The 94,377-nt window shown below is 68.7% G+C and carries 92 protein-coding genes and 8 pseudogenes (1 of these 100 only partly in view); 54 read left to right on the top strand and 46 right to left on the bottom strand.

The window, feature by feature from the left end:
* The 5 genes in view from ACFY5C_RS27115 to ACFY5C_RS27135 are tightly spaced (each overlapping or abutting the next) and all read right to left on the bottom strand, a layout consistent with a single transcriptional unit that may run on beyond the window.
* Nucleotides 1-848, bottom strand: the 5' portion of a protein-coding gene (locus ACFY5C_RS27115; protein WP_389448344.1) for an ABC transporter substrate-binding protein. Its footprint begins 409 nt before the window's first position; only the first 848 of its 1,257 coding nucleotides appear in the window; it begins with the start codon at nucleotides 846-848; its stop codon lies beyond the left edge, outside the window.
* Entirely contained in the window at nucleotides 845-2,110 is a 1,266-nt protein-coding gene (locus ACFY5C_RS27120) for a branched-chain amino acid ABC transporter permease (protein WP_389448347.1), read from the bottom strand. The genes ACFY5C_RS27115 and ACFY5C_RS27120 overlap by 4 nt, the downstream gene beginning before the upstream one ends.
* Nucleotides 2,103-2,993: a branched-chain amino acid ABC transporter permease gene (locus tag ACFY5C_RS27125; protein ID WP_389448350.1), complete on the bottom strand. Its 891-nt coding sequence runs from the start codon at nucleotides 2,991-2,993 to the stop codon at nucleotides 2,103-2,105. Before ACFY5C_RS27125 ends, ACFY5C_RS27120 begins: the two co-directional genes overlap by 8 nt.
* Entirely contained in the window at nucleotides 2,990-3,994 is a 1,005-nt protein-coding gene (locus ACFY5C_RS27130) for an ABC transporter ATP-binding protein (protein WP_389448353.1), read from the bottom strand. The genes ACFY5C_RS27125 and ACFY5C_RS27130 overlap by 4 nt, the downstream gene beginning before the upstream one ends.
* On the bottom strand, nucleotides 3,991-4,884 hold the full coding sequence (locus tag ACFY5C_RS27135) for an ABC transporter ATP-binding protein (protein ID WP_389448356.1): 894 nt from the start codon (nucleotides 4,882-4,884) through the stop codon (nucleotides 3,991-3,993). Before ACFY5C_RS27135 ends, ACFY5C_RS27130 begins: the two co-directional genes overlap by 4 nt.
* Nucleotides 4,885-5,284: 400 nt before the next feature.
* On the opposite strand from ACFY5C_RS27135, the gene ACFY5C_RS27140 reads away from it, so the two are divergent.
* The 4 genes from ACFY5C_RS27140 to ACFY5C_RS27155 all read left to right on the top strand — a co-directional run bounded on the left by ACFY5C_RS27140 (nucleotide 5,285) and on the right by ACFY5C_RS27155 (nucleotide 10,873).
* Entirely contained in the window at nucleotides 5,285-6,658 is a 1,374-nt protein-coding gene (locus ACFY5C_RS27140; protein WP_389448359.1) for a PucR family transcriptional regulator, read from the top strand.
* A gap of 318 nt (nucleotides 6,659-6,976) precedes the next feature.
* The gene (locus ACFY5C_RS27145) at nucleotides 6,977-7,312 is read left to right on the top strand and encodes a hypothetical protein (protein ID WP_389448362.1); all 336 of its coding nucleotides are present in this window, start codon (nucleotides 6,977-6,979) and stop codon (nucleotides 7,310-7,312) included.
* On the top strand, nucleotides 7,312-8,946 hold the full coding sequence (locus ACFY5C_RS27150; RefSeq protein WP_389448364.1) for a cation acetate symporter: 1,635 nt from the start codon (nucleotides 7,312-7,314) through the stop codon (nucleotides 8,944-8,946). The genes ACFY5C_RS27145 and ACFY5C_RS27150 overlap by 1 nt, the downstream gene beginning before the upstream one ends.
* Before the next feature lie 1,501 nt (nucleotides 8,947-10,447).
* Nucleotides 10,448-10,873 carry an NUDIX domain-containing protein gene (locus ACFY5C_RS27155; protein WP_389448367.1) on the top strand — a complete coding sequence of 142 codons (426 nt, stop codon included), beginning with the start codon at nucleotides 10,448-10,450 and terminating at the stop codon, nucleotides 10,871-10,873.
* Between the two features lie 11 nt (nucleotides 10,874-10,884).
* Here ACFY5C_RS27155 and ACFY5C_RS27160 read toward each other — a convergent pair.
* The 3 genes and pseudogenes from ACFY5C_RS27160 to ACFY5C_RS27170 all read right to left on the bottom strand — a co-directional run.
* Nucleotides 10,885-10,929, bottom strand: a pseudogene (locus ACFY5C_RS27160) (hypothetical protein); the annotation flags it as partial.
* Between the two features lie 36 nt (nucleotides 10,930-10,965).
* Complete coding sequence (locus tag ACFY5C_RS27165; protein ID WP_389448370.1) at nucleotides 10,966-11,337, bottom strand: hypothetical protein; 372 nt, start codon at nucleotides 11,335-11,337, stop codon at nucleotides 10,966-10,968.
* 333 nt (nucleotides 11,338-11,670) lie between these two features.
* Entirely contained in the window at nucleotides 11,671-11,862 is a 192-nt protein-coding gene (locus ACFY5C_RS27170; protein ID WP_389448372.1) for a hypothetical protein, read from the bottom strand.
* A 425-nt stretch (nucleotides 11,863-12,287) separates the two neighbouring features.
* Between ACFY5C_RS27170 and ACFY5C_RS27175 the strand changes: the two genes are divergently transcribed.
* Together ACFY5C_RS27175 and ACFY5C_RS27180 are read left to right on the top strand one after the other, a co-directional pair.
* Nucleotides 12,288-12,770, top strand: coding sequence for a hypothetical protein (locus ACFY5C_RS27175; protein WP_389448375.1), 483 nt, complete (start codon nucleotides 12,288-12,290; stop codon nucleotides 12,768-12,770).
* A gap of 411 nt (nucleotides 12,771-13,181) precedes the next feature.
* Nucleotides 13,182-13,799: a transposase gene (locus ACFY5C_RS27180; RefSeq protein WP_389448378.1), complete on the top strand. Its 618-nt coding sequence runs from the start codon at nucleotides 13,182-13,184 to the stop codon at nucleotides 13,797-13,799.
* A 166-nt stretch (nucleotides 13,800-13,965) separates the two neighbouring features.
* On the opposite strand, the gene ACFY5C_RS27185 is transcribed toward ACFY5C_RS27180, so the two are convergent.
* The 6 genes from ACFY5C_RS27185 to ACFY5C_RS27210 all read right to left on the bottom strand — a co-directional run bounded on the left by ACFY5C_RS27185 (nucleotide 13,966) and on the right by ACFY5C_RS27210 (nucleotide 18,270).
* On the bottom strand, nucleotides 13,966-14,115 hold the full coding sequence (locus tag ACFY5C_RS27185; protein WP_389448381.1) for a hypothetical protein: 150 nt from the start codon (nucleotides 14,113-14,115) through the stop codon (nucleotides 13,966-13,968).
* A 115-nt stretch (nucleotides 14,116-14,230) separates the two neighbouring features.
* Nucleotides 14,231-14,851 (bottom strand): dihydrofolate reductase family protein, encoded by a 621-nt coding sequence (locus tag ACFY5C_RS27190; RefSeq protein ID WP_389448384.1) that lies wholly within the window; start codon nucleotides 14,849-14,851, stop codon nucleotides 14,231-14,233.
* Nucleotides 14,851-15,357 (bottom strand): SRPBCC family protein, encoded by a 507-nt coding sequence (locus tag ACFY5C_RS27195; RefSeq protein ID WP_389448387.1) that lies wholly within the window; start codon nucleotides 15,355-15,357, stop codon nucleotides 14,851-14,853. The genes ACFY5C_RS27190 and ACFY5C_RS27195 overlap by 1 nt, the downstream gene beginning before the upstream one ends.
* Nucleotides 15,358-15,360: 3 nt before the next feature.
* Nucleotides 15,361-15,702 carry an ArsR/SmtB family transcription factor gene (locus ACFY5C_RS27200; RefSeq protein ID WP_389448390.1) on the bottom strand — a complete coding sequence of 114 codons (342 nt, stop codon included), beginning with the start codon at nucleotides 15,700-15,702 and terminating at the stop codon, nucleotides 15,361-15,363.
* 1,218 nt (nucleotides 15,703-16,920) lie between these two features.
* Nucleotides 16,921-17,172, bottom strand: a complete 252-nt coding sequence (locus ACFY5C_RS27205) for a BRCT domain-containing protein (protein ID WP_389448393.1) — start codon at nucleotides 17,170-17,172, stop codon at nucleotides 16,921-16,923.
* Nucleotides 17,173-17,412: 240 nt separating this feature from the next.
* Complete coding sequence (locus tag ACFY5C_RS27210; protein WP_389448395.1) at nucleotides 17,413-18,270, bottom strand: class I SAM-dependent methyltransferase; 858 nt, start codon at nucleotides 18,268-18,270, stop codon at nucleotides 17,413-17,415.
* Between the two features lie 84 nt (nucleotides 18,271-18,354).
* Here ACFY5C_RS27210 and ACFY5C_RS27215 point away from each other — a divergent pair, with 84 nt between their 5' ends.
* Together ACFY5C_RS27215 and ACFY5C_RS27220 are read left to right on the top strand one after the other, a co-directional pair.
* Entirely contained in the window at nucleotides 18,355-18,891 is a 537-nt protein-coding gene (locus tag ACFY5C_RS27215) for a helix-turn-helix domain-containing protein (RefSeq protein WP_389448619.1), read from the top strand.
* Nucleotides 18,892-18,967: 76 nt separating this feature from the next.
* Entirely contained in the window at nucleotides 18,968-19,348 is a 381-nt protein-coding gene (locus ACFY5C_RS27220) for a recombinase family protein (protein ID WP_389448621.1), read from the top strand.
* A 33-nt stretch (nucleotides 19,349-19,381) separates the two neighbouring features.
* Here the strand turns inward: ACFY5C_RS27220 and ACFY5C_RS27225 are convergent, their stop codons facing one another.
* Complete coding sequence (locus ACFY5C_RS27225) at nucleotides 19,382-20,293, bottom strand: LysR family transcriptional regulator (RefSeq protein ID WP_389448398.1); 912 nt, start codon at nucleotides 20,291-20,293, stop codon at nucleotides 19,382-19,384.
* A gap of 117 nt (nucleotides 20,294-20,410) precedes the next feature.
* Here ACFY5C_RS27225 and ACFY5C_RS27230 point away from each other — a divergent pair, with 117 nt between their 5' ends.
* Together ACFY5C_RS27230 and ACFY5C_RS27235 are read left to right on the top strand one after the other, a co-directional pair.
* A complete protein-coding gene (locus ACFY5C_RS27230) occupies nucleotides 20,411-21,223 on the top strand; it encodes an inositol monophosphatase family protein (RefSeq protein WP_389448401.1) in 813 nt (270 codons plus the stop codon).
* 47 nt (nucleotides 21,224-21,270) lie between these two features.
* Nucleotides 21,271-21,915, top strand: a complete 645-nt coding sequence (locus tag ACFY5C_RS27235) for an NADPH-dependent F420 reductase (protein ID WP_389448403.1) — start codon at nucleotides 21,271-21,273, stop codon at nucleotides 21,913-21,915.
* A 584-nt stretch (nucleotides 21,916-22,499) separates the two neighbouring features.
* Here the strand turns inward: ACFY5C_RS27235 and ACFY5C_RS27240 are convergent.
* Together ACFY5C_RS27240 and ACFY5C_RS27245 are read right to left on the bottom strand one after the other, a co-directional pair.
* Nucleotides 22,500-23,618, bottom strand: a complete 1,119-nt coding sequence (locus tag ACFY5C_RS27240; RefSeq protein ID WP_389448405.1) for a fatty acid desaturase family protein — start codon at nucleotides 23,616-23,618, stop codon at nucleotides 22,500-22,502.
* Nucleotides 23,619-23,625: 7 nt separating this feature from the next.
* Entirely contained in the window at nucleotides 23,626-24,681 is a 1,056-nt protein-coding gene (locus tag ACFY5C_RS27245; protein WP_389448408.1) for a ferredoxin reductase, read from the bottom strand.
* 87 nt (nucleotides 24,682-24,768) lie between these two features.
* On the opposite strand from ACFY5C_RS27245, the gene ACFY5C_RS27250 reads away from it, so the two are divergent.
* On the top strand, nucleotides 24,769-25,908 hold the full coding sequence (locus tag ACFY5C_RS27250; protein WP_389448411.1) for a PucR family transcriptional regulator: 1,140 nt from the start codon (nucleotides 24,769-24,771) through the stop codon (nucleotides 25,906-25,908).
* 189 nt (nucleotides 25,909-26,097) lie between these two features.
* Nucleotides 26,098-26,184: pseudogene (locus tag ACFY5C_RS27255) on the top strand (thioredoxin); the annotation flags it as partial.
* 100 nt (nucleotides 26,185-26,284) lie between these two features.
* Here ACFY5C_RS27255 and ACFY5C_RS27260 read toward each other — a convergent pair.
* The 5 genes from ACFY5C_RS27260 to ACFY5C_RS27280 form a co-directional block, all read right to left on the bottom strand.
* Entirely contained in the window at nucleotides 26,285-26,908 is a 624-nt protein-coding gene (locus ACFY5C_RS27260) for a hypothetical protein (protein WP_389448414.1), read from the bottom strand.
* A gap of 86 nt (nucleotides 26,909-26,994) precedes the next feature.
* Nucleotides 26,995-27,789 carry a rod shape-determining protein gene (locus ACFY5C_RS27265; protein ID WP_389448417.1) on the bottom strand — a complete coding sequence of 265 codons (795 nt, stop codon included), beginning with the start codon at nucleotides 27,787-27,789 and terminating at the stop codon, nucleotides 26,995-26,997.
* Nucleotides 27,786-28,160 (bottom strand): TraR/DksA family transcriptional regulator, encoded by a 375-nt coding sequence (locus ACFY5C_RS27270; RefSeq protein ID WP_389448419.1) that lies wholly within the window; start codon nucleotides 28,158-28,160, stop codon nucleotides 27,786-27,788. The genes ACFY5C_RS27265 and ACFY5C_RS27270 overlap by 4 nt, the downstream gene beginning before the upstream one ends.
* Nucleotides 28,161-28,206: 46 nt before the next feature.
* Nucleotides 28,207-28,530 (bottom strand): TraR/DksA family transcriptional regulator, encoded by a 324-nt coding sequence (locus tag ACFY5C_RS27275; RefSeq protein ID WP_389448422.1) that lies wholly within the window; start codon nucleotides 28,528-28,530, stop codon nucleotides 28,207-28,209.
* Nucleotides 28,531-29,539: 1,009 nt separating this feature from the next.
* The gene (locus ACFY5C_RS27280) at nucleotides 29,540-29,683 is read right to left on the bottom strand and encodes a hypothetical protein (protein ID WP_389448425.1); all 144 of its coding nucleotides are present in this window, start codon (nucleotides 29,681-29,683) and stop codon (nucleotides 29,540-29,542) included.
* A gap of 158 nt (nucleotides 29,684-29,841) precedes the next feature.
* Here ACFY5C_RS27280 and ACFY5C_RS27285 point away from each other — a divergent pair, with 158 nt between their 5' ends.
* A complete protein-coding gene (locus ACFY5C_RS27285) occupies nucleotides 29,842-30,897 on the top strand; it encodes a PP2C family protein-serine/threonine phosphatase (protein WP_389448428.1) in 1,056 nt (351 codons plus the stop codon).
* A gap of 98 nt (nucleotides 30,898-30,995) precedes the next feature.
* Here the strand turns inward: ACFY5C_RS27285 and ACFY5C_RS27290 are convergent.
* Nucleotides 30,996-31,502, bottom strand: a pseudogene (locus ACFY5C_RS27290) (IS5 family transposase); the annotation flags it as partial.
* A gap of 204 nt (nucleotides 31,503-31,706) precedes the next feature.
* On the opposite strand from ACFY5C_RS27290, the gene ACFY5C_RS27295 reads away from it, so the two are divergent.
* The 8 genes and pseudogenes from ACFY5C_RS27295 to ACFY5C_RS27330 all read left to right on the top strand — a co-directional run bounded on the left by ACFY5C_RS27295 (nucleotide 31,707) and on the right by ACFY5C_RS27330 (nucleotide 40,485).
* Nucleotides 31,707-32,468, top strand: coding sequence for a maleylpyruvate isomerase family mycothiol-dependent enzyme (locus ACFY5C_RS27295; protein WP_389448431.1), 762 nt, complete (start codon nucleotides 31,707-31,709; stop codon nucleotides 32,466-32,468).
* Nucleotides 32,469-33,107: 639 nt separating this feature from the next.
* Nucleotides 33,108-34,061, top strand: a complete 954-nt coding sequence (locus ACFY5C_RS27300) for a HAMP domain-containing sensor histidine kinase (protein WP_389448433.1) — start codon at nucleotides 33,108-33,110, stop codon at nucleotides 34,059-34,061.
* The gene (locus tag ACFY5C_RS27305) at nucleotides 34,058-34,723 is read left to right on the top strand and encodes a response regulator (RefSeq protein ID WP_389448436.1); all 666 of its coding nucleotides are present in this window, start codon (nucleotides 34,058-34,060) and stop codon (nucleotides 34,721-34,723) included. Before ACFY5C_RS27300 ends, ACFY5C_RS27305 begins: the two co-directional genes overlap by 4 nt.
* 120 nt (nucleotides 34,724-34,843) lie before the next feature.
* Entirely contained in the window at nucleotides 34,844-35,248 is a 405-nt protein-coding gene (locus ACFY5C_RS27310; RefSeq protein WP_389448439.1) for a hypothetical protein, read from the top strand.
* Between the two features lie 71 nt (nucleotides 35,249-35,319).
* A complete protein-coding gene (gene secD, locus ACFY5C_RS27315; RefSeq protein ID WP_389448442.1) occupies nucleotides 35,320-37,548 on the top strand; it encodes a protein translocase subunit SecD in 2,229 nt (742 codons plus the stop codon).
* Between the two features lie 909 nt (nucleotides 37,549-38,457).
* A complete protein-coding gene (locus ACFY5C_RS27320; RefSeq protein ID WP_389448445.1) occupies nucleotides 38,458-39,096 on the top strand; it encodes an NADPH-dependent F420 reductase in 639 nt (212 codons plus the stop codon).
* Nucleotides 39,097-39,529: 433 nt separating this feature from the next.
* Nucleotides 39,530-39,889: pseudogene (locus tag ACFY5C_RS27325) on the top strand (pirin family protein); the annotation flags it as partial.
* 380 nt (nucleotides 39,890-40,269) lie between these two features.
* Nucleotides 40,270-40,485: a pirin-like C-terminal cupin domain-containing protein gene (locus tag ACFY5C_RS27330; protein ID WP_389448624.1), complete on the top strand. Its 216-nt coding sequence runs from the start codon at nucleotides 40,270-40,272 to the stop codon at nucleotides 40,483-40,485.
* A gap of 48 nt (nucleotides 40,486-40,533) precedes the next feature.
* Here ACFY5C_RS27330 and ACFY5C_RS27335 read toward each other — a convergent pair.
* Nucleotides 40,534-41,031, bottom strand: a pseudogene (locus ACFY5C_RS27335) (oxidoreductase); the annotation flags it as partial.
* A gap of 69 nt (nucleotides 41,032-41,100) precedes the next feature.
* On the opposite strand from ACFY5C_RS27335, the gene ACFY5C_RS27340 reads away from it, so the two are divergent.
* Together ACFY5C_RS27340 and ACFY5C_RS27345 are read left to right on the top strand one after the other, a co-directional pair.
* Nucleotides 41,101-41,637: a TetR/AcrR family transcriptional regulator gene (locus tag ACFY5C_RS27340; protein ID WP_389448448.1), complete on the top strand. Its 537-nt coding sequence runs from the start codon at nucleotides 41,101-41,103 to the stop codon at nucleotides 41,635-41,637.
* 671 nt (nucleotides 41,638-42,308) lie between these two features.
* The gene (locus ACFY5C_RS27345) at nucleotides 42,309-42,899 is read left to right on the top strand and encodes a hypothetical protein (RefSeq protein ID WP_389448451.1); all 591 of its coding nucleotides are present in this window, start codon (nucleotides 42,309-42,311) and stop codon (nucleotides 42,897-42,899) included.
* 527 nt (nucleotides 42,900-43,426) lie between these two features.
* Here ACFY5C_RS27345 and ACFY5C_RS27350 read toward each other — a convergent pair.
* The 3 genes from ACFY5C_RS27350 to ACFY5C_RS27360 form a co-directional block, all read right to left on the bottom strand.
* Nucleotides 43,427-43,564: a hypothetical protein gene (locus ACFY5C_RS27350; RefSeq protein ID WP_389448453.1), complete on the bottom strand. Its 138-nt coding sequence runs from the start codon at nucleotides 43,562-43,564 to the stop codon at nucleotides 43,427-43,429.
* A 94-nt stretch (nucleotides 43,565-43,658) separates the two neighbouring features.
* On the bottom strand, nucleotides 43,659-44,249 hold the full coding sequence (locus tag ACFY5C_RS27355) for a hypothetical protein (RefSeq protein ID WP_389448456.1): 591 nt from the start codon (nucleotides 44,247-44,249) through the stop codon (nucleotides 43,659-43,661).
* On the bottom strand, nucleotides 44,246-44,488 hold the full coding sequence (locus ACFY5C_RS27360) for a hypothetical protein (protein ID WP_389448459.1): 243 nt from the start codon (nucleotides 44,486-44,488) through the stop codon (nucleotides 44,246-44,248). Before ACFY5C_RS27360 ends, ACFY5C_RS27355 begins: the two co-directional genes overlap by 4 nt.
* Nucleotides 44,489-45,132: 644 nt before the next feature.
* Here ACFY5C_RS27360 and ACFY5C_RS27365 point away from each other — a divergent pair.
* The 10 genes from ACFY5C_RS27365 (at nucleotide 45,133) to ACFY5C_RS27410 (ending at nucleotide 55,387) form a co-directional block, all read left to right on the top strand.
* Nucleotides 45,133-45,243, top strand: coding sequence for a keywimysin-related RiPP (locus tag ACFY5C_RS27365; protein WP_389448462.1), 111 nt, complete (start codon nucleotides 45,133-45,135; stop codon nucleotides 45,241-45,243).
* Between the two features lie 26 nt (nucleotides 45,244-45,269).
* The gene (locus ACFY5C_RS27370) at nucleotides 45,270-47,126 is read left to right on the top strand and encodes a lasso peptide isopeptide bond-forming cyclase (RefSeq protein ID WP_389448465.1); all 1,857 of its coding nucleotides are present in this window, start codon (nucleotides 45,270-45,272) and stop codon (nucleotides 47,124-47,126) included.
* Between the two features lie 29 nt (nucleotides 47,127-47,155).
* Nucleotides 47,156-47,410 (top strand): lasso peptide biosynthesis PqqD family chaperone, encoded by a 255-nt coding sequence (locus ACFY5C_RS27375; RefSeq protein WP_389448468.1) that lies wholly within the window; start codon nucleotides 47,156-47,158, stop codon nucleotides 47,408-47,410.
* A complete protein-coding gene (locus ACFY5C_RS27380) occupies nucleotides 47,407-47,841 on the top strand; it encodes a lasso peptide biosynthesis B2 protein (protein ID WP_389448471.1) in 435 nt (144 codons plus the stop codon). Before ACFY5C_RS27375 ends, ACFY5C_RS27380 begins: the two co-directional genes overlap by 4 nt.
* A complete protein-coding gene (locus ACFY5C_RS27385; protein WP_389448474.1) occupies nucleotides 47,838-49,697 on the top strand; it encodes an ABC transporter ATP-binding protein in 1,860 nt (619 codons plus the stop codon). The genes ACFY5C_RS27380 and ACFY5C_RS27385 overlap by 4 nt, the downstream gene beginning before the upstream one ends.
* 1,064 nt (nucleotides 49,698-50,761) lie before the next feature.
* A complete protein-coding gene (locus ACFY5C_RS27390) occupies nucleotides 50,762-51,715 on the top strand; it encodes a hypothetical protein (RefSeq protein WP_389448477.1) in 954 nt (317 codons plus the stop codon).
* Nucleotides 51,716-52,093: 378 nt separating this feature from the next.
* A complete protein-coding gene (locus ACFY5C_RS27395) occupies nucleotides 52,094-52,648 on the top strand; it encodes a DUF6431 domain-containing protein (protein WP_389448627.1) in 555 nt (184 codons plus the stop codon).
* A gap of 104 nt (nucleotides 52,649-52,752) precedes the next feature.
* Complete coding sequence (locus ACFY5C_RS27400; RefSeq protein WP_389448480.1) at nucleotides 52,753-54,111, top strand: DDE-type integrase/transposase/recombinase; 1,359 nt, start codon at nucleotides 52,753-52,755, stop codon at nucleotides 54,109-54,111.
* The gene (locus tag ACFY5C_RS27405; RefSeq protein ID WP_389448483.1) at nucleotides 54,108-54,923 is read left to right on the top strand and encodes an ExeA family protein; all 816 of its coding nucleotides are present in this window, start codon (nucleotides 54,108-54,110) and stop codon (nucleotides 54,921-54,923) included. The genes ACFY5C_RS27400 and ACFY5C_RS27405 overlap by 4 nt, the downstream gene beginning before the upstream one ends.
* Nucleotides 54,924-55,054: 131 nt before the next feature.
* Nucleotides 55,055-55,387 carry a hypothetical protein gene (locus ACFY5C_RS27410; protein WP_389448486.1) on the top strand — a complete coding sequence of 111 codons (333 nt, stop codon included), beginning with the start codon at nucleotides 55,055-55,057 and terminating at the stop codon, nucleotides 55,385-55,387.
* Here the strand turns inward: ACFY5C_RS27410 and ACFY5C_RS27415 are convergent.
* Nucleotides 55,332-55,652: pseudogene (locus ACFY5C_RS27415) on the bottom strand (helix-turn-helix transcriptional regulator); the annotation flags it as partial. The gene ACFY5C_RS27410 and the pseudogene ACFY5C_RS27415 sit on opposite strands and share 56 nt — an antisense overlap.
* 76 nt (nucleotides 55,653-55,728) lie before the next feature.
* Between ACFY5C_RS27415 and ACFY5C_RS27420 the strand changes: the two are divergent.
* On the top strand, nucleotides 55,729-56,514 hold the full coding sequence (locus ACFY5C_RS27420) for a hypothetical protein (RefSeq protein WP_389448489.1): 786 nt from the start codon (nucleotides 55,729-55,731) through the stop codon (nucleotides 56,512-56,514).
* A 120-nt stretch (nucleotides 56,515-56,634) separates the two neighbouring features.
* Nucleotides 56,635-57,183, top strand: a complete 549-nt coding sequence (locus ACFY5C_RS27425) for a hypothetical protein (protein ID WP_389448492.1) — start codon at nucleotides 56,635-56,637, stop codon at nucleotides 57,181-57,183.
* A 384-nt stretch (nucleotides 57,184-57,567) separates the two neighbouring features.
* Here the strand turns inward: ACFY5C_RS27425 and ACFY5C_RS27430 are convergent, their stop codons facing one another.
* Together ACFY5C_RS27430 and ACFY5C_RS27435 are read right to left on the bottom strand one after the other, a co-directional pair.
* Nucleotides 57,568-57,984, bottom strand: coding sequence for an SRPBCC domain-containing protein (locus ACFY5C_RS27430; protein WP_389448495.1), 417 nt, complete (start codon nucleotides 57,982-57,984; stop codon nucleotides 57,568-57,570).
* Nucleotides 57,981-58,295, bottom strand: coding sequence for an ArsR/SmtB family transcription factor (locus ACFY5C_RS27435; RefSeq protein ID WP_389448498.1), 315 nt, complete (start codon nucleotides 58,293-58,295; stop codon nucleotides 57,981-57,983). Before ACFY5C_RS27435 ends, ACFY5C_RS27430 begins: the two co-directional genes overlap by 4 nt.
* Nucleotides 58,296-59,113: 818 nt before the next feature.
* Here ACFY5C_RS27435 and ACFY5C_RS27440 point away from each other — a divergent pair.
* Entirely contained in the window at nucleotides 59,114-59,290 is a 177-nt protein-coding gene (locus ACFY5C_RS27440; protein ID WP_389448501.1) for a hypothetical protein, read from the top strand.
* Between the two features lie 30 nt (nucleotides 59,291-59,320).
* Here the strand turns inward: ACFY5C_RS27440 and ACFY5C_RS27445 are convergent, their stop codons facing one another.
* Nucleotides 59,321-60,073, bottom strand: coding sequence for a hypothetical protein (locus ACFY5C_RS27445; RefSeq protein ID WP_389448504.1), 753 nt, complete (start codon nucleotides 60,071-60,073; stop codon nucleotides 59,321-59,323).
* A gap of 77 nt (nucleotides 60,074-60,150) precedes the next feature.
* On the opposite strand from ACFY5C_RS27445, the gene ACFY5C_RS27450 reads away from it, so the two are divergent.
* A complete protein-coding gene (locus tag ACFY5C_RS27450) occupies nucleotides 60,151-60,723 on the top strand; it encodes an ArsR/SmtB family transcription factor (RefSeq protein WP_389448507.1) in 573 nt (190 codons plus the stop codon).
* 241 nt (nucleotides 60,724-60,964) lie between these two features.
* Nucleotides 60,965-61,486: a hypothetical protein gene (locus tag ACFY5C_RS27455; RefSeq protein ID WP_389448510.1), complete on the top strand. Its 522-nt coding sequence runs from the start codon at nucleotides 60,965-60,967 to the stop codon at nucleotides 61,484-61,486.
* 176 nt (nucleotides 61,487-61,662) lie between these two features.
* Here the strand turns inward: ACFY5C_RS27455 and ACFY5C_RS27460 are convergent.
* Nucleotides 61,663-62,178, bottom strand: a pseudogene (locus ACFY5C_RS27460) (transposase); the annotation flags it as partial.
* Here ACFY5C_RS27460 and ACFY5C_RS27465 point away from each other — a divergent pair.
* The 5 genes from ACFY5C_RS27465 (at nucleotide 62,072) to ACFY5C_RS27485 (ending at nucleotide 69,617) form a co-directional block, all read left to right on the top strand.
* Nucleotides 62,072-62,449 carry a hypothetical protein gene (locus ACFY5C_RS27465; protein WP_389448513.1) on the top strand — a complete coding sequence of 126 codons (378 nt, stop codon included), beginning with the start codon at nucleotides 62,072-62,074 and terminating at the stop codon, nucleotides 62,447-62,449. The pseudogene ACFY5C_RS27460 and the gene ACFY5C_RS27465 overlap by 107 nt on opposite strands.
* A 222-nt stretch (nucleotides 62,450-62,671) precedes the next feature.
* Nucleotides 62,672-63,721, top strand: a complete 1,050-nt coding sequence (locus ACFY5C_RS27470; protein WP_389448516.1) for a hypothetical protein — start codon at nucleotides 62,672-62,674, stop codon at nucleotides 63,719-63,721.
* A 730-nt stretch (nucleotides 63,722-64,451) separates the two neighbouring features.
* A complete protein-coding gene (locus ACFY5C_RS27475) occupies nucleotides 64,452-64,811 on the top strand; it encodes a CU044_2847 family protein (RefSeq protein WP_389448519.1) in 360 nt (119 codons plus the stop codon).
* Nucleotides 64,812-64,864: 53 nt separating this feature from the next.
* On the top strand, nucleotides 64,865-68,515 hold the full coding sequence (locus ACFY5C_RS27480; RefSeq protein ID WP_389448522.1) for a trypsin-like peptidase domain-containing protein: 3,651 nt from the start codon (nucleotides 64,865-64,867) through the stop codon (nucleotides 68,513-68,515).
* Nucleotides 68,516-69,101: 586 nt separating this feature from the next.
* Nucleotides 69,102-69,617 (top strand): hypothetical protein, encoded by a 516-nt coding sequence (locus ACFY5C_RS27485; RefSeq protein WP_389448525.1) that lies wholly within the window; start codon nucleotides 69,102-69,104, stop codon nucleotides 69,615-69,617.
* 1,151 nt (nucleotides 69,618-70,768) lie between these two features.
* On the opposite strand, the gene ACFY5C_RS27490 is transcribed toward ACFY5C_RS27485, so the two are convergent.
* From ACFY5C_RS27490 to ACFY5C_RS27520, 7 genes are all read right to left on the bottom strand, one after another.
* On the bottom strand, nucleotides 70,769-70,975 hold the full coding sequence (locus ACFY5C_RS27490) for a hypothetical protein (protein ID WP_389448528.1): 207 nt from the start codon (nucleotides 70,973-70,975) through the stop codon (nucleotides 70,769-70,771).
* Nucleotides 70,976-72,060: 1,085 nt separating this feature from the next.
* The gene (locus tag ACFY5C_RS27495; RefSeq protein ID WP_389448531.1) at nucleotides 72,061-72,648 is read right to left on the bottom strand and encodes a hypothetical protein; all 588 of its coding nucleotides are present in this window, start codon (nucleotides 72,646-72,648) and stop codon (nucleotides 72,061-72,063) included.
* Between the two features lie 506 nt (nucleotides 72,649-73,154).
* Complete coding sequence (locus tag ACFY5C_RS27500) at nucleotides 73,155-73,697, bottom strand: RNA polymerase sigma factor (protein WP_389448534.1); 543 nt, start codon at nucleotides 73,695-73,697, stop codon at nucleotides 73,155-73,157.
* Complete coding sequence (locus ACFY5C_RS27505; protein ID WP_389448537.1) at nucleotides 73,694-74,137, bottom strand: hypothetical protein; 444 nt, start codon at nucleotides 74,135-74,137, stop codon at nucleotides 73,694-73,696. The genes ACFY5C_RS27500 and ACFY5C_RS27505 overlap by 4 nt, the downstream gene beginning before the upstream one ends.
* A 409-nt stretch (nucleotides 74,138-74,546) precedes the next feature.
* Nucleotides 74,547-74,984 (bottom strand): cold shock domain-containing protein, encoded by a 438-nt coding sequence (locus tag ACFY5C_RS27510; protein ID WP_389448540.1) that lies wholly within the window; start codon nucleotides 74,982-74,984, stop codon nucleotides 74,547-74,549.
* Nucleotides 74,981-75,301, bottom strand: coding sequence for an RNA polymerase sigma factor (locus ACFY5C_RS27515; RefSeq protein ID WP_389448630.1), 321 nt, complete (start codon nucleotides 75,299-75,301; stop codon nucleotides 74,981-74,983). Before ACFY5C_RS27515 ends, ACFY5C_RS27510 begins: the two co-directional genes overlap by 4 nt.
* The gene (locus tag ACFY5C_RS27520) at nucleotides 75,294-75,524 is read right to left on the bottom strand and encodes a hypothetical protein (RefSeq protein WP_389448543.1); all 231 of its coding nucleotides are present in this window, start codon (nucleotides 75,522-75,524) and stop codon (nucleotides 75,294-75,296) included. The genes ACFY5C_RS27515 and ACFY5C_RS27520 overlap by 8 nt, the downstream gene beginning before the upstream one ends.
* 1,098 nt (nucleotides 75,525-76,622) lie before the next feature.
* On the opposite strand from ACFY5C_RS27520, the gene ACFY5C_RS27525 reads away from it, so the two are divergent.
* Together ACFY5C_RS27525 and ACFY5C_RS27530 are read left to right on the top strand one after the other, a co-directional pair.
* Nucleotides 76,623-76,985: a hypothetical protein gene (locus ACFY5C_RS27525; protein ID WP_389448546.1), complete on the top strand. Its 363-nt coding sequence runs from the start codon at nucleotides 76,623-76,625 to the stop codon at nucleotides 76,983-76,985.
* A 46-nt stretch (nucleotides 76,986-77,031) separates the two neighbouring features.
* Nucleotides 77,032-77,277: a response regulator transcription factor gene (locus tag ACFY5C_RS27530; protein ID WP_389448549.1), complete on the top strand. Its 246-nt coding sequence runs from the start codon at nucleotides 77,032-77,034 to the stop codon at nucleotides 77,275-77,277.
* 157 nt (nucleotides 77,278-77,434) lie between these two features.
* Here ACFY5C_RS27530 and ACFY5C_RS27535 read toward each other — a convergent pair whose 3' ends face one another.
* The gene (locus ACFY5C_RS27535) at nucleotides 77,435-78,061 is read right to left on the bottom strand and encodes a hypothetical protein (RefSeq protein ID WP_389448552.1); all 627 of its coding nucleotides are present in this window, start codon (nucleotides 78,059-78,061) and stop codon (nucleotides 77,435-77,437) included.
* 613 nt (nucleotides 78,062-78,674) lie between these two features.
* Here ACFY5C_RS27535 and ACFY5C_RS27540 point away from each other — a divergent pair.
* The 3 genes from ACFY5C_RS27540 to ACFY5C_RS27550 are packed head-to-tail and all read left to right on the top strand — an operon-like array spanning nucleotide 78,675 to nucleotide 80,105.
* Nucleotides 78,675-78,992: a hypothetical protein gene (locus tag ACFY5C_RS27540; RefSeq protein ID WP_389448554.1), complete on the top strand. Its 318-nt coding sequence runs from the start codon at nucleotides 78,675-78,677 to the stop codon at nucleotides 78,990-78,992.
* A gap of 13 nt (nucleotides 78,993-79,005) precedes the next feature.
* Complete coding sequence (locus tag ACFY5C_RS27545) at nucleotides 79,006-79,362, top strand: hypothetical protein (protein ID WP_389448557.1); 357 nt, start codon at nucleotides 79,006-79,008, stop codon at nucleotides 79,360-79,362.
* Nucleotides 79,335-80,105, top strand: coding sequence for a hypothetical protein (locus tag ACFY5C_RS27550; RefSeq protein WP_389448560.1), 771 nt, complete (start codon nucleotides 79,335-79,337; stop codon nucleotides 80,103-80,105). Before ACFY5C_RS27545 ends, ACFY5C_RS27550 begins: the two co-directional genes overlap by 28 nt.
* Before the next feature lie 155 nt (nucleotides 80,106-80,260).
* On the opposite strand, the pseudogene ACFY5C_RS27555 reads toward ACFY5C_RS27550, so the two are convergent.
* A pseudogene (locus ACFY5C_RS27555) lies at nucleotides 80,261-80,473 on the bottom strand (XRE family transcriptional regulator); the annotation flags it as partial.
* Nucleotides 80,463-80,639 (bottom strand): helix-turn-helix domain-containing protein, encoded by a 177-nt coding sequence (locus ACFY5C_RS27560; protein WP_389448632.1) that lies wholly within the window; start codon nucleotides 80,637-80,639, stop codon nucleotides 80,463-80,465. The gene ACFY5C_RS27560 and the pseudogene ACFY5C_RS27555, both read right to left, overlap by 11 nt.
* Before the next feature lie 313 nt (nucleotides 80,640-80,952).
* On the opposite strand from ACFY5C_RS27560, the gene tap reads away from it, so the two are divergent.
* From tap to ACFY5C_RS27590, 6 genes are all read left to right on the top strand, one after another.
* A complete protein-coding gene (tap, locus tag ACFY5C_RS27565) occupies nucleotides 80,953-83,166 on the top strand; it encodes a telomere-associated protein Tap (RefSeq protein WP_389448562.1) in 2,214 nt (737 codons plus the stop codon).
* Nucleotides 83,167-83,176: 10 nt separating this feature from the next.
* A complete protein-coding gene (tpg, locus tag ACFY5C_RS27570; RefSeq protein WP_389448565.1) occupies nucleotides 83,177-83,734 on the top strand; it encodes a telomere-protecting terminal protein Tpg in 558 nt (185 codons plus the stop codon).
* Nucleotides 83,735-84,384: 650 nt separating this feature from the next.
* Entirely contained in the window at nucleotides 84,385-85,362 is a 978-nt protein-coding gene (locus ACFY5C_RS27575) for an ATP-dependent endonuclease (protein WP_389448568.1), read from the top strand.
* A 140-nt stretch (nucleotides 85,363-85,502) separates the two neighbouring features.
* Nucleotides 85,503-85,874, top strand: coding sequence for a hypothetical protein (locus tag ACFY5C_RS27580; RefSeq protein WP_389448571.1), 372 nt, complete (start codon nucleotides 85,503-85,505; stop codon nucleotides 85,872-85,874).
* A 364-nt stretch (nucleotides 85,875-86,238) separates the two neighbouring features.
* A complete protein-coding gene (locus ACFY5C_RS27585; protein ID WP_389448578.1) occupies nucleotides 86,239-87,564 on the top strand; it encodes a hypothetical protein in 1,326 nt (441 codons plus the stop codon).
* A 208-nt stretch (nucleotides 87,565-87,772) separates the two neighbouring features.
* Nucleotides 87,773-88,162, top strand: coding sequence for a hypothetical protein (locus tag ACFY5C_RS27590; RefSeq protein ID WP_389448581.1), 390 nt, complete (start codon nucleotides 87,773-87,775; stop codon nucleotides 88,160-88,162).
* 217 nt (nucleotides 88,163-88,379) lie between these two features.
* Here ACFY5C_RS27590 and ACFY5C_RS27595 read toward each other — a convergent pair whose 3' ends face one another.
* The 4 genes from ACFY5C_RS27595 to ACFY5C_RS27610 all read right to left on the bottom strand — a co-directional run bounded on the left by ACFY5C_RS27595 (nucleotide 88,380) and on the right by ACFY5C_RS27610 (nucleotide 94,034).
* The gene (locus tag ACFY5C_RS27595; protein ID WP_389448583.1) at nucleotides 88,380-89,528 is read right to left on the bottom strand and encodes a hypothetical protein; all 1,149 of its coding nucleotides are present in this window, start codon (nucleotides 89,526-89,528) and stop codon (nucleotides 88,380-88,382) included.
* Between the two features lie 92 nt (nucleotides 89,529-89,620).
* Complete coding sequence (locus ACFY5C_RS27600) at nucleotides 89,621-89,794, bottom strand: hypothetical protein (RefSeq protein WP_389448586.1); 174 nt, start codon at nucleotides 89,792-89,794, stop codon at nucleotides 89,621-89,623.
* Nucleotides 89,795-90,357: 563 nt separating this feature from the next.
* Complete coding sequence (locus tag ACFY5C_RS27605) at nucleotides 90,358-93,027, bottom strand: Helicase associated domain protein (protein WP_389448588.1); 2,670 nt, start codon at nucleotides 93,025-93,027, stop codon at nucleotides 90,358-90,360.
* Entirely contained in the window at nucleotides 93,024-94,034 is a 1,011-nt protein-coding gene (locus ACFY5C_RS27610) for a hypothetical protein (protein WP_389448591.1), read from the bottom strand. The genes ACFY5C_RS27605 and ACFY5C_RS27610 overlap by 4 nt, the downstream gene beginning before the upstream one ends.
* Nucleotides 94,035-94,377 lie beyond the last annotated feature (343 nt).

Here is a 94,377-nt window from a genome sequence, read left to right on the forward strand (position 1 = left end):
ACCGGGGTCGCCAGCAGCTGCGGGGCGAAGCCCGGCGAGCTGGTGAGAACCGGGACGTCGAAGCCCGCGGCGGCGGCGGTGCCGACCAGGGCGGCCGTCTGACGCGGACCGGCGCTGATCAGGATCGCCTTGACGCGGGCCTGCTTGAGCGCGGTGACCTGGGCGGTCAGGTCCTGGTCGGTGGGCTTGATCTTCTGCCCGACGACGGTCAGCTTCGCCTTCTTCGCCGCGTGGGTGGCACCGGCGAGCGCGTTCTCGCCGTACTCGCCCTCGAAGTAGACGTGGCCGATCTTGTCGCCCGCTTTCAACTTGGCCGTACGGACGACGTGGTCGACGCCATTGATCATGTCGATGTCGTAGGTGGAGCCGACCACCTGGACGTATTCGCGGCCCAGCAGGGTGGAGGCCCAGGCCATCGGGAACGTGAGCAGGTGCCTGGACTCGAGCTCCTGCGACAGCGAGGAGACCACCGGGGAGCCGACCATCTGGGACACGGCGGCTACGTTCGGCTCGGTCTCGGTGAACGCGGACACCGCCTTCTGGACGTCGTAGCCGTGGTCCTTGACGGTGATCCTGACGGTCCGGCCGCAGATGCCGCCGGAGGCGTTGAGCTGGTCGGCGTACAACTGCTGGGCGTTGACGATGCTCTTGCCGAGCGAGGCATACGGGCCGGTGAGGTCGGTCAACGCGCCCAGGGTGATGGTCTTCTCCGTCACGCCGGGGCCGGTCTGGACGCCGTCGCTGCCGGCGCCGTTCGCGTCGGCACCGCTCTTGGTGCTGCAGGCCGTGGCGCTCAGGGCGAGTGCGGTGATGACGGCTGCTGCCGGGGCAAGTCGGGTGCTTCTCACAGGGTGTGCTCCTTCGGGGCGGTGCGGGTGCGCAGAGGGAAACGCCGGGTGCGGGGGGAGCCGTCGCCCTTGCGGCGCGGCCGTCTGTGAGCCAGTCCGGCCAGGCCGCCGGGGGCGAAGATCAGAACGAGGACGATCGCGGTGCCGTAGAGGTAGCGGGCCGCGTCGCCCGGGGACACGCCGGAACCTGTGGTGCCGGGAGCGGTGAGCAGGGGCAGGTCGTCGGCGTACTTGGTGAGCAGGTGGGGGATCAGGGCGACGAAGACCGCGCCGCAGGCCGCGCCGCCCACCGAGCCGAGGCCGCCGATGACGATCATCGCGAGGTAGTCGATGGACAGCAGCAGGCCGAAGTGATCGGGAACGACGCGCTTGAACACCAGGGCCAGCAGGGCGCCCGCGGCACCCGCGTACATCGAGGAGACGATGAAAGCGGAGGCGCGGTAGCGGGTGAGATGGACTCCCATCACGGCGGCGGCGACCTCGCTGTCGCGTACGGCGCCGAGGGCCCGGCCGGGGCGTCCACGCAGGATGTTCCGGGCGGCGAGCCAGGCCACGGCCACCAGGGCCAGGCCGACGTACCACAGACGCTCCAGTCCGCCGAAGGGGACGCCGAGGACGGCGAGCCCGTCGGGGGAGGTGTCGGTGAAGGAGAAGCCGAGGATGGCCAGCGGCGGTACGGAACGGCCGTTGAAGCCGCCGGTCACGTGCGGGGCGTTGAGCATCATGTGATGGCCGAGGAAGACCAGGGCGAGGGTGGCGATGCCCAGGTACATGCCGCGCAGTCGGCCCGAGATGGGGCTGAACAGGCCGCCCGCCGCGCCGGCGAGCACGCTCGCAAGCACGAAGGCGAGGACCGGCGGGAGCCCGAGGCCGTACAGGCTGCTGGAACCGGTGCCGGACGGCTCGGCCGCCAGCCACACATAGCCGTACGCGCCGACGGCGAGGAAGAAGGCGTGGCCGAGGGAGAGCTGTCCCGTCGTTCCGGAGAGCAGGTTCAGCCCGATGGCGCCGATGACGGCGGCCATCGCGAACAGGCCCGTCTGGAGCCAGAAGGAGGTGACGTAGAAGGGGAGGGCGAGCAGGACCAGCACGCCGGCGGTCAGAGTGGCCGCGCGCCGCCCGCGGAGGGCGAGCCTGCCGGACCACCGGGCCTGGACGGACGGGGAATCGGCGGGCGAGGGGGCGGGGTCCGACACTGTGCCGACGGTGTCAGTGGTGTCAGAGGTGTCAGGGGAGCCTGTGGTGTCGCGGGTGTCAGACACGGGTCAGCTCCTTCGATCCGAGGAGGCCGGTGGGGCGGACCAGGAGCACGAGCACCATCACGAGGTAGGGGGCCACATCGGAGAAACCGGCGCCGAGGACGCTCAGTTCGTTCTGGTAGCCGGCGGCCATGGCCGCGGTCAGGCCGATCACCAGACTTCCGATGAGTGCGCCGACGGCCGAGTCCATGCCGCCGAGGATCGCCGCGGGGAAGGCGCTCAGGGCGATCTGACTGGTCGTACGGTCGAGTCCGGGCGCGGGGAACGCGGCGAGGAACACGGCGGCGAGCGCGGCCAGCGCCCCGGCGACGCACCAGGCGATGAGCCGTACGCGGTCCAGCCGTATCCCCATCAGGGCCGCGGCTTCCGGGTCGGCGGCGGCGGACCGCATGGACAGCCCCCATCGGGACCAGCGGAAGGCGGCGAAGAACGAGCCGATGACGATGACCGCGACGACGATGCTCGCGATCCGCGCGTCGGCGACGGTGACGCTGCCGAGCCGGGTCACTTCGGCGCCCCAGGGGTCGCCCATGGTGAGGTATCCCGCGCCGACCTGCCGGTTGAGTTCGGTGCTGAGCAGAACGTCCACGCCGATGGTGAGGATGGTCAGGGTGTGGATATCCGTACCGCGCAGGCCGCGGGCGGCCAGCAGTTGGACGAGTCCGGCGAGAGCCGCGGCGAGCACGGCGCCGGCGAGGACGGCGGGGACGAAGCCGATGGCGTCGTGGAGGCGGGCCGTGACGTAGCCGCCGAAGAGCAGCAGGGAGCCGTGTGCGAAGTTCATGACGCCGGACGCCTTGAAGATCACGACGAACCCCAGGGCTATCAGCGCGTAGACGGAGCCGAGCGCCAGGCCGTTGAGGACGGTTTCGGTGAGCTTGATCATGATGCTTCCTCCGAGTCGCGCTCGGTGTCCGGGGCGGTGACCGAAGCAGTGGCCTCGGCGGTGTCCGTGCCGGTGCCGGTGCCGGTGCCGGTGCCCGTGCCCGTGCCCGCGTCCGTATCCACGGCGGTTTCCGGTTTCGGCTCGGCTTCCGGTTTCGGCTCGGTGTCCTGGACCGCAGTGCCGAGATACGCGCTGATGACCGCCGGGTGGTTCTGGATCTGCTCGGGCGGCCCGTTCGCGATGAGGCGGCCGAAGTCGAGCACGGTCACCGAGTCCGCGATCCGCATGATCAACCCCATGTCGTGCTCGACGATGAGGATCGAGATGTTCAGGGCGTCACGCACCCGGGCGATCGTCTCGGCCATCGCCGAGCGCTCGGTGGGGTGCATGCCGGCGACTGGCTCGTCGAGCAGCAGCAGTCTGGGCTCCATACAGAGCGCACGCGCCATCTCCACCCGCTTGCGGTCGCCGTACGCGAGCCCGCCGACCGGCTTGTCGAACGCCGGGCCGAGGCCCAGGAAGTCGGCGATCTCGGCCGCGCGCTCCCGGTGGCGACGCTGCTCGCGCACCGTATGGGGCAGCCGCAGCGCGCTCGCCGTGAAGCCTGCCCGGGTCAACCGGTGCCGGCCGAGCATGAGGTTGTCGGCGACGGTCCCGTGGGTGAGCACGATGTTCTGGAAGCTGCGGGCCACACCGAGGTGAGCGATGCGGTGCGGTGCGAGGCGGGTGAGGTCCTTGCCCGCGTACCGGACGGCTCCGGCGGTGGCGCGGTAGACGCCCGAGATGACGTTGAAGCAGGTCGACTTGCCGGCGCCGTTGGGGCCGATGAGTGCGTGGATCGTGCCGGGCGCGACCGTGAAGGACAGGTCGTCGAGGGCGACCAGGCCGGAGAAACGCACCGTCAGGTTCTCGACCGCGAGGGCCGGGACCGGGTCAGGTCCGCTGTCCGGTCGGGGGGCCGTGACGGTCTGGGAGGTCGTGGGCGTTGTGCCTGTGCTCATCCGTTCCACCTGCCAAGCTCGGTCAGTCCCGGTCCCGTCACGGACGGAGCGCTCGCGGCGGTCGCGTACGAGGCGTCGCCGTCCGCGTCGGGCGCGCCGCAGCCGGTCTCGTACGTCTCGCCCAGGTACAGCCGTCGCACCTCGTCCGCCGCGGCGAGGTCGGCCGACGCCCCCTCCAGCCGCACCTGGCCGACGTCCAGCACCGAGGCGCGGTCGGACAGCTCAAGGGCCATCGCGGCGTTCTGCTCGACGAGGAGGATCGAGGTCCCCTGGGCGTTGATCTCACGGATGATCTCCGCGATGCGCCGGACCATCAGCGGTGCGAGCCCCAGCGAGGGCTCGTCGAGGAGCAGCAGCCGCGGCGCCGCCATCAGCGCGCGGCCCATCGCGAGCATCTGCTGCTCACCGCCGGACATCAGCCCGGCGGCCTGTCGGCGCCGCTCGGCCAGCACCGGGAACTGCGCAAAGACGCGCTCGCGGGCCGCCCGGAGCCCGGCGCGGGAGCGGGACGCCGAGCCGAGGAACCCGGCCCGGAGGTTGTCCTCCACCGAAAGGGCGCCGAAGATCCGTCGGCCCTCGGGCACCTGCACCACGCCGGCGGCCACGGACCGCGCGGGGTCGCCGCTCAGGCGTGCGCCGTCGAAGTGCACCGTGCCGCGCTCGACCGTGCCGCGGTGCAGGGCGAGGGTCCCGGAGACTGCACGGAGGAGCGTGGATTTTCCCGCTCCGTTGGAGCCGAGTACGGCCACGATCCGACCCTGCGGAACGGTCAGCGACACCCCGTGGAGCGCCTGCACGGACCGTCCATAGCTGACATGCAGATCGCTGACCCGAAGGGTCCCGGCCTCGGTCTCAGCCTCGCTCTCGACCTCGGTCTCTGGTGGACTCATCAGGGCGTTCTCCTTGCTCATCGTCGAGCGGGCGGGTGCCGGCGCCGGGCTGGAGCGTTACGAGAACACGGCGGTAGCGGGGCGTCCATGGACTGGGAGCGAGCCGCTGTGAGTTCCCAGCCGGGGCGTGATCCGCTTGTGAGGGGGCACAATCCGTACCTCCTGCTGTGCGCGGCTCGTCACGATTTGACGGACGTTTCGCCTAAGGGGGTGACCGACTGCTTAGCATGTGGATTCCTTGTGCTTAGCATGTGGATTCCTTGAAGTGGGCTCCATCGGCTCAGGCCGATCGCCGACCGGTGGAGCCACCCACCTGCGACCCGCGCAGCGCAAGACATGCAGCGCAAGACATGGCGACCCGCCGTGGTGTTCTCGCACGCCCCGTCCGTCTGGAGGGTCCATGCACACCAGTTCCGCCCGTGGCGCGGTCCGCCCCCGCGTCACCACCGCCACCGCTACCGCTACCGCCGGTCCGCGGCCTGGGGCCGCCGTCGGTCCGCCACCCCCCGGCGCCACCGCCGCCGGCTCGCCGCTGCCCCTGCCGGAGCCCGCCGACGAGCCCTCGCCGCACCAGCTCTTCGACCATGCCTGTCGGCGCCTGCTCGGGCGCGGCCAGGCATTCAGCGACATCGTGGTGGACCAGATCCGCACCGAGGTGCCGTACTACGCGGACCCGGTGCTCGCACCCCCCGACCTGCCGCAGTCCGCGTACAAGGGCGTACGCATCACCCTGGAGGCCGCCCTCGACCCGGGCCGGATGGCGGACGTCGAGCGCTACACCCGTGAGCTCGGCATCCGCCGGGCCGAAGAGAGCCGCCCCCTCGACGAGGTGCTGCACGCCTTCCGGGTGGCCGGCTCGGAGGTCTGGAACGGGATCATCGGCGCAGTGGAGCGGGACGGCCTCGGCGACCAGCGTCACCTCGTGCACGTGGCCGAGCTGGTATGGAAGAGCAACGACCGCGACTGCGTCCTGCTGGCCGACGCCTACCGCCAGGTCGCCAAGGGTGTGGCCAGCCGCCACAACGAGCGCGTACGCCTGATCCTCGCCGCCGTACTCGAGAGCCGCACCGACCCTGAGTTCATCCGGGACGCGGCATCGATCCTCAACCTGCCGCCCGACGGACGCTTCGCGGTCGCGGAGATTCGGGCCACGCCGCCCGTCGGCCGCACGCCCGACTCCGTCCCGGAGATCCGCGGCATGCGCGTCCTGCGCCACACCGGGGGTCGGCGCGATGTGCTCGTCGCCCATCTCGGCGACCGCCCGCTCGACGCGCTCGTCTCCGCCCTCGACGCCGGTCCCGGCATGCGCATCGGCGTCAGCCCGGTCGTCCACGGTCTGGAGAACCTGCCCCGGGCGCGGGACATGGCCGGACTCGCCCTGCGCACCTGCCGGGGAGACGGCGAGGTCGCCCGGCTCGACACCCGTCTGCCCGACGGCCTGCTCGTCTCACGGCCCGACCTGTCCGCCGAACTCGCACTGCGGGTGCTCCGGCCGCTGTACGAACTCGAGCCCGCCGACCGCGAAACGCTGATCGGCACGCTCGGGGTGTGGATCGAGAAGGGCGGCTCGGCGGTCCAGGCGGCCCGGCACATGCTGTGCCACCGCAACACCGTGCTGAACCGGCTGCGCCGTTTCGAGCAGATCACAGGGCTCGAACTGTCCCGTCCCCGCGACCTCGTACGGCTCACGCTCGCGTTGGACGCACTCCAATTGCTCGGGCCTGCGACCGTCCTAGGCTGTGCGGACACCTGGGATCGCGACGTTGACGGCTGAGGCCGCAGATAGCGATGTAGGCCCGCTGCGAACACGCGATGCGGGCCCGGCAGGGGCCGCCGCACCTACCCCTCGGCTCCGCCGGCGGCCGCACCGCCGTGCCCGGTTCCCTTCCCGCGGGCGGCTGACTGGGCATCAGCACAGTCACCGCCCTTCGCCGTTGGGAGCGGACAACGGCGTGCCCGAAGCGCATGGACTGACTGGTCGGTACGTGCTCTCGTGAGCCCTCATCAGGGGCACTGCCGTCAGGGGCAATGCCCGCGCAAGGCATCGCCCGAGCCAGGCGATGCGCGCTTCCCTGCCCGCCAGGAGAGCTCCATGGCCCAGCAGCACGTCCATCCGCACACCCCTCAGCCGCATCAAAGACCCGGGCCCCACCCGCCCGGCAGATCCTTCGCGCTCGTCAACGGAACGACCTTCGCGGTCCACCTCCTGCTCGCCTGCACCGCCGAGGACCTGCTGGCCACGCGAGTCGCCGGACAGATCACCCTCGGCGTCGTCGCACTCCTCGCCCAGGGTTCGCTCCTGCTGTGGACGGCGGCGCGCTACGACCGCGCCCTCTACGGCGACGCCCACGACCGGGCTCCCTACGGCGAGGCCCACGACGGGGCTCCCTACGGCGAGGCCGCGTACGAGCTGCAGGGGGAGCGCTGATGCTTCCTCAGATGCTGCTCGCCGCAGGGACACCGGGCTCCCTCGACCTGGACGCGGACACCCGCTCCTGGGTCCTCGTCGGCTTCATGACGTTCATCGTCCCGATGCTGCTCATCTGTGTGCTCAATGGCCCCGAGCGCGACCGGGTCAACGACTTCTACACCGCGGGCCGCAGGCTGCGCCCCGTGCAGGGCGCCATCGTCCTCTCCGGCGTCTATCTCTCGGCCGCGACCGTGCTCGGCACGACGGGAACCGTCGCGGTCTTCGGCTTCGACGGACTGTTCGTCGCCCTGTGCACCGTGTTGTCGCTCGGCGTCCTGCTCCTGCTGTCCGGCCCGCTGCGCGAGCGCGGCAGCTACACCCTCGGCGACACCTTCGCCCTGCGCGCTCCGGGGCCCGCCGTGCGGATCGCGGCCGCCGTCGTCACGCTGAGCGCCTGTATCCCGTATCTGATCGTCCAGCTCTCCGGCGCGGGCCGGACCACCGCCATGCTGCTCGGCCTTTCCGGGCCGGGCGCCGAACAGACCGTCATCGTCATGATCGGCACGCTCGTCGTCTGCGCCACGGCCTTCGGCGGGATGCGAGGCATGATCGCGCTCCAGATGATCAAGACAGTGTTCCTGCTTGCCATGGCGCTCGCCGTGGCCGCGGTGCTGCTCCACCGCTTCCACTGGAGCGCCGACTCCCTCATCGACGCCGCCGCTCAGGGCAGCGGCCGACCCGAGGGCTATCTGCGTCCGGGCCTGCGCTTCGCCGCCGGCGGCCCGGTCGAGAGCACGCTCGACTTTATCGGCCTGATGATCACCGTGGTGCTGGGCGTGGCGTGCCTGCCCCATGTCGCCACCCAGCTCAACACCGCGCCCGACCCGGCCGCCGCTCGACGTACGGTCCGCCACACCATCGGCATCGTCGGCGCCGTCTGCCTCGTCACCACGGTGATGGGCTTCGGCGCCGCGGCGATGATCGGTGCCCCGAAGATTCTCGCCGCCGACCCCGGAGCCACCAGCAGCCTGCTGATGCTCACCGGCGAACTGGCAGGAGGATCGTCGGCGAAGACGGGCCAGGCATGGCTCGTCGTGCTGGTCGCCTGCGCGGTGTTCCTCACCACGCTGGCGGTCGTCGCGAGCGTGACCCTGGCAGCGGCGGGCGCGGTCGCCCACGATCTCGTCACCAACGTCGTGCGCCGCGGGCGCACCACCGAGGGCCGGGAGGTGGCCGCGGCCCGTATCGCGTCCGCCCTGGTCGGGGTGCTGAGCATCTGCTGTGCGGTGTGGGTCCAGGGCTGGAACATGGGCTTCCTGTCCACGCTCTCCCTGGCAGTGGCGGCCTCCTGCCTGCTCCCGGCGCTGGTCTACGCGTTGTTCTGGAGCGGCTTCACCCGCCGGGGGCTGCTGTGGACGCTGTACGGCGGCTTGGGCTCCGCGATCGGACTCCAGGTGTGCAGCCCTGTCTTCTCGGGCAACCCGATGGCCCTGGTGCCCGAGTGGCACATCGACTGGTTCCCGCTCCAGACAGTCGCCCTGGTGTCGCTGCCCGTCGCGTTCCTGCTCGGCTGGCTCGGCAGCGTGACGGGACAGCGGCATACGGCCCCGATGGCGGAGGCGCCGGTCAAGCCTGACGCACTGACGCACTGACGGACTGATGACTGACGGACTGACGCAGGGAAAGCGGAGGTTGGCGGAGCGTCCTCACGCGCTCCACCGGCCGCCGATCGTCGCCGGTGTTCGGAGCAGCGAAGTGGGTCGCGCTCGACTCCGCTTTCGGAGTAGAACCGAATGGTCCTGACCGTCAGCCCGGCCCGCCGGGCCAGGCCCCGATCGTGAAGAGCGTGTCGCCGTGCATGCCTGCGCCTTCGTGACCCCTACCGGAGACTCAAGTCCAGTCTCCCCGCTGGTACTTCGACCCCACGGGGTCGCCATCCACAGGTCCTGACAATCGCTCCCGATCGGACTACGCAGCGCTCTGGCCTGCTGGCCTGCTGGCCTGCTGGGGGCCGGGGGGAGGGGGGACACATGGTCGGAGCTTGAGCGGTCGTGCTTGGTCGGTCCGGTGAGGACCGTGGTCGGGCCTGCCGTGAGCGCTGGTTCATCGGTGGCGGGCGATGCGGGAGCGCCAGTGCTTGTGTCCGATCGCTTGATCGTTCGTTGGGTAGATCGTGGATGCTCCCGGTGGTGCTGCGGGGCCCGGTGCGGCTGCGCCGGCCGGTTACCGACTCCGGCCTGAGTCGGATGATCGGAGCGGTGTCGTCAGGCAGGGGCGTTGGACACACCTGCCGGCGGCGTGGAACGGACGGGCGGCGATAGTCGCCTTCGCCGCGGCTACCGTGATCATGTCGATGGTGTCCGGCGTGGTGCGTGCCCTGGAGTGACTGCGCATGGAAGGGGCGGAACGCCGCAAGCCTCCTGCACCACCCCTAGGCGGCCAGGCACGACTGAATGCGGAAACGGCGCTCTGCGTCTGCCGGGACCTGAGATCTCCAGAGCGCGGTGCCGCTCCGGCAGAGCCCCCGAAGGGATGACCCCTACTGGTGTCCATGGCCGGGCAGACGACCGCCCATGGACACCCACCCCGCAACACCCTTGATGGACACCCACCCTGTGCCGGCACCGGTACGCGAGCTCATCAGCGGCATGGTCGCTGCGGTCCGTCCGCGCCGGCGACGATCCCGCCAACCCTGCTCTGCCGGCCCGGCTGGCACCCGCGACCGACACCACCGCCATGCTCTTGCTGCGGTATCGGCCAGGGCTGTGCGAGGACCCAGCTGATGAGGCGGGCGCCCTCAGCCCGTCCTGAGACGACCGGGTAGGCACCCGGTGGCAGGAGCACACCTCACACTCCCAGTGCCCTCGACTGTCCGCGATGGGACCGGCCGTTGTCTGCTACCTGGTCCGGGAGTACGCCGGGTGGGAGGCTGAGTGCATGGCCAGGCGGACCCACGACCACGAGATCCCCGGCGTCGGCTGCCCAGCACGCGACCGGTTCATCTACCTCACAATCGCCGGTCCTCCCTTGGTTGTTCTGGTCCTGAGCGTCCTCTACGCGTTGCTCAGGAATTGACCGGCACGCGCGGGCAGGGCGTGCCTACCGTCACGGCTGCCATGCCGGGTCACATTGCTACTGGCGGCCTTTCAGACAGTGTTGGCCAGCTCGGGCGCTCGATGCCGACGTTCGCGACTGCTGCTGCAGTACGACGAGAACAGCAGCTTCTGGGCCACGCCGGGCGGGTCGCTGGAGCCGGGGGAGGCCGAAGCCACAGCGACGCTCCGTGAGCTGCGCGAGGAACTCCGCATCGACGAGCATGCGGTCGAGTTGGGTGTGCAGCTCGCGGAGCGCAGCAAGGACCAGTTGGTGGACGGACTCCAAATCCGTCAGGTGGAGACGTACTTCCTTACCCGCTTCAGCGCGGCCGCGGTCGCGGTCGCCCCGGCCCGCTGGCAGATGGGGACGGTCACCAGCCACGCCGTGGGCAGGGCGGGGCTGTCCAGGCGCCACCGCCTCGTTACCGGTCATGCCGGGGTGACTCCTATATCCATGAACGGGGCGTACTGCTGCCCGGCGTAGCAGTCGGTGTCCTGCAGATCCCCCTGGACGGTCGGGCGTGGCAGGGACACCTTCACCGCGAGAGCGAGAGGGTGGTGACCAGAAGGATCTTCTCAGGGAGGAACAGCTCGGTGGGGGGTGACGCCGGTGGTGACGTGGTTGAGGGTGAAGCGGTGCAGCGGGCCGCGGTCCATCTCGGGCGGGGAGTAAGGGGAAGCGAGGGTGGACACCGGCCCGTCGTACTCCGCGATGGGCGGGTGGCTGCTGGCGTGGGCGACGAAGGTGGCGTTGGCGTGGGCGGTTTCCTGGTCGGGCACGGTGACGGTGATCAGGACGCCCAGCTCGCGCGGGTCGAGGGGGTCGGGTCCGCTGACGGCGAGGACCGTGCCTGCGCCGTATAGGCGGTAGTCGATGTCGATGTCGTCGGGGTCGACGGCGCCGTTGAAGACGTCGAGGATCTTGGCGTCGAAGTACTGCTTCGCCAATCGGAAGGTGCTTGGGCAGGGTGTCGATGACGAAGCGGTCGCGAACTGCGCCGATGATGACGGTCTGGTAGCCGACGAGTTGGGCGCCTTCGAGCGTGTTGATGTAACCGTCGGCGGGAAGATAGCGGGCGCCGTAGACACGGACGGTCTGGTCGCCGACCGCCTCATAGGTGGCGTCGGTGGTGTCCAGGACGCCGGAGGGTGCAGCGACGTGGAAGGGGTCGGCGTTCTCGTTACAGGGGGTGCGCTGCCACCGACCGCGGAGTCAGACGGCTGTCGGTCGCCAGGGTGGTCACATCGAAGTGGTCGTCCTGCAGCGTCACAAGGAGTCCGTCAGCGGACGGGGGGATGGCGCAGGCGGCGCCGGCACCCGATGGTCTTGGCCATGTGCCAGGTCAGGCCGGGATCGGCGCCCTTGAGGTGGGGGAGGGCGGCGAACAGTACGTTGTCGCCGGCCCGTCCGGCGAGGATGACGTCGCAGCCGCCGTGGAGGGCTAGGGCTTGTTGGATCGGTTCGACGCCCATTCATGGCGACGGTGTGACTGCGCTCGAACAGCTCCCGGTTGATGACTGGGGCGTTCGCGAGGGGGGTGATACGGCCTGCGTCGTACAGTTCCACGCGGCGTTCGGGGGGTTGGTCGGAGTGGATCCGACCGAGCTTGAAGTGGCGTGGTCAGCCGCTGGGACAGCCCAACGCGTCCGTCGGACAGTCGTATGGCGAGGCCCTTCGGAAGCCGGGCCGTGCCGGTGAAGTCGACGGTGGTGTCGACTGTGTCCGCCTGCCCGGCCTTCGCCCTCAACTGCACCAAAGATCGTCCAACCTGGGAGGTGTACCGGTGTGGGCGTGCACTGACCAGCCCCAGATCCAAGCCGTGGATGCAGCCCCACTTCCGGCCGCTTCTCTTGCGGTGGCAGGATGCCTGATCACGGACGAGCACGCGGGAGATCCGATGAACGATCAAGGCCTCTGGACAGAAGGCTTCAGCATCTTCGCCGTCGACGCCGACTGGCCGGAATCACGGCAGGTCATGGGGCACGGCTACGACCAAGTCACCGGCGACGTCCATGTGTCCCTATGGTTCGGCTCTCCGTACTACGACCCCCAGGTCGAGCACATCACGGTCTTCAGCGCCTCCTCCGGAAATGCAGAGGCCGGCGAAGCTCTGGAACGGGCTTTCGCGACCTACTACCACCCTGTCGAGGAACCCCCGGCCGGCTTGCCGGCCTCAGAACCCGTCACCATCACCACAGACGGGAATCCCGTGACGTTCGAGCTCTGGCGCAACAGCGGCAACCGGTGCTGGATCGCGCGGGGATGTGTCGAGACCACTGAGGTGGTCCTGTCCGGCTACGAGATCGAACCCAGCGAGCTCAGCCTGGTCCGCGTGAGCGACCTGACCTCGTTCTCGAACCCCTTCGAGTCCCTCAGGTAGCTGCACTGCACGGCGACCTCAGGCCATTGTTCAATTCGTTAACGCCCCCACAGTCGTTGTGACTGAGCGTGTGACCTGCCTGTGCCCGTTTCCGTGACCCCTCAGCCTGGTGACGTAGCGCGCAACCCGGTTCTGGCTTATTCGTCACGCAAGCGCGGTCAGAACCAAGTAGCGCGCTCAGTCACACAACACCGGGTACCGCGGTTCACCGGGAAAACTCCGCACTCCTTCACGGGACCGCCGTCTCCCGGAGGGCGCGTTCCAGCAGGCCAGCGAATTCCGTCGGTTGGTGTGTCCTGAACGCAAGGAGGAGTTCGACGTAGGAAGAGCGCCTTTGTTGCGGTGCTGCGTGGAAGATGAAGGATTTGGCCCTTCGAAGTCGCCCTGCAGGGGGAGGCTTCGCGCCACCTCATGCTGCGTTGGCTGAAGACCGTCGTGGTGAGCGATGAGGAAAAGGCGCCCGAGAGGTGTCAGGTAGGGACCCCCACGCGCCCGGACTCATCGGCGTACGCAACCCAGCTGCGGCTGATCAGCGCGCGGATCGTCGAAGCGGTGAACAGCGCGGTCGGTACCGACGTCGTTCGCACCATCCGGGTCTTGGCCGTCGGCGCCGCACCCGCACCCCGCACGATGGGGTCGGCCCCGGCGGCCGCGGTGCTACCTGAGGCGCGGGTGAAGACCAGGGAGACGGCCTCGCCGGGCTACAAGGAGGCGCTCGCCCTGCACCAGGCCGTCGCGTCTCCGAGCCGCATCGACCCGGGCATCGCGGAGGCAGTCGAGCGGCAGACCAGGGCGATGCGCCAGCTGAGTCGGCGGGCCTTCCCGGAGTCGGAGGCGTCCTCAGACGATCAGCCGGCGGCGATCGAGGCGTTCAACAACCTGATCAAACGCATCAAGCGAGCCGGGTTCGGGTTCCGCCGCTTCCGCAACTACCGAGTCCGCGCCCTGCTCTACGCCGACAAACCGAATTCGGACTGCTCGCCACCGTCGCGCCCCACTGAAACCGAAGAGCCTGTAAACGGGGCGTAGTCGGTGTCGATCACGACCAGGGGAACACCGACGCGCCACTCAGCCGTCACCCGTGCCGTCGGCACCCTCGCAGGAAACAAACGGCACCACCTGCGACTGGAACAAGGCATTCAGCTCGTCTTCGGTTACCTGCTCCGACGGCCAGCCGTCTTCTCGGTGGCGTCGATCACCAGCCCGGTCTGCACCAGGTTGGCCACTCGATCACGGCCTCGTAGCGAGCCACGAACGCTGCTTCGTCGCAGTTCTCGTTGCGGGGAGGTTCGTCGTAGCCGAGGATCACTGCGGACAGCGGTTCGGAGACCGTGTCGGCGTACATGGCCAGCTCCCCACCCCAATGGTGAGCACGTATCGCCGTCCTTCGTCGCCGCCAGGGCGGGCCGGGCCGTCCGCGGGCAGCTGACCTCGGCGGGAGAGCGCTGAGGTCGGGACAGTTACCGCTCCCGGACGGTGTAGGTCAGGTGCGTCACCCTTGGGGAGGGCTCCGCGCGGACCGGCTCCAGGGCCACGCGGGCCGCGTCCACACCCTCGAACAGGCGGATCCCGGAGCCGAACAGCACGGGCGAGAGCGCGATCGAGAACTCGTCGATCAGGCCGGCGTTCACATACTCCAGGATCGTCGCGCCGCCGCCCGCGATGCGGACGTCTCGGTCGCCGGCGGCCTCTCGGGCCAGGTCGAGCGCGGTCTCGATGCCGTCGTTGACGAAGTGGAAGGTGGTCCCGCCGGGCCGCTCCCAGGGGTCACGCTTCTCGTGCGTCACGACGAACACCGGCGTGTGAAACGGCGCCTCCTCCGGCCACATCTTCTCGCCGGCGTCGAACATGCGCTTGCCCATCACGCTCGCGCCGGTGCGCTCGAACGTCTCCCGCACGATGTCGTTGTCGCGCCCTTCCTCGCCGCCCTCGCCGAGCTTCAGGTTCTCCCGGAAGAACCGCTGCGGAAAGATCCACTGCTGCAGTTCCATCCACTGCTGCCCCATCAATTCCTCGGGGGACTCGGGCGCGATGAAACCGTCCAGCGACATCGACACGCTGAAGAACACCTTCCCGGCCATCAGCCCTCCGCTCCCTTCCGGACGGTCTCGGTGACGTATGCAGCCAGGTTGCTCAGGGTCTGCTGGCCGCCCTCGATCGCGTGGTACTTCTCGACCGCCTCGTCGCGCTGCTCCTTGGTGGGGAACACCGTGTGCATCTCGATCCGGGTCGCCGTGCCGTCGGGCTCGAACGTCAGGACCGACTCGAAGGCGTTCGGGTCCTCGCGGGTCTCACCGTGGAGCATCGCGATCCGTTCCGGCGGGGCGAGCTCGGTCCAGGTGATCCACTCTTGGTAGTCCGTCCCGTCCGGTCCGTGCATCACGAAGTCCCACTCTCCGCCGACGCGGAACTCGAACGCCCGCGTGGTGGTGGTGAACCCTTCCGGTCCCCACCACCGCGACAGGTGTCGGACGTCGGTGAACGCCTCGAACACCAGCTCCCGTGGAGCGTCGATGATCCGGGAGATGACGATCTCGCGGTCGGCTGTCGCCGACTGCGCCGGCGTGTCCGGTCCTGTCGATGCCATCGGTCACTCCTCCTGCTTTGCCTGCTTGAGGTCCTGCACGTACTCGTCCAGCCGGTCGAAGCTCTCGTTCCAGAACCGCTCGAACCCGCCGGTCCACTCGTGGACCGGTCGCAGCCCGCGGGCGTCAAGGCCGTACAGGCGTTGCTTGCCTGCCTTGCGGTCCCGCACCAGCCCGACCTCCCGGAGCACCCGCAGGTGTTTGGACGCCCCCGGCTGAGTCATCCCCAGCTCCTGGGCCAACTCGGTCACCGGCCGCTCACCCGCCCGCAGCAGCGCCAGGATCTCCCGGCGCTGCGGCTCGGCGATCGCGTTGAAGACGTCCGACGTCGTCGCTGCTCGTGCCATGGCAGCCATCGTATGCCCATATCGGCATGCGTCAAGCGGAGGGGAATCAAGCGGGTCTTTTCAGGTCCGGCCTGGCGGCTTCGACCGGAGCGTGCCGGGGCTTATTCGGCGGGTCCAGGGGCCTTGGCAGCGCCCGCAGCGTGGGCCGCTGGTTTGGAGCCCCTGCGCGGAACCGACCCGCCGCTGAGCCGCCTTCCTTAAGCTCCGACCGTGCGCCATGCCGCCGCCTGGTTCACCCGCCACCCCGACGGCCTGACCAGCGAGGAAGACCTTCGCCTGAAGTAACTCCTCGATCGCTGCCCGGATGGGCCGAAACCGTCGCTCACGTCCGGGAGTTCACCAAGATCATGGACCAGCTGGACGGCGTGCGACGATTGCTTGGCTGGATCGACAGAGCCCCGTGACCAACCAGGTCCGTGCGTCGCTGGAGTCCGACATCCAGCGTGCCCGCTGAGGTTTTCTCAACGAAAGTCATCGCCAAGGCCGCCCTCGTCCTCAACTACCGCAGGAGCGCCCTCGGATGACTGGGCCGCACTCCGGGGGCACGACCGGGTGTGAGAACCATCCGGCCGGGCCTGTGGACACGGAGGCGCCGGAAGGCTGGGGACGGTGCCTGCTGTGCAACAGCCGGCCTCGTATCGGCAGGCCGGATGTCAGAGCAGCCACATCCGCCAGGCGTCTGAGGTGGGCGATCCCTGAGCCGCCGTACTCGAGCACTGTCTTGGACGACACGATGCGTGCCCTCAACGAGGCTGTACAGGAACTGGACTACCGCTCCGCCGACAGTGACGGGGAACGAGCGTCCCTCTCGTAGCCAGGCGTGCGGTGAAGCCACTTCGGATTCGTCAGAAAGAGAGATGATCAGGTCTACGCCGCCCCCGCCCGCTGTTGACCTGATCGCGCAGCCAGCGTGAGGCCGGGGTCGTCGATGACCCCGACTCGTCCTGGTTGGCCTCAACGGCTAAGTGACTTACGCCCGTTCGGTCGCCACATCATGGGGGCGCTGTCCGGGTTCGCGTTGCGGAGATCCGCCTGCCCAGGCAGCGCGAAGCCCCGGCTGGACGGGGGAGACCAACCGGGGCCGTGTGCGGTGACGTGCGGAGGGCGGTCGCCTCTCGGCGGGAGGCTCCATGGGGCTTCAGCCGGACGATCGTCCCCATGGGCTATAGGTGAGGCCCGGGGACACTGTCCCCTCCGCAGCCACATATAGGTGAACAGTCATCCGTGTTGGGTTGTTCCTAGTGCTGCCGGACTTCCGCTGTGAGGTGGGGCACCCGACCTCACGGCTGCGGTCATGTGAGGAAGCCGGACGGCGAGGGTGGCGAATTCGTCCGGGGTGGCCGGCCGGATCCCGTGGTCTTCGGTCTTGGCGCGCTTGGATCCGGCGCTCTCGCCGGCGACGACGAGGGTGGTCTTTTTGGAGACGCTTGAGGAGGAGCGGCCCCGGGCCCGCTCGATGAGCTCTTTCATCTGGTTCCGGCTGAGCTTCTCAGTGCGCCGGTCATCACGCCGGTCCCGACCACGGTCATCCCGGCTCCGGCCAGCGGGCCGCCCCCGCTTCCTTCGCCCTCCCCGTGCTGCTGTCGGCTGCGGAGGTGGGCGGGTTGGCGCTGGCGCCGGGTTCGGTCACGTTCATGGGATATGCCAGAACGTTACGGCCCGTGGGACCGGGCCCATGACCCGGACGGGTATCGACCCGGCCTGCGTGGCTCAGGGGCGGCGGGCGATCCAGGTGGTGCGTGCGGTGCGCACACCGAGGTCGTCGCGGCGCGTGATGCTGTGCGGCTGCGTCTGGTCGAGCAGGACGTCCCAGGCGGCCAGGTCGTCCCCGTCGAGGATGTCGGTGGCGTGCGAGCGCAGCTTGCCCAGACAGATCTGGGCGTAGTCGTTCAGGGCTGACCCGGCCTGTGTGCGATCGAGACGGATCTCGAACGGGCGTTGCTCCTCGACGGTGAATCCGGCGTCCTGGAGCTGGGCGGTCCACTCGTGGGGCGGCTGGGTGTTCGTGGCGGCATGCAGGCGGACCTCCAAGCCGGGCTTGCCGATGCCGGTGTCCTCGGGCAGGAAGCGGGGGAAGAAGTCCATCTCGGTGACGGCCAAGAGCCCGCCCGGCCGCAGGTTGTCGAACGCCTGAGCCAGGGTGTGGGCGGGATCGGCGACGTGGTGCAGGAAGGCTGCGGCCCACATCAGGTCGTACGACCCCGCTTCGCCGATCTGGGTCCACCGCTCGTCAAGGTTCGCCTGCAGCGTGCTGATCCGCTCGGCAACGCCGTGCGCGGCGGCCTGCTTGTGCAGGCGGTGCAGCATCTGCGGAGAGATGTCCACAGCGGTCACCGCCGCCGAGCCGAACCGGTGGGCGAGAGCGAGACTGCCGGTGCCGGGGCCGCTGCCCAGGTCGAGAATCCGCCTCGGAACGGGGCGCGCGAGCTCGGCGAGCCAGCCGGTCAGCTCCGCGAGATGCGGTGCCAGGACCTCGGCGTCCAGCTCCAGCAGCTGCGCCATCGCGATGTCGGAACCACTCGCCCGCGAGTGGCTGATATGCCCATGTATGTCGTAGTGCATGCTCATGCTTCGACGGTAAAGCGATCCTTGTCATTACGTCATACACTCTTGCCGGTGGAGCAAGAATCGACATTGGACGCCACCGTCAGGATGCGGATCAGGTCCCTACGCAAGGCGCGCGGCTGGTCACTGGACAACCTCGCTGAACGAGCCGGCATCAGCCCTTCCCAGCTCAGCCGGATCGAGACCGGGCACCGCCGCATCAATCTCGACCAGCTCACCGCCATCTCCGCCGCGCTGGGCAAGTCCCTCGACGAGCTCGTCGAGTCCCCCGACGACTCCGACATTGTCATCCGCCCCGACCGTGACGACAGCCGCGGCCTGACCACCTGGCTCCTGAGCAAGGACAACGGCCCCCACGGCCTGACCGTCGCCAAGATGCGCATCACCGACCAGGCGGGCGGCGTCACTCCCGACGACCTCGGTGTCCACCCCGGCAGGGACTGGTTCACCGTGCTGTCCGGCACCGTTGTCCTCTACCTCGGCGAACGCGTCATCCGCATCGAAACCGGCCAGGCCGCCTCGTTCTCCACCATGACCCCGCACGCCGTCCGCAGCGACCGCGGACCCGCCGAGATTCTGTGCATCCTCGACCACAACGGCGAACGCAGCCACCTCCACCCCTGAGCCACAACACTCTCGCCTCACGCTCGTCGTCCCCTCGCTCGACCGCTACGGCCGCAGCCTCCAAGGCCTCATCAACCTGGTCACCGAGCTGCGCGAGCGCGGCATCGGCTTCACCTCGCTGCACGAGAACCTGGACATCACCACCCCTGGCGGCCGACTCGTCTTTTACGTCTTCGCCGGGCTGGCAGAGTTCATCCGCGAACTCATCGTCATCGGCACCGAGGAGGGCCTCGCCGCCGCCCGCCGCCCGCCGCCCGCGCCCGCGGCCGGGTCGGCGAACGCCCCGGCGTCGCCACCGAGGAGATCATCCGCGCCGCCCGCGACCTGCTGCTCGACCCCGGCCGCTCGATCACCTCGATCACCTCGATCGCCGAGCCGCTCGGTGTCTCGCCGGGCACGCTCTACAACCACATCCCGGACCTGCGCGAGCTGCGCGCCGGCGCGTGTTGCTGACTGACTCTGCCTTCGGCTGGGGTGGTTGCTGTGACGATCAGGCGTTCGGTGGTGCAAACAGCGCCTGGACGGATTCGGTGGCCAGGTCGCGCAGCCAGATGTGGGCGCGGTCGTCGTCGTAGCGCTGGTGCCACAGCAGGTACAACGGGACATCGGGCAACGGCAGTGGCAGCGCCAGTGTGGCCAGACCGAGTTGGTCCCGGTCCGCGCGGGTGACCGCGTCGGGAAGGGTCACCACCAGGTCGCTGCCGAGGGCGAGTTGCAGCGCGAAGGCGGCCGTGGGCCCGGCGGCGACGACGCGCCGATCGAGGCCACGTTTGGTCAGGGCTTCGTCGATCGGGTCGCGCAGGCTTCCGCGCCGCGAAACGGTGAGGTGTTCGGCGGCGGCGTAGCTCTCGACGCTCATCGGGATTTCGGTGAGCGGGTGGCCTGGGCGGACGGCGACGACCAGCCGGTCCCTACCGACGAGGCGGTGGCAGATGTCGGGGAGTGTCGGCCGGCTGGAGCTGGATTCGAGGTCGATCTCACCCCGGCGCAATTCGGGGCCGTCCGTGCGGGATTCGGCGCACAGACGCAGCCGGACGCCGGGGGCCTGGTGGTGGACGGCCGTAGTCAGGGCGGTGCCGCAGGCGGCGATCAGGGCGTCGTGCCAGCGCACGGTGAACACCCGGTCCAGAGCTGCCAGGTCGAGTTCTTGCTCCGCGGACAGAAGGCGGTGTGCCTGTTGCACGAGGGCATGCACCTCGGCACGCATGGCCAGCGCGCGGGTGGTGGGGAGCATGCTGCGGCCGGTTCGGACCAGGATCTGGTCACCGGTGGCCTTGCGGATGCGGCCCAGGGAGCGGCTCATCGCCGGTGGGGTGACGTGGAGGCGGGCCGCGGCGCCGGCGACGCTGCCCTCTTCCAGCAGTGCGTCCAGGGCCGTGAGCAGGTTCAAATCCAGTTGCACGAGAGTAACTCTACAAGTGCCAAGCATGCACTTGTTGTTAATCGGCGTCCGGCCTACCTTCGAAAGCGCGGCGGGCGAGACAGACCGCCCGCATCGACAGAACCCAGGGAGCCCACCATGCCTACACCCATGCCTTTCGACGCCGACACGACGCTCATGTCCGAGGTGACCGCCGCGGTGAAGGCCGCCGGCGTCACGCTGCGCGACCGCTACACCTCGTACGCCCGAGGCGTGAGCCTGGACGAGGTCGTCGGTGAGATCCACGCCAACGACGACGCGGTGCTGGACGTGCTGCGCGAACCGCTGCTGCGGGCCCGGCAGGGGTCGCAGTGGGCCGAGGACGAGCTGGCCGGCGGCGCGCTCCCGCCCGGGGAGTGGTGGGTCGTCGACCCGGCCGAGGGCAACATCAACCACGTCCACGGCATGGATGACTGGGCCGTCACCGCCACCCTGGTCAGCGACAACCGGCCGGTGCTCACCGTCGTCCACCTGCCGCTGACCGGCGACACCTACACCGCCGTCGCCGGTGGCGGTGCCCGCCTCAACGGCCGGCCCCTGAAGGTGTCCGCAAAGACCGATCTGGGCGCCGCGCTCATCGGCACCGGTCAGGCCAAGCCCGGAGAGGACACGCGAACCTTCCAGCGGATCGGTGACTCCGTCAGCGCCATGCTCATCAACGGCCTGGTCGTGCGCGTGTCCGTTCCGGCCACCATGCAGCTCATCCACGTCGCCGCCGGACGCATGGACGCGTTCTGGCAGTTCTCCGACGTCCGCTCCGGCCTGGTCGCCGGCGCCCTGCTGGTCTCCGAAGCCGGAGGAACCGTCACCGACCTGGCGGGCGAAGCCTGGAACACGGGCAGCCGCGACTTCCTGGCCGCCGCCCCCGGCCTCCACGCCTCCGCCCTCAAGGTCCTGTCGACGATCGCCTGACCGGACACCCCGCCCTTCCCACCTGAGACCGCAGGGAGCTTCATCTCATGACCAACATCGGCATCCTGGGCGCCGGCCGCGTCGGGGCCAATCTCGCCAACAAGCTCTTCGCCGCGGGACACCACGTCACCCTCGGCAGCCGGGGCCAGGAAGACGCCGCTGCCCGCGCCGCCGGAGTCGTCCCGCAGATCGCCTTCGCCGACCAGCGCACCACCGCCCGCACCGCGGACATCGTGATCAACGCGACACCCGGCGACACTTCCCTGGACCGCCTCACCGGCCTGCGCACCGAGCTCGCCGGGAAAATCCTCATCGATGTCTCCAACGCCACCCGCGACGCCGACGACGGCCTGCCCGGCGACCTGTGCTATCCGGGCAGCAGCCTCGCCGAGAAACTTCAGCGTGCACTCCCCGACACCCACGTGGTCAAGACCCTCAACACGATGCTGTTCATGGTCATGACCGCTCCCGAAACTCTGGCCACCCCGCCGACCGTCTATGTCTCGGGCGACGACGAGAACGCGAAGAAGACCGTCACCGGCCTGCTCGCCGACCTGGGCTGGCAGCCCGCATGGATCGAAGACCTTGGAGGCATCAGCACAGCCCGAGCCACCGAGGCCATGATCCTGGTCGTGCCCCACATCCTGCGCCGACGCGGCTTCAAGCCCTTCGCCGTCTCCCTCTCTCGCTGAATCGGCCCCCGGACCGAGAGAATTGCGCGCCGCGCAAGCGGCCCCGGCTCGTTCGATGAGCTCGTTCATCCGGTTGCGGCCGAGCTTTCCCAGCACGCCGGACATCGCGCCGGTCACAACCACTGTCATCCCGGCCAGCGGGCCGCCCGCCGCCTCCTTCGCCTGCCCCATGCTGTTGACGGCTTCGTCGGCCGCGGTGATGCCTGAGGCACCGTGAAGACAGGGAGACGGCCTCGCCGGGCTAGGCGCAGGACAAGCTCCTCAAGACCGCCCCGACCGTCCACGCCGCCCGGGCCCGCCGCGACGTCGCCGGGCGCTTCATGCAGGAGGCGGGGTTCGCCCTGTCGGAACAGCCCTACGGCTGGAAGCCCGACCAGATCGCGGACCACGCCGACGTCGAGCGGAGCGTGATCTACAAACAACGTGCCGCCGACCGTAAGCGCTGCGGACTAAGACCGTGACCGGCGTCGGTCAAAGCCCGTGTCGTACGGTCAGATGTCGCGGTCGCCCACCTTCCGCAACGGATCTCACCGAACCCGGCGGTGCCGCCGGTACGGCCGAAAGATCTCAACCAATACCGGGAATCAGGCTGCGACGAGCTCCTGCTCGCGGGACGGCGTTTTGACCTTGGGCTTCTTGTTCGGCAGCGAGAGCCGGAAGACCTTGTGCCACGCGGAGAACACCTGCTTGGGCAGCGGTCCGGTGACGTACTCCAGCTCGTACTTTTCGAACAACGCGCGCACCTTCACCGCGACCTCGGCGTACCGGTTGCTCGGCAGGTCCGGGAACAGGTGGTGCTCGATCTGGTGCGACAGGTTGCCTGTCATGAAGTGCATGGCCTTGCTGCCGCTGATGTTCGCCGAGCCCATCATCTGGCGCAGGTACCACTGGCCGCGCGTCTCGCCCTTGATCGACCGGCGCTCGAAGACCTGCACGCCCTCGGGGAAGTGCCCGCACATGATCACCGAGTGGGACCAGATGTTGCGGACCAGGTTCGCGGTGAACGTGGCGGCGAGCGTGGGGAGGAACGACGGGCCCGACAGCAGCGGGTGGATCACGTAGTCCTTGAGCACCTGCTTGCGGATCTTGCGGCCCACGGCCCTGGCCCGCGCGCGGAACTCCGGGTTCTTGCGGCGGTGCTTGGACAGGTTCTTGCCGAGCTCCAGGTCGTACGCTGCGATGCCGTACTCGAAGAAGCAGGCGTTGATGAAGTTCCACAGCGGCTGGCCGAGGTGGATCGGGTGCCACTTCTGGTCCTCGTCGACGCGCATGATGCCGTAGCCGAGGTCGTTGTCCTTGCCGATCACGTTGGTGTACGTGTGGTGCAGCTCGTTGTGCGAGTGCTTCCACTGGTCGGCCGGCGAGACGTGATCCCACTCCCAGGTGGTGGAGTGGATCTTCGGGTCCCGCATCCAGTCCCACTGGCCGTGCAGGATGTTGTGGCCGATCTCCATGTTGTCCATGATCTTCGCCACGGACAGACCGGCGGTGCCGATCAGCCACGCGGGCGGGAAGATCGAGAACAGCAGTACGCCCCTGCTGACCAGCTCGAGCTTGCGCTGCGCCGAGATGACCTTGCGGATGTAGGCGGCGTCCTTCTCGCCGCGGCCGGCGATCACCTCGTCGCGGATCGCGTCCAGCTCGCGGCCGAGCTCCTCGATCTGCTCCGCGGTCAGGTGGGCGGTGGGGTCGATGGCGGTCAAGGTGCTCCTACCGTTCGATGTCGCAGGGGCCCGCCGCGGCGGACACGCAGGTCTGGATCAGGACGCCCGGCTCGGCCTCTGTGATCTCGCCGGTGCGCAGGTCGCGGACGGCGCCTGCCTTGAGCGGCGTGACGCAGCCGAAGCAGATGCCCATGCGGCACCCGGAGGGCATGAGCACGCCGGCCTCCTCGCCGACGTCCAGCAATGGCGTGGCGCCGTCCGCGTCGACGGTCTTGCCGGTGGCGCTGAACGTGACCTCGCCGCCGTCACCGGCGACGACGATGCTGGGGCGGAAGCGTTCGGTGTGCAGGCGCTCTGGGACGCCGTGCTCGCTCCAGTGCTCTTCGGCGGCGTCGAGCAGGCCCGCGGGCCCGCAAGCCCAGGTCTCGCGCTCGGCCCAGTCGGGCACGAGTTCGTCGAGACGGGCGATGTCGAGCATGCCGTCGGTGTTGGTGTGCACCTCGGTGAGCTGCAGCTTCTTGTCCGCAACCAGGTCGTGCAGTTCGTTGCGGAAGATCACGTCTTGCGGCTGTGGCGCGCAGTGGACCATGACGACGTCGTCGAACTCGGTGTCGCGCAGCATGCCCATCACGGGCGTGATGCCGCTGCCGGCCGTCAGGTAGAGCACCTTGTCGGGCTTGGCCTGCGGCAGCACGAAGTCACCGGTCGCCTGGTCGAGCTGGATCAGCGTGCCCGGTTTCGCCCTGCGGACCAAGTGGTTGCTGACCTTGCCGTCCTGGATCGCCTTCACGGTGATCGTGACGCGGCCGTCCTGGCGGTTTGTCGGCGAGGTGATGGAGTAGGCACGCCACAGGCGCACCCCGTCGACGTCGACCCCGATCCGCACGTACTGACCGGCCGTGTGGCCGCGCCAGCCCCGTCCCGGCCTGATCACGATGGTCGCGGCGTCACCCGTCTCGGGGTGCACGGCCTCGATGCGCCCACGCAGGTCAGCGCCCGCACGCAGCGGGCTGACCAGGTCGAGGTAGTCCGACGGCAGCAGCGGTGTCGTGACCATCTCCAGCATTTTCCACGCCCTGCTGCGGAGGGCTGCACTCGTCATGACTCCAGCTTGCTGCGCCTCAAGGCGTAAAGTCCTGACCGTAGGGCGTAAATCTGGTCGGCCGAATTGTTCGTAGGGAACAAAAACGTGAGCCATGCAATCCGGAGGGCCAGCGAACTGGCCCTGGACGAGACGACGGTTACCGCACTGCGGGCCGCACTGAAGACCACCGCCGACGAGGTCGTCCAGGCGATCATCGACGAGGTCCCTCCCTACGCCAACGCCCTATCGGGCCGCATGGGCGGCACCATCCGCCGAGCCGTCCGCACCGCCCTGGGGCACTACCTGGACCTCGCGAGCGGGAACGCCACAGGCGGCGACGCCGGTGACGCAGCCTACGAGCTGGGCCGCGGCGAGGTCCGGGACGGCCGTTCGATGGACGCCCTGCTCAGCGCCTACCGCGTCGGCGCCCGCGTGGCCTGGCGATGCCTGGCAGCGGGTGCCGTACCCGCAGGTCTGCCCGCCGCCGAGGTCGCCAAGTTCGCCGAGCTGACCTTCGCCTACATCGACGAGCTCTCCGCCGCGAGCGCCGCGGGGCACGCCGACGAGCTGGCCGCCCAGGGCAGGGCCCACGAGCGCCACCTGGAACACCTGGCCCGCGACCTCCTCGCCGGCGCGAACCCGGACGTGCTGCTGGCCTCTGCTCAACGGGCCGGGTGGCAGCCGCCGGGTTCGCTGACCGCGGTCCTGCTGCCCGCCGCCCAGGCCCGGCCTGCCTACCGCGCGCTCGACCCGAGCACCCTCGTCCTCGACGATCTGCCGGACACCACCGGTGTGCTGCTCGTCCCCGATGCCGACCGATCACATCTCTTGCGGCAGCTGACCGACCGCACCGCCGTGGTCGGCCCGGCCCGGCCATGGACTCGTGCGTCCGCCTCGTACGCACGAGCCGTACGCGCCCGCTCCCTCTCCTCTGATATCCGCGACACCGAGGACCACCTGCCCGAGCTGGTGCTGAGCGCCGACGCGGACGCGTTCGCAGACCTGCGTGCCCGAGCTCTCGCACCGTTGCAAACCTTGCCTGCCGCGACCGCGCGGCGGCTGGAGGAGACGTTGCGGGAGTGGCTGCTGCACCAGGGCAGGCGGGACGAGGTGGCGGCGGCGTTGTTCGTCCATCCCCAGACCGTCCGGTACCGGATGTCGCAGCTGCGGGAGCTGTTTCCGGATCTCGCATCGCCGCACCGGGTCCTTGAACTGACGCTGGCGCTCGGTCTTCGGGTCAGCTGACGCGTACGTCGACCGTCCACGCCCGCGTCCGCGAGCGGTCCGGGAATCGTGCCTCGGCCTCGGTGCCCCCACGCCGTTACTACCGTGAGGTGCCGTACGCGGAGACGCTGCTCCGGCACGCGACGAAACCCGATGCCGAGTACCTGAAGCACGTCACCGAGCATCACCTGAGCGGCTGGTACCGGGATGTTCACCGGGACATGGCCCAAGGCAATCGGGCCCTGCCGGGTGATGGACCTCGTCGTGGGTGGCATCGCCGACGACTACACGGGCAGGAGCCGCCGGGCTTCAGGCAGCGGGAGGTGTCGGCGAACACGGCGGGCTTGTCCATGTTGATCACGGAATCGGCCACGCGATATGGCCTTGCGACCTGGGTCTACGGGGAGGTCGTCCAGCGGGGTGCTGTCTTGGCCCACGCGGCGTCCCATGCGGCGAGGTTGCGCCGCTGCAGTGCACGCTTGGCGGTGCCGTACGCGAGAGCGCCGGTGGCGTGGACGGCCGTTGCGGCGACGAGTGCCCAGCCGATGCTGCGGTTGCGGATCTGTTCAGCGGTCAGCGGCGGATCGGTGATCTTGCCTTCTGTGCTGGCCCAGATGTAGATGGTGCTGCCGGCCGACAGTTGGGGCTGAACCTCGGTCGTGGCGGTGCGAACTTGTCCGTTGGGGTCGGTGAAGCGGACCTCAACCGGGTAGCGGGTCTTCCTGGCCTCGGCCGATCCGGGTTCGGGATGCCGTGGGGCGTCGTGCAGGAGGACGGCGGTGGTCTCGTGTCGTGTCTGGGCCTGCTGCCGGGCGGTTTGGGTGTAGTGGCGGTGGGCGGTGTCCCTGGTGAGGAACACGGCTGCGGGGGTGGTGGCCAGCACGACGACCAGCAGAGCGAGGCCGATCCATGCCTCCCACAGATCAGTGCGGCGGCGCAGCGGGTTGCGCCGCATGCGCCACAGCATGACGCGGGGGAGTTCTTCTGGTGGCGGTTGTGCTGGAGGTATGCCGCGGGCCATGGTGCCTCCTTTGTCCGCACGGGCGGCGCAGATGGGCACCCGGCTGGTGGTCGGCCAGCCGGGTGCCGGGGGACGGGGCGCGGGGTCTAGAAGCCGCTGTTGGAGGGGTGGGCGTGGGCGGCGTGCAGGAGTTGGGCGGCGCCGCGGACGGCGGCGGTGTGCGGGGCCGGCACGATGCGCAGGGGCGCGCGGAGCCTGCCGGTGAGGTGGTAGATGATCTCGGGGCGCAGTGCGCCTCCGCCTGCCAGGAGGACGTCCGTGTGCAGAGCGTCGACGGTGAGGGTCGTACGGTCCTGCCGCAGCATCGCGGTCACCATGGTCACCACCGCCTCACTGATGTGCGCGCATGGGGTGGTGTCGAGGTCGCTGGTGCCCAGTGCGGTGCGGCGTGCGTCGATGACGGCGCCGTCGGACAGCAGCACCACCTCCGTGACGTGGGCGCCGATGTCGATGACGAGCAGCGGCCGGGACAGGTCGGCGCCGGCGGCCACGGCGACGGCCCGGGCGCTGGGGACGGTGAGCACGCTGCGTGGCCGCAGTGCCTCGATGGCGGTGCGGGCCGCGGTCCGGTAGGCGATGCCGTCCAGGACGGGGGTGGTGACGACGACCAGTGGGCGGATGAGGCGGGGCAGACGGTGGCCGAGCAGGCGCTCCAGCATCCGGGCACATGCGGGCGGGTCGAGGATGGTGCCGCGTTGGATGGGGTACACCGCGCCGGTGCCTGGAAAGGCCACCGTCGGAACGTCGGCGAGCAGTCCCCGGTCGGCCATCCAGACGCGGGTGCGGGCGCTGCCCATGTCCAGGGCGACGCCGCCCCGGCACCGACATGAGGGCCGGTGCCGGACGGCGGAGGTGTCGCGGGGGTGGCGTGTCGTGGTCACCGGCCGGCCTCTCTGACCTGCTGGCAGCGGGCGCAGTAGCGGGCCTGCGGCACGATCATCAGCCGCTCTCGGGCGATGGAGCGACGGCACAGGTGGCAGTCGCCGTAGCGGCCCTCGTCCATGCGCCTAAGGGCGGCTTCGACGTCGGCGAGGACCATCCGGGCGGAGGCGGCGAGCTTGACTTGGACCTCCACCTGCGAGGCAGCCTGCTGCTGCCGCTGGTCGTCTTCGCGGGACGGGGCCGCAGACGCGATCTGCTGGAGCTGTTCCTGGCGGAACAGGCGCTGCTCGCACAGGTTCTGCTGCAGCGCGGCAAGGTCCTCGGCCGTCAGGCGCATGTCGAGTTCGTCGATGGTCTGGTGGTTCACCACTGCACCCCTTGGGCAGAGCGGAAGACGAGGGACGGGTGGGTGCCGGTCAGGCGGCGCTGCGCTGGCAGGCGACGCAGTACCGGGTATACGGGAGGATCTCCAGGCGCTCCGCCGGGACTGGCTTGGCGCAGCCCAGGCAGGTGCCGTAGGTGCCGTCGTCGACGCGCGTGAGGGCTGCGTCGATCTCTTTCAGCACCCGTTCCAACGCCGCCTTCTGCGCCGAGACCAACGGGTCTAGGGTTCGTTCGGCCTCATCGAGGGCCTGCAGTTGGGTCAGCCGGGTGCTGCGGGCGTGCTCCAGGCGCTGGCGCGCCTCATGCGCGGTCACCCGCTCGGGTCGGGGCTCTGTCCGGGGAGCATCGAGCGACACGGTGGCTCTCTCTTCGCTGGGTGGGTGGACACTGCGGGGCTTCGAGCGCGGCGATGGCCGACTTCGGAAACCAGCCCTCGCTGTGGGGCCTGGTGGGGCCTGACCTCACTCTCGCTGTTTCGGTGCCGGATCCCTATCGGGCCCAGGCCCCATTTACGCGGTGGTGAAGGATGCAGTCAGCCTGGTCATGGGTGTTCCGCGCCCGGGGAAATGGGGCTTGGGCCCCATCGACCCGGCGACCGGGCACGGGCAGGCTTGATTGAGGCCACGGGCTCCGCCGGCCCGTCTGGGGTGCGCATGTCCGACAGTCGCGGCAGGCCGCATCCCAGAAGGCGGCGTAACGTCAGGTGTCCCTGTTCTGGCGGATCTTCGGGCTCATTGCGATGGCCCTGGGTACGGCTACGGCTCTGTTGGTACGCACCCGGGACTCACCGACGCCGATGCGGGCACCGTCACACGAACCGTCGCAACCTCGGCGGCGACACCGACAAGATCCGCGACGAGCTCATCGGCCCCAGCCTCGGCAACGAACTGCGCCGCAACGCCTTGAGAGGCTGAGGCCGGAACCGATCCTGCGGGCCGTGACCGCAGAAGGGACCGTGCGCAACCAGACGGTCCGAGCGGTAGGGCTCAGCTTGTGCTCCGTTTCCTGGCGTACAGGCAGGACCATGCGGTTGAGCTCCCCAAATGCGCACAGGTGCTGTTCGTCCCTGATCGGCCCGAGGCGCCGTTCCAGCCCACGGGGAGACTGGCTTCCTCAATTCCGTAGGCAGCAGCACGGCGTGACGGTCACATGCTGCATCGGAGCCGACGCTGCGTGGCGGGATGTCCCGCTGGCATCCGAGTGAAGTCAGGCCTTCGCAACGTGGATCGGCCGTGTCGCCGGTTAGGGGTGCTTCTGAGAAGTCCTCGGTCGAGAAGGCCGTGTGCCCACCGCAGTCGGAAGGTTCAACCAGTGAAGATTTACGTTGCGGGTCCGGGCAGCACGCGGCGGTCCATCGCCGCCCGGTCACTCACCGGGGGGCGTGGCGCCTGCCTCGTCCATCCCGACGCCGATCGCGGCATCCGGGCGGCCGGCGAGTTCGCACGCGGCGAGGGCAGTGGGGCCCCGGCGACGGAGTTGAGCGACGTCGCCGTGCCGGAGCATCCCCATGATGGGTATCTCCAGGTCGCGATTGCGCCGCACTGGCACGGTTGCGTCGGGCCCGGTCTCTGACGACCGGTACCGCTGTGGGCCTACCGCACGAAACAGCCGGAACTGCGGCGGTCGGAAGCCGCGACGACCTCCCCGTGCCCCTCACCTGGCGAGCCGTGCTGCTTTGGCTCTCGGTCATTACGGCGGTCCTGGTCCTCACCGCCGTCGTCGCCGGCCGAGACACGAGGCTTGCTCCCTTTCTTGTCCTCCTTCCCGCGTTGATCGCCGGGAAGGGGACCGTCCGGCAGACCGCGTTCGCCTCCGTCTGGGTGACCCTCGTCGTCGGCGCCTCGCTGATCGACACTCCGTTGGCAACAGTGGGTGGCAATCTGAGCGTGATGGTGTTCGCCGTGCTGTTCAGCGGCCTGAGCATCGCCCGAGCGATGGAGCGCATCCGCCGGGAAGGGGAGATCACCCGGCTGCGTTCGGCCGCGGCCGAACTGCAACGCCAGATCCTCCGCCCCTTTCCCCTGCTCACAGATCAACTTCTAGTCCACGGTCTGTATGAGCCGGTGGAGGAGGACAGCCGGGTCGGAGGTGACATCTATGAGGTCGTGGCCTCTCCCCATGGCAGCCGCGTGCTCATCGCCGATGTCCAGGGCAAGGGCCTGCCGGCCATAGGGACAGCCTATGCCGTGCTGAGCGCCTTCCGGGAGGCCGCGCTGACGGAGCCCACGCTGACCGCGGTCGTGGACAGCATGGAGAACGCGGTGCTGCGGCACAACTCGTTCGCGGCACAGGTGGGAGATCGGGAGCGGTTCGTCACCGCGCTGGTCCTGAACGTGGAGGCGGGTCCGGAGGCGCAAGCGGTCAACTGCGGCCACATCCCTCCCCACCTGCTGCACGGCGAGCGGGTGGGCCCGGTGCTGACACGGACACCGTCCGTGCCGTTGGGCCTGGGCTCGTTCGCCGACGAGCCCCGCATCGTCGAATGGTTCGACTTTCCCCGCGGCTCCACGCTGCTGCTGTGCACCGACGGAGTGACGGAAGCACGTAACCGGTCAGGGGCCTTCTACCCACTTGACGAACGCCTGGCCGCCTGGCGGGACGTCCCGCCCGCGGAACTCACACAAACCGTTCGTACCGAACTGCGACAGCACACGGGCGGTACGGCGCAGGACGACACCGCCGTCCTGGTTGTCCGGCGCAGGGCTGCGGCCATGCCGGGCTGACCTCCCCAACGCCGAAGGCGTCGCGCCGCAGCATCCTGAACACCAGACAGAACGTGAGCACCACGCGGGCTCGTTGAGGGCGGCCATCAGGTCGATCACCTTGCCGCCCACTGCGATGTCGTCGCGGATCTCCCAGCGGATCCGTAGCAGCTCCGTAGCCGTCGGCAGCCGTGGATCCAAGCGTTCGTCCGCTCGACTACCCAGCGACCGAGCCCAGGCTGGAGCCGTGCGGAACTCCGCGTCGGGCGATGACCGGCTTGATGCCGCGCTTCCACAGGAGCCGACGGTACTTGTCGAAGTCGTAGCCCCGGTCGGCGAACAACTGCCGCGGCCGGTGTCGGGGGCGACCGGTCACTCCGCGGATCCGCGGGATCGCGTCGAGCAGGGGCAGCAACTGGGTATGTCGTAGCGGTTGCCACCGGTCAGGGTGATGGCGAGCGAGGTGGCGCCTGCGTCGGTGATGACGTGGTGCTTCGAGCCGGGCCGGGCACGGTCGACCGGGCTCGGCCCGGTTCTGGGCCGCCCCGACGGGCCCGGAGGTGGGAGCCGTCGATCACCGCCCGGGACCAGTCCAGCTTCCCGGCACGGTGCAGCTCGGTCAGTAGCCGGCCGGGATGGCGCGGACGCCGCTGCCTGACCGGCAGCAACGGGTCGATCCGCCCCCATCCCTTTCCCCATGATTCGTTCAACGAGCCAGCCAGGAAGGGGATATGGATACGACCAGGCTTCTACTAGGTGCTCCAACTCCCGCATCTGACGGCCTGGAAAATAGGGTGCGGTCGGCTGAGCTCGGGTGATAGCCAAGCGATGTGACAGAGAGTCTTGAGTATTCCGCCCTGCTGCAACTGATCGACGAGCGGTCGGCCGCGTTCCGGAGTGCGGTTGCCGCCGCGCCCAGCCTTGACGCGCCGGTGCCGTCCTGCCCTGAGTGGACGTTGTTCGATCTGGTGCAGCACCTGGGTACGGGCCAGCGCTGGTGGGCCGCGATCGTATCCGCTGGCCCGGCCGAGGCTCCGCCGGCCAAGGATGCCGCGGGGGTGCCGCGCGAGCTCGAGGCGCTGCTGGCCTGGTACGCCGAGTCGAACGAGCAGCTGCTGAGTGTGCTGCGCGAGGCTGGCCCGGAGCGCGACTGCTGGGCGTGGTGGGGCGTCGGCGTGTCGCCGGCGAATGCCTGGGGCGTTGCCCGGCGTCGGGTGCACGAGGTGCTGGTGCACACCTACGACGCCCAGCTCGCCGCAGGCGCCGTGCAGCCGATGCCGGTGGACGTCGCGATCGACGGCGTGGCCGAGTTTCTCGACACCTGCAACTCCACCCCGGCGGCCTGGCCGCACGAGGCCGCCACCATCCACTACCACGCCACCGAGGGCCGCTCCTGGCTCCTCGCGCTGGACGGCACCGGCGCCTGGCCCGCACCCCTCACGGACGACGCCGCGCCCGCCTCCGCTTCGGCGACGGGCACGGCCGAGCAGCTGCTCCTCTTCGTCTGGGGCCGCCTCACGCTGAGCGACCTGAAGATCGACGGCGACCAGCAGGTGTTCGAGCAGCTGATCGCCTGGGAGCCCGAGGAGTAGCCAGTCAATACCGCCGGCGGACGGCCTCGATGACGTCCGCGTCGGTGAACATCGCGAGCAGCTACGCCTCCGCGCGGCGGACGGCCCAGTAAGGCCTCGTGCAGCTCGGGCTCGAGCGCCTCCTGCAGCACTGCCGACTCAGCCTGGAAGGGGATTTGGCTACGACCAGGCCTTCTGTTAGGTGCTCTTAGCGGTGCCGCGACCGGGTCCACCCTGCCGCTCGCCTGGCCCGCGAGTCACAGCCCGCTGACCGGCCGTGGTCGAGGTCATGTCGAGGTCAGGGTCGAGGTCATGGTCGGGTACCGACACTGTGGTCGCTGATGACATGCAACCCGTAGACCAACGCCACATTCAGCCCTCTTGCGCGACGGGTTCCGCATGAGCCATCGGACGCGGCCAGCCGTCGCAAGGCGCGGCTGTACGCGAACTTCTCCGGTGGACAGTCTGCGAGTGTTCGTGGCGTGGGCAGGCCAGGGGGGCGGAAATGGGCATTGGAGCCCATCGACGGATCCAGCGGCCGCGGGAAGGCTGGCCTCAGGCCGGTCCAGAGCAGTGGCCGCAAGGAGTGCTCGGGGTACGTGGTGACCGACAGTAGAGACAAGGCCGTGTCCCGAAGAGGCAGAGGAAGGCGTCATCCCGGTGTCCCTGTTCTGGCGGATCTTCGCTCTCAACGCCGTGGTGCTCGGGACCGCGACCGCGCTGCTGTTGTGGGCTCCGGTGACAGTTTCCGTACCGGTTCTGTTGACCGAAGCAATCATCCTCGTGGCGGGCTTGGTGGTCATGCTGATCGCCAATGCTGCCCTGCTACGGATCGGATTGGCGCCCCTGGACCGGCTCACGAAGCTGATGACCACCGTCGACCTGCTGCGCCCCGGACAGCGGCTGCCGGAACACGGACACGGCGGGATCGCCGAGCTGATCCGCACCTTCAACGCCATGCTGGAGAGGCTTGAGCATGAGCGGGCCGCGAGCAGCGCCCGTGCGCTGCTCGCGCAGGAGGCCGAGCGGCGCCGCATCGCCCAGGAGCTCCACGACGAGGTCGGCCAGAGCATGACCGCGATCCTGTTGGGGCTGAAACGGGCGGCGGACGAGGCGGACGAGACCCTGCGCGGTGAGCTGCACCAGGCGCAGGAGATCACCCGGGAGAGCCTGGACGAGGTGCGCCGCCTGGTGCGCCGGCTGCGGCCGGGCGTCCTGGAGGATCTCGGCCTGGTCAGTGCCCTGACCTCGCTGACCACAGAGTTTGCAACCCACACGGGGCTGCGTGTGGTGCGCCACTTCGATGCGGCCCTGCCCGATCTCGATGAGCAGAGCGAACTGGTGCTGTACCGCGTCGCCCAGGAGGCTCTGACCAACGTGGCCCGCCATGCCGAGGCCGGTCGGGTGGAGGTGAGCCTGCGCCCCACCGACGGCATGGTGGTGCTGGCCGTCGCGGATGACGGCCGTGGGACAGGAGTCGCGCGCGAAGGCGCGGGGATCCGGGGGATGCGTGAGCGGGCCCTACTGATCGGGGCAACGCTGGAGGTCACCTCCCAGCCGCAGGCCGGCACGCAGGTCCGGCTGGCCGTGCCCGTCGTCAGGGAGCAGCCATGACCGCGACCGATACGCCAGTGATCCGTATCCTCCTCGCCGACGACCATGCGCTGGTGCGTCGCGGCGTGCGGCTCATCCTTGACCGGGAGCCAGACCTTCAGGTCGTCGCCGAGGCCGGCGACGGTGCCGAGGCCATCGCCCTGGCCCGAACTCACGAGGTCGACTTGGCCGTGCTGGACATCGCCATGCCCCGGATGACCGGCCTGCAGGCCGCCCGCGAACTGAGCGCGCTCAGGCCTCAACTGCGTGTGCTGATGCTGACCATGCACGACAACGAGCAGTACTTCTTCCAGGCGCTGAAGGCCGGCGCCAGCGGATACGTGCTGAAGTCCGTGGCCGACCGCGACCTGGTCGCGGCCTGCCGGGCCGCCATGCGCGACGAGCCTTTCCTCTACCCGGGCGCGGTCACCGCCCTCATCCGCAACTACCTCGACCGCGTCCGCCACGGCGAGGAACCCCACGAGCAGGTCCTCACACCCCGAGAAGAAGAGGTGCTCAAGCTCGTCGCCGAAGGCCACTCCTCCAAGGAGATCGCCGAGATGCTCTTCATCAGCATCAAAACCGTCCACCGGCACCGGGCGAACCTGCTGCAAAAACTCGGCCTGCGCGACCGCCTGGAACTCACCCGCTACGCCATCCGCGCCGGCCTCATCGAACCCTGACCGGCCCGGCCCTGCTGACTGCCTCAAGGGTTCGCTTGCCCACTTCCCAGCCGGGACCTTGCGGCCTCCGACAGACCCAGCGCCGCCCAGCCACCAACGACAACAAGAAGGGGACGGCGCATGGCACGCTCCTTGCACGCCGTCCCCCGCGCGGGCGGCATCGGCCCGGCAGCGGTGATCGCTGTCCTGCTCGCTGTCCTCACAATCCTGCTCGGCCCGCCGGCACACGGCAGCACGTACCTCTCCGACGGTGTGGCACCGGCGTCCGGTGCCGTGTGGGCCAGCAGTGGACCGTACGCGGACGACGGGCACGCCGCCGTCTGCAACGCCCTGGTCCGAGCTCCTCGCGACACCCCCGCTGAGCGGTCCGCACCGCCGGTCACCGCCGCCCTCACCTCGGACTGCGGGGCCCACATCCCGCCGTCGCCCGCTCGCTTGAACCCGCTGGCGGCGAGCCCGCCCGCTTCCCCTTATCCGGCAAGCCGTCACCAGGGGCGGGCACCTCCTCCGCGCCCAGGCACCTGAGCGTCTCTCCCCTTCTTTCCCTCGACCGCGGCCGCTGTCCCTGGCCGCGGTGTGCCTGCCGGAGGCCCACTTTGACCCGCGCCCTGCGCATCCGGGGGCTGCTCGCCCTCGCTGCAGTTGCCCTGTCGCTGTACATCACCTTCACGGTGCCCGTCCACCTCGGACTCGATCTGCGCGGCGGCACGCAGATCGTGCTGGAAACCCGCCCCACCGCCACCGCTGACGCCGACAGCGAAGCCACCGACCGCACCCTGGAGGTGCTGCGCGGCCGCATCGACGCACTCGGCGTCGCCGAACCCACCCTCGCCCGCTCCGGCGACAACCGGATCGTCGTCGAACTACCCGGCGTACAGGACCCGTCCAAGGCCGCGGACGTGCTCGGCCGCACCGCCCAGCTCACCTTCCACCAGGTCGTCGGCACCGCCACCGGCGCCGACGACACCGCCAAACCGCTGCCCAAGCGGCCCCGCCAACAGGTTCTGGCCGACGAGTCCGGCCAACTGCTCCGTCTCGAGGCGAGTGCGCTGACCGGCAAGGACGTCAGGGAGGCCGCCGCCCGCTTCGAGCAACAGGGCGGCGCGGGATGGCAGGTCACCGTCGACTTCGCGGGATCCGGCCGCGACGGCTGGGCCCGCCTGACCGGCAAGGCCGCCTGCCACCCGGCGGGAGATCCCTCACGACGGGTCGCCATCTTGCTGGACGAGAAGATCATCTCCTCGCCGCAGGTCGACCCCTCGGTCGGCTGCAGCTCGGGCATCAGCGGCGGCTCCACGCAGATCACCGGCTCCTTCACCGCCGCCGAAGCCAAGGAACTGGCGCTGCTCATCAACGGCGGCGCTCTGCCCGTACCCGTGGAGACCGTCGAGCAGCGCACCGTCGGCCCCACCCTGGGCGCGCAGGCCATCACCGCCAGCGCCTGGGCCGCCGCCGTGGGCACCGCGCTGACCGCGCTGTTCATCATCGCCGTCTACCGGCTCATGGGCGCGTCGGCCACCGTGGCGCTGGCCTGCTACGGCCTGATCTCCTACGCCGCCCTGGCCGCCCTCGGCGCCACCCTCACACTGCCCGGACTCGCCGGGTTCGTTCTGGCGATCGGCATGGCCATCGACGCCAACGTCCTCGTCTTCGAACGCGCCCGCGAGGAGTACGCCGCCCGACTCCGGCCCAGCCCGCGCTCCTCGCTGACCTCCGGGTTCCGCGGCGCCTTCAGCGCGATCGCCGACTCCAACATCACCACCCTCATCGCCGCCGGCCTGCTGTTCATCCTCGCCTCCGGACCCGTGCGCGGCTTCGGCGTCACCTTGGGCATCGGTGTGCTCGCCTCCATGTTCAGCGCTCTGGTCATCACCCGCGCGCTCGCCGACCATGCCGTCTCCCGGCCCTGGCTGCGCCGCCGCCCTCGCCTGACGGGCATCGCCCACACCGGCACCGTCCGGGACCGCCTCACCCGCAAGAACCCCCACCTGATGCGCCGGCCCCGGCGGTGGCTGGCCGCCTCCGCCGCCGTCCTGGTCCTGGCCGCCTCCGGGATCGCCGTGCGCGGCCTGGAGTTCGGTATCGAATTCACCGGGGGCCGCCTCATCGAATACACCACCGCCACTCCCGTCGACCCCGACCGGGCGCGCGCCACCCTCGCCGACGCCGGGTTCCCCCGCGCCGTCGTCCAGACCTCCGGCGACAACCAACTCACCGTCCGCACCGACCAGCTGACGAATGCGCAAGCGGCCACCGTCACCGAAACCATCAGCACTCTGACCAGCCGCGCCGACAAGCTCCGCGACGAAGCCATCGGCCCCAGCCTCGGCAAGGAACTGCGCCACGGCGCCCTGATCGCCCTCGCCGTCGCCCTTGGCGCCCAGCTCCTGTACCTCGCTGCCCGCTTCCGCTGGCTGTTCGGCACCTCCGCGGTCGCCGCCCTCGCCCACGACACGGTGATCCTCGTCGGAGTCTTCGCCTGGCTCGGCAAACCCATCGACGGCGTCTTCCTCGCCGCGCTGCTGACCGTCATCGGCTACTCGGTCAACGACTCCGTCGTCGTATTCGACCGCATCAGAGACCTGAGCCGACGCGACGGCAAGGCACCTTTCGCAATCATCGCCAACCGAGCGCTCCTGCAGACCCTGCCCCGCACCGTCAACACCGGCATGGGCGCCGCCTTCATCCTCACTGCCCTGGCCGTCCTCGGCGGCGACTCCCTCACCGACTTCGCCCTCGCCCTGCTCATCGGCCTCGCCGTGGGTACCTATTCCTCCATGTTCACCGCCACACCCCTCGCCGTCGAACTCCATGAACGCATGTAGGCACGGCTCACTGCCGCCGGCGTTCGCCGAGGTCCTCCTGGGGTGGTTCTCGCGTCTGCTCGGCGGTGGGCCTGCCGCCGCACCCCGCCGTCAGTGCGGCCGGCACTCCGGCGGGGAAACTGGCGGTCGTCCCCGGTCGGTTCGCGGTTGAACTCCGGTCCTGCTCCTGTGCATCCTCCACGCGCCCAGCACCGACGAGGTGCAAGAGGCGGCCGAGTAGCGGCAGATCACCAGCACCGTACCGGTGGCTGTACCAGCGCTGAGTCGGCAGAAGAGTGATGGCGGGACCGCGTGCGCTGCACTAGCCTGCCCGTGTCGCCGGAACGGCTGTCGGAACGATCGTCGCTCATGCCGCATCTCCCTGTGGGGTTGGGGACGGACGGCCTTGCTGATGTCCGTGCGGGATGGCGTAGGCGCCGCTCCGCCGACCTGACCGAACCCTGCCCCAGCGCCCCCACAAACCGGCAGCGCGATCATTGGAGTGGCCCGATTTGCCCTCTTGTTAACGGCAGTAGCAGGACACGGCCGGCGTACGTGGGCCAAGGAGTCGCCTACCGTCGGCTGCGCCCGGCGACATCCGTGACGGTGAGGATGAGAGCGTGCTGTTCGGGCCGACTCCGCCGGCGAACCGGCAGCCGCAATCGGCGGCGTAGGCACGAGTCGATGTGCCGACAAAACGCCTGGGGATGTACCACATTCCCCATACGTCAGCAGCCCGCTCGTGTCGGCAACCAGGTGACAGTGACCGGCCTTCACCCACAGCCGTCGAGCATCGGGATAGGGATGCATCTGCGCCCTTCGGCGTCCTGAACGCTGCCGCGGCCCGTCGCGCCGGGGCCAGCCCTGTCCATTTGCAGGCCGACGGACCCTACGGCGTCGTACGCTCCGCCGACCCGGAAGGCAGCACCAGTGAAGATCAACATTGTGGGTCCCGGAAACATGGGCCGCGCCATCGCCACCCGTGCCCTGGCCGGCGGCCATGGTGTGTGCCTGGTCCACCCCGACGCCGACCGTGCTCGGGCACTGGCCGAGGAACTCAAGCAGCGGTTCCCTGACGGCCAGAGCGACTGGGCCGCTTCGGTGGAGGCGGCCGATGTCACCGTGCTCGCACTGTGGTACGACGCGGCATCGCAGGTCGCGAGATCCTTGGGGTCTGCGCTGGACGGGCAGGTCCTGGTGGACATCTGCAACCCCATCGACGTCTCGACCATGGATGGGCGGGTGACACCCTCGGACAGCTCGGCTGCCGAGGAGATCCAGAAGATCGTCGGCACGGGCGTGAAGGTCGTCAAAGCGTTCAACACCACCTTCGCCGGCCCACTGATGACAGGCGAAGGCCATGACTTCCCGCTCGACGTCCTGATCGCCGGAGACGACTCATCAGCCAAGGACAAGATCGCGGACTTTGTCCGCGCCGGCGCGATGCGCCCGTTCGACGTCGGACCCCTGCGCAGAGCACGGGAGCTGGAGGCGATCGGATTCCTGCACATCTCCCTCCAGCAGCAACTCCAACTGAACTGGCAAAGCTCGATCAAGATCCTTCCCTAGACAAGCTGCGGCGGGACCGTGCTGCGCGAAAAGAAGCGCACTCCGGCTCGACTCACCCGTAGCAGCCAAGGCCCTGGAACTCACCGGGCGGTCCAGCGGAGACGACGCTGCCTCCTGCGGCGGCGGAGGACGACCGTCAGGTCCACCGATGCGACCACAGCGAATGCTGCGCACGCTCCCGCCAACACCGGTCGGGCGCCCCTGTAGGTGAGCCGCTGCCGCAGCCTGCTGGTTCGAGCCGTGCCATCTCGAGTGCTGCAGCTCGGTTGGCCGGTGATGTATGGGCTACGTGCGTGGCGCCAGCCGCGTCCGCGATCGGCATCTGCTGTGATGGCTGGGATTAGGTGAAACCCCAGCAATGTGGGCTGCTTCCGTTGCAGGCCATCCCCCGCCGACCTTCTCGGCGCGAGAGCCAGAAAAACGAGGTGCCGTGATGAGTGGACCAGTCGGCGTGGTCGACGCGCCCCCCGCGTTGGCCGACGTCGGCCACCCCACGGCTGCTTGTGTGGAGGTGAGCGACAGCCGCGAGGAGACGGTCGGGAAGATCCGCGTGCGGCGAGCGCTGCCGCGCCGGGGCCGCCGCACGGTCGGTGCCTGGTGCTTCGCCGACCACATGGGGCCGGCAGACGTCACCGAGAACAGCGGCCTGGACATCGGCCCGCACCCGCACATCGGGCTGCAGACCGTCACTTGGCTCACCGATGGACAGGTGCTTCACCGCGACAGCCTCGGCTCCGAACAGGTGATCAAACCCGGGCAGCTCAACCTGATGACCGCCGGCGGCGGCGTCGCCCACGCGGAGGAGGCCACCGGCCACTACCGGGGCACCCTGGAAGGGATCCAGCTGTGGATCGCCCTGCCGGAGACCACCCGGCAGGGGCCGGCCGCCTTTGAGCACCACTCCGAGCTGCCCCGGGCCGACCTGGACGGCGGCGCGGGTGCGGCCACCGTCCTGATCGGTGACTTCGCCGGTCTGGCCAGCCCAGCCCGGCACGACACACCGCTGGTGGGGACTGACCTGGACCTGCGGGCACCGGCCACCGTGCCACTGCGCACCGACTTCGAGTACGCCCTGATCGTCCTGGAAGGAGCGGTGGCCGTCTCTACGGCAGGCCGCTGCTGCCGGGCAGGCTCGGATACCTTGGCGAAGGCCGTGACGAACTCCACCTTCAAGTGCGCGAACCGGCCCGCGCGATCCTGCTCGGTGGCGAACCGTTCCCAGAACCGATCCTCATGTGGTGGAACTTCGTCGCCCGCACCCGCGCCGAGATCGACGGCGCCCACGCCTCCTGGTCGGCCCAGGACGATCGCTTCGGGCGCGTCCGCTCCGCCCTGCCCCTCATCCCCGCAACGGCCCCTTTCTGGAAACAGGCCGAAGAGAACCGGTAACCGAGCCGCTGGCCGGCAGGAGCAACTGTCTAGCCGGGCCGCGTCCGATCACGCGGCGCCGGCGAGGAGATTCTGCGACAGGTCCCACAGGCGCCGCGCGCCCGCCGGGTCGACGGCATAGCGGGCGACGCCGTGCAGGGTGCCGGAGCGTCGGTCGACGATCTCGGTCTCGTTGCAGTCGACGAAGTAGCGGCCGCCGACGCCTTCGAGCAGCGGCGAGGTGGCGAGGAGCGCCGATGTGGCGGCGCCCTGTTCGACGGTCTTGATCAGCTCGGCGGGGACGCGGCCGCTGCCCCGGCCACCGGTGTGCCGTTGCAGGTTCGTGTAGATGGCGCCCGGCATCAGGGCGTTGGCGGTCTTGGACTGCCCGTAGGCCAGCCACGGGTCATAGGGGCGGAAGGCGAAGTTGACGTCGTCCCACACGATCGGCGACTGCTGATGGCCGGTGGAACTCACCACCACAACACGGGCGTTGCCGTCGGCGGCCAGCGCGCCGTGCAGGCCGGTGGCGAGGGCGAAATGGCCCAGGTGGTCGGTGGCGAACTGCCTCCCGTTGCTCGACGTCCCGTCGGTCCCCACCACGGCGACCTGCGCAACTCCCTCCTGCAAGCGTCCTTGGAACTGGTCGGCGAGCGAGGCCCCCGCGACTTCACGCTGGCCGAGGCAAGCCGTCGGGCCGGAGTGAGCGTCGCGGCGCCGTACAAGCACTTCGCCGACCGGGACACGCTGCTGGCGGAACTCGCCATACAGGGCTACCGCGAGCAGCGGAATCGCTTCGCCGAGGCCATGAGCGGCAGCGAGGGCCCCGTCGAACAACTGGCCTCTTTTGCGGCGGCATACGTCAGATTCGCTACCGAGGAACCTGCTCTGTTCGATGTGACCTTCAACGCGGGACTCGACAAATCCAGGTTCGCCGAACTGGCCTCGGCTGGCGACGAGGTGGCCAGCCTTTTGCTGCCGGTTGCCCAGCAACTCGCGCCATCCCCGGAAGCCGCGTTCGACCTATTGCTCCGGATCGCCGCCGCCGCGCACGGCCTGGCGGTGTTCCTACGGCAGGGGCTGTTCGGCATGGGGAGCGCGGCCCTCTCGGACACCGAGGAGAAGGCCGCCCGGACGGCCCGAGCAATCACGAGACAAGGCGCTGGCTCGTGATCACCTACGAGGCGAGCCCGAGCTCACAACCATAGGCCCAGCAAGCGCCAGGGCCACGTTCGTGAGACTGATCCACGGGGACACGGACTGAGACAAGCCTGAAGCCACGCGTCACAGCGTCGCCGCAGAGTCCGGCCAGTGAGATCCCACATTCAGCCTACGAACGCCACAGGTGCTTAGAGCAGGAAACCGCCCGCCCTCGATGGTTACGGCCAAGCAGCCTGACGGCATCATGGCCTTGTGGGGTCGCTTGTACCTGACTGTGGGAGTCGCTTCATGAGCGGTTCTGTCGATGTCGCTTGTTTTGACGGCACCTGGGCCCTTGCTGCGGGAACCTGTGCCTCGTTGCAGGAGGCCGTACGGGTGCGTCGAAGGGGGAGACCCTGATGGACCGAGATAGTCCCAACGAGCAACCGACCGGACTGCGCCGAGGTCTCAACGGAATCGGCCGCATGCTGATAGCGGCGGCCACAGTTGCCACCCCGTCTCCGGCCGAGAAGGCGAGGCGGGCTGCGGAGAGACAGCAGGAAGCGGGAGAACGTGAGGCACTGCGCGTTGCCCGCGCGGCTCAGAATCCGACTGCCCGTGCCGTCTACACACGTAACGCTCTCCTGTACTGGGTGCATCGGCAGCACCACCATGGTGACCGTACGCCAGCCTGCAATGCTTTCATGAGGTCTCTCGACGCTTCGTTCGAAGGAATTCCACTAGAGCTGGAGGACTTGCGGGAAGCGATGGAATACCTAGCCGAACGAGACCTTGTGGAACTGATCCAAAAGGCGAACTGGACTGACCCCGGGTATCGGGAAATCCATACCGCGCAGCGGCTTTCCCTGACTCGTCTAGGACTCGACTGCGCAGAAAGCGGGATGACTGTGTCAGAGTTTCTCTACCCCAGGCCCACATCAACGGGGGACACCTACAACACGACGGTCCAAGCCGGAGCTCAGGGCACCCAAATCGGACGCCAGAACACCATGAACAACACATGGGGTCTGGAACCGAACGCGCTGCTGCAATTCGCGAAGGATGTGCTGACGAAAATTCCCGAGCTCGGTCTCGATGAAACCGCTGAAGCCGAGCTCGGTGAGGAGGCCACAGCGCTACGCGACGAAGCATCAGCTCAGCAGCCGAACCCAACAGCACTGCGCCGTGCGTACGACGCCGTCATGGGCACGCTAGGGAGGGCTCCAGAGTCAATGGCTAGTCAGTGGCTGCACGAGGCCGGCACGGCCGCTATCAACAGCACGCTCGGCGGATAGAGCTCCGGAACGCGGTGCCTCAAAGGGTCCTGCGGATGCGTCCCGTGGTGACGTCCCACTGCCGTATGGGCGTCGCCGCTCGTCGCGAGTGTCCGGCCGTCGGGCGAGATCGCCACGGCCGAGGGGTAGCCGGTGTGACCTTGGAACTTAGAGTGGAGTCTCGTATACGTTGATGACCTTCACCCCGGTCGATCCCTCGGTCCGCTCCCAGGGGACCCATACCGTTCCCTCTTAGGTGCTTCCGGCATCGACGGTGTGAGTGACCCATTTCGGTTCTATTGTCAGTCCGTCCCCGTCGAGGAACGCAAACGCAATCTTGTACTGGACGGGGGCTCGGGTGGTGTTGCGGATCGTGTAATCGGCGGAGAATACGCGGTGACCGTCGCGTTGTTCGGTGCCGTATCCGGCCCCTTGACCGGCGACGCCGGGGATTCGGCAGCGGGTCTCGGCGTGTGGCTGCAGGCGGTCAGGATGGCGAGGAGAACGGCGGCGGTGCAGGCCATGATTCGTCTGCGCATGACGGCCCTTCAGGGGATCAGGAAGGCTATGAACAGGGCGAGCGGCAGGAAGACGAGTCCGGTGGCCATCAGCCAGCCGACCTTCCAGGACGTCTTGTCGCCGACCTTGAACAGCGTCATCAGCACAAGACAGAAGAACAGAGGCACGGCGATGATGGTGCTGGCTCCTGAGCCCATGGAGGTCCACTTTCTGCGCGGTTGCCCGGGGCCGTGAGGGCGGCCCCCGGGCAGGGTGCCAGGGTTAGGGGGCGATGTGGTCAACGAAGCCGGTGAACGGATCATCGCAGTGGACGACGCCACCCCGACGTTCGCCGGGCCCGTCACCGATGTACGGCACAGGCGGGTCGACTCCCCACGGGTTGCCGCCGCTGCCGCGCTCGACAACGTCGCACTTGCCGTAGGCGTGACCGTTGCCGGCCGGGAGGTTGGAGAAGTTCCTCCAGTCGCCCGGCTTGATCCGGCTGTTGGACGGACGGGCGAGGCTGTCGGTCATCCTGTCGCCGATGTACAGGTACAGGTCGGGCATGTAGTTCTGGAAGACGATGTCGTTGGCCGGGAGCGCATCGCGGTTGTCGGCCTTGTGCGAACCGTCGCCCCACGGCCGCGGCAGTTCCACCCAGACCGAGCCGGGCTTGCGTACGGGCGGAGTGGGGACGTTGAGCGTCTTCGCGAGCTGGGGCACGAGCCGGAAGCGGGCGGTGTGGTACTGGATGGCGACCTTGCCCTTGCCGGTCAGGCAGGGCGATCCGGCCGGGGCGGCGCAGGTGGACATCGAGCACGCGTGCGCCTCGACGAGCCGGCCGGCCTCCCTCGTCGCCGTGGGTGCACTCATGAGGTCCACCAGGGCAGGGTGCCTCGCTCGCGGGCGTCGTCTTTCGCGACGCGTGCCCGGGCGGCGGCCCACTGGTCGGCAGCGCGCTCGCCGTCGCGCAGGTAGTCAGCGCGGGCGCCGGCGTAGGCGGGGCCGGGCTGGCTGAGGCCGCAGGCCCAGCAGCTGACCCGATCCGCGCGGGCGGGGCAGGCGGTGGCGTGCCCGCAGCGCGAGCAGCGGCGCTCCGAGTCGCGGGCCACCGCGTCGGTCTGGCCAGGCGGCCACGTATAACACTCCCCCCGGTCCGGGCTGGTCAACTCGCGTTTGTGGCAACCACCTCGGTGAGATGGGCGGATACAGCTCATGCGGTCCTACCGCTCGAGTCCGCGCTTGAACTCGCGGATACGTGGTCCGTTCGTTTGAGGTCACGATAGGGAGGCCCGGCCCTGGCCTCGGGTCGTCTGCGAGGCGATGGAGAACGGCGGCAAGTATCCAGCTATTCAGACAGGAGGAGCGGGGGCAGGGAGCGCGGTGGGAGCGGGGTGCGCCCCGGCGGCTCTGTCCGGCTCCCGTCAGTGTGCCTCTTCGCCACGCCCACCGTTCACTTTTCGGTGCGCTGGTCGAAACGTTTTTCCGTGCTTGCGTGCACACGGGCTCGCCCTGTGTTTCATTTTTGACGACTCCACGAGTCGCAGCACTTTTCTCCGACCATCTTAGAATTTTACATATGATCCCATTTTCTTTAGTGCCCTTGCCATGGCCTCAGGTTGAGCAGATAGCTAGATACTGCGTCGCTTCTCGTTCCGGGCTCCGGATGGGCCTGGGGCAGGACGGCAGTGAACCGGCTTGCTGGTTCCCGGTCGGCCAGGGGGGCGGTCGTGACACCTGTGTGTGAGGAGTGGTCATGAAGAAGGCTTATGAGGCGCCGACGCTGGTCAGGCTGGGGACGTTCCGCACGAAGACCGGGCTGCTTGGGCGCTCCGGCAACGACCGGCTCATCCTGAGCAAGAACTGACGGCCGACGGTTCCTGACCCGACGTCATGACTGAACTGCACGAGAGTGCGGGGACGGGCCCCGGCGACGCGCACTTCACGGTCTTCACCGACCGGGAGGACGCGGACGCCGTGGCCCGCTCCTTCGCCCGCCCCGGAACGCGAATCCTGCAGCATGCCTCGGGCCGGCCCTGGCTGGTGGGGCAGTGGCACGACGAAGAGATCATCTCCGTCCGCGTCGGCCACGCGGCCCTCGCCGTCATCGGCTGCTGCCCGGTCGAGACCGCAGAGCTCGAGCGCTATGCAGGCCGGTTACGGGATCTCGCCGAACTGGACTCGCTGGCCCGCTCGCTTCCCGGTAGCTTCCACCTGGTGGCCGCGCTCGACGGGCGGCTCAGGGTGCAGGGCACCGCGTCCGGCCTTCGGCTGGTCTTCCATGCCTGCGTTGACGGGGTACAGGTGGCTGCCAGCCGCGCCGATGTGCTCGCCGCCGTGCTCGGCAGGGACCCTGCCGAGGAGCAGCTGGCCGTGCGGCTGTTGTGGCCGGTTCCCCATCCACTCGCCGAGGCACCCATGTGGCGAGGCATCACCGCCGTGTCCCCGCAGGACGCGCTGGTCGTCTCGCCGGACGGCCGGACTGTACGCCACTCGCGCTGGTGGACACCGCCAAAACCGGTGCGCACGCTTGCCGATGGCGCCCCCCTCGTCCGCGAAGCCCTGGCCGCGGCGGTCGATGCACGTACCCGGCAGGGTGGGGTAGTCAGCTGCGACCTATCAGGCGGCCTGGATTCCACCTCCATCTGCTTCCTCGCGGACCGCTCAGCGGCCCGGGTGGTGGCCAGCACCTGGCCGGGGCGCGACCCCGCCGACACCGATCTGTACTGGGCCGAACAGGCTGCCCGGTCGATGCCGGACATTGACCATGTGGTCTGGGATGCCGCTGCCTCGCCGCTGGTCTACACCGACCTACTCGGCATCGATGACCTGCTGGACGAGCCGACCATCGGCGTCATGGACCGCTCCCGGGTCTTGCACCATCTGCCTGCCATGGCGGAGCGGGGCAGCCGGCTGCACCTGACGGGTATCGGCGGCGACCATGTGGTCTGGTGCTCGGAGGCGTACTATCACCGACTGCTGCGCACCCGCCCCTTGTTTGCGCTGCGCCAGCTGCGTGGCTTTCGGGCTCTGTGGCAGTGGCCGCTGGGCGGCACGGCACGCGCGCTGGCCGACTCGCGGCCGTACGGGAAGTGGCTGGCCGACTCCAGCGGCCGCCTGCGAGACCCGCTTCCGGCCACCGTCACCACCAGCCTCGGCTGGGGCATGCCCCCTCGCCTCTTCGGCTGGGTCACCCCCGATGCCGAACGGGCAGCTGAGCGGGCGTTGCACGAGGTCGCCGTGACTGCTGTCCCGCTGCACCCGGACCGCGGTCTGCACGCTGACCTCGAACAGATCCTTTCCTGTACGCGCATCATCCGCCAGTGGGACCGGATGGCCGCCCGGGCCGGCGTACCGATGGCCTCGCCGTTCCTCGACGACCGCGTCATCGAGGCATGCCTCGCCGTACGCCCGAGCGAGCGCGTCACGCCCTGGCAGTACAAACCCCTCCTGACCACTGCCATGAACGGGATCGTGCCCGATGCGTGCCTGCGGCGCACCAACAAGGCCGCCGCTTCCATGGACGCATCCAATGGACTGCGCGAACACCGCGCCGATCTGCTGGCGCTCTGGGAGGACTCCCGGCTGGAACAGATGGGCCTGGTCGACGGCGCAGCCCTGCGCCGGCTCGCCCAGCGCCCGGCCACACCCGAACTGCGCGACGCGATCCTCTACTCGACCATCGCCGCCGAGGTGTGGCTGCGCGGCCTGAACCGAACCACCGGCCCCACGGCTCCCGCCTCCGCATAACCACCGTTGCTCAGCAGAAAGGCATCCGCATGCCATTGAAGTTCGGCGCCAATGTCTCCACTGCCCAGACGGACTACGGCACGATCCTCCTGGACGAACGCGCCGGGGAATACTGGGAGCTGAATCCCACCGCCACCCTGGTGGTCGACACGCTGATGGCGGGCGGCGACGAAGCCGCCGCGGCCGCCGCGCTCTCCGACAAGTTCGACATCGACCTCGTCCAGGCGAAGCAGGACGTCAACGCCCTCGTACAGCAACTGCGGGCCTCGGGGCTGGCCGGATGACGACGCCCAGTGCCCTTGAACGGCCCACTGGCGTGCCCTTCACCGGGCGCCTGGCCGCCCGTCTCGTCCTGATTCCCGCCCTTGTGCTCTCACTCCTGCCGCCCCGCCGGATCCGCGCCGTGCTCCACCTCGCATGTCGCGGAGCTACGCCGGCCACCACCGCACAGGCCAAGAACGCACGGGACGCGATGTGCGCGGTGAGCCTGCGCTGCGCAGGCCCGAAAGGCTGCCTGCCCCGGTCCCTGGGAGCCGCGCTGCTGTGCCGCCTGGGAGGGAGCTGGCCGACCTGGTGCACAGGAGTACGTGTGGTGCCGCCGTTCACGGCGCACGCCTGGATCGAGGCGGACGGCCGCCCCGTGGACGAGGGCGTGCCCGACGATTACTTCACCCGGCTCATCACCGTCGCTCCCGGGAGCCGATCGGGCCGATGACCGACACCGCCGTGGATCAGGCACAACCGGAGGTCGAGGGGGACCGTTCCACCCGGGCCGCGGTCGCCACCATGTTCCGGCTGACCGCCGGCCACCGGACTTCGGCCCTCGTCGCCACCGTGCTCACTCTGATCGGCTCCGCCCTGGGGCTTGCTCAGCCGCTCGTCGCCAAACAGGTCGTGGACGCAAGCGGACGGGGACAGATGTTATGGCCCCTGCTGCTGCTCCTGGCCGCACTGTTCGTCACCGAAGCGGCAACGGGCGCGGTAGGCCGCTTCGTCCTGGAGCGCATGGGCGAAGGCGTCGTACGAGGGCTGCGCCACAGTCTGGTCGGGCGGTTGCTCCGGCTGGAGATGAAGGAGTACGACCGGCACCGCAGCGGCGACCTGATCTCCCGGGTCACCGCCGACACCACCCTGCTCAGAGAAGTCGTCTCCCAGGCACTGGTCGACCTGGTGACGGGCGCCCTCGTCGCCGCGGGGGCGATCGTCCTCATGGTGTGGATCGACCCGCTGCTGCTGTTCCTGGTCGCCCTCACCGTGGCTGCCGCCGCCGTGATCGTCGCCTCGCTGCTGAAAGGCATCCGGGCTGCCTCCGAACGCATGCAGACCTCCGTCGGCGCGATCGCCGCTGACCTCGAACGCGCCCTCGGCGCCCTGCCGATGGTTCGGGTTTACCGAGCCGAGGACCGTGAAGCGGCCCGCATCGGAGAGCGCGTCGAGGCGGCCTACAGTGCCGGCGTACGGACCGCGAAACTCGCCTCCGTGATGAGCCCCGCGGTTGAACTCGCGGTCCAGGGGTCTTTCCTGGTCGTTCTGGTCATCGGCGGCCTGCGGGTAAACGACCACGCCAACTCCCTCGGCGACCTGGTCGCGTTTCTGCTGTACGCCTCCTACTTGGTCCTTCCGCTGTCCTCGGTCTTCCGGGCGGTCGGCCTGATCCAGCGTGGCATGGGGGCATACCAGCGCATCGAGCAGGCCCTGTCCCTGCCGGCGGAGCCCTCCCAACAGATGTCGGCCGTCCGGGCATACACGAGCGAACCGGCCCGGCAGACCGTCTCGTACCAGGAGCCCGCTCTCGCCCTGCGCAATCTCAGCTTCGGCTACGCCCCGGACCGGCCGGTGCTGCGCGGCGTCTCGTTCACCGTCCCTTACCGGCAGCAGACAGCCCTGGTCGGCCTGTCGGGTGCCGGAAAGAGCACGATCTTCGCCCTGCTGGCCAGATTCTACGAACCGGACTCCGGGACCCTGCTCTTCGACGGCCTGCCCGCCACCGCACTGAGCCGCACCGCATGCCGCGAGCGCATCGCCATCGTCGACCAGAACACCCACGTCGTCCACGGCACCCTGTGGGACAACATCACCTACGCCGCACCCGACGCCACCGAGGCCGAGGCACGACGCGTCGTCGAGCTCGCTCAGCTAGAAGGGGTCATGCGGCGGCTACCTGGCGGCTTGTCGGGAATGCTCGGCGAGCGCGGCACCACCCTGTCAGCAGGAGAGCGCCAGCGCGTGGCCCTGGCCCGCGCCCTGCTCGCCCGCCCCTCGATCCTCCTGCTCGACGAGCCCACCTCCCACCTCGACACCATCAACGAGACCGCCCTCACCACAGTGATGAAGGACGCCGCCCGGGAATGCGCCCTGCTGGTCATCGCACACCGGCTCTCAACGGTCCAGCACGCCGACCAGATCGTCGTACTGGACAGCGGCCGCACCGCCGCCCGCGGACGTCACGAGGAACTGCTCACCACCAGCCCCATCTACCGCAAACTCGCCGCCGGACAGATGCTCCGCCCGGCAGCCGCCCGGACCTCCGCCGACACGACCATCCGCCCCCATCCACGCCACCCGCTGTGAACCGGACACGGGCACGACGCCGAGAGCGCCTCAGCTTGGCATGCAAGGTCTGGAATCGGGTTTGGCCCGCCGCCTGGAAGCAGCCCATGGCGAGATCCGCAGGCTCCGCACTGACGCCTCATGACATGAGCGGGACGGGCGTCTCGTTGCGGCTGCGACTACCTGCGCCGTGATGCCCGGGCGGCGCCAGCAGGTTCCGGATCCCGATGACGTCCTGGCCGGTGCGTATCGCGATCCGGGCTACCGGTCAGACCCCCGGTGTTCTTTTCACGAAGCGGCGAAGGTAGTTGGGTCCCTCAGCCTTGTATTCCATGCCGCATCACCCGACGGAGTAGGGCGGACGAACGGCACTACCCACGCCCTTGCTGAGCCTCCAGATGTCCCCAGTCGCCGTCCACCGGCGTCCAGTTCGCCAACAGCTCCTCTGGCGACCACTCTTGCCGCACGCCCGCCCCTTTGACCTCGAGCACTCGATCAGACCAACGACCGTGCCCGAGGCAGGAAACGTGGCTCGTCCTGCTACCCACGCCCTACTTTGCGGCTGGTGTCTGAGCTAGGACACCGGGGCCGTCACGAGGAGTTGACGCCTGCGTCGCGGCCACCCAGATCACTTTGAGACAGTCACGCGGGATTCGTCCTTGCCTTGAGCTGGGCATAGCTACGGTTTGCTTACGGATCGACACGTTGCGTGTCGATCTGTGCGAACCGATACAGGAGCAGCGGGCAGGGCTTGGACCGTCTGCGATGGGGCGGGGCAGATTCGGGCTGTGACTCTGCTGTGACAGCAGGCAGGAGCGCAGGATGGCGACAGAAGAACAAGCAGTGCAGGAAAGCGGTGTCCTCGAGGACGGCAGCCGGGCGACACCCCCGTCACAGGAGGAAGTCTCCAAGGCGGAGGCGGCCCGAAAGGAGCTCGGCGCGCGGGGCTATGACGTCTCGGTCAAGACGTCTGGTGGGGTTTGAGATCCACCTCAACGCTGGGGCGGCCGCGTTGGCGGGCGACATCGCGGAACTTATCGGTGACGTGGCAGGGGAAGCGCTGCCGTCGCCAATAAACAAGATCGTTGAGGCGTACTGCAAAGATCAAGACGTTGTGGATCAAGGAGGTCGGCAACACCTACGGCTGCAAGCTGGTCTCTCCCTGGATCGCTCCAGGCATGCTCATCCCGATCAGTCTGAAGCCCAACGAGGACACCAAGCTGTGGTGGACGGTCTACGAGACCCGGGAGGAATGGAGCAAGGACGAGAAGTTCACCGCCCACCACAGCGCCTCGAACCCGGCGCTGGCCGAACACCAGGGCAAGCTGTACTGCGCCCACCGCGGCTCACCGTCCGGCTCCAGGCTCTGGTGGACGGTCTACGACCCCGACAAGGGATGGAGCGAGGACACTTTGTTCGGGGCACATTCGAGCGAAGGTAGGCCGGCACTGGCCTCCTTCGAGGGGCGGCTCCACTACGTCCACCGGGGCAGCGACTCGGCACACCTGTGGCACACCACCTGGACCCCTTCCACGGGATGGACCCGCGACGTCAAGCTGAACGTCGGTACCTCGGCGAACCCGGCCCTGGCGGTCTACGACGGCAAGCTCCACTGCGTGTACCGCGGCAACAACACCACCGCCCTGCAGCACATCAGCTACAGCACCAGCGCCGGATGGGGCACCGAGCGCCAACTGGACGCCCATCACAGTCTGGAAGGCCCGGGCCTGGCCGTGTTCGACAGCAAGCTGTACTGCATCCACCGCGGCCACGGCGGCAACGACCAGAAACTGTGGTGGGCCACCTACACCACCAACGGCGGCTGGAGCGCCGACAGGGACTTCCCCGCTCACTCCAGCGGAGCCGGCCCCGCGGTGATCGCCTACCGCGACAAGACGGGGACAAAACCAGCTCCACGTCGTCCACCGCGGCTACGGCAACCGCGCCGCCGGCACCGACACCGACACCGCCGAGGACGAAGCACGCCTCGCCGCAGAACAACGCGCATGGGCCGCAGAAACGGCCACATCCTGATCTGAGCCCAGGACGATCCGGCGGAGGCTGCCCCAGGCGAGTGCCGGGCCACGGCCGGATCGCTCCTGCGACTGCACGAGGTAGCCGTGCGAGGGAAGGACACGAACGGCAGTCCGGCCTATGGAACGATCTGCCGTACTTCCCTCTCCCGCACCCCGCAGCAGCCAGGAATGTCCGGCATTGGTGAACTCTGCTCAGCCGTCGAACAGGCTGATCCGTGTTGGACGACTCTCTGCATGAGTACGAAGGCGGGGGCCAGCGACAGTCGCGGTGGACATGAGTGCTGATCTTGGTGGGCAGTCTGACTCTGCTTCGTGCACGACGACACGGTGTGTACGCGGTGGAGGTGCAGGGTGCTCATCGTCGATGTCGATGTCGTGCTCGTGGAACGCCAGTTGCGGGCGGGTGAGCTGACGTGTCCGTCGTGCAGGGCCGCGCTCGCGCCGTGGGGACATGGCCGGCCGCGGGAAGTCCGCGGTGATCTCGGGTCGCGTCTGTTCGTACGTCCTCGCCGTTCGCGCTGTATTGGGTGCGGTGTCACGCACGTGCTGCTGCCGGAGATGCTGTGGCCGCGTCGGATGGATGTGGCTGAGGTGATCGGGGCCGGACTGGAGATAGCCGCCCTGGGTATGGGCCACCGCCGGGTCGCCGCCCATCTGGGGCTGGCGGAGGACACCGTCCGCGGCTGGTTCCGCCGCTTCCGTCGCAGGTCGGAGGACGTGCGCCGGTACTTCACCGTCGCCCTGGTCGCCCTCGCGGACGATCCAGTGATGCCCGCGCCGACTGCCTGTCCGCTGGCGGACGCGGTTTCGGTCATCACGGCCGCCCATCGGGCGGCCGTGATCAAGTGGCCTCAGATGAACACCGTGTCGCGGTGGGCCTTTGCCGGCCGGGTGATAGACGGCCGGGTCCTGACCTGTGCTTCTTCTGCTAGTTGATCAACACGGGCCGCCCCTGGGCGGTGAAGGGAGGCGCCGGGAGTCTTGATCGTGTCCGTCCGAGACAGGGCGGACGCTGATCGAGATGCGAGGAGAGTCCGCGCATGGCATCGAGCGAGGACGAGGACCGCCGCCGGGCGGAGAAGGCCCGGCAGGTCGGTCTGTTCCGCTATTCCCTCATCCAGGACCTGCTGGACGCGAGTCTGACGTCCCGGGAACGTGGCCGTCTGGCACGGGAGTTGTCGCAGAAGGAACACACTGATCCGTTCGGCCGGCAGGTGAAGGTGTCCAGGGGCACGATCGATCGGTGGACGCGGGACTACCGCGGCGGCGGGTTCGCCGCGCTGGTGCCCGAGCCGCGCAAGGCGGTCCCCAGGACGCCGCCGGAGGTGCTGGAGCTGGCGGCCGCGCTGAAGCGGGAGAACCCGGGCCGCACGGCGGCGCAGATCCAGCGGATCCTGCGGACCACGCAGGGCTGGTCGCCGACCGAGCGGACGCTGCAGCGGCACTTCGTCGCGGCCGGGCTGACCGGGGCAGGTGGCGAGGAGAAGAGTGTGTTCGGCCGGTTCGAGGCCACCCGGGGCAATGAGTTGTGGACCGGGGACGCTCTGCACGGGCCGAAGATCGGCGGCAGGAAGACGTACTTGTTCGCCTTCATCGACGACCATTCCCGGGCGATCGTGGGCCACCGGTTCGGGTTCGCCGAGGACACCGTTCGCCTGGCCGCCGCCCTGCGGCCGGCGCTGTCCGCCCGCGGTGTCCCGGAATCGATCTACGTGGACAACGGGAGTGCCTTCGTCGACACGTGGTTGCTGCGGGCCTGCGCGAGCCTCGCGATCCGGCTCACCCACTCCAAGCCCGGACGGCCGCAGGGCCGGGGCAAAATCGAACGGTTCTTCCGCACCGTCCGGGATCAGTTCCTGGTCGAGCTCGACGAGGAACGTGTCGGCCAGATTGAGCATCTCAGCGAGCTGAACAGGCTGTTCACCGCCTGGGTGGAGACGGTCTATCACCGCACGGTGCACTCGGAGACAGGGCAGCCTCCGATCGAACGCTGGCTGGGTTCGATTCCCAAGCCGCTGCCGCTGCCCAGCCCCGCTGATCTTCGGGAGGCATTTCTGTGGTCGGAACTGCGGACGGTGACGAAGACCGCGACGGTCAGCCTGCACGGCAACACCTACGAGGTCGACCCGATGCTGAGCGGGATGAGGGTCGAGCTGGTCTTCGACCCGTTCGACCTGACGGAGATCGAGGTCAGGGCGTCGGGGAAGACGGCAGGGAAGGCGGTTCCGCACCGGGTGGGCCGTCACACACACCCGAAGGCGAGCCCGGAGACGCCGGCGAAGCCGGCGCAGTCGACCGGGATCGACTACCTGAAGATCCTCGACGAGACGCACGCAGGGAACACCGCCAAGGGCATCAACTACTCGTCCCTGCTGGACGACGGGCGGGGACAGCAATGATCGACCGCGTTCAGGGGTACTACGGCTTCACCCGCATCCCCTTCGGCCGGGACCTGGCCCCATCGATGCTGCACCAGCACCACTCGCACCGGGAGGCCGCAGCCCGCATCGCGTGGTGCATCAACAACCGGGCGATCGGCGTGGTCACCGGCGAGGTCGGTTCCGGCAAGACCGTCGCCCTCAAGGGCGCCGTCTCCTCGCTGGATCCGGCCCGGTTCACGGTGATCTACCAGCCCAACCCGGAGGTCGGCATGCGCGGCCTCTATGACCGCATCGTCACCGCGCTGGGCGGCACCCCCAAGTTCCACCTGGCCGCACTGGCAGCCCAGGCGTCCACCGCGCTGGCCGCGGAGGTCGACGAACGGGGCCGAACCCCAGCCGTCGTGATCGACGAGTCGCACCTGCTCGACCACCACGAGCTGGATGCCATCCGCATGCTGACCAACTACGACATGGACTCCACGACGCCGTTCGCGGTGTTGCTGATCGGCCAGCCCACCCTCCGCAAGCGGATGAAGCACGGCGTCCTGGCCGCCCTCGACCAACGGATCGCGATCAGCTACCAGATGCCCACCATGACGAAGGAGGAGACCGCCAGCTACATCAAGCACCACCTCACGATCGCCGGACGGCAGGACACCCTGTTTTCCGACGACGCCGTCGAGCTGATCCACCTCACCAGCCGCGGCCTGCCCCGCTCGGTCAACAACATCGCCTGGCAGTCCCTCATTGCCGCCTTCACCGAGGAGAAGGGCATCGTCGACGAGTCCTCCACACGCCTCGCCATCACCGAGACACACGCGACAGAGTGACGACGAAGCCGACACTGCGTTCACAACGACCCCGGCGGCCTGACGGCCGCCGGGGCTGTTTCACCTCACCCCGTCAACAACCAGACCGTCGCCCTCGTGCACATGCTCAGCGTCGCTCAACACTCGCGGCCATGTCTGGCATGGAGCGCGAGTACATCCGTGACCGCACCCTCGAAGGACACGAGTCCGCCCGCAAGCACGGCAAGACCATCGGTGGCGCGGGCGTGACTGACGAGTCCATGCTGTCCATGGCGCTCCACCTGCGCGACCAGGAGATGAGCCTGCGCGACATCGCCAAGCGGCTCGTCATCACCAGCGGCACGAAGAAGGGCCGGCACCCCTCGCCCGCCACCGTCATCCGCCCACCGATCATGCCGCACCGGCTGAGCGGCGGGTCTGCCGACTTGGCTACCGGCCCTGGGCATGCCGGAACGCGCCGGGGGTCGCACCGGTGTGGCGGGTGAAGAACTTGCCGAAGTTGGTGGGCTCGGGGAAACCGAGGCGGCGCGCGATGGTCGCCACCGGCTCGTCGGTGTGCGCAAGCAGCCGCCTGGCCTCCAAGGCGACGCGGCTGTCGATGACGTGCTTGACGGGTTGTCCGGTCGCGGCCGTGCAGGCTCGGGTGAGGGTCTTGACGGTGTAGCCGAGGCGGTGGGCGTAGTCGGCGGCGCGGCGGGTGGTGGCGTAGGAGCGTTCCAGTTCGGCGCGGAAGAGGGCATACACCCCGCCGCGCCGAGCCCGAGGGCGACGGCCGCTGCACCGCGTGCGCCTCCACGTTCACCGACCACTTGGAAGGAAGGACCTCGTGACACGAACGCACACCACGTTGTCGGCCGCGCACCACCAGCGTCCCTTCACCGGCGAGGCGGGCCGGTGGGAGAAGGAACGCACCCGCGCCCTGCGCACCGGACACCTCTGCGAGGGCACGTGCTCGGCCGCGCGCCGGCTCGTGCTCGTGCACGAACGCACCTCGTGGGGCTGGCTCGCCTGGGCTGTCCCCGGTGACGGCACGTCGCCCGAACTGCCTGCGCAGATCGGGGTCCTCGTCCCGGGGGCGACACGGACGCCGCGGCTGGCGGTGCGCTGGCTGCTCAGGCGTCCCGCACACCGCATCGCCCTGGCCCCCGCAAGCCGTGCATCTCTGCGGTTCTCCACCACGGCCGTGGCGGCCATCACCCTCGTCGCCGCCCCGTACGCCCTGAGCCGCGGCATCCCCGTCGGCCTGGTAATGCCCGCCATGCTGCTCGCCCCACTGCTCACCGAACATGCGCCCGACCGGCTCGACGACCGGGCGGGCGGGCACGTCCGCAGCGTCGACGGCAACGCCGCCTGCTGCTACCTCCAGCGCCTGGCCGCCCTGCAGACGTACCTCGTCGGTGCTGCAGCTGGGAGCGACCGCTATGAGCTGCGCCGCTCGGCCGAGATCGGCCACAACGTGCTGTGGGACGCCGCCGACCTGCTCCACGCCCATGCCCAGGACACCCGCGAGGTATCGGCGCAACTGATCGGCCTCGAACGGCTGATGGTCCGGCTCGCCGACCAAGCCGCCCAGGCCCTCGAGCACATCCGCGCCACTGCGGCATCCGGCTAGGCGGGCCAACCTCACGGCGACGAAGGCCCCCTGGGCCCGCCTCCACCCGGCTACGAGCGAGCAATGCCGCCCACACCCGCGCCCGACCCCGCCACTGCGCCGCTGAAGGGATCGCGAACCATGGCCAAGGCCCGCTCCGACGATTCAGTCCGTACCACCGACGTGTACCTGCTCTTCGCGCACGAGCCGTACTGCCCAGACGACGGCGCCCAGGAGATCAACGCGACCGTGGTCGCCGTAGCCTCGCTGCTCTACCGCCAGGTGCGCCAGCCCGACGGCGCCCGGATCCACGACCGCCTCACCCAGGCACGCGCACCGGGTGAGATCGTCCCGTTGGCCACCCTCACCCACGAACTGGGCGGCGGCACCGGCTGGCCGTACGTCGGCGACTGGGAGAAAGTCACCACCGGCCTCGTCCGGCTCATCCGCGCAGGGGAGTGCGACGCCCTCGGCCTCGGCCTGTCCGAGATCGCCCGTGCCCTCGTCTGCACCGGCCCGAACAGCCACGTGGGCACCCTCGAGACCGCCCCCGGCCAGACCCTCACCTATGGCCCGAAGGAACGCGCCGCCGTCCTAGCCGAGATCGGCACATACCTCGCCTGCCTCGTCGCCGAACAGGACCTCTGGCCAGGCGGCAACCTGCTGACCCCGCTCTTCCCGCAGGCGTGAGGCTGTGTGTGAGCAGTTCGCAGCGACCAGCTCGTCAGGCAGGTCCAGCCATGGGAAGCGGTGAACCGGTCCGGATCGCGGTCCTGCCTCTCGGTCGGGCCGTTGCTCCGGGCCGCCCGTGCCTGTCGTGCGTTTCTCAGCGCGGTGCTCTCCACCGGTGCCTCAGCTACACGGCGCGCATGGAATGGGAGTTGCGTCGTGCAGATCGCTGGGGTCGGTCTGTGTGTGAGTCACCCGGTGATGGCTCTCGGTTCGGCCGAGTGGCTGCCTGCGACGCCGGCTCTCAGTAACGAGCCTGATGCTGCGGTACACACGTCATCGTCCGGGTGCAGGTCCAGGTGGCGCTCGTCAAGGCTCGCTTGTTCACAGCTCGCGTGTGTGCGTTCAGGCGGTGCCGGCCAGGGCTGCGGCGAGGTTGTCCAGGACGTGGGGCCAGCCGTGGCCCATGCCGGCGAGTGCCTGTCGCCCCATCGGGGAGTCGAGGTCGAAGCCCGCGTGGGTCAGGACGAGGCGAGTGCCCCCGTCCTCGGGGTGCAGGGTCCAGGTGATGGTGGTGTCGAGGTTGCCCTCGGCGAACCGGTAGGCCAGCAGGCGCTCGTCGTCCACCTCGGTCACCTCGCAGGACTGGTGGCCGAAGTTGTTGCCCATGTCGAGGGTGAAGCGGTGTCCGACGACGGGCTTGACGTCGCCGGCGGCCCACCAGCGGGCGTGGAGCTCGGGGTCGGTCAGGGCCTTCCACACCGCCGCCGGGGGGTGCGGCAGGAACTTCTCGCAGGTGATCGTGTTGCTCTCGGTCGTCATGATCCGTTTTCCTCGTCCAGGAGATCGGACAGCGCCTCCAGGCGCTGCTTCCAGTAGTGCTCGAAGGGATGCAGCCACTCGCTGACCTCGGCCAGCCGGGCCGGTTCGAGGTGGTAGAAGCGGTGCCGACCGCGCGGCTCCTCCCGCACCAGTCCGGCGGTACGGAGCACCGCCAGGTGCTCGGAGACGGCGGGCCGCCCGAGCTCGAACATCCCGGCGAGCTCGCCGGTCGAGCGAGGCCCTTCACGCAGGCTCTCGAGCAGTCTGCGGCGCACCGGATTGGCCAGCACGCCGAACACATCCGTGGGCATGACCACAGTATGCGTCGGAAAAATCCGACGCGTCAAATATTTCCGACGCATCTGTATGGGATCGGCGCCCGGTCACGATCTCGGTGCGAGCCTTGACTATCCATCTGGCGAAACCGATGCAGCAGAGCGGACGGCCTGATCGCCACCGCCACATCTCGTGAATGAAAGTGACGCCAGGGGCAGTTGAGGGAGAGGAAGCGGCGTTGGTCTGGATGGGTCAGGGCAGGGCTGCGGGGGCGAGGTGGATGGGGACGTGATTCCACCGGGGGATGCGGATGGGCATCAGTCTGGCGGGTTTGGTCTCGGCCGGCTCGACGGTGCGGGGTTGCCGGGGCGGGGAGGTCGGGTGAGGCGGCGGACCATGGTGATCGTGGTCCAGGTGAGGTGGGCTCGCTGTGGAAGATGAGCCGCTCGTAGTCCCGCACGTTTTCTGCGGGCCCTCATGCTCCAAGACATGGCGCGCTCGACTTGCCACTGTTTGGCGAGGACGGCGAAGCCGTTTGGTCCTTGCGGCGGGGGGCGGTGATGAGGGTGATACCGGCATCCACGGCCTGGGGCCTTGTGATCACAAGTCGGTCCACGGGCGAGGCTGGCCCCCAGTCAACGGCACCCACACCTTGCCCGAGCGACCGTGTTGCTCGCTGTCTTCCAGAACGACGGCTCCTAGGGGGGCCTCGCCCGGCTCGCCCGCATGTGCCCCGGCCCGAACAACCACGTACGCACTCCCGGCACCGCAGTCGGCCAGACCTTCACCTACGGTCCGAAGGATCGCGCCGGGACGGCGGCCTGGGGAGCACCCCCGCGGGTGCGGGGAGCAGATGGCTCGGGCGGCCGGCTCCTGCGCGGCGGCCTTCGCGATGGTCTTCAGGCTTGTGGAGTCCGCCCAGGCCTGCTGGAGCGCGGTGAACGCACCTCCCCTCGTCGACCTCCTCCGGGCCGGAGCCCGCTTCGAGCGCGGCCACCTCGAGAACGCTCCGAGGCTCAAGCGGGCCTGAACCACCTCACTGGCCTACAGGAATTGACTACTACTCAACCGAACCGGCCTGCGTGTAGGGCCGGATGGCCACCGTGACGTCCATGTCGAAAGCGTTCGTTCCCGCCGCGGACGGCAGGCCCAGGGCCCGGTCGAGCGCGCGGCCGAGGGGACCGCAGCCGCCGGTGCCGGGGGCGGCGAACTCCGTGGCCTGGGCGCCGAAGGCGACGACCAGAGGGTCCTTGGAAATCACCCGGGTGGGATCGGTGTCCTTGAGTACGAGGTGGATGGCGTCCTCATCGCTGCCCACCGAGCAGTCCGGCAATGTCCAGGCCGGCAGCCCGTGCGCCCGGCCGATGGCGAACCTGATGTCGAACTCGCCGCGTCGGGTGACGTCGGACAGGAAGTCCGAGTAGCCGCCGTACTGCGGAGTCAGGGTCAACGGGGTGCCTGCGACCCGGATTGGCGCAGCGGTCATCTCCCCGAAGACCTGGCGGAATTCACCGTCCACTCGGCCTTCCGCAAAGGTGATCTTCATGGGTTCGGTGAGCGGCTCGTCGACGGCGCCCATGCGCAGATGCCCCGTGGCGTGCATGACCTCGCAGCGCCAGGTCCCAGGGTCCGCACCCGTCGGCAGCTCATCGGCGGTCGGGCAGGCGGAGAAGTCGAACTCGGCCAGATCCGGGGCCCGTTGTGCTCCCTGCGCGGGTGCGGCCCCCAGGGCGAGTCCGGCAAGCAGGGTCCCTGCAGCAGCACTTGTGAGGCGGCGGACGGTGCGATTGAAGGTCACTCGGTTCGGCGTCATGGACCACAGCATTGCAGAGTTTTCTATGCAGTGGAAGCTCTGCAGAGAAAACGCTGCTTTCTGGATAGACTGCCGCCATGACGAAAGAGCACAGAGCGCAAGCCGCAGGACGGCGCACGGTCGACAGCCCCGACGTGCTCAAGGCCCTCTCACACCCTCTGCGCCTGCGCATCCTGCGCCACCTCGGCGCGGCGGGCCCGGCTACCTCAACCACGCTGGCCGCCGCCCTCGGCGAAAACACCGGGACGCTCAGCTACCACCTGCGCATGCTGGAGCGCAGCGGCCTCATCGAGGACATCCCTGAGCGCTCCACCGGGCGTGAGCGCTGGTGGCGCGGGGTGCGCGGCCTCGACATCCGCAGACCGCCGCTGGGTGAGCTGACGGAGGCCGAGCGCGCCATGTCGGCCGAGCTGGACCGGATGAGGATGGAGGAGGATCTCGAGCTCGCCCGGCAGTTCACCGCCGGACAAGCGGAGTCCGAAGGCTGGATGCGGGGTTCACGCAGCCTTATCCACCTCACGAAGGCGGAGCTGGACGCGTTCCATGACGACTATCTGGCCCTGCTCGCGCGCTATGCCCGCGGGCCCGAGGACGCCCCCGACGACGCGCGACCCGTTCTCCTGCGCTGGTTCGGCCTGCCTGCTGACTGACCGGCAGTCGGCCGACGAACTGTCCAGATCGGCCAACTGACCGTACGAGTGAGTCGAAGAGAACAGACCGGGTCGGGCCGACGTCTTCACGGGCAGCCACGGTCGCGGCCAGAGGGATCGATGACGTACCAGGTCAAGTCCAGCTTGCTGACGCGCGAGCGGCCAACCGCGAGCTGACGTAGGGAGCGGGTTCAAGTGACCGCGCTAGGACGTGTGTCGTAAGTGCTCTAGGTTGGCTGACGTGAGTGCGCGGGGGCGGAGTTACCGATATGTCGGACCGATCGAGCTGAAGGCTGCGGTCCGCCCTGGTGACGGCGGGCGTCGGATCAGCACGACCGCTGACTTCCGCAGCTGGATCGCTGAGCAATCGGCGGCGGAGCTGACCGAACCGTTCACCTTCGTGGTCGGTATAGATGGTGTGCTTCGGCTGGCGCCGCGGCGAAGTGAGCACGTGGCCTGTGCCGGCGGAGACATGGTTCTGAGTGCCGGCGAGATCAGCTTCATGCGCGAGGCAGACCGGTGGGCCGTGAGCAAGGTCAGCAACCAGTCCACCGGGTATTGCCCGGACGTCAGCTCCTGGGCAGAGGTCGCCCGTGCTCTGGATGCTGTAGAGCTCGGGCGGTCTTCCGGTTTCACCCACGAGGTGGTGTTCCGGCGGTGCCCCGGCTGCCAGGAGCACAACATCGTGCGCGAGGGCGACTTCGTCTGCGTCTTCTGCGGCAGCGATCTGCCCGCAGCGTGGAACGTGGATCCCACCGCGTGACGGCCGAGGGTCACAGCCACTCGTTGATGGCAGCGACGAGGACGGTCGCCTCGTAGCGGACGGCGAGCTTGTCGTATCGCGTGGCGACCGCGCGGTGTCTTTTGAGGCGGTTGATCCCGCACTCGACCGCATGGCGCTCGCGGTAGTCGGCCGCCGCGGGAGCCGAGCTTCTGGCGGTTGCGCGCCTGATCGGCCTTGTCCGGGATGGTGCATCGGATCCTGCGGCGACGCAGGTAAGCACGGTTTTTGCGGGAGGCGTACGCCTTGTCCGCCCGCACGCGATCGGGGCGGACGCGTGGCTGGCCCGGCCCGAGGCGGGGCACGCGAACCTTTGCCAGCACGGGTTCGAACTGGGGCGAGTCTCCACGCTGTCCTGCCGTCACCACGATCGACATGGGCTTCTGGCCTTGCTCGGCGGCCAGGTGCAGCTTGGTGGTGAACCCGCCGCGCGACCTTCCCAGCCCGTGATCATCGGGTTCGGTGAACACGACACCGGGCGGTTCCTTCTGCAGGTCACCCTGCCTGCGAGCCCCGGCAGCATGCTGATGCGCGCGGCACACCGTGGAGTCGACGCTCAGGTCCCACGTGAGAAGTGTTGTGTTCCTCAACCTCTCCCTGGTCGATGTCCTCCGTCCCCGGACAACGCACCTGCCCTCCTGGTACCGCGTAGCGTCCGGCGCCTCGCACAACATGCTCTGGCTGGTCCAGCAGGGGGTCACGGTGACCGCCGAGGGTACAGCTGCGCTGCGGGCAGGCCCGGACATCGTCACCGCCGCCACCCTGGCTGTGCTGGGAGCGTTCGAGGACGTGACGCACACTTTCGGCACGTACCACGGCCATGAGGTTAGGGCGTCGGCCGTGCGTACCGTGCAACGGCGCACCAAGGCGGTGATCGACCGCAGCAGGACGTGGCGCGAGCTGATGGAAGAGGAGGCGCGGGTACAGGCTGCCGACGGGCTCTGACCAATTGAGTGCCTGCGTGGTCTTCCAAGGCCGGGAGGGGACAAGGGGGAATTGACGCAGTGGACGGGGCGCTTGCCGTGCGGCCGACCAGGGCGCTGTCAGACCCGCGCTGCTGTGGCCCGGTCCGAAAGCGAGTGAACACGTTGCGGATGTGGGCCCACGGGCCCCAACTGCCCAGCGCGTGCCAGGAAGTAGCGTGCTTCACCACGGCGTTAGCCTGTTTTGCTGCATGAGGAGACCTGGGGAGTACTGCTAGTGGTGCAGCCTGACGAATTCGAAGTCTGGTATACGACGGAGGACTTCCCCGATACCTTCTATCCGACCGGCCGCATGGTCTTCAGCGTCGACGCACTGGCGCACGCCCTGTTCGTCACGGGCAGAGCACCGCACGACCAGGCGGCCTACGGCTGGACATCCGTCTACGAATGGCTGCATCGGGTCGCCCTCGTCCCGGCCTACGTCCGCCGTGCACCCACAGGCCGCCTCACCCGCTCCGACCTGGCACGAAGCCTCGATCGCTCGGAGAAGGTGGCACTCTCCTACGCTCTGGGGCAGGCTATGACCGGCGTCTTCAGCCAGCAGGTAGTCTCGGTGCGGTTTCTGATGCATGTGGACCGCTATGCGGCCCGCCACGGCATCCAGTTCGCCCCCAACACCCGGCGACGCGCCGACCTCTTCGGGGAGACAACGGCAGGCGGATGGGTCGTGGCCGAGGCCAAGGGCCGGTCCGGCAGCATCGATGACGAACTCAAAGAGACGATGCGGGCCCAGAAACGGACCATCCGATCGATCGGGGGAACACCCCCCGTCCTGGCCTACGCGTGCGGCGCCCATTTCCCGCAGTACAAGGGAGTGCCTGATCATCTCAAGCTGTACGCCGTGGATCCGGAGGAAGCGGAGCTCGAAGCCTTCGACCTGCCGGCGGACCGCGACCGATTCATCCTGGCCTACTACGAGCCCTTCCTGGCCGCACTGGAGGCAGGCCAGGAAGAACCCACCCGCGACGCGTACGAGTTGGCCTCCTTCGGCCCTTTCCAGGTCAGCATCGGGGTCTTGGCGGCAGTCGCCCAACGGGTAAGACAGGCACGGCTGGGACGCATGAACCGGCTGTACCGGGACGTCACCGAACTTCTGGACACTCATCTGTCCGCGACCAGGCCGGCCAACCGGTTCACGGACGGGACCGCCGTCATGAGCAAGTGGCAGCAAGCCCTCGATCAGGACGACTGGAGCACCGAGAGGGACGAAGGCTTCCCCGACTGGTGGTACTGATTCCGGACCCCGTAGAAGCCATCTGCTGTACCAGCAACCTTGTATCCCCGCGCAGGTGATGGGACATTACCTCGCGTGATTCGGCCACACGGCCGACGCGCACTGCCCAATCACGAGGCCCTCGTGAAGGCGCATCAGGGTGGCCCCGGCACGAGGCCACCGAAGCTGCCGGAGTACGCCGATCAACGGCCCGGATGCCCGCGGGAACGCCTCGGCGATGTGACGGCTTCCGCCGCGTGGGACGGCGGATGACGAGTAGGCAGGCGCCGCACCTGACTTCCGGCCAAGAAACAAGGCGGACAAGAGCGCCCGTGCCCATCTGGCACGCGCCATCATCGGCTTTGCCGACCGCCAGCCTGACGTCGCCCTGCGCAACGCGGAGGGATACGGGTTCCTGGTCGTCGGGGTTGACCCGGAGGGCTACCACGGCGTTGAAGAGATCGACAGCGTTGAGCTGGAGCGGTGGATCACCCCGTATGTCGGGGAGGGCATCGACTGGCGTACCACCTACGTCCACGTCAGCGAGGAAGGGCACGAACGACTTCCGGTCCTCATTGTCACCGTCAGCCCGCCAAACTGGGGCGACCCGATCTTCTGCATCCGCAAGATGGTGGACGCGATGCTGGACTTGGGAGTGATCTGAGCAGGTTTCCGACGGGCGACCGGCGGGATCACTAGGCTGAACGCTGCTGCGGGGGCGATGTGCGGGCAGGTGAAGGGGAGGCGCGGGGTGCTGGACGAGCGGGCGGGGGCCGACGCTTCGGCCGGGGACGAAACGGCAGTGGTTCCCGTGACGGTGGAAGGACATCCGCTGTATCTGTCGGTGCGGCGGCTGGAGTCCGGCCATGCCGGTGCGGGCGAGCGGGAGATCGCGGCTTCGCGGCCGACTCTTGAGGAGGCTCTGGACTCGCTGGTGGGGGTTGCCAGAGCGGTGGGGACGCGCTTGCAGCAGACCGGCAGCCAGAAGGCGACCGTTGAGTTCGCGTGCGAGTTCGCGGTCGAGTCCGGCACGCTCGTGGCGGTCCTCGGCAAGGCCACGGCCCGGTCCACCTTCAAGGTCGCACTGGAGTGGGCCGCGCCGACGCCGTGACCACCCTGAGCAGCGCCACTCGGGAATTGCTCACGGCGGCGACGGTGGCGCTGATGATCCGTTCACCCGACGGCGCGTCGCGGAGATCCGGCACGGGTTTCCTCATTGCGCCAGGCACTGTGGCGACGTGCGCCCACGTGGTCGCGGACAGTGCTGAATCACTCCCGGAAGTGGTCTACGGCCGGGTGGGTGGCACGGACCGCGAACTGCGGCTGCGTCCCGCCCCCGATCTGTACTTCCGCGACCGGACCACGGGCCTTGACCTGGCCCTGCTGCGAGTGGTGGCGGACGCCGGCGGCCTGGCTGCTCTTGCCGACCCCTGGGTGCTGTTCCACGACGACCTGCGGGACGGCGACCGCGTCTGGGTCCGGGGGCATCCGGAGGGAATGTTCCGCAGCGGCCAGTCGGTTGAACTCGAGTACCAGGGCCCTTCGTTGCGCGACCCGGACGGACCCGGCCTGCTGGAACGGTTCTGGGGTCCCCCCATCGGTGGGGGCTATAGCGGCAGCGCGATCCTCAACAAGCGCACCGGCGCCGTCAGCGGAATGCTCTGCACGTCCGACCACTCCGGCAGCGTGCACGCCCTTTCCGCCGCGGCACTGCTCTCGCGCTGCCCGCAACAAGTCAAGGAGCTGCACAAGTCCGCGGCCCGCGCAGTAGGTTCGCGAGTGAGCAGCGGAGTCTGGGACGTCGACCAGCCCTGGCTGCGCACCCTCACCGATGACCAACTCCAGGCGGGTGGCTGGGCGTTCCCCAGCCGCCGGCTGCGCGGCTACCTCGCAGCCGCCGCGCGGGCGGCCGAGTCCCACCCCTATCCCGGAGTGGCACCGGGCAACGTCTCCCCGCCGCTGTCGACCGTCTACGTCAGTCAACACGCCCACTCCATACAGACTCTGACCCGGCCAGGCCAACCGGACACCGAGGAACGGGTGTCGGCCGCGACCATCATTGAGAACCATATGGACGCCCTGGCGATCGGCGGACCGGGCGCGGGCAAGTCCAGCCTTCTGCGCAGCTTCGTGCGGGAGTGCGTGGCGTGGTGGGGTGATGGGTGGGCCGGGGACGAAGGTGACAAGGGCGCGGGCGACGGCGCAGACGAACAGTCCGCGCCGCAGAGTCCCGGCCCTCGCCCCGACCCCACCCCCCGCCCCACGTCCACCCCTCTGCTGGTCCCGGTCTACGTACAAGCCGCCGATCTGGTCCCCGACCGCCCCTTGGCCGAAGCGCTGGAAGCCGGAGTCCGTGCCGATGCCGGGCGGTACGGTCCGTTGGAGGCCTGGTCGGCCGAGTTCTTCCGGAGGCCGCCCACCACGCATGCGTCATGGCTCGTACTCGTGGACGGGCTTGACGAGTTGCTGGCCTCCGAGCAGCGTCAGGTCGTGCTCACCAGGCTGGCGGGTGTACGGGCCGCCGATCCCGAAGGGACGATGTACCGATGCGTCATCGCCACGCGTCCCGTGCCGGAGCTGCCCACGTCGCGCTCCCCGGTCTGGCGGGCCGCCGTCTTCGACCTACTGCCATTCGACACCCGCCAGCTGCGGGACTTCGCCGAGCGCTGGCTCAACGCCCTCGGCCTGCCCGACCCCGAGCGCGCCGCGGAGCAGTTCACGCTTCAGTTCGGCGAGCGACGTCGTGAAGCGCTCGTACGCGTACCGCTCATGGCCACGATGCTGTGCCAACTCTTCGCCGACCAGCCAAAACCCCCGCTGCCGACCACCCGGCACGAGGTGTACCGCTCCTTCATCGGGCTTCTGCAGAGCAGGCAGTACAGCGACGCGGCTTCCGGGATCATCGCCCAGGCCACAGGCGCCGCCGCCAAGTACGGCACCACGGCAGTCCGCACCGTGGAGCGCCTGCCCGCCCAGGTCGTGGGTCTGGCCGGAGAACTCGCCCTGGCCTGGCTGGACGGGGAGCAGCTGTCGGCCGGCGAGCTGTTCGCCGCACGCACCGAGGACCAGCGCCCTCCCGACCTCCCCGAGCGGGTCTGGCGAGAGATCCTGCGCGAAACCTTCCGCCGCAGCGGCCTGTTCACGGAACGCGGCGGCGACCTCGTCTTCATCCACCAGACCCTGCTGGAATTCCTCGCCGCCCAACGCGTCGCCGAAGACCCCCGGCGAGCCGACACCGAGCTGCGCAACGTCTTCGGCCGCTGGGTCAGACGCCCGCCCCAGGAATGGCGACGGCACGACTCCTTCACCCGCTTCCTCATCGCGGCTGTGACGGACCGCCCGCTGCTCGGCCGAGCCCTGTGGCGCTGCGGAAAAGGCTGGGAGGGCGCCCGCTTCATCGCCGAACTGGTCGCCGACGGCATCCCAGTCGCCCCCAAGTCCATGCGCCGCTGTGCCGACACGCTCGCAGCCGCCGCGAAGATGCCAGAGTGCACCGGCTTCTTTCGCCGCGAACTCGCCCAGCACCTGCGCACCCTCGGCGACGACAGAGACACGCGCATCCTCACCGCCGTGGCCACGGACCCCATGGTCAGCGACGACGACCGCATCATGGCCGCACGAACCCTGGGTGCCCTGCGCGGCAGCGGTTACACCGAGTCCCTGCTGAGCATCGCCGCCGACACCGACGTAGGCCTGTTCCCCCGGGTCGAGGCCATGCAGCGCATCCTGGAGGGGCTCGACGACACCTCCCACGGCAGGCAGCTCCTTGCCATCGTCGCCGACCCCGTCTTCCACCACGGGCTGCGTCGGGACGTGCTCAACGCACTGCGCTCGGCCGACCCGAGAGGCTGCACCGAACTGTTCTTCTCCTACGCCCAGGACCCCGAACTGGGCCAGAACGCCCGCGCCCTCGCGCTCCGCGAACTCGCAGCAGCGGGTGACCGGCGCGCCCCCGCACTACTGCTGGCCCTGGCGGGCGAGAGCACAGCCGACAGCACGCTGCGATACGAGCTCATGCGGACCCTGCGCTCCACCGACGCTGACCGCTACGCGGAGCTTCTCGCCTCCTACGGCGCCGACTCCGACCTCGACCCGGGTACCCGCGTCACCGCGCTTGGCGAACTCGCCCACACCGGTGACGAACGGGCCGCCGACCTGCTGGCCTCCCTCGCCGCCGAACTGGACGCCGACCCCGTCGGCGGGGAACGCGTCCAGACGGCCCGCCTGCGGGTCGCCGAGCAACTCGCCCAGCTGCACGACCCGCGCGCGGACGAGCTCTTCACCACCCTGGCCGGCGACATGTCGGTCGCCGCGCCGATCCGGCTGGGCGCCGCACACGAGTTGCAGGCCACGGGGCATGCGTCTGCGGCCGACGTCTTCGCCGCCCTGGCCGCCGACCGTGTGCTGGACGAGCACGCGCGCGTGGCCGCCGCCCGAGCGCTCACCGAGGCCGAGCCGGGCGGGCACAGCCCGCGCCTCACCGCCATCCTGGTGCAGTTGGTCATCGACCCCGAAATGCCCGAGACGGCCCGTGACGAAGCATTTCGTCTGCTCGACCGGTACGTCTCCGCTGTTCACAGGGTCCAGGACCCGCGCGACACCCACCGCCCTCGCACGGCCGAGGGCGTCCTCGAACTCCTCACCCGCGTGGCAAACGACGGAAACTACTCACGCCTTCAGCGAGCCTGGGCGGCCAAGGCGATGCGTAACCTGCCGTATCTGCGCCGCCTGAGGGAAGGGCCTGCATCGTGGGACCCCGTCCCCGATGCACCGGGCGGCACCCACCATACGCGGACACGCCTGCCGGATCCGTGACCCATGATCCGCCGCGTCCGGCCGGTTCTCGATGAACTTCGCTCACTACGGCAGCGAGCAGATTCGGCATCCGTCCCGGCGCCGCACGGGAGGGAACACACGGCAGTGCTCGCGGACATAGTCCCCGGCGATGAACTGCAGATAGTGGGCCGCAGAACCGTGACGACCCACGTCGCAGTAGATCTCGCGCATGTCGTCAAGCGGTCCACCTGCTGTGCGGCTGGGACCGCATCCGGGTGCTGCGGCAGGCGGGACCCGTAGGCGCCCACCGGCGCCGCGATGTCGGGCAGTTCCGCATCCAGGAAGAGACTGAGGAGACTGGCAGGATGAACAGTCACACGGCTCGGGGAGAGCCCTATAGCCAGTTGGGGGCATCATGGGGACGGAACGCGATGTGTCGGAAGAACTGTGCCGGCACTGCGGTGAGCCGATCAATTTTGTCAACGACCGCTGGGCCCATGGCCGTCACGGGTTCGGAGGGTGGGGAACGGTCGGTTGCAGCGCCTACAGTTTCACCGCCCACGGCGACTGGGACCCGCGTCTGACCAAGTCCGAGAAGGCGCATCCGCGTACGCGCGGACAGCGTATGGGACGGGAGGAGTTCCCCGCCTGGCCCGGACTCCAGCAGCAACGGCGCGAGGCTGAACGCAAGGAGCAGGAGGCGGCCGCGCTGGCGGCGACGCGCTTCACACCGGCCCTGGCCCGAGCCGTGAAGGCCGCCGAGGAAATCATCGCGGATCCGAGCAGCACCACGTTCCGGACCCTGGAGCGTCGCCGTCAGGCAGTGTGCCTGGCCATGGAGCAGCAGGCCCGCCGCACGGCCGCCGCCCGCCACAAGTCCGCCGACTCGTGGGGGTACTCCGCTGCCGAAGACGAACTCGGACGGCTCCTGCAACTCACGCAAGAGCTGTTTCAAGCACTACGTGCCGCGGAGGAACTCCTTCCACCCGCAGAGGCCGTAAAGGCCGCGAAGAGCCGCTACGCCGCGCGCATCGACCAGATCGCGACGGAACGCCCCCGCGCCCTTCCCACCAGGGGCGACAGCACCTACACGGAGCGTCGTGCACTGGACGCAGCCCGGCGGCGCGCCGAGCAGTCGTAGCGGCAGGATATGTGCTGGGGAGCACGCCCTGTGCAGCACGCACCCGCGGAGGGGCCAGCGCTACCCGCAGGCCCACCAGGTGCCCACCGTGGCAGCCGGGCTCGCCCCGCGCAGATCCGGCGTGCCGTGCCGTTCGCGTCGGTCTTGTGGCACTGGAACAACCCCGCAGTGACCGAGGGCGCGAAGCGCTCTCCATAGCTTTAATGGGCCCTTGGGTATCCCCTCTGAACGAGAACCGCTTCCTGCCTGTCACCGCACTGGGCGCGTTGAAGGAAGACGTCCGCACGCTGCACCGGCAGCTGGTACCCATATGGCGACGGCGCACAGTCCATGGGCGGGTGCTTCCTGCACGCCGATCCCGGCGGTGGGCTGGCGCTGTACGACCTGGTCGCCCCGACATCGACCTGCTCGCCCACACCCGTAACGGGGTGTTCGAGGACGAACGCCTCAACCGCGTGCTCCGCAGCCTGGACCCGGCCGAACGCGCCGTGGTCTTCGCGTACGCGGAGAGTGGGGGCACTACCTGGACCGAGGCCGCCGCCCATGCCGGCCAACCCGACCCGGCTGCGTTCGGAGAGCGAGCCCGCCGCAAGGCCAAAACGCATCGCTGCCGAACAAACCCGGCGTACCGAATAGCTGCGGCCCTCCGGATCACTGCCGCCTGGCAGGTACTGCTGTTGTAAGGGGCAGACCCCGTAATCAGACCCGATGGAGACTCGACCGCCTTCGCGGGCTCCGCGTGGGCGCTACCTCCGCAAACCCCCGCGTGGGGCCTTGGCACCGTGCACCCGAAAGCAGGAGCTCAGCGATGTCTGCGCGTTCCTGAAGATCTAGCCGCGGCCGCCGACGGGCGCGGAAACCGTCTGCCGCAAGGCCTTACCGAAGCCGGGATCAAGCCGCGGATGAAGGCCATGGCGCGACGGCAGGTGCGGGAGGAGTCCGTGTGCGACGTGAGCGGTGCTCAGGACGCCTGCAGGGCCGTGCGCGAGGACGTGCCCACGGTCGGCGTTTCTCGCCGCGTGTATCAGCCCTTCTGCGGCAGCGTTGGGTGTCTCGCCTGACGAAGGTGATCGCGCAACAGGGGAGCGCAGCTGGGGGAGCGGAGCGGCCGGCGCCCAGGGCGGTGAGGAATTCGGGGACGGGCCAGGTGATCAGGGCGCCCCCGGGGAGAGGCAGATCTGCGCCGCGATGTCTTCGACCACGTACATGGGCACCGCAGCAGGCTTTAGCACCGTCGGCGTCTTCCGCCGCGCCTCAGGGCGGGGGAAGACGCCGATGGTGACCAGTACGAGGCCGGTGGTGCTGGTGACGTCGTACTTCCACTGGACGAGCGGCTCTGCTGCTACAGAGCCGGGCACACCTCTGAGCCGGGGTCGTCCTGAAGTATCTTCCACCACGTCAGCCGAGTTGGCTACCAACTTCACTATGGTTGTCCCCACTCGGTTGGTATTCATAAACAACTTCCAAGCAACTTCCCGGATTTTGCCGGAGCAGTTTCTTTTGGTTGTGACTCGGGAGAACGTCGCCGTCATGTGACAGGAGACTCGTGCCGCTTGGCTCTGGCTCTCCGTTTTCGCGACACCGCTGGCTTGACGATTCGGGCGGGGACCCAGTCTTCCGGCGTGACAGGAGCTGCAGCGGAGCTGCTTGATGGTGCTGCGCCGGCCCCGGAAAGGTACAACCGTTCCGCCCGGTTCTGTGGCGACGCCCGGCAGCTCTGACGCGCATCGCTCGAGCTGCTCGAAGTGGCCAGGCCAACTCACGGCCATCTCACTCAAGTTGGTGGTCAACTCGACGTAAGTCATCTCCGCTTGGGTTCGCCTCATAACCACTTTCCGTGGAACTCCCCGAAGATGGCAGGAAGTAGTAGCGTTCCTTGCTGTACCAGTTCGGGCCTGGTGTTGCCGGACTAGCATCAAGGCTGCCAACTCGCCTTAGCACAATGTCCACTTCGGGCTTGCGGCGAGTTGGCACTCTTGGTTTCCGCCTGGTCCGTAAGGGGCATCGAAACCGGCAAAGGCAAAACGGGTGGCTGCTACCACTCAGCCTTTGATCCACAGCAAGCAGTGCACACCTCTGAGCCGAAGGAACACTCATGTCCGATTCCTCTTCCGATGCGGAACCAAGCGTTCGCGAGAAGTCTCACTGGGTACCGGTGATCGTGGCTCTCGCGCTCGCTGTCACCGCCGTCACCGCGGCTGTTGTCATGACAGTTCTTCTCCCGACGGAGCCGGCTGTCTACACGACGGCCACAGCGATCGCGGCCTCCGGTCTTACGGCAGCCGCGAGTGTGGTTCTGCCACGGCGATGACCTCGTTCCGGGGCGGCGACCACTGAAAAGGCCGCCCCGGGGCGGGTTTCGGGGCAGCTGCGGCTGGCCCTGGACGCGATAGGTCGCCAAGATGATTCAGCGCACCGCCGGCGAAGTCGGCGGCCACGATCGTCAGGGCGCCGCGGCCGCGCTGGAAAAATGCCCGGCGTGGCGAACGCCGGGGCGGCGAAGATGCTCACCATGAGTGAGACCGTGATCGATGGCTGGTCCCCAGCGGATCATCCGTACGCGATTGCCGTGTCGGAGGCGCAATGGTGGCAGCGCACCGCCGTACTGGCGGTCCGCCGCGTCCATGCCGGTGATGCAGGCGGCGGATTCGATACCCGACAGATCGACGCGCGGCAGATGTGCGTCGCCCTGTGCCAACTGCTGGTGGCGGAAAGGCTTGAGCAGATCGCCTTGAACGACCTGGGCATCGATCCGGCGGCCGGGCAGGCCCTCGAGCAGGCCCGCAAGCGCTTCGAGGAAGTGCTGCCCGGCATCCAGCTCATGCGCAACGGCCTGACTCACTTCGAGGATTGGTCCCGAGGGAAGGGACACGGCCCGCAGAGGGAGCGGATCAAGGCCGGTTACGCGCCGCGAGATGCCGCGCGCGCCTTGTGGGGCTTCGGCTACGACCCGACCAATGACACCGTCTCCATGGGCCCCTTCCGCATCAACGTCGGCGCCGTCGAGCAGGCCGCTGGTGAACTGGCCCACGCGATCTACATCGCCGCCCGCGAAGTCGACAGGAGGAACACCGCCCAGCTGCACGCCGCGACTTGTCCAGGCACTCGCCGACTGCGGGATCCTCGGCGTTCCGGATGGTCCAGTGCAGGTCGTGGCGGGCGACGACTGCCGGGTGTGGCTGTCCATCCCTCATGGACCAGGCGGCGAATCCGAGCGCCAGGAGTTGGCCACCCGAGTCGTCGCGGCCCTGGCCGGCGCCGCTGTCCCTCTCACCGCGTCGATCTCGCCCCGGCCCGCAGAGGCGGCACAGCGCCTGGCTGCAGGAGAGTCCCTCCGGATCGAGCCGAGTGCTGAGGTGTAGGACATCAGCCCACCGGCCGGCACAGCAGGAGCGAAGTCTCGGTGCTTGCCTCGGCTTGGGCTCGCAACTTCCGGCTACTGAGGTCAGAGCCTGATCAAGTAACAGCCCGCAGGCCCCGGACCACGCCGCCACGCCCGGGGCTCTGTGCCCGTCCGCCGATCTGGACCGCCGCCGCCTACGGGATATCGGCTTCTTCAGGACGACGAAGCATCTCCGCCAGGCGTCTGCGTGCGTACCGCAGAGTGGAACGTACGGTGGTTTGTGACAGTCCGAGGCGGTGCGCGATCTCGCTCGTGGGTGCATCGTCGATGTAGTAGGCGAGAACGGCCTGCTGCCGTTCCGGCAGCCTGGCAGTCAACTGCAGGATCTCCCACCGCTCCTGGTGGAACTCGGCTGATTCCATGGGGCCGGCGGCCGAGGCGGGGATGTCGTACAGCGCCTCCTCTGGTTCCATGCCAGGCGCGCGCGACGCGGCCGCTCTCGTCTGCTGCCAGGTCCTCCATGCTGCTGTATGGAGATAGGCGCCCGGGTTGTCCATCGAGGAAAAATTGCGCCAGAGGCTGATGAAGGCGCTTTGCATGGCGTCCTCGGCATCCATGGCCGAGGCCCCCCGGATCCTCAGCCAGCGAACCAGAGGACGGGCATACAAAGCGAAAGCCGCCTCGATGCGGACCGGCAAAGACGACTGCTCTGTGGACAACCTCTCGGCGGATGTCACGCTGTACCGACATCGTCGGCGATCTGGGGCGCAGGCCCCTCAACCCACGGCCCTGAGCTCGGCCCGAGGGCCTGCGTGCCGTTCACCTGGTGGGGCCGTTCCGCCTCGGCGCGACAAATCCGCAGCCGGTCGACGCGGTACAGCAGGAAACCCAGGACCGTGTCAAAGCCGCGTGAACACAGTCCCGCCAAAGCCTTCCCGGCTCGCTTCACCGACCACAGGACCTGCGGCCAGAAGATGTTGACCACCATCGAACCCGCCGACTCAGCGGCCAGCGGCTCCATATGGTCAGCCCATGTGTCGGGCACGAACCCGAAGGACGGTGCCGCGATCGCACAAGCCGCCACGAGCAGATGAGTGATCCGGACCTTGGACATGCCGGTGGGGGGAGTGGATGCGCCGACGGGCGACGTCCCTACTCCCATGGGCGAGTTGCCCATGAGTACTCCTTACGACTACCCGAAGTGATCCGTGCTGTCGCCCCCGATCCGGCCAAGGGCTTGGGCTGGGCACGGCAGTAGTGTGCGGCGTCCTCCCGTACCAGGTGACGCGCTGTAGCACGAACCCCCTGAGCGGCCGTGTGGCAGGGGTCACGTCTCGTTTGGCTCCGTCTCGTTGCACGAAATGGCGCGGGTTCCCTACATAGGGAGTAGACGTAGCTCCTACGTCTACCCGGGGGATCCGCCGCCCGATCCGGCCAAGAGACAGCGGCGGATCCCCTCCAACCACCAGGCTGCTCGCGCTCTCACACCAGACGCGGACACGGACCTCCCCCCCACCGGGCAGTGGCCCTCGTTGGGGCCACCGCTCAGCTGGTTCGTTCACAGCCCCGCCCCGGACAGATGACGGTCAGGCGTCCGTCGTCGGCTTGAGCAGGCGAACGTCGCTGGCCCGGCCGTGCCTGATCACGAACTCAACCTCCTCCCCGGGCTTCGGTGCGCGCGAGAAGACCTTGAAATCCTGGCAGTGAACCGGGACTTCGCGGCCTCGGGACACAGCGATGTAGCCCATGCCCTCGCGTGCGTCGAACCACTTGATACGGCCCGTCAGCACCGCATCACCCGGCCAACGGGCATGGCCGGGCTCGGGGCCCAGTCGCTCTTCGTCCGGCCGCTGCTCGCGGCGGGGCATCACCCGTGCCCTCTCGATCACCTGGCTGAGCCCGTCGCCCAGGCTGATCACATTGTGCAGAGAGTCCACTGCGGAGTCGGACACGGACGCGACGTACTTGTCGAATGCCTGGTCCTGCTGCTCATCCTTGTCAAGGTCGTCCCATGGCGTGCTCATTTGTCACCCCCCATGAACCAGTCGAGATTGCCGCTGAGGGTTTCCCTGAGCTTGTTTCGCGCCAGATAGAGGTTCGACCGGACACGGCCAGCGTCGACGCGGAGCAGATCCGAGATCTCCGGAATGCTGAATCCGTCGTAACTCCAGGCCATGACTTCACGCTGCCGTTCAGGCAGGCTTGCGATGGCATCAATGACGTCCTTCTCCTCGTCGAGGAGCTTGAGCTGGTCGAACGACGGAAAATAGCACCAGCCCGCCTCGGCCGCCCGCCGGACGTCCTCAGCCGAACGCTGCCGCTGTGCCCGGTAGTTACGCAGCGCTGCGGCCCCGCACGTACCTGGCCGGGTAGTCGATGCCCTCCCAGCGCTGGTACGCCTCCGCGAACGCGTTCTGCGTCGCGTCCCACGCGTCGTCCCACGTCGCACCGTTCTTGTACACGAACAGGACGATGAGCCTTACTTCTGACGCGTAGAAGTCCGTGAAGCTCGACCGGCTGGACCAGGAGTCCGCGGAGTGTTCCGGGCCGTCGGGCGTTTTCATGACCAAGGCGTGCTCCTTGGGGGTACCGGTCCCTGCGCTTGATCGTGCCACCGGTCAGCAGTCCACACCATGAAGCGTTGCTGTCGGGGGCCGTACGAGGCAATCACACCACCACCGACAAGCTGGGGAATGATCGCCTGAGGGAGGCCCTGGCATGCTTCTGCTTCCCGCCTGCTGATCCAGCCTCTGACGAGGGCGCCTGGGGACGGGTCGAGATATGGCGGAGCCAAGAGCCACACTGCACTAAGGCCCACCACGGCCGGTTCGGCCATCTGATCCTCCTCGCTGCGAGACCGGGCTTTCAGACGCGGTCACTAACTAAGAGCGAGACGATCACCGATTCATCAAGTAGCTGTCCGGCACACCGATTTCGTGCGGGTCGCCTGCTTGCCGGCGCGAGAAGGAAGAGTTCACCGGCCAACTGGCCCGAACATCCTGGCGGGTCAGTACGCAGAGTGAGAAGTGAATCCAGGCCGAACGCGCTCGAACGGGCGATGCGATCAACAGCTCGCAATCCTCGAACCGGTGTATGTCTTGGTGTGTTCCTGCAGGTCATGAGGAGGGAGCTGCTCAGTCGTAGTGGGAAGAGCTTGTTCGGAGCGGGCAAGCCGCGCTGCGCAGGGGCGGACACACAGGTGGATGTCGGGTCCGCCGGCTCGCCTGTTGAGGGGGATCCATGTACGCAGTGCAGCCGCCCTCGACGCCTGCTGCCGACGGTGTGACAGGCACTCGGCGCGGGCCGCTCCACCGCCTGGGACGCCGTGTCGAAGCGACGTCCCGTACAGGGCCTTCAGCGCCGACCGGCTGGCCTGCCGCGTCAGCCCGGGATCGGGACACCCGCGAGCACAAGTGAACCCCCGTGTTCGGCAGCCTGGTTGCGGTCATGGGCTCCCTGCTCTTATTGAGAGTGCGGAGAATGCGGCGCTCCGTCACCGCGGCAATCGGCAGTGCACGACTCGGGCCTGGACATGAGGTGCTCGCGGTACAGCAAGCCGACTCACGCCCGGTGCCGAAGGGATGCTGCGGAGTGGCCGAGTCTGGACAATCTGCCTGCACCTGTCGTGGCCTGCCCCGGCGGCCGGCATACCGATCCGCATCATGCTGGTCGCGCCGGAGAAGCTGACACGACACGGGCTCGAGGCGGTCATCACCTCCGCGGACGGACTGAAGGGCGTTGCCGAGGCCGCCACCCGCAAGGAAGCGCTGCCCCGAGCCCAGGCGACCCGTCCATCCGTGATCGTCATCGAGCTACTTGCGCACGACGACCTGCGGACAATGTCCGCACTGCATACAGCAGTGCCCGGCTGCGCCCTGCTGACGATCATCGCCGCCGACGCCTTGCCGCAGGCCCCCATACGAACCTCCTCGCCAGCGGAGTCACAGCCAGTCTGTCCAAGGACACCGACCCCAGCCGGCTACGTGATGCCGTCCGGCAACGTGCCAACGGCGAGACCTTGTTGACCCCACCCTCACCGCCTCCCTGCGCCGCCTCGCCGAACAGCGCAGCATGCTCACTCCTCGGCAGCGGCAGATCCTCTCCCTCGCAGCGGAAGGCCACTCCAACCACGCCATCGCCGAGGAACTGGTGCTGTCGGCAAGGACCGTGGAACGACACATGTCGTCGATCCTCAACCGGCTCGGCGCCGGCAACAGGACCCCGCCATGCGACGGACGGTGCAACAACAAGATCGAGGTGAGACGGCGGATCACCCGCACAGGCCGGATGGGACACGATGACTCGCCCGCCGCGTAGGTGTCTCATACGGCGGCGTCGCCACTGCCGTGCACCAGCGGCTGGTCGAGACCGGACGTGTTCGCTGCGACGGCCAGCTCATCCGCGGCGAGGTCCGCATCTGGCGCTTGGCGCGGACGGCAGGGCCGGGTCGGCACCCGCGTCCGCACACCGGCTGTCAGTGGTCGGCCCGCGCGGGCTGTGCCTCGCTCTGGGGTGCATCGGCCGGCTTGGGAGCGGTGTAGAAGACGGACCTGCCTTGCTTGGTGCGCTCTGCCTGGCTCTTGGCCACGAGTCCTTCGAGCGTGACCCGCACGACCTTGTCCGCGAACTGGCGCTCGGGGTGGGCCTGGCCGAGCGCGGCGGAGATCTCCGCGGCCGAGCGCGGTTCCTTCAGCTCCAGGAGGTGGCGGCGAATGAGCTCGACCAGGGTGGGCTGGGCCGCCTTTGCGGCATCCGCCGCCTTGGCCGCAGGCTTCTTAGGTGCCGTCTTCTTCGGTGCGGCGACAATCTTCTTGGCCTTCTGTTTCCGGCCGCGCGCGGCGGAAGTCTTCTGCCGGGGGGAGGGCACCGCGGCGCTCTCGGTTTCTGCCGCGGGCTGGGCCTGCGGCTGGGTGATGCCGAGTGCCTGCTGCACGTTCACCAGCACCGTGTGGTCGTGCTGCACCGTGGCGAGCTGCTCTTGCAGGGACGCGATCTCCGCGCTGATACGTTCCTGCTCTTTCACGTTGCGTTCGAGGTCGCCGGTCACCTGGGCGAGGTACTGGGATGTCAGTTCTGTGGCGGGGGCTGCGGTCTCGGGCATGGAGCGGACCTTTCCTCGGCGCATGAATGTCCTGTGCGGCTGTGCCACCTGTGCGTGGCGCGCCTTGTGGGCGAGGTATCGGCGGCCCGGCAGGGCGCCGCAGGTGCCGCAGGATGCCTCGGCGTACCGATGGTACGGACGAACAGCGCTGGTTGTTCGTGCCAGGTGGTGTCTTCTTACTCTTGAGACAGTCTCACAATGCGCATGCCCGGTGTCTGCGAGGCAGTCCCGGCGAACGTGACTCGGCCTGAGGCGGGGGCAGTTGCCGGAACAGTTCGTGGGTCTTTCGGATGTGCTGCCATGTCTCCAGGGTGCGTGCACATCGATATCGAGTCGTGGCCAGGTGACGAGCCTGATGCCGTCGGTGCCCGCCCGTCTTCGTACGTCATGTCCTTCTGCGGCCTCTCGGCTTGGGGTCGGTGCTGGTGAGAGTCGGTGGTGGTGGTCTGGTGGCTGGTGTTTGGTGCTGGTCAGTGGGGTGTTGAAGGTAGGGCTGGCACTGTCATGAGGCGAGAGCCTGATGGGCGGGGCGCTGTCGTGAGGCTTTATCTGATGGTGGGTGATGCTGTCTCAGGTTCGTGAGTTCTGATGCGGTGGGGCGGGCGGGGCCGGTGTGATCGCGGGGTTGATCAAGGGCGAGGGCTGTCACACCGTGCTGCGCCGCGAGCCGATGCTCTCCTCCCGAATCTTCATCTGGCAGCACTTCACTCGCCTCACCTCCAGCGAGGTCCTGGAGGCCATTCCCCTGTTCCACCCGGTCTGGGCAAACGCGGACCCCGACGACATCACCTTCGCCGACAGCCACGCCGCGCACGGCAATTTCCGCGCGCGGGCGCAGTTGAACGCCCACACCCGCACCGCCCTGGCACGCACCGGCCGCCCCCGCGTGGACCAGGAGCTGCTGCGCTGGGCCTTCAGCCGCCTCGCCTGACCACCACGCCGCCATGGCGCCCGCCGCGCCACCGCCGCCCGTCATCGTGGTCATCGACCCGGGCGACGACGCGATCCATACGCACACCGCCCTGGTCGCTCACCATCCGCCGTCCGGCCGGGCCACCCTGCACCCCGGCCCGGGCACCACCAGCGAAACCGGCCTCGCCCACGATCTTCTGGCCGCCCTGGGCAAACCGCCCCTGCTCCCGGGCCGTTTCTCCGCTGGCCGTCAGCCCGCCTGGGAAGCCGCCGCCTCCTGGATCACCGCCCTGCCCGTCACCCGGCTGACCGTCCTGCGCGCCCACCGCCTCACCGCCCGCCGCACGATGCGCCTCCTGGAGTGCGCGCCCTCACCGGCATCCACCTGATCCTGGTCTGCCACCGCCCGCACTTGCCCGCCGCCCTGCACCAGGTGCTGCAGAGGGCCGACTACTGCGTCACCGCCGTTCAGGCCGCCCGGGGCCACTACTACGGCCCGGCCGCTCCCGTACCCCCGCCTGCGGACGAGCCCGCCCTGCGGGCCTGGCGGTGGCTCACTCTGCCCGCGCTGGGGCGCCTGGTCTCCAACGACAGTCCCGCCCCCTGCACCGGCCCGTGCACACCGCCGCCGATCGCCTTCCGGCACAGGCCGCCACCCACGCCCCTCACTGAGCAGACAGCCCAGGATGCTGCCCGGCGCCTGGCCGCTGTGACTGCCCATCCCCGCTTGGCCGCCGCTCTCGCCGCTGCGCTCTGCACCGGGGCCTCTCTTCAGCAGCTCGCTACCGCCCGCCTCGGCGACTACGACGATGCCGCGGCCACCCTGGCCCTGCACGACCGAGCCCGCTACACCGACGGCTGCGCCTCGCACGGGGTGCCGCCGTGGGCGCGGGTCTTCCTGAAGGCCGCCGTGTGCTTCGCCCAGCTCGCGCCTGGCCAGGACCAGCATCTGCTGGCCGGCCCCCACGACCGCGCCCACCTGCTGCGCGTGGCCGAGGGCGCCAGGCTGCGCCCGCCCCAGCCGCCCGCCGACCAGCGCACCGGCCGTATCCAGTGGGACTGGCGTGAACGCAAGGAAGCACAGCACTACGACGGGATGCTGACACGGCACCAGATCCCGCCCTCGCGCTGAGCCCGAACCTGGTGCACGGTCAGCCGATGGAGAAATCGGCGAACTCCACATCGGTGAAGGCGATCCCGAGACCGTGGGCACGCAGGCCTCCGTCCCGGGAAGTGGGCATGCCCCAGGGCTCGGGCGAGGATCACCATCTGCTGCTGCTCACCTCCGCCGGCGTCCCGGGCGGCGAACAGCTCGCGGGCCACTTCTCCTGACAGGTACTGGGCGATCAGCCGTACCCGCGGATCGTCCGATGAGCCTGCCGGAGCGGCGAATCCGAACCGCGCCCTGGTGTGGAGGACAAACCCGTCGGCCTCGGCTCGGGCCCGCTGGCGGGCGCGTACCCGGGGCTGCCACTGTGCCCTGACGGCCTCATCTATCAACTATCAACCCCGCATGCACAGCACTGGGACGGCGGCGCATTCCCGGCCGGGTGGTCACCCACCTCTGTACCGTGCGCTGGGAGATCCCCAGGAGGACCGCCACGTTTTTCGTGGAACCCTTCTCCGCCTTGAGCAAGAAACGCACAGCGGCGTCACCCGTAGGCACGGGACGGGTCAACAATGCTCGTTCGAGCCTACGATCTCACCCATGCCTGCCTCCGAGCGTTCTCCACCGCGGCGGTTGGTGCACGGCGGCCGTCTGCTATCCCAGATCTCGCACACCAAGGCGCTTGCCCTGGCCAGTTCAGGCATAGCCAGGACACCACTGCCGACCCTCGGCTAGGACCTGAAGCAACCCACCCCCTGAGGGTGTCCTTCTGGGGGCAATCTGAATTCCCCACCATCATCTACGGCATCCGTACGCGTTTAGTACGCGAAATGTGCGCTTCACGCTAGGGTTGCGGGACAGGAGGTGCTGCATGTCCGAGCTGTTCGACGCGGTCGACGCGCTCATCGCGTCCCGCTCTGCGTTGCCGCCCCCGGCGGAACGAAAGCGGCTGCGCCAGGCGCACGGCCTGACGCTGGACGAGGTGGCCGCCGCATTGCAGGTACGGCGGGCGACGGTCAGCGGCTGGGAGGCCGGCAAGACCGAGCCGCGGCCGCCGGAGCGCGACGCCTACGCCCGCCTGCTCGAGCAACTCGCCCAGCTCTACCCCGCCAACGCTCCGGTGCCCCACGGGGACACGGCGATCCCCAAGCCACCTGCCGCTCCTGCGCCGTCGGCAGTTGAACCGGCCCAAGCCCGCACCGCACTCACTGGCCCGGCTGCGGAGCCTGCGAACACCGCACTCCGCCCCGCTGCCCCTGCCGCTGTACCGCGCCCGGCGGTCACGACCAGGCCGACGTCGCGCCGTCCAGCCGCGAAGAAGGCCGCACCCGCAGGCACCCTGGCGGGTGGCGCCGATCCGCGTTTCGAGAACGGTCCGCTTGCGGTCGTCGACGTCGACGTAGATGGTCAGGTGCTGGCGTACTGCGTCGGCGGCCTGGTCCTGGACGTACCGGCGAAGTCGATTCCGGCCCTGGTGGAGTGGACGCTGCGCGAAGGGCGGCTCGGCCAGCCTAAGTTGTCCGGGCCGGGCAAGGACGCCGACCCGCTGATCGTGCTGACCGAGGCCGCGTGCGAGCACTACGGCCTGCCCATCACGCTCAGCAAGGAGGAGCGCCTGGCCGGACGGATCCCGGAAGGCCACAAGGCCATCAAGCAGGTGACGCGCGCCAACTGGCAGCTGACCAAACGCGGCTTCGGGCCGTGGGCGCGGATCTACCGTCCCGCGCAGGGTTCGGAGCGATCCTGCGTGCAGTTGTGTATTCCGTCGTGGGACGCGCTCGACACCCGGCACTGGGCCGGTGCGGGGCAGCTGCCGCCGGCGGACCTTGCCCGGCTGCTGGGCACGTATGCGGTTCGTGTGATGACGCCGCGCGGATCGGCCGCCGTGACCGGTCTTGAGCTGATGACCGCCCTGCACCCGCCCACCCGCGCCTCTGAACCGGACGCGACGGGTAAGCGGCACTCCGAGCACAACCCCGGCTCGCTGGGCAAGGATCCGGTGGACTGCGCGCCGTGCGAGGCCCCCGAAGGGCACCCGCTGCTCGCCGACCTGCCGCGCTTCCACCAGCGCGGTCCTGCGGAGATGTTGGTGGAGGAGGCGTACGACTGGGCGCGCCCGCTCACCGACGCCGAATGCCTTCGCCCCCACCTGGTGGGCATCGACGTGAACATGGCCTTCGCCGCCGGCGCGAACGGCCTCACGGTCGGCCTGGGCGCGCCGACGCACGTCAAGAACCTCGTCTTCGACGCGAAACTGCCCGGCTCCTGGCTGGTCGACCTCAGCCACGTCGACCTGTCCCGCGTGAAGCTCGCAAAGGAGTGGACGGACCTGGACGGCGAGCTGCTGCCAAGTCCGTTTACGCCGAAGGGTGACCGCCCGGAGGGGCCGGCCTGGTATGCCACGCCCACCGTCGCCTACGCGGTGGAGCTCGGCTACGACGTCACGCCGGTCGAGGCGTACGTCCGCTACGACAACGGCCGCTATCTGGACGCCTGGTACAACCGGCTGCGCGACGCCTACCTCGCCACGATGGCCGACCTCGGAGTGGGCGCGGACCTGCCTCCGGAGGAGTTCCTGAAGGCGATGGACGGCTACCGGCAGCGTGACCCTCAGCTGGCGATCGTGGTGTCCGCAATCAAGGCGACCGTGAAGGGCGGCATCGGCAAGCTGCGCGAGCGCCCGCGCGGGGAGGGCTGGAAGCCCGGGCAGCCGTGGCGGGCCCTCGCCCGGCCCACCTGGCGCCCGGACATCCGCGCCGCCATCATCTCCCGGACCCGGATCAACATGCACCGCAAGATCGTCAAGCACGCCGCCTTCACCGGGCAGTACCCGGTGGCCATCCTCTCGGACTGCGCCGTCTACGCCTCCGACGGGCCGTCGCCGCTGGACTTCCTGCCCTACCGGGACGGCAAGCCGCTGCCGGGCGGCTTCAAGCTCGGCGTGAACCCTGGGCTGGTGAAGTGGGAGGGCACCCAGAGCGTGCTGTGGGGCGAAGGCGTCCGCGAGCAGTTCAACGCCCCGGAGCTCAACCTCGCCCGGTACATCAAGGACGGCACCGTCACCGACCAGGACACGGGGGAGTAGGTAGAGCGCGATGAGCATGTTCGGCAACGGCCTGGACGCCGCGGTGCAGAAGGCGTTCACCCGCCCGGCGCCCAAGAGCGCGCCCGCGCAGATGCGGTACCTCGTCAGACAGTTCAAGGGCACCAAGGCGGTCGCCCAGATGCTGCGCATCTCCCAGCGCACCGTCGAACGGTACGTCAAGGACCAGATCAAGAAGCCCCGCCCGGACCTCGCCGCCCGCCTGGAGGCCGCGGTGAAGAAGCGGTGGCAGCCGCAGATCCGTGCCAAGGCACGGCAGAAGGCGGCGACCACCGGCGGCATCGTCATCGACACCCGCGCCCGGATCGGCTACACCGCGCCGATCGGGACGACGGACGAGGACCGCCTCCGGCACTTGACCGTGGCGCTGCCGCCGCAGTACGCCGCCCGCCTCTTCGACGCCCAGGAGCAGGGCGCCGCCGACCAGCAGCTCCAGCAGATCGCCGCCGAAGCGCTCAAGGAGGTGTACTTCCAGGACAACGGCCGCCGCGCCGGCCAGCTGGAGGAGGTCCGCTTCACCGATATCGAGCACCTTGAGTTCGACCTGTAGATCCCGAACAGCCCGCGTACTCGCCGGCGGCATGAATCGGGACACCGCTGTCAGTGTCGGGATTCATACTGGCGGATTAAGCCATAACACGCTTTCGCACCTGTCCCGTCTGGCACAGGTTGCACGCCGCGCGGAACAGACAAGGGCAACGTGGCCCTTGGAGGGGAGTGCCATGCTGGTGACGTCAGTGGAGATAGAGACGTTCCGCAACATTACGAACAAGCAGGCCATGGTGGTCGATCCTCAGGTCACGTGCCTGATCGGCAAGAATGAGTCGGGCAAGACGACGATCCTCAAGGCTCTGAATCGGCTGAACCCGGCCAACAACGCGGACGACTTCCATGTCACCACCGACTACCCGCGACGGCACCTGTCCAGGGACCGGCGCTCCAAGAACCTCGACAAGGTCGCTCCCGTGACGGCCATATTCGCGCTGGAAGACGCGGACATCGACGCACTTGAGGAAGTGGTCGGCGTACGCCCGCCGGCGGGCACCTACGTCAAGGCGTCCCGCCTGTACGACGGCAGCCTCCGAGCCGAGGTGTACTGCACCCTCGAGGACGTCCTGAGTCATGTCTTCGAAGAAGCCGGCGTCGACAACACTGACGACCGGGAGGCCATCGCCGGGGGACCACACGAGCATCGAGGCCGTGAGTGCCGCGGCAAAGGCCCGGGCGAGGGAAGTGGGCGCTGGCAAGAAGACGGCCCGGGTCAAGGCGATCGAGAAGGTCCCGGCCGAGCTGGACCGGCACAAGCAGTACGTCGAAGAGGATCTCGACCCCGAGCAGCTGATCGATCTGCTCCCCCGGTTCTTCTACTTCTCCACCTACGAACTGCTCCCCGGCGAGTGCGACCTCCACGCGCTCGCTGAACGCGCGAAGGCCAAGCAGTGGGAGCGGGGAGACGAGACCATGATGTCCCTGCTCCGCCTTGCCGGCGAGGGGCCGGAGGACTTCCTGGACGAGGACTACGACAGCCGCAAGGCCGAAGTCCAGGCCGCCAGCCTGGACCTGAGCGACCAGGTCTTCGAGTACTGGAAGCAGAACGACGCCCTCACCGTCGTCTTCGACACCGACCTGATCGCCATGCCCCCGGACCCCAACGGCCAGCCGCAGCCCCACCACCGGCTTCTCAAGATCGAGCTGCGCGACGACCGCCATGGCGGCGTGGAGACTAACTTCTCCACCCGCTCCACCGGCTTCCAGTGGTTCTTCTCCTTCCTCGCCGCGTTCAGCGCCTACCGCGACACCGATGAGCGAGTCGTGGTCCTGCTCGACGAACCGGGCACCAGCCTGCACGGCGAGGCCCAGGGCGACTTCCTCCGGTACGTCTACGGTCAGCTCGGACCCAAGCAGCAGGTCCTTTACACCACCCACTCCCAGCACATGATCGACCCCACGCGGTACGAGACCATGCGCGCCATCCACGACCAGGCGACCCGCGAAGACCCGAGTCTGGGCGTCGTCATCACTCGGTCAGCCTGTCCGCAGACCCCAAGACGATCCTGCCGGTGGAGGCGGCGCTCGGATACTCCGTGTCGCAGCACCTGTTCCTCGGCGCCGGTCCGCTCCTGGCGGTGGAAGGCAGCAGCGACTTCATCTTCCTCATGCGCATGTCCGACTACCTGATCAGCCAGGGGCGCACCGGCCTCGATCCCCGGCTGGCCATCATCCCGGTCGGCGGCATCGGCAACATGCCGGCCTTCGTCGCCGTCATGGGACGCTGACTGTCCGTCCGTGCGCTCATCGACGGAGCCGAGACGACCAAGGTGACCACCAAGGTCCTCAGCGCCGCTCAGGCCGCCAACGTCGACGCCACCCACATCACCGTCATCGGCCAACTCGAAGGGCTTCCCGAGACGGCCGACATCGAGGACCTCTTCTCCACCAAGGACTATCTCTGGCTCCACAACAGGGCTACCGAGCTCACCATCAACGAGGAAGACCTGATCACCCCCGACAAGCCCCTCCCGATCCTCAAGCGCATCGGGATCGCCAGGGAGAAGCAGCACAAGCCCCGGGACTTCGACCACGTCGGACCCGCACACCAGCTCAGCCGCGACAATGACGCCTTCTTCGAGCAGGCCGATGACGAGACCCTCGACCGCTTCGAGACGGTCTTCAAGAAGCTCATGGCCTGAATCTGCCGACAGCATGAGACCCCGGGAAACTGCCATGACGTCCCGGGGTCTCGCGCATGGAATGGGTGTCCAGCTGGTTCTACGCCCGCGAACGACCGGCGTCACGCCCAGTCCACTCCCAGCTCCACCAGCGCGGCACGCTGTACGCCCGTGAGCTTGTCCCGGCGGGCCCTGAGGTCGAAGACCCATACGCCCAGCTTCACTCTGCGTTGCCCCTGGGGACGCCGTGGTGGCCCCGGCCGAACTTGCCTCTGGCAGCGGACGAGCCGGATGACGGCGCTTGGTTGACGATCAAGTACCGGCGGTCCGGGCAATTCGGTGGAAGAGGGAACCAGCGAACGAAGAGAATGTCCAGGTGCCTCCGATGCTGATCGACATGCCGTCCGACCGTCTGGACGTGCTGATCAAGCACCCCTTCCACCGCGAGACGGGTGAACGGCTGATCGGGTTCATTCGCGATCTGCGCGAATGCCGGACCCCGGAGGACTATGTAGCGTTCCAGCAGGACTTGCTGCACGCGACTCTTGCCGCGAACGACGCGCGGGCGGAGCGATCACGGGTGATCAAGAGGCTTAGGAGAGGGCAGAAGCTTCCGCCTGATGCTCCAGACCTTGTGATCGGCGATCCACACGACCTGGACGACTGGCGGCTGGAACTGGACGTCTTGGAGCGTGTAGGCCGACAGCTGCGCTCGATCGGTGATGCCATGGCCTGGCAGGCCTTCTACTACGACCGCCGCCACATACTCGCCCTGCGTCGCAACGAGTCACCGGGGCCGATAACCCTCAGCAAGGACGGCACTGTCCACGAGATCCAGTTCGCGGAACAGCAGTGGAGCGAGCATCGGCAGTTCGCGATGCTGCACGACCTCACCGACTGCCTGCGCATCGGCGACGTGACCGTGTTCGGCAAGCCCGACCAGAACAACGAGCAAGACATCCTGCTGTACGAGTTGAAGACCAACCCGAACCGGCGGGAGGGAGCGCAATTCCAGCGCACCCGGATGGCAGCCGGAGCACTTCACGAGGGTGGCCGGCTCCCTGGGCACGAGAATGCCCGCCTCATCGACACGGGCGTGCCTTACGCCACCCACCTCTCCGCTCTCGCTGACGTTTTCGCCCACGCCCACCGCGACGGGCTGAAAACGATGCGGGTGCCCGGGCAGCGCGGCCTGCTCGCCCTCGACATCCCCGCCGCTGGCAACAAATGGGGGTCCCAGGAAGCCACACGACAGTTTGAAGCGCAGTACGCAGCGCTGCTGCGCCGCTCCCGGCTGACCGGACAGCGCGTCTGCTACGGCAGCGGGGACAGCGCAGCCCGCAACTACCTCACCGCGCCGTGGGGCATCTATCCGCTGCAGCCCGCGCAGTGCGCCGGACTCATCGCCGATGTGCTCGTCTTCACCGTGACGCTGTCCTCCGACAACCTCGTCGAAGAACTCCGAAGGGCCGGGCTGGACGTCCGGTGGGTCCTGCCCGAAGGCGCCGAGATCGAATCGTCGCATTCCCTCTTGGAGATCAACGGGCACGGCCGTCGGCTGCAAGTGGCGTGTGCCGAGATCGAGCGCTTGCTGCTGGAGCTTACGGACCTGCAGACCTGGGCAGAGGGCATCGACCGGCTGCTGGAGAAGACTGAAAGCCGCTGCCAGCCCTGGCCGTACTTCACCGAGGAACACAAGGTGTGGGCCTGACGGTCTTCCGTGCGTCGACGGGCAACTTGTGCGCGTCAACGATGGCCCGGCTCGTACAACTGGATGCTCTGCGAGCTGTTCGGGCTCAGTGTCCAGGCCGTCACCCGTTACACCGCTACCGGGCCCGAATCGGCGCCGCAGCCGGTGAAGCCGCCTGCGATCTCCTGAACAGGCCTCGGCAGTAGGGGACTTCGGGCACGGTGGTGACATGGACAAGGGGATCTGGCTTTTCACCACGAATGGCGAATGGCAGCAGGCGGAGGATCCGCTCGCTCCGCACGAGCATCTGGACGACTGGGATGAACAGAGGAAGGCGGTCGGCTACTCGTCCTGGACCAGGTTTCCTCAGCAGGACACGACCCCTCTCGCACTGGAGATCTACCGGGGGCCGGACACCGGGCCGGGTCCGCTGTTCCTGGTCAACGTCACCACCGACTCCTTCTACGAGACGGTCTGCGCCGAGAGCGTCCCAGCGCTGATGGAGGTCCTGGCGCGCTGGACACCGGTCGTCCAAGGCGCAGCCATCGGCAAGCTGGCGGGAGAGCTCGACGACAAGGGCGTGATTCCCTCAGTAAGGCGACGTCTGGAGACCAAGTAAGGGCACCGCGCTGAACCCAGGTCGGCGGGGAGTCGCACTCCCCGCCGCACCACATGCCTCACGCCCATTCGGCATGAAGCAACGCCTTCGACTGCAGTCCGTATCCGGCCGTATGACGGCAGAACAGCGGATGCCGTTCCCTGGCGCAGTCCGCCGTACTCTTGCCAGCCCCATACGGCCGAGGGCACGCCGAGCCGGTACAGGCGTGGTGACAGAGTCATCCGTCCTTGAGCCGGCGGATCTCTTCCTGAAGTTCCCTGATGTGCTGCTGGGCGGCTTCATGCCGAGCGCTCAGCAGACTGAGCTGGTCGCCGGGGTAGGGGGAGGAACGCAGAGCATTCTCGTACAGCTCGAACAGGCGCTCATGCGCGTACTCGGAGAGCGGCACACCGTCCTCCCGGACTGTGCGCATCAAGTCCTCGATGAACGACCGCGGGGGGACGCGCTCGCCATTGAGATACCGGGAAAGGGAGCCGGGATCCACATAGGTGCGGGCGGCGTAGCGTCGCATCGACATCTCCAGCGAGGTGAACAGCGAGCGCAGTGCGTCAGCGAGTTCCCGCATCTCGGGCCGGATGCTGCGGTTCGTGAGGGCCTCGCGTCTGTCGATGAGCCCGATGTACTGCTGCTCCTTGACCGTGCTGGACTCTTCCTCTGCCGGCCGGACAGGCAGACGCGTGCGCCTCACGGAGGCTGAAGGGCGGGGCGTTGCGGAGATACCGGTTCCGGACACGTGACGCCGGGCGAGCTCCTGCGAGGCGATCTGGTGCCACATGTGCAGGAAAGCGCGTTGCGCCTGTTCGGCGGTGACGGCGATCGGCACGTCCTGACTGAGCCATGACCGGTTTGCGTAGGCATGGCGCATGCATGCGAGCACCAGACAGGAGGTGACGTCGCGGCTAGGGAGACTGGCGCGCCCGGGGGCCAGCGCGTTGCAGAGAGTGGTGCGGCCCAGTCCTGCCAGGCGGGCGAGCTGGGTGTAGGAGGGCCTGCCGGCCCACAGTCTCAGCTGGCGCAGGGCTTCGACGAAATCTGCCGCAGACGCCGCTGTGCTCGCGGTGGGCGGCACAGCGGCCCAGGCGCCTGCCTGTGACGGCAGAGCATCTCCTTGCGCGAGCAGCCACTGTTCCATCCAGTGCTGCCGGTTGCCGTGGCACGCCGTCGCGTAGGCGAGAGTCACCTCGAGTGAGGGAAGCCGGTCGCCGGCGGCGGCCTTGGCGAGCGTGGTCACCGAGACCATGCCGTTGATCCGCCGGGACATGGCGTCGTAGGTCGGGTTTCCTGCTTGCCGGCGCAAAGCGCGCAGCTGCAGAGCGAAAGCGGCGAACGGAGCATCAAGGGCGATAGGTTTTTCAGGTCGTGCCATGGATGGCCGCACCCCTTTCCCGGTATGCGACAAGCGGCGGTGCCACCACTGGTGGCACCGCCGAAGCGGACATCAGACCGAGACGGGAAGGCTCAGGCGGTGCGCCCGAGTTCCCGGGCCGCGGCTCCCACGGCGATCACCGCGGCGATGGCTGCGCTGATGTCGTAGCCGAGAAGGACGAAGACGACGACGATGACGATCACCGGCAGGTAGCTGGGAAGGTCGACACTGCTGCCTTTGGGCAGGTGAATGCGGCACGTGTGCATGAAGAAAGATCCCTTGGTCCGGACATAGTTGAGGTGGCGTCAGGAGTTGCCGCTCGCGACGCTCGGTCCACTTTTGCAGGTGGACAACCCGGCCGACAGCAGATCGCCCGCCCTCGTTTTCCGGATGCGTACAGCCCCCGGGGCTGGCGTGTCCGCGCTGTGTACCCGGTTGTCCGCCACCGTGACAGCCCAGCCGGACAACCCCGCACATCTGCGCAGATCACAGCCTGTGTTGTCCGCAAACGTCCGCCGGGATTCGGCAGCACGTTGCGACTGTTGCAACACCTGCGCCGAACCGAAGCTATTTCCAGTCGCCGCCTTCTGGCTGAGAAGCCGGGCGACGCGGCCTGTTATCCCTTGGTCCGGACAGCACGCCGCAGCGTCGAGGGGAATTGCATCCGTTGCCGCGGATGCCCCGTGGGCGCCTGGGGACAGGAACCACCGCCTGCCTTCAGGCGCCACGCACCGCTCTCACGTTTCCTACTGGCTTCGGGGAGCCGGCCTCACCCTCACTCGTTATGGGCCACCGGCCACGGCTTGGCGGGGAGGCAAACTCGGCGCTGCTATGCCCATTCGACGCCCAGTTCCCGGAGTGCGTCGAGCTGTTCCTGGGTGAGTTTGTCCCGCCTCGTTTTGGTGTTGGAGACCCACACGCCAAGTTTCACCGCCACGAGATCCGGCTCGCCGTCGACGGTGATCTCTTCAGCGTGGCCGCGCGGGACAGGCCGGTGGGCGCCTTCCCGTTCGACCCACTGTGTGAGGGCCGCCAGGCCGCGCTGGAATGCCTGCTGCGCCTTGCCCGTGCCCTTCGTCGCACGGGTGGCCGCAGGGGCCGGAGATGGCGGCTGGATGGGCTTCAAGCCCAGCTGGGCCAGCCGTTCTTGTTGCTCGGTGGACAGCTGCGCCCAGGTGCTCGCCTCGCGTTGCCGTGCGAGCCATCGTCCGATGTCGTCGCCGTCCATCAGTACGCCCGGCTGGATCTCGGGCAGGACACTGTCGGCGTCGACCAGGTCGGCGAGCACGCGGTAGTGCCGCTGCCAGTCCAGCGGCCAGGGGCAGTCCCAGTCCGGGTCGATCGCCGTCAACTGCGCCGCGCGTACGGCGGCCCGCTCCGGGTCCTTCCCGAGGCCTCCCTTCCGGCGGAGGTTGGCCATGTGCTGCCCGACGGGCATCAGGCCGTCGGCCTCGCTCTCGCCCCACACCTGGTCCTGGCGCGGGGCGAGGTGCCCGGTGGCCCGCCGGTACGAGCGCAGCGCTGCCAGCTTGGTCTCCCAGGCTTCCTCGCCCGGCTCCCAGACCATCCCGGCCTCCGGCGCGTCGAGCAAAGTCTTGCGCCGTTCCTCCAGTTCCCCGGCCCGCAGGGCCTTGCGCTGCTGATGGACCCATCGCCCAAGCGGAAACGCCTTCGTCGCCCCGACTTCGACCTCGACGTCGTAGGGCACGGCGTAGAGGCCGGTGATCTCGTTCTCCTTCCGCCAGCGGATGAGGGCTTGGTAGCCCTCCAGCCACACCAGGGACTCCGGCCGATACACCCGGGTACGCAGGAACGCGGCGATCGTGGTGGCGTCGCGCGGGCTGGAGAAGTGGAGCAGTGCGGACTCAGCAGCGGCATCGGCGCCGTCGTCGTGCTCCTGGTCCTCGCCCACCTCGCCGTCGGCCCCGACGATCCGCCCGTCTTCGTCACGCCGGACGTGGATCTTGCGCTGTCCGTGGGTGAGGGCGCGGGAGGCGAGTTGCTCGACGAGTCGTTCATCATGACTGCGGAGGCCCTGCAAAACGGCTACAAGAGGGCGAAAACTGGCAGAGGCGACCATGTCGGTGGGGTCCTCGCCGGGCTTCAGGAACACGGGCACGATGATGCGGGCGATCTTCGTGCTGCCGTCGCGGTTGAGCCTGAGCGCGCGGCCGATGTTCTGCACGATTTCCACCTGGGAGCCGCGGGTGTCGGCGAAGCAGATGGCCTCGACTCCCCGTTCGCCGGTGATGTCGACGCCTTCTCCGAGCACGCGAACGCTGGCGAGGAAGGCGCGGTGGACCCGGCGGCCGGCCGCGTCGATGCCGTTGGCGAACTGCCGCAGCACCTCGCGTCGTTCGGATACGAGGTGGTCGCCGCACAGCCACGCCGACCACACCCGGTCCGGCGGCACGTGGCGGCCGGCCTCCAGCTCGTAGAACTCCGCGTCGATCGACGATGGGGGGAGTCGGCCCGCGGCCGCCAGGTCGTCGTCGGAGGCGTCGTTGATGTACAGCTCCGCGGCCGTCTCTGGCATCTTCTCCGCGAACGCCGCCGCCTCCTCCACCTTCTGATGGAAAGTCATCACAGTGCGCAAGTTGTGCGCGGCAGCGTGTTCCAGGAGCGCCGTCTGCAGCAGGGCCAGGCGCCGGCCCCGCTGCGCCTCCTCCGATTCCCCGAGGACCGGTGAGGGGTCGCGGATCTCCAGCACGTCGATCTCGAATCCGGCGAGGATCGCGCGTTCGATCGCCTCCGAGAGTCCCAGCTCAGCCAGCCACGGCCCGTAGGTCTGCGAGTCCTGGCCCATTGACGCGATCTCGAGTTCCTCGCTGTCCGCGTCTTTCTGCGGCCGGGGGGAAGCCAGGATGCGTGGGGTGGCAGTGAGGTAGAGCCGGAAGTCGGCGGGGATGCGGGCGTTGTCGTGGATCGCCGCCCATGGCCTGCCCAGATCGCCTGCGGTTGAGTGGGCCTCATCGATGATGGCGAGCGAAAAACTGTCCATCCGCTGCCCGTACAGGCGCTCTCCACCCGCCAGAGCGGCCTCCAGCGGTCCGCGAACGCGCCCCTGACCCATCGGGTCATCGAAGTCCTCGCGGTCCACGAGAGAGGCGTACGTGGCGAACACGATGACGGGCCCGTGCCCGGCCCACAGGGCGAGCTGGATCGGGTTCGTGGTGGTGCGCACCCTCAGCTTGTTCAGCACCGGATCGTTCTCCAGCGAGCACACGGCGACTATGGGGGAGCGGTGGCCCACCGCCCGCCACGCCTGGGCGGTCTGCACGAGCAGGTCCAGGGTCGGCACGGTCACGAGGATCCGGCCCTCGGGGAAGCACTCCAGCGCGCTCGCGGCAGCCATGATCGTTTTGCCGGACCCGGTCGCTGACACGATCGTGCCACGGGCACCCTGAGGGGGCACAGATGACCTTGCAGGGAATCCGACCCACTTACGGAAACTCGACTTCTGGTCGACCTGGTGTTTCTTGAGCGGAATCCTGCTCATCGCCCGTCCTCCTCACTCGTGTCGTAGAGCCAGCTGTTGTGAAGCCTTTCCAACGCGGTTTCCTCTTGGCCTTCCCGCGTCCAGATCCCTTCGAGCCAGGTCGGGGTGTTGTCGATCCTCTCGCACAGCACGAAGCAGGCGGGCAGGTCGATCAGTACGAGCTCGCCCGCGAACATGCTGCCGGGCCCGTAGCGGCGCCACAGCCGCTCCAGCCGCGCCCGGTGCGTTTGCAGGTAGGTCTCCAGCGCCCGTGGGTAGTAGATGTCCCGCTCCATCAACTGCACGGTGCACAGGGCGATGCGCACGACCTCCCGGGCCGACTCCTGGTCCCACTGCTCGGAGCTGGTGCCGGTCACGGCCGCGTAGTGCTGTCCGCAGATGTCCAGGACACGCTCGACAAGTTCCGGCGACGCCTCGTTCTCTTCCGCGGCACGGGCCGAAGGCCGGCCGACGTCCGTGAGCTCATCGGGCAGGGCACCGGTGCGGACGGCCGCCTCCAGGTCCAGACCGTGGTGGTCCAGGTAGGCCAGGAGGAACAGGGCCAGGGCCTGGCCGGGGTCGCTGGCGTGCTCAATCCCGGGCGGCTCGCTGGTCCAGCCGAAGGCGGCTTGGTGGGGCCGGGGGTGTACGCCGCTGGTGTGCGGGTCGGGGAAGGTGACGGCGCGGGTGAAGAAGTCGTCCAGGCGGCTGAGGAGTTCCGCATCCGGGTTGTCCGGCTCGCGGCCGCGCACGGTGGTGGCGTTTTCCAGGATGGTGGTGAGGTACCGCCGGCGGGCTTCCTCCTGCTGCCGGAGCTCGCTGGACGGGCTCTCCTCGACCACCTCCACCACGCGGTACATGCCCTGGTCCCCGTACAGGCCGTCCGGCTTCTCCAGCGCCTTGCGGGCCTTGGTGACGGCCTCCTCGACCGACCGCGCGTAGGCGTAGTTCGTCAACACCGACGCGCCCGGGTGCTCCGGATCGGTGCGCTGCGCCACGATCCGATAGCGGATCAGCTCCGGGTCCATCCCTGAATTAACCTCACGATCGTTTTCATTTCGCGCTTCCAGGCGCTTTTCGAAGCCCGACGGATTCAAAGTGTCCTCGCTTCCCGCGGCCCCGCCCGGGTGGTTGGTGGGTGTCCCGTGTTTCTGCCAATGGTACATGCTGCATCAACATGATGCACACGCTACACTGGAACCCGACATGAACGAGCGACCCCCTCCCTCGTAGTCAGCCCGGCCCGCGATAGCGGGCCCCAACGGTTCTGGAGGCGCAGCCGGAAGGACCGTCAGGCGGGGGAGCGCAGCGGACCCGCCGACCAGGCTGGAGCGAAGCGAAAGCCTGGTAGCGGGACGAAGTCCCGCCGGT

The organism is Streptomyces sp. NPDC012935 (assembly GCF_042900345.1).
Lineage (GTDB): Bacteria > Actinomycetota > Actinomycetes > Streptomycetales > Streptomycetaceae > Streptomyces.

Coding starts and splice junctions, on each gene's coding strand:
- ACFY5C_RS27125 (WP_389448350.1), bottom strand. CDS start 2,993: ATGATCAAGCTCACCGAAACCGTCCTCAACGGCCTGGCGCTCGGCTCC.
- ACFY5C_RS27130 (WP_389448353.1), bottom strand. CDS start 3,994: ATGAGCACAGGCACAACGCCCACGACCTCCCAGACCGTCACGGCCCCC.
- ACFY5C_RS27135 (WP_389448356.1), bottom strand. CDS start 4,884: ATGAGTCCACCAGAGACCGAGGTCGAGAGCGAGGCTGAGACCGAGGCC.
- ACFY5C_RS27140 (WP_389448359.1), top strand. CDS start 5,285: ATGCACACCAGTTCCGCCCGTGGCGCGGTCCGCCCCCGCGTCACCACC.
- ACFY5C_RS27145 (WP_389448362.1), top strand. CDS start 6,977: ATGGCCCAGCAGCACGTCCATCCGCACACCCCTCAGCCGCATCAAAGA.
- ACFY5C_RS27150 (WP_389448364.1), top strand. CDS start 7,312: ATGCTTCCTCAGATGCTGCTCGCCGCAGGGACACCGGGCTCCCTCGAC.
- ACFY5C_RS27170 (WP_389448372.1), bottom strand. CDS start 11,862: ATGGGCGTCGAACCGATCCAACAAGCCCTAGCCCTCCACGGCGGCTGC.
- ACFY5C_RS27175 (WP_389448375.1), top strand. CDS start 12,288: ATGAACGATCAAGGCCTCTGGACAGAAGGCTTCAGCATCTTCGCCGTC.
- ACFY5C_RS27180 (WP_389448378.1), top strand. CDS start 13,182: ATGCTGCGTTGGCTGAAGACCGTCGTGGTGAGCGATGAGGAAAAGGCG.
- ACFY5C_RS27185 (WP_389448381.1), bottom strand. CDS start 14,115: ATGTACGCCGACACGGTCTCCGAACCGCTGTCCGCAGTGATCCTCGGC.
- ACFY5C_RS27190 (WP_389448384.1), bottom strand. CDS start 14,851: ATGGCCGGGAAGGTGTTCTTCAGCGTGTCGATGTCGCTGGACGGTTTC.
- ACFY5C_RS27195 (WP_389448387.1), bottom strand. CDS start 15,357: ATGGCATCGACAGGACCGGACACGCCGGCGCAGTCGGCGACAGCCGAC.
- ACFY5C_RS27200 (WP_389448390.1), bottom strand. CDS start 15,702: ATGGCACGAGCAGCGACGACGTCGGACGTCTTCAACGCGATCGCCGAG.
- ACFY5C_RS27205 (WP_389448393.1), bottom strand. CDS start 17,172: ATGAAAGAGCTCATCGAGCGGGCCCGGGGCCGCTCCTCCTCAAGCGTC.
- ACFY5C_RS27210 (WP_389448395.1), bottom strand. CDS start 18,270: ATGAGCATGCACTACGACATACATGGGCATATCAGCCACTCGCGGGCG.
- ACFY5C_RS27215 (WP_389448619.1), top strand. CDS start 18,355: ATGCGGATCAGGTCCCTACGCAAGGCGCGCGGCTGGTCACTGGACAAC.
- ACFY5C_RS27230 (WP_389448401.1), top strand. CDS start 20,411: ATGCCTACACCCATGCCTTTCGACGCCGACACGACGCTCATGTCCGAG.
- ACFY5C_RS27235 (WP_389448403.1), top strand. CDS start 21,271: ATGACCAACATCGGCATCCTGGGCGCCGGCCGCGTCGGGGCCAATCTC.
- ACFY5C_RS27245 (WP_389448408.1), bottom strand. CDS start 24,681: ATGACGAGTGCAGCCCTCCGCAGCAGGGCGTGGAAAATGCTGGAGATG.
- ACFY5C_RS27260 (WP_389448414.1), bottom strand. CDS start 26,908: ATGGCCCGCGGCATACCTCCAGCACAACCGCCACCAGAAGAACTCCCC.
- ACFY5C_RS27280 (WP_389448425.1), bottom strand. CDS start 29,683: ATGGGGATGCTCCGGCACGGCGACGTCGCTCAACTCCGTCGCCGGGGC.
- ACFY5C_RS27305 (WP_389448436.1), top strand. CDS start 34,058: ATGACCGCGACCGATACGCCAGTGATCCGTATCCTCCTCGCCGACGAC.
- ACFY5C_RS27310 (WP_389448439.1), top strand. CDS start 34,844: ATGGCACGCTCCTTGCACGCCGTCCCCCGCGCGGGCGGCATCGGCCCG.
- ACFY5C_RS27345 (WP_389448451.1), top strand. CDS start 42,309: ATGAGGTCTCTCGACGCTTCGTTCGAAGGAATTCCACTAGAGCTGGAG.
- ACFY5C_RS27355 (WP_389448456.1), bottom strand. CDS start 44,249: ATGAGTGCACCCACGGCGACGAGGGAGGCCGGCCGGCTCGTCGAGGCG.
- ACFY5C_RS27365 (WP_389448462.1), top strand. CDS start 45,133: ATGAAGAAGGCTTATGAGGCGCCGACGCTGGTCAGGCTGGGGACGTTC.
- ACFY5C_RS27370 (WP_389448465.1), top strand. CDS start 45,270: ATGACTGAACTGCACGAGAGTGCGGGGACGGGCCCCGGCGACGCGCAC.
- ACFY5C_RS27375 (WP_389448468.1), top strand. CDS start 47,156: ATGCCATTGAAGTTCGGCGCCAATGTCTCCACTGCCCAGACGGACTAC.
- ACFY5C_RS27380 (WP_389448471.1), top strand. CDS start 47,407: ATGACGACGCCCAGTGCCCTTGAACGGCCCACTGGCGTGCCCTTCACC.
- ACFY5C_RS27385 (WP_389448474.1), top strand. CDS start 47,838: ATGACCGACACCGCCGTGGATCAGGCACAACCGGAGGTCGAGGGGGAC.
- ACFY5C_RS27400 (WP_389448480.1), top strand. CDS start 52,753: ATGGCATCGAGCGAGGACGAGGACCGCCGCCGGGCGGAGAAGGCCCGG.
- ACFY5C_RS27405 (WP_389448483.1), top strand. CDS start 54,108: ATGATCGACCGCGTTCAGGGGTACTACGGCTTCACCCGCATCCCCTTC.
- ACFY5C_RS27410 (WP_389448486.1), top strand. CDS start 55,055: ATGTCTGGCATGGAGCGCGAGTACATCCGTGACCGCACCCTCGAAGGA.
- ACFY5C_RS27425 (WP_389448492.1), top strand. CDS start 56,635: ATGGCCAAGGCCCGCTCCGACGATTCAGTCCGTACCACCGACGTGTAC.
- ACFY5C_RS27430 (WP_389448495.1), bottom strand. CDS start 57,984: ATGACGACCGAGAGCAACACGATCACCTGCGAGAAGTTCCTGCCGCAC.
- ACFY5C_RS27435 (WP_389448498.1), bottom strand. CDS start 58,295: ATGCCCACGGATGTGTTCGGCGTGCTGGCCAATCCGGTGCGCCGCAGA.
- ACFY5C_RS27440 (WP_389448501.1), top strand. CDS start 59,114: ATGGCTCGGGCGGCCGGCTCCTGCGCGGCGGCCTTCGCGATGGTCTTC.
- ACFY5C_RS27445 (WP_389448504.1), bottom strand. CDS start 60,073: ATGACGCCGAACCGAGTGACCTTCAATCGCACCGTCCGCCGCCTCACA.
- ACFY5C_RS27450 (WP_389448507.1), top strand. CDS start 60,151: ATGACGAAAGAGCACAGAGCGCAAGCCGCAGGACGGCGCACGGTCGAC.
- ACFY5C_RS27480 (WP_389448522.1), top strand. CDS start 64,865: ATGATCCGTTCACCCGACGGCGCGTCGCGGAGATCCGGCACGGGTTTC.
- ACFY5C_RS27485 (WP_389448525.1), top strand. CDS start 69,102: ATGGGACGGGAGGAGTTCCCCGCCTGGCCCGGACTCCAGCAGCAACGG.
- ACFY5C_RS27505 (WP_389448537.1), bottom strand. CDS start 74,137: ATGGGCAACTCGCCCATGGGAGTAGGGACGTCGCCCGTCGGCGCATCC.
- ACFY5C_RS27510 (WP_389448540.1), bottom strand. CDS start 74,984: ATGAGCACGCCATGGGACGACCTTGACAAGGATGAGCAGCAGGACCAG.
- ACFY5C_RS27520 (WP_389448543.1), bottom strand. CDS start 75,524: ATGAAAACGCCCGACGGCCCGGAACACTCCGCGGACTCCTGGTCCAGC.
- ACFY5C_RS27525 (WP_389448546.1), top strand. CDS start 76,623: ATGCTGGTCGCGCCGGAGAAGCTGACACGACACGGGCTCGAGGCGGTC.
- ACFY5C_RS27530 (WP_389448549.1), top strand. CDS start 77,032: ATGCTCACTCCTCGGCAGCGGCAGATCCTCTCCCTCGCAGCGGAAGGC.
- ACFY5C_RS27535 (WP_389448552.1), bottom strand. CDS start 78,061: ATGCCCGAGACCGCAGCCCCCGCCACAGAACTGACATCCCAGTACCTC.
- ACFY5C_RS27545 (WP_389448557.1), top strand. CDS start 79,006: ATGGCGCCCGCCGCGCCACCGCCGCCCGTCATCGTGGTCATCGACCCG.
- tap (WP_389448562.1), top strand. CDS start 80,953: ATGTCCGAGCTGTTCGACGCGGTCGACGCGCTCATCGCGTCCCGCTCT.
- tpg (WP_389448565.1), top strand. CDS start 83,177: ATGAGCATGTTCGGCAACGGCCTGGACGCCGCGGTGCAGAAGGCGTTC.
- ACFY5C_RS27585 (WP_389448578.1), top strand. CDS start 86,239: ATGCTGATCGACATGCCGTCCGACCGTCTGGACGTGCTGATCAAGCAC.
- ACFY5C_RS27590 (WP_389448581.1), top strand. CDS start 87,773: ATGGACAAGGGGATCTGGCTTTTCACCACGAATGGCGAATGGCAGCAG.
- ACFY5C_RS27595 (WP_389448583.1), bottom strand. CDS start 89,528: ATGGCACGACCTGAAAAACCTATCGCCCTTGATGCTCCGTTCGCCGCT.
- ACFY5C_RS27600 (WP_389448586.1), bottom strand. CDS start 89,794: ATGCACACGTGCCGCATTCACCTGCCCAAAGGCAGCAGTGTCGACCTT.
- ACFY5C_RS27605 (WP_389448588.1), bottom strand. CDS start 93,027: ATGAGCAGGATTCCGCTCAAGAAACACCAGGTCGACCAGAAGTCGAGT.
- ACFY5C_RS27610 (WP_389448591.1), bottom strand. CDS start 94,034: ATGGACCCGGAGCTGATCCGCTATCGGATCGTGGCGCAGCGCACCGAT.